The organism is Vibrio sp. LQ2, from assembly GCF_023920125.1.
In the GTDB taxonomy this organism is placed as follows: domain Bacteria; phylum Pseudomonadota; class Gammaproteobacteria; order Enterobacterales; family Vibrionaceae; genus Vibrio; species Vibrio fluvialis.
This window is the reverse complement of sequence record NZ_CP085308.1, coordinates 4,142,894-4,258,236: the sequence shown is the minus strand read 5'-3', so window position 1 is coordinate 4,258,236 and position 115,343 is coordinate 4,142,894. Positions and strand designations below refer to the sequence as shown.

The following is a 115,343-nucleotide window of genomic DNA, read 5'->3' as shown; positions in this document are numbered from 1 at the left end:
CAGGACGCGATTGATTCTGCGCAGCGCGGTTTCGCGATTTGGTCAGCAATGACCGCTGTCGAACGCAGCCGCATTCTGCTCAAAGCAGTCGCCATATTGCGTGAACGTAACGACGAACTGGCGCTGCTGGAAGTACTCGATACCGGTAAGCCGATTCAGGAAGCAGATTGCGTTGATATCGCCACCGGCGCTGACGTCATCGAATACTTCGCTGGCCTCGCTCCTGCCTTGCAAGGCGAGCAACAGCCGCTCTCCGCCAGCCAGTTTTTCTACACCCGCAAAGAACCGTTAGGCATCTGCGCCGGGATTGGGGCGTGGAACTACCCGATGCAAATCGCGATGTGGAAATCGGCCCCGGCTCTGGCTGCGGGTAATGCAATGATTTTTAAACCGTCCGAAGAAACGCCGCTCACCGCATTGAAACTGGCGGAAATCTTCACCGAAGCGGGCCTGCCGGATGGTGTGTTTAACGTCGTGCAAGGCGATGGCCGCGTCGGCCAGATGCTGACCGCACACCCGGCGATTGCCAAAGTTTCCTTCACGGGTGAAACCGGCACCGGTAAAGCTGTGATGGCGGACAGCGCGCGCACACTCAAATCCGTCACCATGGAGCTTGGCGGCAAGTCCCCACTGCTGGTGTTCGATGATGCCAAGCTGGATCAAGCAGTTTCCGCGGCGATGACCGCCAACTTCTACACCCAAGGCGAAGTATGTACTAACGGTACCCGTGTTTATGTGCATGAAAACCTTTACGACGCATTCATCGATCAGCTGAAGTGTCGCACTGAAAAACTGATCGTGGGCGATCCGCAAGATCCGAACACACAGATTGGTGCGCTGATTTCCAAAAACCACATGCACAAAGTGCTGGCCGCTATCGACAGCGCCAAAACAAGCGGTGCCAAACTGCTGATCGGCGGCTATCAGGTGACGGACAACGGACTGGCAAATGGCAACTTCGTTGCGCCGACGGTGTTCGTCGACTGCGACGAAGCGATGAGTTTTGTGCAGCAGGAAATCTTTGGTCCGGTGATGGCCGTCATGAAGTTCAGCGACGAGCAGGAGGTTATCCAGCGCGCCAACAACACGCACTATGGTTTAGCCGCAGGCGTGTTCACTCAGAACCTGTCGCGCGCGCACCGTGTCATCCACCAGCTGCAAGCGGGTATTTGCTGGATTAACACCTGGGGAGACTCTCCGGCTCCGATGCCTGTTGGCGGTTTTAAGCTCTCCGGTGTCGGTCGTGAAAACGGCATCGAAACGCTAAACCATTACACTCAGACAAAAAGTGTGTTGGTGGAACTGGATGATTTCGTCGGTCCGTATGCGTAAGGAGACAGCATGAAACAACACTTTGACTACATCATCATCGGTGCGGGCTCGGCAGGTTGTGTGCTGGCCGACCGTCTGACGGAAAGCGGTGAACATTCAGTGCTGCTGCTGGAAGCCGGCGGCAGCGACAAAAGCATCTTCATTCAGATGCCCACCGCGCTCTCTTACCCGATGAACAGCGACAAATACGCCTGGCAATTTGAATCGCTGCCAGAGCCCGGCCTCGATGGCCGCGCCCTGCACTGCCCGCGTGGCAAAGTGCTCGGCGGCAGTTCTTCAATCAACGGCATGGTTTATGTCCGAGGCCACGCCTGCGACTTTGATGAGTGGCAACAGCAAGGTGCTACAGGCTGGGATTACGCGTCGTGCTTGCCGTATTTCAAACGTGCTGAACGCTGGAGCGGCGGCGCGGATGAATACCGTGGCGGCGATGGCCCACTGGCGACCTGCAACGGCAACGACATGAGGCTCAACCCGCTCTATCAGGCGTTCATCGACGCCGGTCAGCAGGCGGGTTACCCGCAAACTGACGACTACAACGGTTACCAGCAAGAAGGCTTTGGACCGATGCACATGACCGTCGACCACGGCGTACGCGCCTCCACCGCCAACGCTTACCTGCGCCGCGCGCTCAAACGCAACAACCTGACCCTGCTGAAAGGCGTGCTGAGCCGCAAGGTGGTGCTGAAAAACAAGCGCGCAATTGGTGTGGAATTTGAACGCAACGGCCAGATTCAGGTGGCATTTGCCAACCGTGAAGTGGTCTCTTGCGCCGGATCGATCGGCTCTCCGCAACTGCTGCAACTTTCCGGCATTGGTCCGCGCGACGTACTCGAAAATGCCGGCGTTGAAGTACAACACGAACTGCCCGGTGTGGGCGAAAACTTGCAGGATCATCTGGAGATTTATTTCCAGTATCGCTGCCAACAACCGATCACACTGAACAGTAAGCTGGGTTTGCTCAGTAAGGGCATGATTGGTGCCGAATGGATACTGACCAAACGTGGCTTGGGCGCCACCAACCATTTTGAGTCCTGTGCGTTTATTCGCTCTCGCGCCGGACTCAAGTGGCCCAACATTCAATACCACTTTTTACCAGCTGCTATGCGCTATGACGGACGAACCGCGTTCGACGGCCATGGTTTTCAGGTCCATGTCGGCCCGAACAAACCATTAAGCCGTGGTCGTATCTGGATTCGTTCCGCCGATCCCAAGCACAAACCAGCCATTTTGTTCCGTTACCTTTCAGAGCAACAGGATATTCAGGATTGGCGTGATTGCATTCGCCTCACGCGTGAAATTCTGGCTCAACCTGCTTTGGATAGTTATCGCGGTGACGAAATTCAACCCAGTCTGGCGGTCAGCAGTGACGCTGACATCGACGCCTGGGTGAAACAAAACGTAGAAAGTGCCTATCACCCGTCGTGCAGCTGCAAAATGGGCGCCGACGATGATGCGATGGCCGTACTCGATAGCGCTTGCCGGGTACGGGGAATTGAGGGGCTGCGAGTGGTGGATTCGTCCGTTTTTCCAACCATTCCAAACGGCAATTTAAACGCGCCGACCATTATGGTCGCCGAGCGCGCCGCAGACCTTCTGTTGGATAAATCACTGCTTGCCCCAAGCGAAGCCCCTGTGTGGATCGCGCCGCAGTGGCAGACCCAACAACGAGAAACCGCACCACAACGTGCGCTGGATACTCAACCGTCTGTGGCATTGATAACAAAATAAGGAAATACCCATGCGTAAAGTCATGACCTTCACGGCAGCCACGCTGCTCTCACTCAACGCCTACGCTAACAGCTGTAGCACCGTTCGCTTCGCCGATGTCGGCTGGACCGACATTACGGCCACCACCGCAGTGACAACGGAACTGCTGCATGGTCTCGGCTATCAGACCAAAACCGACCTGTTGTCCGTACCGGTCACCTACTCATCGATGGCGAACGGCGACATTGATGTCTTTCTGGGTAACTGGATGCCGACCATGGAAGGCGACATTGCCAAGTACCGTGACTCTGGCACAGTAGAAACGCTGCGCGCCAACCTCGAAGGCGCCAAATACACGCTGGCGGTACCGAAATACGTGTATGACGCAGGGGTGAAATCGTTCGCTGATCTGGCCAAACACGCAGAAGAGTTCAAGCACCGTATTTACGGCATCGAACCGGGTAACGATGGCAACCGCCTGATTCAGTCGATGATCGACAAGAACGCTTTTGAGCTCAAATCATTCGATCTGGTTGAGTCGAGCGAAGCCGGTATGGTGTCGCAGGTGAAACGCGCCGTGCGCCGACACGAGTGGATCGCCTTCCTCGGTTGGGCACCGCACCCAATGAACAGCAACGTTGAGATGGAGTATCTCAGCGGCGGTGACGATTTCTTCGGTCCGAACTACGGCGGGGCCAACGTGTATACCAACGTGCGTCAGGACTACGTTTCGCAATGTCCGAATGTCGGCCAGTTGCTCAACAACCTCTCTTTCAATCTGGAGATGGAAAATGCGTTGATGGAAGCGATCCTCAACCAAGGTCAACAACCATCGAAAGCGGCCAAAGCATGGTTGCGTGAGCACCCGGAAGTATTGTCAAAGTGGCTCAACAAGGTAACCACACTCAATGGCAAACCTGCTGAGCAAGCCATCAAAGACTACCTCAACTCAGACGTTTAACTCGGAACAGGTGGAGTTCTACTCCACCTTTCTTAAGGGACTTATCAAACTATGATTAGCGATCACAAAATTCCGTTAGGCAGTTGGATGGAAACCGGGGTCGACTGGCTGACTCTGCACGCGTCCGGCTTCTTCGACGCCATCTCATTTCTGCTCGAGAGCATCATCATGGTGCTGGTCGATGTCTTCAAATGGTTTCCTCCAGCAGTACCGATCATGGTCACCGCCGCTCTCGCCTGGTGGCTGCACCGCAGTCTGTCACTGGTCATTTTTATCATCGCGGCGCTGCTGCTGATTCTCAACCTGGGCTACTGGCAGGAAATGCTGGAAACTTTTGTTTTGGTGTTTGCCGCGACAACGATTTCCGTATTAATTGGCGTCCCTCTGGGCATCATGGCCGCGCACCGACCTTGGATGTACACCGTGATGCGTCCGATTCTCGATTTGATGCAAACGGTACCGACCTTCGTGTATCTGATTCCAACTCTGGTGCTATTCGGCCTTGGTATCGTACCGGGTCTGATCTCTACCATTATCTTTGCTATCGCCGCACCGATTCGCCTGACCTATCTCGGCGTGACTCGCGTGCCGGAAGAACTGATTGAAGCGGGTAAAGCGTTTGGTGCAAGCAATATGAAATTGCTGTTCAAAGTCGAATTGCCGGCCGCATTACCCAGCATCATGGCGGGCGTGACTCAGTGCATCATGTTGTCGTTATCGATGGTGGTCATTGCTGCTCTAGTCGGTGCCGATGGTTTAGGTAAACCGGTCATTCGCGCGCTCAACACCGTCAATATTTCACAGGGATTTGAGGCTGGGCTGGCGATTGTTCTGGTCGCGATCATTCTCGACCGTTTATGCAAAGCACCCAATAGCAAGGAGGTGTCGTAATGAACGCTATCAGTATTGAAAATCTGGATGTGGTGTTTGGTGCCAACACAGCACCCGCTCTCGACCTGCTGGACCAAGGCAAAAGTCGTCAGCAAATCATCGACGAAACAGGATTAGTCGTGGGTGTGGATAATGTCAGCTTGGATGTTCGACAAGGTGAAATCTGCGTGTTGATGGGCTTGTCAGGATCGGGAAAATCCAGCCTGCTGCGAGCTGTGAATGGCCTCAACCCGATTACGCGTGGCGCCCTGAAAATTCAGGATGGCGACAATTGTGTCGACCTTGCGCACTGCGATGAAGCAACCTTACGTCACCTGCGTACCGATAAAGTCTCGATGGTCTTTCAGAAGTTCGCGCTGATGCCGTGGCTGAATGTGCTGGATAACGTGGCATTTGGTCTGGAGATGCAAGGCATCGGTAAAAGCGAACGCCGCCAGCGCGCACGTGAAAAGCTGGCCATGGTCGGCTTGTCGGAATGGGAGAAGAAATTTCCCCATGAGTTATCCGGCGGTATGCAGCAGCGCGTCGGTCTGGCCCGCGCCTTTGCGATGGACAGCGACATTTTGTTGATGGATGAACCGTTTTCCGCCCTCGACCCGCTGATTCGCAGCCAACTGCAGGATGAATTGTTAAGCCTGCAACAACAGCTCAATAAGACCATCGTATTCGTCAGCCACGATCTGGATGAAGCGCTCAAGATTGGTTCACGCATTGCGATCATGGAATCAGGCAAACTGATTCAGTATGGCAAACCGGAAGAAATTGTTCTGACGCCAAAAACGCAATACGTACAGGACTTCGTTGCCCACACAAATCCGCTCAACGTTCTGAAAGGTCGCTCGCTGATGAACAGCTGTGACGACCTCATTCAGGACAACGGTCGCTGGCAAATCTGTCAGCAGTCGAATGTGTGGGTTGAACAGCGTGAGCAGCAATGGGTCGTGTCTGGTGATACACCATTGGAGCTGATTCAATGGCACGCCGAGATGCAGCATCAACAGCTGAGCCAACAATCTTTGGTCATGGCCAGTCCGGATATCGATATGCGTGATGCAATTGAAATTCGCTACCACACTGGCAACCCGATTCTGCTGATGGAGAACAATCGTCTGGTGGGTACCTTGAGCGACCACGACTTCTATCACGCGTTGCTTGGAAAGTATCATCAGGCTCAAGCGGCTTGAATCCAATGAAAATATTTCGCTGTGCTAGATAAAATAAAGGCGACCAAAAGGTCGCCTTTTTGTGTTTCACGTGAAACATTGTCACCGTTCAGCCAGAGTAAACGGTATGCCAGTCGTGCCAAACCGCTTCCAAACCCTTGGCTTTGATCGCCTGCTCAACTTGCCAGGCAGGACGCTCATCGCTGGTCGCAAACTGCTCCAGTTCGGCTTTCGGATCAGCATAACCACCCGGCTGAGTTTTCGATGCCGCCGACATACTGGTGATACCCAACATCGCGACGTTATCGCGAAACTGTGGCGTCTCACGGGTCGACAATGACAGCTCCACTTCCGAGTTCAACAGACGAAACGCGCAAATCAACTGCACCAGTTGTTTGTCACTCATGACGGACTTCGGCTGTAGTGCCCCTTCACAAGGCCGCAAACGCGGGAACGAAATCGAGTAACGTGATTGCCAGTAAGTCTTCTCCAAGTAGTGAAGATGCTCAGCAACGTAGACGCAATCGGTGCGCCAGTCCTCCAAACCGATCAGCGCTCCTAAGCCAATTTTATCGATCCCTGCTTTGGCCAATCTGTCTGGTGTGTCGAGACGAAAATCAAAATCCATCTTGTTGCCACGTAAATGATGCTGCGCATACGTCGATGGATGATACGTCTCCTGATACACCATTACCGCGTCGAGCCCCAGGGTTTTCAGCTCAGCGTACTCTTCCTGCTTCAGCGGTTGCACTTCCATCGCCAGATAATGGAAAGACTGCTTGATCACAGGTAGCATCTGACGAAAGTAGTTCATACCAACTTTGGTTTCATGCTCACCGGTAACGAGCAGCACACTGTCGAACTTCATCTGTTTGATCGCCGCAATCTCCTGCTCAACTTCCGCTTGTGTCAAGGTTTTACGTTTGATGCGGTTCTCCATGGAAAAACCGCAATACGTGCAGGCGTTGGCACACAGGTTAGACAGATAGAGCGGAATGTAAAACGACATGGTGTTGCCAAAGCGGCGACGAGTCGCCTGATAAGACAGTTGCGCCATTTGTTCCAGATACGCTTCACCAGCCGGAGAAATCAGAGCCTTGAAGTCCTCCACGTCGCGTTTGCTTTTCGCCAGTGCTCGCTCAACGTCAGCCGCGGTTTTGCCGTACACCGACAACTTAATGTCATCCCAATCAAGTTGGTTGAATCGTTGTACAAAGCTCATCGTTAACCATCCAGAAATGCAGTGAACGGACTCGATGCGGCAGCGTGTTGGTGTTGCGCCGCCAGGCCAGATTCATAAGCCAGTCGCCCCGCTTCCACTGCGAGCTTGAAGGCACGCGCCATAGCAATTGGGTCGCGCGCAGTAGCGATAGCGGTATTCACCAGCACGGCGTCAGCACCCATCTCCATCGCCAGCGCCGCATCCGAAGGTGCGCCAATGCCGGCATCGACAATCACTGGCACGTTCGCCTGATCGATGATGATTTCCAGAAAGGTCTTTGAACTCAGCCCCTGATTGGTACCAATCGGAGCACCGAGCGGCATGACCGCCGCGCAGCCCACCTCTTCAAGTCTCTTACACAGTACCGGATCGGCATGGCAATACGGCAGCACGGTAAAGCCATCTTTCACCAACTGCTCAGCTGCTTTCAACGTTTCGATCGGGTCAGGCATCAGGTATTTCGGGTCTGGGTGGATTTCCAGTTTGAGCCACGACGTCCCCAACGCTTCACGAGCTAAGTGCGCAGCAAAAACCGCATCGCGCGCTGTTTTCGCCCCCGAGGTATTCGGCAATAAATGAATCCCCGCTTCAATCAACGGAGCCAAAATATCATCATCACGTTCGGCTAAATCGACGCGCTTAAGCGCCATCGTGACCAGCTCAGATTCACAATGACGAATAGCGTCGGCCATCAGATGACGATTGGCAAATTTGCCCGTCCCGGTTAAAAGGCGGGAACGAAAAGTTTTATCAGCTATGGTTAACATGGCGTTCAGCCTCCTGCGATCGCCTGAAAAAGAGAAATGTGGTCACCGTCGTTGAGCACCGTTTGGTGCCATAAGCCACGAGGAATAACCTGATCGTTAATCGCAAATACGCAGCCTTGCACGGGTAGTTCAAGCTGAGTTTGCACATTCGCCAAGGTGCTACCGGCTTGCGCGGAGTGCGGCTGCGTGTTGATGTGAATCGTAATGGTCATAACACGTCCTCATTGATTGGGGATGCCAGGTTCGTGGTTTGATGATGATCGGATTGAGACGCGCTGCAAAGCGAGCAATTGGGGTCATTCAGCAAGCGCCACTTTTGCCACTGCATGGTAAAGCCATCAAAACGCATCACCTGATGAGATTGGAAGTTGTTGAGTTGCAGCAGCCATTGCATCGCCATCAGCGCCTGAAGGTTGCCGATGGAACCCACCACAGGCCCCATCACACCTAGATCGGTGCAACGCCCTGAGGTTGGCGTTACATCATCCGGCACCAAGCAGCGATAGCAGCCTAGAGGCTGATGGGCAAAATCAAACGCCACCAACTGACCTTCCCAGCCAATCGCCGAACCCGAGATCAGTGGCTTGCGCGCAGAAAAACAGGCGGCGTTGATCGCATGACGCGTTTCCAGATTGTCACAGCAATCCAGCACGATATCAGCTTGACTGACTTCCAAGCTGAGTACATTACTGTCCATTCTGCGCTGCACGGTTCTGACCCGGCATTCAGGATTGATGACCGCCAGCGTTTGTGCCAAGGCAACGACTTTCGGTTGCTTGAGCTGAGTTACACGATACGCCAATTGGCGATGCAAATTGGACAGCTCAACGCAATCGTCATCGGCAATCACCAGATGGCTGACACCGGCTGCCGCCAAATATTGCGCCGCGGCCGTGCCTAAACCGCCACAACCGACGACCAAGACTCGGCCATTGAGTAGCTTTTGTTGACCACGCTCGCCAATCTCAGTCAATGAAATCTGGCGCTGATACCGTACAAATTGATCATCCGACAACATTACTGCGCTCCTTAGCCGACGCCAGCGACGGCGCTAAGATGTGCTGCAACGTGTCGACAGCCTCGGCCACGTTCTTTGCCTCAGTGATGGCTCTCACCACTGCAATGCTGCTTACTCCGCACGCCAGAACTTGCTCGGCATTGAGTGCATCAATCCCACCTATCGCCACACTGGGCACACCAACTGCGTCGCCATAAGGCATCGAATCAAGCAGTCGCTGATACAACGCCAAGCGCACCAGTCCCTGCGGTTTAGAAGGCATCTGTTTGGTGGTAGTCGGGAAAATATGACCTAAGGCAATATAGCTCGGCGCCAATTGGTGAATGCGCAGCAATTCAAAGTAACCGTGGGTGGATAAACCCAGTCGAAGGTTATTCTCCAATAGCACATTCAAATCGACCGTCTGCAGATCTTCCTGCCCCAGATGCACGCCGTAAGCACCATGTTTTGCCGCCAGTTGCCAATAATCATTAATGAACACCTGCGCCCCGAACTCGCGGCCAAGACGAATGGCTTCAATCACCTGCTGTTCCAAGTCGGTTTGATACGGGTCTTTGATGCGCAGTTGAATGGTGGTGATACCCAGCGGTAATAGCTGCGCGATCCAGCGGACGTCATCCACCACCGGGTAAACACCCAGTGATTCCGGTGTCAGGGTTGGAAAAGCGGAAAGGTCGGATTGGGTTTGTGGTTGAGGAAAGTGTCGGTAGTCGCATGGCCATGTTTCACGTGAAACATTCATGGCTGCTCGACTCAACACCAAAGCATCTTCGATAGGGAAATCAAGACTCAAGCACGCCAGCACCCATGCTAAATGACGCCAACAGTCGGCAGGTTCCAGCGCGTTAACCTGAAGCAGGTGACGGACTTCGTCTGAATGTTGCCAACGATCAATAACACGGCCTTGGTGCGGCTCTTCGCCAATAAAAATCCAACCATAATGCACGAGCGAGGCAGACAAATCTTTGGCCGCAGCACCATAGTGCAGCACCCAATCCGCATCAGGTTGAACGTGAGTAAACCAATTACAGGACAAACTGAGAGTCGTGTCGCCAACAAGTTGCAAATAAGGAGTTGAGCTCACGCCCAACTCGATATGTCCAATCGCAAAGCCCTGTTGTTCGGCGAGCAATAGCACCCGCTGCACTTCTCCCGTCAGTTCAATACACTGAGATGGGATAAGTAATTTCACGATTTATTCCTCAGTCACTGTCTCTACAGACGCAACCGCTGGGTGATAAAGTTCAGATCCAGAAGCTAAGAACTCCTGAGACTTCTGACGCATGCCTTCGAGCGGATCGTCGAGCATCTTGACCTGAATGGCTTGTTCGCCGGTCACCATGTCGGTGTTGGCGTACGTGCGGCGTACTTCCTGCGAGATTTTCATCGAACAGAATTTCGGACCACACATCGAACAGAAATGCGCGACCTTGCCTGACTCCTGCGGCAACGTTTCATCGTGGAACGCGCGCGCTGTCACCGGATCCAGCGACAGGTTGAACTGGTCTTCCCAACGGAATTCAAAGCGCGCTTTAGACAACGCGTTGTCGCGAATCTGCGCGCCAGGATGCCCTTTGGCCAAGTCAGCCGCATGGGCAGCGAGCTTGTAGGTGATAAGACCGGTTTTTACATCTTCCTTATTCGGTAACCCTAAGTGCTCTTTAGGTGTCACGTAGCACAGCATGGCACAACCAAACCAACCGATCATCGCGGCACCAATGCCGGAAGTGATGTGGTCATAACCCGGAGCGACATCGGTAGTTAATGGGCCTAAAGTGTAGAATGGTGCTTCATGGCAATGTTCCAGCTGCTCATCCATGTTGGCCTTGATCATGTGCATTGGCACGTGCCCAGGGCCTTCAATCATCACCTGCACATCGTATTCCCACGCCACTTTAGTCAGTTCGCCCAATGTTCTCAATTCGGCAAACTGCGCTTCATCGTTAGCATCAGCAATCGAACCCGGACGCAGGCCATCGCCCAGCGACAGTGCCACGTCATACTTCGCACAAATCTCGCAGATTTCACGGAAGTGAGTGTAAAGGAAGTTTTCCTGATGATGAGCCAGACACCATTTAGCGATGATAGAACCGCCGCGTGAAACAATACCAGTGACTCGTTTAGCAGTCATCGGCACGTAGCGCAACAGCAGGCCGGCGTGAATGGTGAAGTAATCCACACCCTGCTCTGCCTGTTCCAACAACGTATCGCGCATCACTTCCCAGGTCAGGTTCTCGGCAATGCCATTCACTTTTTCCAATGCTTGATACATAGGTACCGTACCAATCGGCACGGGGCTATTGCGCAGAATCCATTCACGCGTTTCGTGGATATTACGTCCGGTCGACAGATCCATTACGGTATCGCCGCCCCAACGGGTTGCCCAAACCAGTTTTTCAACTTCCTCTTCAATTGACGAACTCACTGAAGAGTTACCGATGTTCGCATTCACCTTCACTAAGAAGTTACGGCCAATAATCATCGGCTCTGATTCTGGGTGGTTGATATTGCATGGAATGATTGCACGACCTTCAGCGACTTCCTGACGAACAAATTCAGGGGTAATGTCTTTTGGCAGGTTGGCACCAAAGTTTTGTCCCGGATGCTGACGGTTCAACTGTTCGTCTTGGTAACGACGACGCCCCATGTTTTCGCGCAGCGCAATGTATTCCATTTCTGGAGTGATCATTCCCTGACGCGCGTAGTGAAGCTGAGTCACGCGGCGGCCCGCCTTAGCACGGCGAATGATTGGCAGGTTACCGTAACGCAGTTCATCCAGTGTATGGTCAGCCAGACGCTCACGTGCGTACTCCGAGCTCATTCCCGCGAGAACTTCGGTATCCTCGCGCTCCATAACCCACTGTTCACGCAGCTTAGGTAGGCCCTGATAGAGGTCGATAGTGTAATCAGGATCAGTGTACACACCAGAAGTGTCATACACGCACACTGGTTCATTCGCTTCGTAAACGGGCGCTTCCTTTGTGCCGCCAATCAGGCTATCGGCGAGAGAAATTTCGCGCATTGGCACGCGGATATCATCGCGCGAACCAGTCAGGTAGGTTTTCTTTGAATTTGGGTACGGTTGTACCGAGAGGGTTTCAATAAACTGTTTGGCTTCCAGTCTCGCTTGTTTGCGATTCGACATAGCATTTTCCTTTATTAGGATTTTAGGGATAAATGCTTGGCGGAAAGATGCGACAAGAGGTGATCAGACAGATCTTGGAACTGAAGATACGACGATCCACAGATCGCCAGAGATTGTCTTCTCTTGTTCCCTTCGCAGGTTCTAACCTGATCAGGTTCAACGGATCCCGAATAAACGGTCTCAGCCTTATGGCACTCCGACAAGTGAAGTCATTATAGAGAAGTCATTTCGCTAAACAAGCAGAAAAGTAGAGTTTTTAATCAGCCTCGAATCAACCATTGATACGCAACCCAGGCAGCAGAAATACTCAACAGTACATTGAGCAGTACGTTAAACCCCATCTTAAAGAATGCACCTTGCTGCATAAGAAGTACATTATCCATCGAGAACGTTGAAAACGTCGTTAACGCACCAAGGAACCCCAGACCGACAATCTGACGCCAAGGATAAGGAGCTAACCATTCATTCTCAAAGGCTGCGATTAAGAGTCCCATGATAAAAGAACCGACGATGTTAACGGTCAACGTACCGTATGGAAAACTGCGCCCAAATAGCGTCACACACCATTCAGAGACCAAATAGCGTGAGCAAGCACCAATTGCTCCACCGATTGCAATCAAACCTAAAATTGCCAACTGCCCCATGTACCCTCCCAATTTGTTGCAATCATTGTAATGGCTCACCGTCTAAAAATGAGCCACAACGAGTAAAAAAATAGTTTTCAATAACAGCAATTAGCCTGCCAAAGTGAGGATAAATACAAACGTTACAGGAGTCACTTATTCAAGCAACTTCGATAAAGCCCATCAAGCCCGTTTTCATATGCTCGATAACATGACAGTGATACATCCATCGACCTGGGTTGTCAGCGACAAACGCCGCTTTGGCACTGCCATTTTTACCCAGCAATACGGTATCGGTATGGAATGGCTTTTCCAGCGTTTTTCCATCAAGTTCAAGCACGGTAAAAGTGTGGCCATGCAGATGGATAGGATGGTGATACTGAGTGACATTACGCAGATTGAAAATATAGGTTTTCCCCAACTCCAGCTTTGCCAATGGCTCTGGAATATGGCCAGCACTCATACCTTCCCAGGCCCGTTTATTGACCAGCCAAAAATTCGGCACAGCATGGCCACTCTTATCCGCAGGAGTCACGGCTCCTTCCCATTCAAACACAAAGTCGATTTCCTGCGCCTGATAGAGCTTCACGGGTGCAATAGGATTTAACGGCAGCGATGGGATAGATTTATCACTCGCGAGCCAGGACTCCTCACTGAGGAATTCACACAGAGGAAAGGCAAACTTACCCTTCATTTGACGCACATAAACCTTATCGCCAGCTTTTGGCGCGATAAAGGCGATATCCAAACGCATTCCCGGGCCTATCTTATGCTGTGTTAGCTGATATGGTGTTTCGATCGGATTGCCATCAATAGCAATCACCCAAGCCTCAACACCTTCAACAGCGATCGGATAGGTAATAGTGTTATCCACGTTGGCGATGCGAGCTCTCACCGTCGCATTCTGTTTAATTGTGTACTGCGGATTGTGTCTACCATTGACCGTACCCCACTCGCCTGGCGTGCCCATACGCGCACTGTAACGAGGGATCATTAAATCCTTCCATTGGCCTTTTTTATCAAGATGCCAATGTTTAAGCATCAGCGCATGCTCTTCATCAAATACAACAGGTTCAGCTTCTTCAACGATGATCAGACCAACCAAGCCCATTCCAAGCTGTTTGACACTGTTCATGTGCGGATGATACCAAAAGGTCCCGGCATCCGGTGGTGTAAACTCGTAAGTAAAGCTCTCACCGGGCATGATAGGAGGTTGACTAAGGAAAGGAACCCCATCCATCGCGATAGGAATACGCAGGCCATGCCAGTGTATCGTGGTCGGCTCATCCAGCTTATTGGTGAAGTGAATCGTCACCTTCTGCCCCTGACGGCAGCGTATCGTAGGAGCCGGAATAGAACCGTTGAAGCCCAGAACTGATGTAGAGTAACCCGGAACCAGCGATGCTTGTGCCGGCTCAGCCGTCAACTGATAAACATATTCGTCCTCTTTCGATGTCAGTTTAAGCAATGAACACGCAGGTAAAGCAGCGCTAACACCCAACGCAGAACCCAATTTTAAGAAATGACGGCGAGAAAGATCCATAATCAGTCCTGATAACAATATTTTCTGGATTGGTAATAAAACTGATTCGCAACAAAATGTAAATGATGCGTTGTTGAAATAGAGAAGAAAAACCAAGTAAACCGGATTTTCCGCCTCATTCAGAGATTGATAAGCAATAAAAAAGGCTCCAGCAATCGCTGGAGCCTTTAATAATGGCAGGGGTGGAGAGATTCGAACTCCCAACACGCGGATTTGGAATCCGCTGCTCTGCCAATTGGAGCTACACCCCTAAATTTTGGTCTTCTAGATTGAAGAAAACCCCAGCATTGCTGCTGAGGTCTTAAATAAGTGGCGGAGCGGACGGGACTCGAACCCGCGACCCCCGGCGTGACAGGCCGGTATTCTAACCAACTGAACTACCGCTCCGCACTGGTTAGACTCAAGAGTCTAAATTTAAAGCCTGGCGATGTTCTACTCTCACATGGGGAAACCCCACACTACCATCGACGCTGTTTCGTTTCACTTCTGAGTTCGGAATGGAATCAGGTGGGTCCAAAACGCTATGGTCGCCAAGCAAATTCTTAAAATTCGGAAAGCTGTTTTCGTTCTCACAACAAGGACGTGAGGGTTCAAGTCCCTCCCTCCGCACCAAATTCAGTATATTTGTAGGTCTATCGCCAAGCGGTAAGGCAGCGGCTTTTGATGCCGCCATTCCCTGGTTCGAATCCAGGTAGACCTGCCATTACAACGATGATTCGATATACCAAGTCGGGTTATCTAAAAAATATGATGCGGAAGTGGCGAAATTGGTAGACGCACCAGATTTAGGTTCTGGCGCCGCAAGGTGTGAGAGTTCAAGTCTCTCCTTCCGCACCATCTATTCCCTAGTTGATTAAACTGAAGAATAGAAATGGCTACGTAGCTCAGCTGGTTAGAGCACATCACTCATAATGATGGGGTCACAGGTTCGAATCCCGTCGTAGCCACCATTTCCTAAGTACTTTTCTCATGGCAACATGAAAGAGTTTTTAGGAAAAATGCGGAAGTGGCGAAATTGGTAGACGCACCAGATTTAGGTTCTGGCGCCGCAAGGTGTAAGAGTTCAAGTCTCTTCTTCCGCACCATATTGATGATAAGCTGAAAATTTTTCAGCGTTATCAAAAAGCTGTATGACAATCCAAAAAGTTCTGGTTATAATCCAGCAAGGCTTGTCACTATAGATAGCTTAAAAGAGTTATTACTGAATTTGCGGTGGTGGCGGAATTGGTAGACGCGCTAGCTTCAGGTGCTAGTGTCCGTTAGGACGTGAGGGTTCAAGTCCCTCCCTCCGCACCAAATTCAGTATCTTGTAGGTCTATCGCCAAGCGGTAAGGCAGCGGCTTTTGATGCCGCCATTCCCTGGTTCGAATCCAGGTAGACCTGCCATTACAACGATGATTCGATATACCAAGTCGGATTATCTACAAAAATGCGGAAGTGGCGAAATTGGTAGACGCACCAGATTTAGGTTCTGGCGCCGCAAGGTGTAAGAGTTCAAGTCTCTTCTTCCGCACCATACAGACAAACCCAGCTTCGGCTGGGTTTTGTTTTATCTGCCCTTTTGTTTCTCACGCTAATCGTATTCTCATTCCCTCGACTTAATCTGCAAAACAAACAGTTACGATCAGACGCATAAAAAAATCCAGCCGAAGCTGGATTTTTACACTTAACGTTGTATTTGTGTTGTATTAACCAAGCAGAGCCAATGCCGCCTGAGGCGCTTGTTTCGCTTGTGCCAATACTGAACTGGATGCCTGCCCCAGGATCTGAGACTTAGTCAATGCCGTCGTTTCTTTGGCAAAGTCGGTGTCTTTGATACGGCTCTTAGATGCATTCACGTTTTCGTTGATGTTGTCTAAGTTGTTGATCGCATGATTAAAGCGGTTCTGGAATGCCCCCAGTTCCGCACGGTGGCTATCCACAAACTTGAGCGCAGCGTCGACCACAGCAACCGATTGTTGCGCACCGCCCACACTGGTCACATCAATAGTATCCACCGTGATGCCCTTGCCTTCCTGCATCCCTAGCTCACCCGCCAGGCTACCGCCAAACGAAGCATTGCCATCTACCTTGTTGTTGTCGGTGAATAGTTGCAGCTTACCGTCTTCATCAACAGAAGCCTTCACCATGTCAGTCTGACCATTGATGTAAGTGGCCAGCTCTTCGATGTCATCCCCTGCTTTCGCATTGATTTCAATCGTTTTCTCACCGCCAAACTTATCATTCAACGTAATCGTCAGGTCATTGGCACCAGACTGCACACTCCAGTCTTTGTCTTTTGCATTTTCCGCTTTGTAGCTGGTACCGCCCATCATGCGGTTATCGCTGCGCATGTTGTTCAGGCTCAGCATAACCGCTTCACCGTTATCCGCACCGATCTGGAAGGATTTGGTTGCAAACGTGCCGTTCAGCAGCTTATTACCACCAAATGAGGTCGTTTCCGCGATGCGGTTCAGTTCATCATTCAGTGCAGTGACTTCTTCCTGAATCGCAACACGTTCAGATTTTGAGTTTGAACCGTTAGACGATTGCAGAGAAAGGTCACGCATACGCTGCAGAATATTGGTGGTTTCGTTCATCGCACCTTCAGCTGTCTGGGCGATGGAGATACCATCATTTGCGTTGCGTACAGCGACATCCAAACCACGACTTTGAACATTCAGCCGGTTAGAAATCTGCAGGCCTGCTGCATCATCTTTTGCGCTGTTGATTCGATAACCCGAAGATAGGCGTTCCATCGACGATTGTTGCGCGCTGGTAGCACTGTTCAGGTAACGTTGGGCTGTCATTGCTGACACGTTAGTATTTACATTAACCGCCATAATGGTGTCTCCTATTTGATTTTCAGACGTAGCGGAACTTCACGAACGGCTTCCGACGTCTCGGAAAACCAAGTAGTTCTCTCAAAGTTATCTCTATTAACGACTTAGCGAGAAATTCCTTTAGAGAAAAAATGGTTTTTTATCAAAAAATAGCCAATAGCAATGAAAACTGAGAGTGGAGCCCCAAAACCCTATAAAAGGCGGAAAAAGTACTAAAGAATTAGCGCAGCCTGTCGGTGCAGCAAAGTGCATATAAAAATGTAAGCAGGCGACACGGGTTCAGCGGAGAAATAGGATATGCGGGTAAATAGCAGACAAAAGAAAAGCCCCTTTCCTTTGAGAGAACCGGGGCTAGGGTAGTAGCCATCGCCAATGTGGAGATCACGAGAAATGAACACAAGTGGCTGACCATATGAGTATGACCATCAGATATCAAAAAGCAGGGTTAGTTTGAGAGAGCTTTTTAACAACCAATCATCATACTTTGCCAAGGCAGCTTCATTACACACTCACGTCTGAGCTTATTAATGAAGCACCCCAGGACTACTGCAATAGTGAAATTGCAGAGTTTGGCAACTGTTTCGCTTGGGCAAGAATCGAGGTACCTGCCTGTTGCAGAATTTGTGCTTTGGTAAGCTGAGTGGTTTCTTTCGCAAAGTCAGTATCTTTGATACGGCTCTTCGATGATTCCACGTTTTCCTGGATGTTCGCCAGGTTACTGATACTGTGGCTCAGACGGTTTTGCTTCGCGCCCAGATCCGCACGCTGTGAGTCCACGTATTTCAATGCTGCATCAATGATGCCCACTGCGTTTTGTGAACCACCGACGGTTGTAACGTCGATATCCTGAACGGTGGTGTATTTACCGTTGTCGGTACTCAGACCCAGCTGAGATGCCAGACCACCCGAGATGCTCAGGTCTTCCGCCATTTGTGGCTGTGCAACGAAAATCTGCAGTTTGCCATCCTGATCGACAGACGCCTTAAAAATGTCCGTCTGACCATTGATGTAGGTTGCCAGCTCTTCGATGTCATCACCCGCTTTCGCGTTGATGTTCAGCGACACGGGTTCACCGTCTTTACCAGTGAATTCAAATTTCAGGTCGCGCGCATTATCCGGCACACCCCAGTTTTTATCTTTGCCCTGTTCAGACAGGTAAGACATACCACCCATGCGGTTATCATCCGCGCGAATGCTGGTCAGGCCCATAATGATTGCTTCACCAGAACTCGCACCGATCTGGAATGAGGCTTCGCCAAACGAACCGTTAAGCAATTTACGACCACCAAACGACGTGGTTTCTGCGATACGGTTCAGTTCATCTTGCAGTGCCGTCACCTCTTCATTCAGCGCTTTACGCTCTGACGTTGAGTTAGTGCCGTTCGCTGACTGCAGCGACAAGTCACGCATACGTTGCAGAATGCTGGTCGATTCGTTCATCGCCCCTTCGGCAGTCTGCGCAATCGAAATACCATCGTTGGCGTTACGCATTGCGACATCAAGACCGCGAGATTGCGCTGTCAGACGGTTAGAGATCTGAAGGCCAGCCGCATCATCTTTCGCACTGTTAATGCGGTTACCTGAAGACAGGCGTTCCATCGAGGTGTTCAGCTCGTTAGATGCCTTATTCAGATAACGCTGAGCGGTCATTGCCGACACGTTGGTATTTACGTTAATGGTCATAGTTTGCTCTCCTATCGAGTTCGCAAGCTTTTTGCGAAGCGGTCAGCTTTACTCTCTCTTGGAAGCACTGACCGTGAATAACTTGCTAAACACGCCACCTGGCGTATTTAAAACTGGTTGTATCAACTCTGATATTATCAATTCAATTAATGTGCCAACTTTCAAAAAATAATCACACAAAGCTTTAAGCCAATAATTATCAATAAGTTATATTGCTCATTTTTTCTCTTGAACATCATAATCAACAGAGAAAATATCAGCGGCAATCGGCATTTGCCGCGTTTTTGCCGCTCAGCCTGTCAGATAAAGCGGTTAAAATGCCGCCTCAATCAGGCTAATTTCCATTCAACAACAACTCCCTTCGCACATATGGCATGGCACATAAGGCGTTGAAGGTTAGATGTAGTTAAACAGAGTTAAATCTTTGGTTTTACCAAACGCTTGCTGGGATGCCTGCAGTGCGCGCGAGTTCTCGTTGAACTCAATCACTGCTTCGGCGTAGTCCAGATCTTCAAACTGGCTTTTCGATTTGGCCAGACTGATTTTGAAATCTTCGTGCTGTTCTTCCTGAATATCGAGCGTACTCAGACGAGCACCGATATCCGTGCGCCCTTTGTTCATGTGAATAAAGGCGGTATGGAACTCTTCTGTCATTTGTTGCAACTTGGCCGTTGCCGAGGCATCCGAGACGGAAGCCTTAGAAAACTTAATCGCATCTTTGAAGGTATCGAACACACTGAACGACTTACGCGGCGTTAAGGAAATCGTATCGCCTGCAGTCAACTGTCCTTTAACGTGGATGGTCAAGTCTTCATATTGAATGCCGGTTTTCGGATTGAATTCATCTGCGGCCACCACTTTGCCGTTGCGTTCCAGCTGATAGCCGTACTTACCATTGGTCATATCGACAAAGGTGACTTTGTATTTGCCGTCATCATCAGGATTGCTGTTGTTGGCTTTCTCCAGCAGCAGCTCAGAGCCTTCCTGCAATTGATAGTCCGGCGCATAATCCCCAAACGGGTTTTCAATTTCCATAAACAGCTTGCTGCCCGGCGTGTTGAACGGGATCTCAAGGCTATTGGAAATTTTCATCTTGCGCTGGTAATCATCGCCGCCATACGAAACGTTGCCGGCATTGTCGCGAAAGAACGGCTGTGTGGTTGGCTTGGTACCGGCAAAAATATAGTTGCCAGACTCATCCTGCACGTTAGCCAGGTTGAGAAAGTTGTTGGCGATCTCTTCCAGTTCACGCGCACGGGCGCCGCGGTCCTCCGGTGACAACGAGCCATTGATCATTTCCATCACGTTACGTTTTGCCTTGTCGGTAAAATCTTCCGCGTTAGAGACGATCACCTCCTGATGTTCCAGACGGTTACGCACCAGTACAATCGCGTCCATATACTGACGCAGTTGCTCTTCCTGCTGAGAAACATTCTGAATGTAGTGCGTCGCCAGCGGGTTATCCGCCGCTGACAGCAGTTTCTTACCTGACGCCAGTTGCGCCTGGTTGTGATGAATTTTCGATTCCTGACGGCGCAGATCATTCTGCACGGCCTGATAGTTGTGGAAGCTGGAAATACGATTAAACATTTATCTGCCTCCCCTATTTCAGTGCCAAAATGGTGTTGAAGGTGTCGTTTGCCGCCTGGATAATGCGTGACGACGCCATATAAGCTTGTTGAAACTTCATCATGTTGGCCGCTTCTTCGTCGAGGTTGACCCCGGAAACTGAAGCAATGCGTGATTCTGCCGACTCTTTTTCCAGACGCGCGACATCTGATAAGCGAGAAGCGGTGGAGAGTTTCAAACCGAAATCAGTATTCAGGTTGTGGTAAAGATCGATGATGGTCGACTTCTTGCCATCGACATTCTTATCGCTCTGGACGTTGATCATCTTGCGCAGGTTGCCGTTGTCACCGTCGGATGGGACAAGGTTTGCCGTGAACTTGTCATCGGCAATTGCACCACGTGACAGCGAGAAAATGGTCTCTTTACCGTCACTGTTCTGCTTAGGAATGGTCAGCGTCAGCTCTTCCTGATTATCTTCAAACGTGTAAGGCTGAGTGACCAATACCTTGCCCGTTTTATCCTGCACACGAACCTGCATTTCGCCCGTCGGGTTGCCGTCGCTGTCTTTAACCTGCACCACGTAGGCCTCAAACTCTTTCACATCGCCCGCCTGGTCGATGTTGAATTTGGCCGAGCCTTGAGCAAACGCAGTGGACGCCTCATAACTCTGAGCGGCAATTTTTGACGCATCGTCGATAGCCATACGCATGGTTGCCGCTCCGTTGCGGGTCGGACGAATAATCACGCGTTCACCGGTCTTCGGTTCATTGTTGATTTGAATTCGCATGCCATCGATATCGATATGACCACGCTCAACAGCGACTTTACTCTGCTCGCCATTCGGCATCGTCATTATGTAGTCGTCGCCGTTGTAGGTCAGTGAATACTCGCCACCTTTTAACTGGCTGATATCTTGGATATAAACCGCCAAATCCGCTTCGGAATTACTCGAGGTCACCACACGTGAACGCGCGACCACCTCAGAGTTCACATCGGTAAAAATATCTGAGCCAATGTCACCGCGCAGATCGAGGCCCTGATGCTGCAACTTGTTCACTTCGAAGGAAAATGATGTGGCCAGACGACCGATTTCATCCAGCAGACCGGGAATGTGTTTGTCACGCATATCCATCAGTGCGCCGATTTTGCCGCCGATGTCGCGAGCGGTAATCGGTTTGATACCCTTCCCCTCCACCATCGCCAAGCGGCGCTGATGAATGTCCGGATAACCATCAATCATTTTCAGTTGGCTGGCTTCGGTGCCAGAGACCAGCGTGTGGCCGTTACCAATGTGTACGTTAAAGCCTTCCGCATTTTTACGCGGAGTCACGGTCACTTTGGTGTATTGAGACAGCTCGGCCACCAGCTTTTCGTGCTGGTCCATCAAGTCGTTGTGTGGGCCTGGAGTGCGCATCATCAAACGCTGCAAGTCACGAATTTCCACCGCCAATTGGTTGATGCGTTCAATGCCCACATCGAGACCTTTGTTAGTCACATCAAACTGGCGACGCACCGTCTCGTGGAAATCGTTCATGTTCTGACTGATCAGCCCGGCTTTTTCTAACACTACTTTGCGCGCGCCCACATCATTCGGCGAATCCGCAAGTGTTTTCACCGAGTCGAACCATTCATTGAGGTTTTCAGGGATTTTTTTCGAGGCCACCGACGACAGTAGCTTGGACAGCATATCGAGGTTTTCCTCGTCGTCGCGCTTAAACGAATGGTCGGTGGTGGCAAGGTTCAGCTCTTTAACGGCAAACTGATCCCAAGAGCGGCGAACATTTTCCACATGCACGCCCATACCGTAGGTTTCCCCACCGTACTGGCGAGGCATATTGGTCCCTTGGATCACAGACTGACGGCTGTAACCCTCTGTATTAACATTAGAAATGTTATGACCAGTGGTGTTGAGTTGTCTCTGAGCCGTAAGTACGCTTTGCGCACCAACATTCAGAAGATCAGACGCCATAATGCCCCCAAAAACCTAGAAAACCACCGGTAGAAACCGGCACCTAGACCCAATGAAGCAATATGTATGCCAAGCAAATATTGGGGCTCTAAGGTAAGGAAAAATAAGGAAGTTATCTGAAGAGAGAAGAAAGTCATCAGCCGGCAAGATAACCGGCTGAGGCAGTGATTATAACTCGTCCATCTGTTCGATTTGCGCTTTCACGCGCAGCACCTTGTCGGCGTACTGCGGATCGGTCGCATAACCCGCCTGATGAATGCCGCGAATGAAATCTTCATCGCTGCCACCATGGCGCAGGGCCGTGGTGTAACGCGGATTATTGGCCAGGAAACGTACATAGTCGTTAAAGCTGTCCTGATAATTGGAATAAGAACGGAATGCGGCTTTTTCCATCACCGGAGTCTGACCCTGATATTCCAGTGTTTGAGTGGCCACTTTGGCACCGTGCCAGCTGCGGTCGGCCTTGATGTTAAACAGGTTGTTGCTGCTACCACGGGCGTTTTTCACCACTTTCTGGCCCCAGCCTGTTTCCAGTGCCGCCTGAGCCAGCAGCAGCGTGGAATCGACACCCAGCGCTTTTGCCGCTTTATCAGCGAACGGCTTCAAGGACGCCACGAAAGACTGCGGCGAATCAAAAGAACCTGTCGCTGCAGGTGTATTCTCTTCGCCAGCCGTAACACTTGCCGCCTCCGTTGCCGGGTCGCTTGCCGGTTGATTTGCCGCCAGATCACGGGAATGTTCCACACGGCGCATCGCTTCCTGGAAATTGTCTTCGCCCGCCGTGTTGGATTTCTCCGCCGTCGACAATTGCGCCACAATCATATCCGCTAGCCCCAGTGAACCTGACGCGCTGAGTTGGCTGGTCATCTGCTCGTCCAGCATCTGACGGTAAAAATCTTCATTTTGGCTGTTGAACATGTCGGACTTGAAGCTGGAGTTCGCATCACGCATCGACTTCAGCATCATGGTCGTAAAAATCGCTTCGAACTGACGCGCCGCGGCTGTCAGCGCTTCTTTTTCCGATTTTTCATCACCGGTAACGGCCTGCTTACGCAGCGTATCTAAGCTGGCAATATCGTGAATGAAGCCAATGTCGTTAGGATTGTTAACCATGCTGCGCTCCTTAAATGATGATCAGTTGGCCTTCAATGGCACCCGCTTGCTTCAACGCTTGCAGAATCGCCATCAAATCAGAAGGAGCGGCGCCCACTTCATTCACCGCACGAACCAGATCATCCAGTGTCACGCCTGGTTCCAGTTTGAACATCTTGCCCTTTTTCTCGGTCACTTCGATGGTGGAATCCGGCACGATCGCCGTCTGACCGCCAGAAAACGCATTTGGCTGGCTGACATTCAGATTCTCTTTGATCGCCACCGTCATGCCGCCATGAGTCACGGCCGCTGGCTTCAGGCGTACGTGTTGTCCAACGACAATCGTGCCGGTACGCGAATTAACGATGATTTTGGCTGAACCTTCCGCTGGGTCAAACTCCAGGTTTTCAATCGCTGACAGGAATGCCACACGCTGCCCCACATCACGCGGCGCACGTACACGAACAGACGTCGCATCAACCGCCGAAGCCATGTGCGGCCCCAGGAATCCATTGACCGCGTCAGCCATGCGCTGCGCAGTGGTGAAATCCGATTCCAGCAGGTTGAAGGTAATGAAGTCGCCACGACCAAACGGTGTTGGCACCTCACGTTCAACAATCGCACCGGCAGAGATCATGCCAACGGTTGGGTTATTGCCGACAATTTTTGAACCGTCTGCGCCGCTCGCGCTGAAGCCGCTCACCACCAGATTCCCCTGAGCCACCGCGTACACCTGGCCATCCAAGCCTTTCAGGAAAGTTTGCATCAGCGTACCACCACGCAGGCTCTTAGCAGAACCGATCGACGACACGGTGACGTCCACCGTCTGACCTTGTTTAGAAAAGGCAGGTAAGTCTGCGGTCACGATAACCGCGGCAACGTTTTTCGTTTTTGGTTTGGTGCCCTGCGGCAATTGGATGCCGAAACTTTGCAGCATGGCGTTAAAGCTTTGATCGGTAAAAGGTGTTGACTCACCTGTACCCGGCAAACCAGTGACCAAACCATAGCCCACAAGTTGGTTACTGCGCACACCTGCTACTTGAGCAACATCTTTGATGCGCGCAGCCTGAGCGGAGGCGGCGACCAGCATCATCAATAACAAAGTGAGTCTTTTCATTGTGGATTACCTGTCTCGTGTAAAAAACAATGGGGCCAAATCAGGCCCCATCGATACTTATGCTGTCAAAACTTCGACCATCGGGTGCGATTTACAAAGAGACATTAAAAAATCGTGCCAAGAATCCAGGTTCTTGCATATCTTGGTTGGTTCCGGTGCCAGAATACTGAATTCGGGCATTGGAAATGCGGTTCGACGCAATGGTGTTATCGAAGTCGATATCATCCGGGCGAATCGTGCCGCTCAGGCGAATGTACTCGTCACCAGTGTTCAGACTCAGCCATTTTTCCCCGCGAATCACAAGGTTACCGTTGGCTAAAATCTCGATCACTTCAACGGTGATGGAACCCGACAAGCTGTTACTCTGGTTGGCCTGTGCACTGCCTGAGAACTTGTTGTCATTTTTCAGCGCGTAGGAAAAATTGTATTCACCGACGTTGAGTTCTTTGCCGCCGACACTGAGCGGATCCATTGACGCGTCATTTTTCTTTTTCAGATCCGCATCGGCACTTTTGGCCGCTTTGGTACTTTCATTCAACGTCACGGTTATGATGTCGCCAATGCCACGGGGTTTGGAATCATCATACAGGCTGTTAGCACGCGATAAGTTGAACAACGAACCGGTTTCTGCCGCGTAGTGCTCAGGCTTTTCTTTAGGATGAATCGGTGCCCAGGCGGGATCACCGGCAACCGGATCCGTACGGTTACGCAGGGTATCAACTAAGCCGGTAGTGTTGCTGTCTGCCGATTTATCCCCTTCCACTGCATCGACAACGGTTGTGCCTTGGGCAACATCGGCCGTCTCAATCGGCTCTTGTAGCAAACTACATCCCGACAGGAGTGAAATAAGAGTTAAGCTGAGTATACGTTTCATCGCGGCATTCTCTTGCTAATTAGTACTTAGAGCTGTTGGTTTACGTAGCTCATCATTTTGTCGACGGCCGAGATCACTTTTGAGTTCATCTCGTACACGCGCTGTGCTTCAATCATGTTGACTAACTCTTCGGTCACGTTCACGTTGGAGCTTTCCAGCATTGACTGACGAACGTTGCCCAGACCATCAATACCCGGAACCCCTTCCTGAGGGTCACCACTGGCACCCGTTGGCAAGTAAAGGTTCTGACCAATCGGTTCCAGACCGCCCGGGTTAATGAAATCAACGGTGGTGATCTGCCCCAGAACCTGGTTGTCCTGCTGGCCACGCACACGTACCGACACTTCACCGTCGTTACCCACAGTGATCGAGATGGCGTCATCCGGGATCACAATTTCCGGTTGCAGCGGGTAACCCGAACCTGAGGTGACAATCACGCCTTCATCGTTCAGCGTGAACTGACCGTTGCGGCTATAGCCAATGTTGCCGTCTGGCATCAGGATCTGGAAGAATCCGTCCCCTTCAATCATCATGTCCAGACTGTTGGTCGTGGTTTGAGCATTGCCGTTGGTGTGGACTTTTTGCGTTGCCACCACTTTCGAACCCGCGCCCAGCATCAGACCGCTCGGCAGTTCTGTGTTCTGTGACGACTGACCGCCAGGCTGGTTAATATTCTGATAGAACAAATCTTCAAACACCGCGCGGCTTTTCTTAAAGCCGACGGTGGAGGCGTTAGCCAGGTTGTTCGAGATCGTCGCAATGTTGGTTTGCTGCGCGTCTAGGCCTGTTTTACTTACCCATAGTGCCGGTTGCATCGTTATCTCCTAGTCGGTTAGCTCATACGAAGCAGAGAGTCGGACGACTTGTCCATGTCTTCTGCGGTGCTCATCATTTTGACTTGCATTTCAAACTGACGTTGCAGGTCAATCAGGCTGGTCATTTCGCCAACGGCGTTGACGTTACTGCCTTCTACTGCACCGGTCAGAATCTTCACGCTGGCATCTGCATCGTATGCTGCGTTCGGGTCTTTTGCTCGGAAAAGGCCATTCACATCTTTAAACAACGATTGATTATCCGGACGAACCAGCTTGATGCGATCGACGATTTCCATAGCATCTGCCGGAGCGCCTTGCGGGCGAACAGAAATAGTACCGTCGTTGCCGATTTCCACTTTAGCCAGCGGCACTGGCAACGTGATTGGCGCACCGGTTTCACCCAACACCGGATGACCATTGCCGTTCAACAGCAGGCCATTGGCATCAATATTCAAATTGCCGTTGCGGGTCAGCCCTTCTTTGCCGGTTTTATCCATCACGGCAATCCAGCCATCACCCTGAACGGTAATGTCTAAATCACGGCCCGTCGTGATCACACTGCCTTGCTGGAAATTGTGCCCAGGACGCTCGGTCATACTGAACACACGGCTTGGCAGGCCATCACCGTACGCTTGCATTGAGCGTGCTTGTTCCAAATCGGCACGAAAACCTGTTGTGCTGACGTTGGCCAAGTTGTTTGCTCTCAACTGCATCGCTTGCATGTTTTGTTTTGCGCCACTCATGGCAAGAAACAATGCACGGTCCATAATTTGCTCCAGAAATCGTTGGTTAAGAGCAATAAAGCAATTGGCGTGCCAAATTTAAAATGTGTTTTTAATCAAGGAGTTTTGATAATTTTGAAGTGAGAAAGTGAGGATTTGCCGCGGCAAGGTGGCAAGCTGGCAATCCTATCAGACCGACGTTGCCGCCGGTCTGACAGACCAGATGATGAGATTATCGAATCTGTAGGATGTTTTGTTGCAGTTGGTTGTGAACTTCAAGCGCACGAGAGTTCGCCTGGAAGTTACGCTGCGCAGAGATAAGATCCACCAGCTCTTGAGTCATATCGATGTTTGACTGTTCCAGCGTACCATTGTTAATGGTACCGAAAGACCCTTTGTTTGATTCACCCCAGATCTTGTCACCCGAGAACTGCGTTGAATCCCACTGAGTACCGCCTTTCTTATCCAGACCTTGTTCGTTCGGTACACGCACCAGTGCCACACGGCCCAGAGTAATGTTTTCACCGTTCGAGTAAGTGCCGAGAACGCTGCCGTTTTCGTCAAAGTCAATCTTCGTCAGGAAGCCTGTCGTTGCACCGTCTTCATCAAACTTCGTCAGTTCAAATGGCGCAGCAAACTGAGTTGCCGCATCCAGACCGAATGACAGAACCTGATTCACATCCGCACCGTTCAGGTTGACTGGATTTGCACCACCGCCCAGAGGCTCAGACACGATTGGCTGACCGTTGTTCAGGCTTGCCAATGTACCGTCATTATTGAACTTCATAGTGTGACCCACTTGACCCGATGCAGTAGTCGCGTCACCACCGGTAATATTGAGTGGTTTCTCGCCTTCTTTATCAGTCACTGTGTAGTAGGTTTGCCATGTGTTTGGCTGAGTCTGATCTTTCAGGTAGTACGTGGTCAGTTTGTAAGCCTGCCCCATCGAGTCATAAATGGTCGATGACGTTGAGCGGTTGTACGTATCCGGATCCGTGTAATCAAACAGCGTTGGATCTTTCAGATCACCGTTAGCCGGAAGGTTCACACCGACTTCAATGTTTGAGGTCTGTTTCGGCTTACCAAACTCCGCAGGAATGTTCATGGGTGCCGGCTCGTAAGAAAGCACATCACCAGTATCCGGGTTGACCTGATAGCCCAGCAGGTATTCGTCGTTTGACGTCACCATGTAGTTGTTCTTGTCGAGGTGGAAAGCACCGTTACGAGTCAACTCATTTTGTTGTGGCACCAAACGATCTTTAGCGACGGCGAAAAAGCCGGTACCCGAAATGCGCAGGTCCATTGGGTTGTTAGTATAAATACTGGAACCCTCGTGGAATTGTTGCGCCACTTTATTCGCCTGAACACCGCCACCTGGAGTGGTTTTAGCGTTAGTAAACAAAGAGTTCGAGTACACATCACCAAATTCAGCACGCGACTCTTTAAAGCCAAAAGTGTTGGCGTTCGCAATGTTGTTACTGGTTGTATTCAGATCTAACTGAGCTGCGGACAAACCGCTAAGAGATACATATGACATTCCAAATTCTCCTATCTAGCTAGCATGATTATGCTTTGCCAACTTCTAGTACTTCAGCAAGTCGAACTGGCGATTCAAAACCAGCCAGATTGAGCAGTACGTTACCATCACCTTTACCCAGAAGAACGCTGTTGACGTTTGCGTAGGTCGAAACCTCAAAGTCTTTGCTTTCTCCATCCAGCAAACCCGAAGCTTTCACTTTGTATTTGCCACCCGGCAATGGATTACCGTTTTGATCTTTGCCGTCCCATTCGACACGGCTATCTCCGCTTGGTTTGGCGCCAACGTCAAACGTTCGCACCAATTGGCCTGCTTCGTTCTCAATGCGGACAAACAAGTTGTCGACCGATTGAGGAAGCTTCACCATCGCCGCCATGCCGGCGTCATCCTTTTTCACCCCTGCAGAACCTGGTACCAGCACATCACGACCTACCAGTGATGAAGCCTGCAGAGCTTGATTCGACGTCATTGACGAGTTGAGGTTCTCGAACTGAGAATTCATCTTGCCAATGCCATCCACCGTCGCAAATGAGGCCATTTGCGCGATCATCTGGTCATTGCTAACCGGCTTAAAGGGATCTTGCTGAGCGAGTTGCTTCGTGAGCAACGACAGGAAATCTTCTTGTTTGAGATCCTGCTTACCCGTTGTCTCGGTTGGCTTATTCTTCTCTTGAAGAGCCTTCAGCTGGTCAACATAGGACAAGCCGCTTTGACCAACGTTATTAATTCCGGCCATTCGCTACCTCCTTATCCTTATTGACCCATCTGCAGCGTACGCAGCAGCATTTGTTTACTCGCATCCGCAACCTGGACATTAGTCTGGTATGAACGAGATGCCGAGATCATATTGGCCATTTCTTCCATCACGTTAACGTTAGGCTTGTAGATATACCCTTCGTCGTTCGCAAGTGGGTGGTCAGGGTTAAACTCCGCACTCAGCGGTTTATCGCTTTCTACGATACCCAATACTTTCACTGGCACATTCGGGTCGCGGTTAAAACGTGCCTTACTTAACTCAGCGCCGAACACGGCATGGCGAGCTTTGTAAGTGTCCTTAGCAGAGCTACTTACGCTGTCCGCGTTAGCCAGGTTGCTCGAGGTGGTATTTAGACGAACAGATTCAGCACTCATTGCAGAACCAGTCACATTGAACACATTAAATAAGCTCATCTAATTATTCCCCTTTAATCGCTTTCGTTAAGTTCTTGAATTTACTTCCTAAGAAGTCGAGTGACGCTTGGTGACGCAGTTGGTTTTGCATAAACAAGTTACGCTCCAGATCCACGTCAACCGTATTGCCGTCACCAGTATCAGGTTGAGTAGGAACGCGGTAAAGCATTTCCCCTGTCACCGTCGTTGAGGCAGGAATGTGCCGACCGTCCGTGCGGCTAAGACTGATGCTTGCCCCTGAACTTGCCGCCTGCAATGCCTTTTGAAAGTCCATTCCTTTCGCTTTGAACCCTGGCGTATTCGCTTGCGCAATGTTGGTCGCAATGACTTCTGCATTACGTTCGCGAACACCCACCGTGTACTGGTGTATGCCGAGTGCGTTGTCAAAAGAAATAGCCATGTTTGCCTCTTCGATAAGAACTGACCGTTACTAATGATTTAAAAGCAATTAGCGTACCAACTTTTCATCAATACCCCATTCGCGCTTAAACCACCCTTAGCTTGCAAAGAGCAAGCCGACTTGCCTGAGTTTGGAATGTCTCACTTCAGGTATAGCGTATCGAAGCAGGCAAAGAAAGGGATGAAGAGGTCGGTCTCACCAGTCTTGAACAAAGCAGAACATAAAAATGAACATCACATCTGTCCGAGCGGCAAACAAAAAGCCCGGCGATTGCCGGGCTTGATATTGAAATTGCATTTATTTCAGTTTGTAGATGATGCCAGGGTTACAGCGAACCATCTCAAAGCGGTCTGTGAGGCCAGTGAGAGACTCCGATGCTCCTAGTAGCAGGTAGCCCCCCGGGTTCAGGCTATTAGCCATCTGATTCAGCACTTTGGATTTCATCTCCGGAGAGAAGTAAATCAACACGTTACGACAAAAGATAATGTCAAACTTACCCAGCAGTGCGTAGCTTTCCATCAGGTTTTGCGGACGGAAATTCACCAAACGTTTAACGTTGTCTTTCACTTTCATGCGCCCATCGCCGGCATCTTCAAAGAAGGTGCGGCGACGCTCAGGAGATAGACCACGCCCCAGCGCCAGATTGTCGTACACACCGGCACGACACATATCCAGCATGCTGGCGGAAATATCGGTCGCAGTGATCGACACGCTAGGCAGTAATCCCGGACGACGTTGCTGAACTTCCAACACAGTCATCGACATTGAGTACGGCTCCTGACCCGATGAACTCGCGGCCGACCAGATTTTGATCGGACGTTTGTTCTTCGCCATTTCAGGTAACAAGCGTTCGGCCAACACAGTAAATGGGTAAGTATCTCGGAACCACAACGTCTCATTGGTCGTCATGGCATCCACGGCTGCCACACGCAATTCGCGATTTCTGCCAGTCACGACGTCACGCAGCAAGTCAGACAGAGACGCCAACTTATATTTGCTCACGAGCGGACTGAGGCGACTTCTCACCAGATACTGTTTACTGTCGCCCAGTACGATACCGCACTGCGACTCCAGGAACCGGCAAAAGTCACGATATTCTTGATCGCTTATAGTTATCGCAGTCATTCAGTTCTCTTTATTCTACTAGTGCAGCTTTCACCGCATTACCAAGCTCATCCGGGTTAAATTTCGCGATAAAGGAGTTCGCTCCTACGCGTTCAACCATGGCTTGGTTAAATACGCCACTCAGCGAGGAGTGGAGAATTACATACAAATCTTTCAGGGCACTGTTGCGGCGAATTTCCGCCGTCAGAGTATAGCCATCCATTTCCGGCATTTCGATGTCGGAAATAACCAGCGAAATTTGGTCATAGATGCTGCCTTCTTTTGCCATGCTGAGCAATTTCTCGTACGCATCTTTGCCGTCTTTGGTCAGAATGACTTCAAAACCGATGGACTCAATCGCTCGTTGTACCTGTTTACGTGCCACGCTAGAGTCGTCGGCAATCAGAATACGGCGAACAATCTGTTTTTCCTGCTCGGCGTGAGCAATCTCTTCTCCGATACGCGAATCCATGGATTCATCCACCGGCGCGATTTCGGCCAGAATCTTCTCGACGTCGAGAATTTCCACCAGCTCATTATCAATATTGGTCACTGCAGTCAGGTAGTTCGCTTTACCGGCACCATCTGGCGGCGGCAGAATCGCTTCCCAACGCATGTTGATAATACGCTCAACCGAACTCACCAAAAACGCCTGAATCGTGCGGTTGAATTCTGCAATTACCACAAAGCTTTTCTCGACATCCGTCGTCGGACGGCCACCAATTGCCAGGCTCAGATCAATCACAGATACCGTTTGACCGCGAATGTGGGCAACCCCTTTCACAAGACGGTGCAAATTCGGCATGGCGGTAAGCTTTGGGCACTGGAGGACTTCTTTTACTTTAAATACGTTAATACCGTAACGTTGGCGCCCGTTCAGACGGAAAGTTAATAATTCCAGTCGGTTTTGACCGACAAGTTGCGTACGCTGATTCACAGAATCAAGAATACCCGTCATAAGCTCATCTCCATCTCAAACTTTTATACGAAAAAAGTGATAGTCTACTTAAGGCTATGAAGAAACCAGAGAAACGAACAATGCTTTCGAATACCCGTGTATGCCCACATACCAAATGTAAGTGTAGAGCTTTCTATCACTTTTTTTATAACTCTATCGGCTTTTTGTTATTTTTCTTTAGCCTTTCTGTGCACTCTGCAACTCCAGAGCAAATCGTAAAGATTCAAGAGGCGGCACAAAGCCATGTGCTCAGTACTGTCGACAAGCCTGTCGGGGGTGAACTGGTGGTGAATGCTGCCAATATTGACGAGCGTATTTTTGCCACCGATTGTCCCGAACCTTTGAGTACATCTTCATCATCCAACAACGGCTCAGCCAGTGCGATTACCGTATTAGTTGAATGTACGGCAGACAACTGGAAAGTTTATGTTCCGGTCAAACTGACCCTGACGGTTCCCATGGTGACTGCCCTGACTCCGATCACTCGCGGCCAGATCATTACTGAGCATGACGTTACGATCAGTATGGTAGATCTGCTGCGCTTCAGACGGCAAGGTTTTTCCTCGCAAGATCTGGTGGTCGGAGCAAAAACGAAAAAAAACCTCAAGTTAGGTGATGTCATTGAACAAAACGACATCTGCGTTGTGTGCCGCAACGAAAGCGTGATGATTCGTGCGGTCAGTACCGGGATGAGCATCACAACCAAAGGCACCGCCTTGTCCGATGGCACCTTCGGCGAACAGATAAAAGTGAAAAATGACAAATCTAACCGTATAATAGATGCACAAGTCAGCGGAATTGGTGAAGTCACGGTACAATTTTAGCGGTCTTACTTCATAGCGCAGAAATATTTGCGCATTGGTGAAATAAAAAGCTAAAGTTCGTCTTCGTTCAGTCGATATTGACGGTACAAGTTCAAAGTTTTTAAAAGGCTCAATTATGGCAGGCATTGATAACATACGTTCAGGCAACTCGTTAGCGACGACTAACCGAGCACCTGCACGTTCAGAATCCAATGCATCTTCATCGACTTCCGGTTCCGTAAGACAGAGTTCTGGCCCGCAACATGATGCGGTGTCCCTCAGCTCACAAAGCAGAGCTCTCGGTGAAATGCACAACGAGATGGCGAGTAAGCCAAGTTTCGATAGTGCGAAAGTCGCAGCGATCAAAGAAGCGATCGCAAACGGCTCTTATGTTGTGGATGCCGATAAACTGGCTGACAACATGATCAAGTTTGAGAAAGAACTGGGCGGTTTTTAACATCCCGGTTTGGCGATAAGGCGATTGAGTAATGGCAGCACTGAAAGACTTAGTCGAATTCCAGTTAAAAAACGCGCAAGAGTTGTCTGCGTTACTGGAACAAGAAAAAGTAGCGATCACCAGCCGGATTTCGGCGGATATTGAAGCGCTTGCCAAACAGAAAATCACCTTGGTGAATCAGTTACAACAAACCGATCAACGCATCTCCAACCATCCTCATGTAACGAGCCTGACAGAGGATGAATATTTGGACAACCTGGTGAAACAGATTCGCACGATCGTGTTCGACTGCCAGCAAGCCAATGCCGTGAACGGTGAAGCGCTTGCCAGAGCGCAACTGAGTTTCAACAAGCTGAATAACCTGATGCAGCAGAGCCATGGCAAAGTCGGGATGACCTACAACGCCACTGGCCAGACACATACGGTGTCGACGCTGGGGACCAACATCAAAGCCTGAGCAGATTACGAAGATAAAAAAAGCGGCAAACATTGCCGCTTTTTTGCTATCTGGAGAGGAGAGATTTCAGAATAGAGTTTGCTGACGTTTTTCCGGTACCTGCTGCACTTCACCGTAGTCACGCAGACGGTCCATCTTACGGATATCAAGTCGCAGTTCAGTGACATAGCTGTCGCCGACTTTGTAGCTGCGTACCACTTCCGCTCCGCGAATCACGCCGTCAACTGCACCGGATGTCAGCTCCGTTCCCAAACGCTGATCCTGCAGTTCTGCGCGTCCGCTGACTCGCATACCATAAACCTGTTCAGCCAGTTCACGATAGGCATCGATTTTCGAAGCACGCATCGCTCGCACCTGTTTTTCTTCATCGTCACGGCCTTTCTGCTCGCTGATGCTTGCATAACCAACGGCGGTCAGCCAGTCATCCGGACGCATGGTTTGTAGCGGCTGGCAACCAGACATCACCAGCGCTGCAATCAGGAGAAATAACCACTGTTTCATCATCGTCTCCTATGGGCGCAAAATAACGGTGTATGGCTGAGTAATGGTTGGGTCTGAACGAATCAACACACCATCCTGAGTCCGAATGCTGTTCAGCGTATCCAAGTCGCGGCCGATACGATCCGCTGGCAAGAAGCCCTGCGCCGTTGCCACCACAATACGTGATTGCATTCCCACCACTCGGGCGTTGATCAGCACACCGCCTTCCTGACGCAGCATCGTTCCGGTCAGTACGTATTGCACTTCCTGCTGCTGCGCGAGATCTTTCCAGTCGCGACTGAACGCAAAATCGCCCTGCTGGGTGACCTGAATCGACCCCGTCGTTTTGTAGTCGACAACTTTAAAGCCGCGACGCTGGAACTGATAAATAAAACCTTCAGAAACTGAGTTCCCCAACCAGTTAGTGGTATCCATGTTTTGCAGATCCACAAATGACGTCACCGCAATCGGCGTACGCGCCGTTACACTGGTATTCGACTGAACCAGATCCTCTGTCAGGCTATCAACGAAGAAATCCAACGTATGGCGCGGACTCTCCATCAACATAAACTGTGAACCATTGTATGGCTCTTTACCGTTATAAATCGGGGCATAGGCACAGGCCGTTAAAAATAACGCCGGCACTAAAGGAAGCCATTTTTTCATTCTCTTCATCTCCAGATATACTAAGGCATTAGTTCAATTTCACTCTCTCAGATGAAACTGGAACACTCTTTGCTTTTCTAAATCTGCGACAACTCAGAAATGCAAATGCCTACATCAGCTAAGATTTGAAAAGCAAAATTTATACCTAACTGGTAAATCATGATGAAAAAAAATATTTCCTCTTTAATTTCAATGCTTTTTTTAAGCCTTTGGATTCCTACGGCTCAAGCCGCCTGGTATGAAGTGACCGGGACTGCCACCATTGTGTCGTCGGAAGATTCAGCGCGGCTCCACGCATTGGAAGACGCCATTTATAAGGCGGTAAATTTTGCCGGGGCAGATATTGGCAGTATCAGTAACCTGATGCCACTGCTGGAAACTGACCGTCAGGAGTACTTGTTTACCAACCATGAAGTACGTTACATCCTGATCGAAGATCGTAAAGTCAGAGGCAATGTTATGCAGGTTCGGGCCCGAATTGATCTCTATCCATCGGCAACAGCTTGCCACGTCGATCAATATAAAAAGACCTTTTTGGTCGGTAATATCGATGTCGCCTCTCCACAACAAGCGGTAATGGGCCAAATTTATGACATCGGTGATGATTTTGCGCATGTGGTCGACCGTCAGATCGCTCAGGAGTCACACAGTTTTGTTTCCGTTGGTACCACCAATTACGATATCGATGCACGTAACCCGGAACGGATCAAAATGATCGCACAAGATTCCGGCGCACAGTACATCATCGGCGGCGTGATCACCGACTTAACCGCAACCGTCGATCAAAAACTGCTGCAAGACGATGTGATCAACCGTCAGTTTGCGCTGGAGATGCGTGTTTACGACGGAAAAACCGGCAATGAAGTGTTCAAACACAATTACCGTGAAGTGGCGAGCTGGCCCTTCGCCAAAACCAGCCAGGTGGATACGCGCAGCGCGCGCTTCTGGGCATCGACTTACGGCCAGATGTTACTGCGCGTCAGCCGTAACGTCATGCTCGACTTAGAGTCTGAAATTTCCTGCAAGATCACTTTGCCGGAGGTAGTGGCAAAATTTGGCAACACCATCACGATGGACCTTGGCCGCATTCACGGTGTCAAGACAGGTGACAAGCTACAGTTGTGGCATACCGGAGCCTTTATTGATCAACGTGGTTTACCGCGCAACAAAGTCACCCAGAGTGATATTACGCTCACCGTAACGCGCGTGTACGAGAACGACGCTGAACTGACCATCGACCAACCTGAACTGGCTTCCAGTATCCAAATTGGCGATGTAATGCACAAACAGCTCTAGTCATGGCGGCAAGATATTAACTTATTCAAATAATTGAGTAAGATAACCCTCTCAGCTCCCGTGGCACAGCTGGATAGCGCGGCCCCCTCCTAAGGGGCAGGTCTCAGGTTCGAATCCTGTCGGGAGCGCCAAATATAAAGCCCTGATGAATCTGCGTTCATCAGGGCTTTTTTATTCGCTGTTTCAAAGTTACAAGCGAAACTTAAACTGCCCCAGCAGGTGTAAGGCTGTGTTGGGCACCGTCGCTTTGCCATAGTCCAAATCAATCTCGGCGTAAGAATAGGTAACCTTGCCTTCAAGAGAAAACAGCACCGAATCGCTCACGACAAATTCGCGCTCCAAGGCCAGTTGCGTAGTCACGCCGCCTAACTGATAGCCGCCGTGGCTGCGTTGATTATCAACCGTGACATCGGGATGCGGAATAACCACGCCAAACCCCGCGCGAACATTCCATCCCTGGGTATAAACGGCTGCGTAGTTGAGATACAACAGGTTATAGCCATCGGTGATTTCGAAATTTTGTACCCGGTCATCAAGGTCGGAAGCGTTGGCGTACAACTTGTGATGAATGAATTCGACTTCCCAAGCGGTATCGTCTTTCCAATATCCCGTACGAAGGTTGTAATAAGGAGGGCTGTTAAACGGTTTGGTATTAAGGCTAACGGAGTTCGACTCAATACGCTCCCCGTTGTCCATTTTAATGGTAATGGATTCCTGCAAGTTCAGCGCTCCACCCAATCCGAATGAGGCTTCCCATCCTTCTTTGGCTGAGACGCTAAACGAGCAACATAAGGCAGTAACGAACAGTGTGGCTTTATGCATAGTTTCTCCTACAACAAGCCACACTTTGGTTTAACTGCTCATTTCGTGCGGCATGAATCCAGAATACTCATCGTTTCGTCTTTGGCAGAGGTCGTCACGTTCGCGAAGTCCAACAAGGTGTGGAACAGATTGTCGTGCGACAGAACATCCTGCGATTTGTCTTTCACACAGGTCTTATCAATTCCATAAGTCTGAGCAAAACCCTCATCCAACCATAGCATCCAGGGCACACTCGTTTGCTCTTTCGGAGCCAAAGCGTAAGGTGTACCGTGCAAGTATAAACCATTCTCTCCCAAGGATTCACCGTGGTCTGAGATATACATCAACGCAACGTTGTATTTATCACGATATTGCTGCAGCTTCTCGATCAGTTTGCTCACCACAAAATCGGTATACGCGATGGTGTTATCGTACACATTGGTGATCTCTTCGTCCGTACAGTTTTCGATATCAGCGCGATTGCAGGACGGTTTGAATAGCTCATGCTGCTTCGGATAACGCTTCCAATACGTTGGACCATGACTGCCGATAATGTGCAGCACATACAGTTGATCATTGCCGTTTGCACTGCCAATTTCACTGTCCAAATCGTACAGCAGAGCCTCGTCATAACACACGTCAGAATCGCAGAATTGCGGGTAATCAGCTGGCTGAATCATCGTCTTCGGTAGATTTTTTGCTACCGCTTTGTCACCGCCGTCGTTGTCTTTCCACAGAACAGACACTCCTGCACGTTGAATAATGTCCAACACGTTATCCTGGGAATTTGCTACGGACTTATTGTAATGCTCACGATTCATGTTTGAGAACATACAAGGCAGAGAGTGGGCCGTTGCTGTTCCGCATGAAGAAACCTCACCAAACGAAATCAGATTGTATTTTTCAGTGTAAGGCGTGGTGTTTCTGTTATAGCCATTGATACCCAAATTCATCGATCGCGCTGTCTCTCCCAACACCAGAATGGTCAATTCGGGTTTACCGTTAGCACTGACTAACTTTTGCGCATCCATCCCAATCTGCTTGTATTCCAGCGGCGTGGAAAGGTAGGTTTTATCGAGATATTTGACGGTGTAGTAAATGTGGGAAGGCACGATCAGTTTGTTCAGATAGGCGTTGTTGCGTCCGACTGACGCATAGTCTTTATACGCTGCAACAAAGACGATAGCGATGACCGCTAAAGCCCCCAACACCAGAGCGAACCTTTGTAGTACGCGCACTTTGAACGAATGTTTCTTTTCGAACTCCACCATCCACAGAAGCAGCGTCGGCAACGCACCGAGCGCGACAAAATAAATCACCGCCTTAAACGACAGGTAGGAACTGGCTTCTGCGGTATTGGTTTCGAAGATGTTTTCAATCATCGAGTAGTCGAAGATCACACCATAGTTAAGCGTGGCGTAACTGGCCAGCGCGGAGGTGATGATCAATACGGTGAAGATAAGCTTGGTCAGATAAGGGATCGTAAAGAGTGAAAATACCACCACAAATGCTGCGGATAACAACACAGGAGCACTATAGGCAAATAAGCCGGAGCCGGTTTGCGCGGCTAAGGTGATAATTTTTGAGCTCACTGCATAATTGAGCACAAAACCGAAGTAACAGGCGATGATTAATACAAACCAAGAACTGCTGATGAGAAACTTTGGTGTTTTCAGGACGCGGGAATTGTTCATAACAGAATAATGCCCCACACAACAGCAGCATTCGCGAGAGCAACAAACACAGCGGCAGAACCAATATCTTTTGCTCGACCACTCAACTCGTGATACTCCGTTCCAACACGGTCGACGATCGCTTCAACCGCTGAATTTAATAATTCGGTAATTAATATGATAAATAATGAACCAATCAATAGGACTTTTTCTATATTGGTCACATCTAAAAGTAGACTTACGGGAGTAAGAATAAGCAGCAATGCCAATTCTTGACGAACAGCCGCTTCATGTTTCAGCGCCGCTTGAAATCCTTGGAAGGAGTACTTCGTTGCTTTAATGATACGACGAAGCCCTTTGTCACCAGGCTTACCTGATTTAATCATGTCCATGAGTTACAACCTAAAAATTTAATGATGCATAGAGGCCGACGCCATCGTCGCTAAACGTCGGTACGACGACAAAATTGGTCACTGACATTCTCATGCCAGTAATGGCATATTGAATTCCGGTAGCCAGAGCCGCACCAGCGATGACATCTCTCCAATAATGGTATTCACTTTCTACCCGCGAATATCCCACCACCCCAGTCGCGATATACGCAGGGAGTCCATATTGCCAACCGTAACGAAATTGCAGGTAAGCCGCCCCTTGCGCTGCGCTGGATGTATGGCCGGACGGGAAACTATGGTCACCACCATTAGGTCTTTCTTCATTGATGGTAAACTTGAGTAAATGCGTTGCCGCAGAGGTCCAGATTGCGCCTTCAACCAATTGCCCCAACCCGTTAAAATCACCATAACCTATCGAGATAACACCAGCGACAGCAGGAACCGCAACTTGCAGAATATCGCCGGTTTTTTCCAACTGCTCGGAAGCGACAGCAGAAGACACGTGAGCCATATTTCCAATGACCAGTGATAGAAGTACTTTTTTTAAAAAAGGCGAAGATTTAAGCGGAACAACACTATTTTCAAGGCGCAAGAAAGCGACCAAATTATTAATTCGGTTTCCGTACACGTTTATTATTTCCATTTGTTTACGACTGACTAATTTGTATTCACATCTAGTGTGATTATTATTTTAGAGTAAAAAACTAAACGGCCGGATACTAATTTTTTGTCATATAGAAATCAAGGAACTTCTGACACTTTCCTGACATTAACTTTAATTCAACCCCATGAATTTATTTTAATACTCAGAAAATATTTAATTTAATATTAAGTATTTTAGAAACAATTATGTGGCATAAAACACAAATAATATGTAATACATTGCACAAGGAAAATTAAAAGCCCGTAAACCCAACGTTAATTATATTATTCACTTGGACAGTATATTAACTTTGAAATAGCAGGATTTATAAATAAACCTCTCAACTAAAATATAAAACTGAGTGAACATCACTGTTATCACGCTATTCAAATCGTTGCGTAATATGAGTCATTCTTTCGCATAAACCTGACATGCCGCTGATGTTCCCAAGTCAGATTCCTCTACTCTGTGGCTACTATTCTTTCTGTTTTCTTCTACTATTACTATTAACAAATCTATCCATAGCAAACGTATGACAAAGAGTAACCTGGAAACCAACACTGGTCACCGCTTTATCTCGAAAGCCAAAACGGCCTATAAGATTCATATTCATACTCCCGATGACAAAGTGCTGCACCGGTCGGTCGGCTACATCCGTATCGGTGAACGCAAAGGATTGAAGAAAGCGATTAAGCTGCGTAACGAATTGGGACGTGAAATGTGGGGACGCCATTGGCGACGCATTCTTAAAGATCCGTTTTTGATGACCCGTCTGCCGCACAGTTTAGAGCCCAAGATCATCTATAAGCCGCGCCCAACGCTTGATAATCCGGACTGTCGTGATGCCTGCTACATTGCTGCCTGGCGCAACTACGACGACAAGGGGCATTGCACGTTCAAAAGTGTCGTCTGCTCCATCAACAAACACGGTAAACTCGCCGCCTACACGAAAACCAAAAAAGCGTTACTGGACGCGCATAAAGATTGCCTGGATATTCTGGTTTACATGGGCAGGCTCAATAGTATCGATCTCAAATAGCCCCACGTTCTGCAGAATCAAGAGACAAAAAAGCCCACCATTATGGTGGGCTTTTTGATGGAGGAAGATTACTCTTCGACTTGGTATTCAAACGCAGGAATGACAATTTCCACGCGGCGGTTTTGTTCACGACCCGCGGCGGTAGCGTTTGACGCAATCGGATTGCTTTCCCCTTCGCCTTTAGCCGAGATACGTGCAGCATCAACGCCTTTTTCTTGCAGCGCGTCAGACACGGCCTGAGCACGCTTCTCTGACAGTTTCTGGTTGTAAGCTTCTGAGCCCGATGAATCGGTGTGGCCTGTAATTTCAACGTTCGCCTGCGGATGAGCGTTCAGGAAGGTGACCAGATCGTTCAACTGCTCTTTGCCTTCTTCACTCAGCTTAGCGCTGTTGTGAGCAAAGCTCTTGCTGTCCAGTTTTTGGAACTCAACCGTTTTGGTCACCATTTTAGGCTCGGCCGCCATAGGCTCTTGCACTGGCTCTGATTGCGCAACGGGTTGCTGCTCAGCAACAGGTTGTTCTTCAGCCATCATTGGCGCAGGTTGGTTATCGTTGCCACCAAAGCGGTATACCAGCCCCAGTGTTGTCGTGTGTGCTTTCGCACGTACGATGTCATTGTTCATATCACTCAGGTATTGGTACTCAACCCGAACACCCAGGTTACTGGTCGCTGCGTATTCGACACCTGCGGCACCTAAATATGAATTGTCGTAAACATCGCCATAACGAACGCGAGCTGCACCGACCTTACCGTACAGGTCCCATTTTTCCGTCAGAGCGTAGCTCAGTTTCGGCGCCAGCGTGTACGCTTGAATGGTGTCGTGATTCAGACCAGCACCATTAAATTTCCCCAGGTAATCGTACCCACCTTCCACAGCCAGCCAGTCGTTGAAGTTATAGCCCAATAATGCGCCCGCGGTTGTCCCGTCCAGATCGCATGAATCGGTGTTGTTACATGCATCATCTAACCATGTTTTACCCACTTTACCGCCAAGATAGACGTCAGCCATCGCGGCCGAAGAGGCAAAAAGCAGAGATGCGGAAACCATTGCTGCTAACTTTTTCATAAAAACTTCCTTCCGATCATTATTGTGATTGTATGGTGCGAGACCAACGCTACCCCTTGCAGAGTAAGGCTTACGTCTACCCGTCTTTTGCGGGCCACCAGCAGTAACTATAATGAATCCGGCCGAAAGCGACACAGGCCGACTGTTAATCTTTTGTCACGTAACTGCGAATTTTCATAAATAAACCGGTTACAACCAATTGATAACGCTAAAATTAGAACAAAAAAAAGCCGCAGCGTGAATACTGCGGCTTTTTCGTCACTTTGGAAATTATTGAGCGTTTGCTTCACGCTCTTCAATAAATGCCAGTGCCATCTTGATTCGAGCAACAACACGCTCCTGACCAATCAGGTTCATCACGGCATCAACTGATGGAGACTGACCGCCACCTGTTACTGCTACACGCAGCGGCATGCCGATTTTACCCATACCGATTTCCAGCTCAGCACACACATCCGCAATCACCTGGTGCAGCGCTTCGGTGTTCCACTCTGTCAGCGCTTCGATTTTGCTTAGTGCCAAAGCCAATGGCTCTTTTGCAACGCCGCGCAGGTGTTTCTTCGCCGCATCCGCATCGAACTCAGAGAAATCTTCGTAGAAGTAACGTGACTGCTGTGCCAGCTCAACCAGCGTATGGCAGCGCTCACCCACCAGCTTAACGATTTCAGCCAGAGCAGGACCGTTCGCTTGGTTGATGCCCTGATGGTCAAAATGCCATTCCAGGTGTTTAGCGACGTATTCAGGCTCTGAAGTCTTGATGTAGTGGTTGTTCAGCCACAACAGTTTGTCGGTGTTGAATGCCGACGCAGATTTTGAAATCGCGTTCAGGCTGAACAGTTCAATCATCTCTTCACGCGAGAAGATCTCCTGATCGCCGTGACCCCAACCCAGACGTACCAAGTAGTTGATCAGAGCTTCTGGCAGGTAACCTTCGTCGCGGTATTGCATAACTGATACAGCGCCGTGACGCTTAGACAGTTTCGCGCCGTCATCGCCCAGAATCATTGCACAGTGTGCAAATGTCGGGATAGTGGCACCCATCGCTTTGTAGATGTTGATTTGGCGAGGTGTGTTGTTGATGTGGTCTTCACCACGGATGACGTGCGTGATACCCATATCCACGTCGTCAACCACAACACAGAAGTTGTAAGTTGGTGAACCGTCGGTACGACGAATGATCAAATCATCCATTTGGTCGTTACGGATTTCGATACGGCCACGGATTTGGTCATCAAAAACCACGCTGCCTTCTTTCGGGTTGCGGAAACGGATACAGCAAGGATCACCCTCTTTTGCCGCTTCGTTGACCGCTTTAATTTTCGGATGGTTCGCATCGTAGCGAGGCATCTCTTTGTTCGCTTCCTGCTCAGCACGGATTTCGTCCAGCAGGTCTTTTGGCGCGTAACATTTGTAGGCTTTGTCTTCAGCCAGCAGTTGCTCAACCACTTCGTTGTAACGATCAAAACGTTTTGTTTGGTAGTAAGGACCTTCATCCCAGTCCAGACCCAGCCAAGTCATCCCTTCCAGGATGGCGTCCACTGCTGCCTGAGTCGAACGCTCTAGGTCAGTGTCTTCAATACGCAGTACAAATTCACCGCCTTGGCTTTTCGCGTAGAGCCAAGAGTAAAGTGCGGTACGAGCACCACCTACGTGAAGATAGCCAGTCGGGCTAGGAGCAAAACGAGTTTTAACCGTCATTATGATTTACCTTTATCAGAAACGTCTGCCGAGAGTTCAGCACGAGCGAAATTTTGGGCAGTATTCTAGCACCCACATCTCCCATATCACAACGTTGATTCAACATATTAGCACCACCTTTTCCCGCTACTGACAGCAAGAAATTCTGCAATCGCTGCCCAAGGCTTGACCTTGCCGCAAGGGTAAGGTTTATCCTTTCTGACATAACGTCTTGGAGGGAAGAAACATGAGCCACTTTGCTTTACCTTTGTCCGGTTTAAATTGTATGGGCTGCGCGCGCAAACTGGAGCGCCAACTCAACGCCGACTTTACGGTTCAGATTCAAGACCTGTCCCCCACTTTTATCGAATTTGACGTAGATGCGCCACTCGATAGCGTGCTCGATAGTGTTGAATCATTGGGTTATGAAGCGGGTGAGTTACTGCACTTTGATTTGCAGGGGCTCAGCTGCGGCGGCTGTGTCAGCAAGCTGACCAAACAGCTCGAGCAGTCGGATCAGATTGCGCGTCTGACGGTCAGTAAGACGGCACTTTCTCTGCGTACATCATTAAGTGCCGAAGCCATCATCGCACTGGTGGCCGAAGTCGGTTATCAGGCGACGCTGCCTGACGAAGGCACAACAACGAACGAAGTCTCAGAACCAGAAACCTCGCCAGCGGGAATGACTGAGTCAATCACACCCGTTGCGACCGTTGAAGCCAAAGCACCAGCAATAAATGACACTCAAGTTAGTACACACTTACTGATCAAAGGCATGACCTGCGCCAGCTGTGTCTCTTCGGTCGAAAAAGCGCTCAGCTCAGTAGCGGGTGTGAGCAAAGCGCAGGTCAATCTGGCTGAGCAAAGCGCACTGGTCATCGCCGACCATGAAGTCAGCGCCGAGCTGGTCAACGCCGTCAAACAAGCGGGTTATCAGGCCGAACCGGTCGATGACCCGGCCGAGCAACAACAAAAGCAACAGGCGCAGCTCGAACAGGTACAAAAAGAGCACAAACGCAGCGCTATTCTCGGACTGATCATTGGTGTGCCATTAATGGCCTGGGGCGTATTCGGCGGCAACATGATGATTCGAGCCACCAGCGATCAGCTCGCCTGGGGCGCCATCGGGGTCTTGTGTCTGGTTCTGCTCGCCACCGCAGGACGCAGCTTCTTTGCCAACGCTTGGCAAGCACTCACTCACGGCCGCGCGACTATGGATACTCTGGTCGCCCTTGGTACAGGTGCCGCCTGGTTCTATTCGATGTTGGTGGTGCTGTTTCCCGCCTGGTTCCCGGATGCGGCTCGCCATGTCTATTTTGAAGCCACGGCGATGATCATCGGTTTGATCTCACTTGGCCACTACATTGAAGCCAAAGCCAAAGCGCGAACCACACAATCGCTGCAGGCGCTGATCAACCTGCAACCTCAACACGCCACACAAGTGACTGAAAGCGGAGACCGCATCATCGCGGTAGAACAAATCACGCTTGGTATGACGTTGCGAGTCAAGCCCGGAGAGAAATCGCCGGTCGATGGCAAAGTGTTGCAAGGGGAATCTTACGTCGATGAATCCATGCTGACCGGTGAACCGATTCCGGTACACAAAGCGGCTGGCGATTCAGTGTCGGCGGGGACAATCAACCAAGACGGAAGCCTGCTGATTGAAGCGACTGGCATCGGCTCACAAACCATGTTGGCGCGCATTATTCAGATGGTGCGTCAGGCGCAGAGCAGCAAACCGGCGATTGCCAAAATGGCCGACCAAATCTCCGCGGTCTTCGTACCAACGGTGGTCGCAATTGCCGTCATTGCCGCAGCCGTGTGGTTCTGGGTTGGGCCAGATCCGAAAGCAAGTTATATGCTGGTCATTGCCACCACGGTACTGATTATCGCCTGCCCTTGTGCTCTGGGTTTGGCGACCCCACTTTCGGTCACCGTCGGGGTGGGTAAAGCCGCAGAAATGGGCATTTTGATCCGTGATGCCAACGTGTTGCAAACCGCCAGTCAGATTGACACTGTTGTGTTTGATAAAACCGGTACGCTGACCGAAGGCAAACCCGTCGTGCAGCAAGTGGTCACCTATGGCATTGACGAAGCGGAACTGCTGAGCCTGACCGTGGCGCTGGAACAACACTCAGAGCACCCACTGGCCAAAGCCATCATTCAGCACGCCAGCGAATTGTCGATTGCGCCTGTTGCGATTACCCAGTTCGAAAATCTGCGCGGCAAAGGCCTGCAAGCGCAATATATGGATCATTCAATTCAGATTGGTTCACTGGATCACTTCACGCACCTTGGCGTCAATCTGCAAGGGGCCGAAACCGACATGCAGCGTTTTGCTGAGCAAGCATGGACACCAGTTGCTGTTGCCCGCGATGGTCGCCTGATTGGTTTGATTGGTATTGCCGATCCCGTGAAAGAGAGCGCGATTAAAGCCGTGCACGCGCTGAATGAGTCGGGGATTCGCACTGTGATGCTGACTGGCGACCACCTGAGTGTGGCCGAGGCGATAGCCAAACAGTTGGGCATCCAACAGGTCATCGCACAAGTGCTACCGGATGAAAAAGCGCAGCATATCGAAACCTTACAGAGCCAGGGACAACGCGTGGCAATGATTGGTGATGGCATCAACGATGCGCCTGCACTGGCTCAGGCGGATATCGGTATCGCCATGGGCAGCGGCAGTGACGTTGCGATCGAAAGCGCGCAGATGACGCTGCTCAACTCCTCACCGCTGTCTGTGGTGAGTGCGATAGAGCTGTCCAAAGCCACCGTGAAAAACATGAAACAGAATCTGTTGGGTGCCTTTATCTACAACACGTTAGGCATTCCGATTGCTGCAGGCGTGCTCTACCCGGCGTTTGGATTTTTGCTCAGCCCGGTCGTTGCCGGTGCAGCAATGGCGCTGTCTTCCATTACGGTCGTCAGCAATGCCAACCGACTGCGTTTGGTGAAAACCCGTTTTCACTCCTAATGTTGTCGTATTGCTCTGGTCCATCTGCACATGCATTGGGCCGGGGCCCACTCAAACAATCCGCTTATTTAAGAGGCTTATTATGAAAACATCATCTCTCGGCATTGCGCTGCTAGCGGTTCTTTCCAGTCAGGCATTTGCCACTGATGTGATTAACCACAAATCTCCTTACTGCGGTTGCTGCGGCGAATGGGGCAAGCATATGGAAGAACAAGGATTTACGGTTAAAGAAGTGCTGCATAAAGACATGAATGGCATTAAACAGAAGCTGGGTATCACGCCTGAACTGGCTTCCTGCCATACTGCCGAAATCGACGGTTATGTGTTCGAAGGCCACATTCCGGCCGAAGACATTAAAGCGTTTCTCGCTAACCCGCCGAAAAATGCCGTTGGCTTAGCCGTACCGGGGATGCCAATGGGTTCGCCGGGCATGGAATACGGCGACCAGAAAGATGCTTACGTGGTTTATGCCTTTAACGAAAAAGGCCAGGTGTTCAAATACCGCCAATATCAGGGCAAGATGTAAACACCGCCGTTGAGCAAAATAAAAGGCCTCCCATTCGGGAGGCCTTTGTCGTTTCAATTAGCGCCTTAATTTAGCGTCGTTATACGGCTGGCTCGTTCACCGCTTGCCGAAAGCGAACGAATCCAGACTTTACCAGCCACCGCAGGGGCTTTCGCGGCGTCATAGTTCAACCACGTTTCACCATCCAGCGAGTACTGCAGAGTCACCCCCGGGAATTGAACGTTCATGGCCAAATGTCCGTTCTCGATTGTCGCCCCGGGAACAGGGAGGCGGTAATCAATGCCCGATTTCTCCAGTTTCGCCAGTTCACGCTGGCCAAGGATGTTAGCAAATCGGTTCCAGTCTGCATTCAGCGCATTGCGATTCACCTGTTTCGTGTCTTGTGAGTATTCCACACCCACTTTGTAGTCGTTCTCCCATGAGGCTCGGTGCCATGCACGCTCTGCTGCTGCCAGCACGCGTGGGAAGACCATGTATTCATACTGCTCGTCGCTGCGCACGATTTCCGACCACAACTGAGCAGACAGTCCATAGAAAGGTTTACCGCTGAACTCCCCTTTGCCACTGAAGCCGTTACCATCGCGATCCACTGACGTTTCAGCATTTTGCGGCAAGTTTTCCGGTGCAAAACCAAACAGCTTGCGGGTATCGGTCGCACGGGTTGCCCAGTAGTAGCCGCTCTCTTTCGGGTCAACTTCGTACGGCATGTCCATGTAGACATAGTCCGGGTTGGAAACAATCACGTCGTAGCCTTTCTGCGCGTATTCGTACGCAGAAGACGTGCCGCCCCAGTACAGTACATCCCAGAAGTTAACGCGGGTTGATTCGGTCGCAAACGAGTTGGCACCGTCACTGTGTTTCAGGCCATCCTGCCATGCCTGGAAATGAGGAATACCGTGTTTCACCACTTGCTTCGATACCTGCTCAGCAAAGTGGCTTGGCAGATGCTCAAAGTCACTCACTGCGCCGCTGGTGATCAATGCCTGACACTGCGGAGACTTGGCAAACGGTTTATCCTGTTGCGACAGGTCAATATTCCCTTTCCAGCTCACTTTGTCGGTCGCATTGATATCCTGGAATCCGGCGCCTAATTTGATGTTCTTCGCTTCATCACCGCCAAAATGCCAGGTCGTCAGCGGCATCCCCGCTTCCTGATGCATTGCGGCCACTTCGGCGATCACTTTGTCGACAAAGCGCTCAGAGGAATCAAGACAAGGGTTAATAAAGCTCTGGCGATTGTAGAACTGCACCGTTGTCACGTTAGATGTATCGTTTGGATCCATCAGACGGTATTGATTTGCAGCCGCCTCATCGCCTTCTTTCATCAGGCGCTGGTAGCGGGCTTCCATTGAGACCACCGCGGCACGCGCATGTGCCGGCATATCAATTTCCGGAATCACTTCGATGTGACGTGCTTTCGCGTATTTTAGGATCTCAACGTAATCGGCCTTGCTGAAGTACCCGGAACCAAAGTTAGAACTATCCGGACCAGAGCCCAGCTGTGGAAGTACACACTCAGTCTCACTCAAATCAAAGCAGCGCTGTGAGCCGATATCGGTCAATTCTGGCAGACCCGGAATTTCGATGCGCCAGCCTTCATCATCCGTCAGGTGCAGGTGAAGTTTATTCATTTTGTACGCGGCCATCTGATCCAGTGTTGCGAGAATCGCCTGTTTGGAATGGAAGTTACGCGCCACATCGACCATCACGCCGCGGTAAGCAAAGCGCGGTGCATCTTTCACGCTCACCAGCGGTAGCTGCTCAGCCTGATTGCTATCCACCAGCCCTAACACTGACTGCATGGCATAAAACACACCCGCCTCGTCAAAGGCACGAATGATGATTGCTTTTGGCGTCACTTGCAGAGTGTAAGCGCCGGATTTGGCCATCTCGCCTTTAAATAAAGCAGGGACAATACGCACATCCGTGGCAAGTTTACCGGTCAGGTTCACCCCTAACAGATTCGCTCGTTCCGTCAGCGCTGCATTTTGCGCCGAGTCCAACACTTGGTTGTTCCATGCGATACCGTCGGCAATCGACACGGAACCGGATTGCGCCGTGATGTGCGACGGAGTCGGGATCAACGCGGCGGAAACGTCTTGCAGTACCACGTCCTGGTTTTTGGCAAAGCGGGTCGCGGCAGTGGCAAAGATATTGTTATCGCCAGGCGTACGCTTCAGATTATCCCCTTCCAGACCGCTGACGAACTGAGACACTTGCTCGGTATCCAGCGAGACAATACGTTTTGGCTCGGCATCGGGTGCGGTGACGAAGGCCCCCGGCAGGAAATCAGTTTCAAACAGTTGCCAGTATTCGCCCGTCAAAGGCAACACCACGGTTTCGCCCGCGGCAAAGCCATCAAACTTCTCTGTTGGTTCCAGCTTGTGCAGATCACCCGTGACACGAGTAATCTTGAACTGGTCGTTGTCGACATTCAGGATCAGTCGAATACTGTGGAAATAGATGGCCCAATCTTTGGAATTGACCGCATCCCCCTGATTCACCAAGGTCATATTCACCTGATTACAAGAAGCCCATTCAGCACCCAGATCCTGACACGCCAAACCATCGTCCGCACCATGATTAGTGACAACGGTGTAGTGAACATCCAGATTATCCGCCAACGAATTCACCACAGATTGAGACGACGAATTCATCGCCGAACAGCCTGCCAGAGTTGCGACTACCGCAACCGCAATCATACTTTTCTTCAACATGATAACTTACCCTACTCACTTGATGAGAAACGCACAACCGATAAGAAACCAACCCGGGTGCTTCCTTTCATCTCTCAATACGACATCGGCCAACGGCCATACCTAACAAACAGCGTCACCATATCGTGAGTTATTTTTTAGCGTAAAATTATTCATCAAAGGCAGTGATCCCGTTCAAGTTTTAGATTTATAGATAAAAATAAAAATCCAAATATCAATAACTTAATCATTACGTCAAAATCGACAGTTCTAATTTAACGAGAATATTGGAAGAAAAATCACGCACTTTGAGCTGCATTTCACCCTGTGGGGTGAGTTGCATCACATTCTCTTTACCGCCAGAAAGAGGGTGGATGCCATGACAAAAAGGAATCTGTGAAGTGTGTCGAACGATTTTATTCGTCAAATTCGTCTAAAGTTCTTTAAAGTAACGTTTTTAGCGTCGTATTTTCGCAACGAAAAGGAATTGAAATGCACCGAATCACTCGCGGGATTATTGGGCTCATCTGGTTATTTGCATCGGCACTGCATGCCGAACCGCTCTACTGGCAAGCAACAAACGGTTCATTGCAAATCACGTTGTTGGGCGCTATCCACGTGGGAGCGCCTTCTATGTACCCTTTACCTAAACCCATTTACAAAGCGCTCAATCAAGCTGATGGCCTGATCATTGAAGCCGATGTCAGAAAGGATCAGAACGTCGTTTATCCGCAGAATCAGCCCAGTAGCAAGCAAGTACTGACTAAAGAACAATTGTTTATGCTGGATAAAATCGCCAAACAACTGGAGTTAGAGCCACTCGGTTTACGTCAGGCACCGCCATGGCAATCAGCCCTGTCGATTCAGTTTCGCCAGCTTCAGCAGCTCGGCTTCAACCCTGGAGAAGGCGTCGATTTAACCCTGATGTACAAAGCGACCGCCAATAACATTGCCGTCATTCCGCTCGAAACGGTCCAGTTTCAAATTGATGCATTGACACGCCAGCCGGATGCGGGAAAAGAAATGTTGACTGAAATCATTGATGACTGGGAAAAAAGTGAAGCAATGACCCGCTGCATGATAGACAGTTGGGTTGCTGGCGATCAGCAGAATCTGGAAAATATGATGAAGCTGAACGAATACTCCAATGAGCTGGAGCAAACGTTGGTGACCAACCGCAATCGCGATTGGGTCAATAAGCTCACCTCCGGCCAGTTCCTACCCAATCCGAATGGCCGCTATCTGATGGTGGTCGGCGCTTTGCATCTGGTTGGCCACGACAATGTGCTCGAACTCCTGAGCCAAAAAGGCTTTACCATTACCCGCCTCAATCAGGAAAAAAAAGCGGGCTGCCAGTTCTACTAACACCAAAGCAATATATAAACCTCCAAAGACATTGAGGTTTATATATAGAAAATAATAAATGCCAAATACGAAAAAGCCCCAGCATTGCTGCTGAGGCTTTAAATAGGGTCGGTGAAGAGGGATTCGATCGGACTGGCGCTCCAGCCCACGACCAAAGTTGCTACCCCGCCAAGCTGAAACTCCAAGTACGAAAAAGCCCCAGCATTACTGCTGAGGCTTTAAATATGGTCGGTGAAGAGGGATTCGAACCCCCGACCCTCTGGTCCCAAACCAGATGCGCTACCAAACTGCGCTATTCACCGAGAACGCTGGGTATATTACGGATTCTGTTTCGTGACGCAAGTGCTTTCCATGAAATTTTTTCGAAACACTGCTCGTTCGCCTAAAACTCAATCAACCACGTAAAAAATGTGACTAAATACACACCAACGTAAACATTCTGGCAACCTATGCAACACAATTGATCCAGATCAGTGTCGTCATGCTGAGCAAATTTTACCTTAGCCCTGTCTTCGAACGCTTTGGAGGAAACATGGACTTTTGGCTGGATCTCCTATTTGGTAATGCTGTGGGGCTATCATCAATGATAGTAATCTTTGGCGCTTTGGGTCTTATGCTGTTTTACGGCGGTTTCTTCGTCTACAAAGTCATGAACGACAAATCTCCTCACTAGATCGCTTAGCACCTATTGAAAAATAGAGTGACGCTATGCACCGGAGTAGATTACTTGTCTACTCCGGTTTTTTATTGCCTGTAAATGATCATATTGTCCGTTCGGTAGGTATAATTCCGGCATTCCACCGCTATTTCGAGATGCCATTATGTCTCAGGATGATTTCGATCTGTTCCAGCAGATGATGGGCGATGTTAAACCCATCAAACACGATACCGCTGAACTCAAGAAAAGCTACAGCGTGAGTGAAGCTCAGTTAGCAAAACGACAAGCTGCCGTTAGCCTCTCTGACGGCGACCCGGATTACCTGTCTATCGATCACGCGCCGATGATAAAACCGGACGATTTGATTGAGTTCAAACGCGACGGCGTTCAGGACGGGGTATATCGTAAACTGCGCCTGGGAAAATACCCGATTCAAGCCCGATTGGATCTACACCGCAAAACGCTAAAAGAAGCCCGGGATGAAGTGGTTTCCTTCCTCAAACAATGCATGACCATGGATATTCGGACGGTGATGATCGTACATGGCCGTGGTGAGAAATCGAATCCCCCCGCATTGATGAAGAGCTTTGTTGCCAACTGGCTGAGCCAGATTCAGGACGTACAATGCGCGCACAGTGCGCAGCGCTTTCATGGTGGCAGCGGCGCCGTGTACATTCTGCTGAAAAAAAGCGCGGATAAGAAAAATGAAAACCGCGAGCGCCACCAGAAACGACTTGGCTGAAGCGGGTTAACTGGTACAATGCGCGCTCTTTTGGCAGCAAACCTGCCTATTTATTAGCCATTCCGTTGTGAAACGTTAGGAGAACCTATGTCGCAATCAACCGAAAAACGTTTGAACAAATACATCAGTGAAACTGGATTTTGTTCTCGCCGCGAAGCAGACAAGCTGATCGAACAAGGTCGCGTGACCATTAACGGCCAGTTACCAGAGATGGGCACCAAAGTGACCGATAATGACGAGGTGTGCATCGACGATAAACCTGTGCGCAGCAAAGAAAAGCCAGTCTATATTGCACTGAATAAACCCACCGGTATTACCTGTACCACGGAACGTGACATTCCGGGCAACATCGTGGATTTTATCGGTCACCACAAACGTATTTTTCCCATTGGGCGTCTGGATAAACCGTCAGATGGTCTGATTTTTCTCACCAATGATGGCGACATCGTCAACAAGATCCTGCGCGCCGGCAATAACCACGAAAAAGAGTACGTGGTGCGTGTTGATAAACCCGTGACACCAGAATTCATCAAACAGATGTCTTCCGGAGTCAACATTCTCGACACGGTGACTCTGCCATGTAAAGTGACGCAGGAAACCAAATTCTCATTTCGCATCGTACTGACTCAGGGGCTCAACCGTCAGATTCGCCGTATGTGTGAAGCACTGGGTTACGAAGTCTTCAAGCTGCGCCGTGTACGCATCATGAACATTTCACTCGATGGGATTCCAAACGGTAAGTGGCGCTATCTGACCGACGCAGAAGTCGCAGAAATTCTGGCAATGTGTGAAGATTCAAGCGGTACCGAAGAGGCATCACGCGTTGACAGCAAAGGGGCACGTATTCGCAAAGCGACCGATGCCAAGCTGTTTGACAGCCGCGAAGAGAACCAAACCTCAAAAGCACGTCGTAACCCGAAAACGTTCCGCGGCCACAATGCTGACGAATTTCGTCATGCGCCGAATTCAAAGAAAGGCAAAGGGCGCACTGATCGTTCCGAACACAGCCGCACTGAGCGAAAACCAAAGACATTTGTTTCTCATGCCGCGGGCAAACCGAACGGTAAACCTGCTGCCGATCGTAAAGGCGGCACACTGAGCCTGAAGAAATAAATCGTAGTTAAAGAAAAAGGGAGCATTACGCTCCCTTTTTACTTTCTGTCACTCAGCTATTACTTGGTACCGAAGATTTTATCGCCCGCGTCGCCAAGACCAGGAACGATGTAACCTTTGTCGTTCAGCTTCTTATCGATCGCTGCCGTATACAGTTCTACGTCCGGGTGCGCCTTTTCCAGCGCTTCGATACCTTCAGGGGCCGCCACCAGAACCAGTACTTTGATTTGGTTGCAGCCTTTTTCTTTCAGCAGGTCGATGGTCGCAATCATAGAACCACCCGTTGCCAGCATTGGATCAACCACCAGCGCAATACGCTCTTCGATGTTGGATGCCAGCTTGTTGAAGTAAGGAACGGGTTCCAGCGTTTCTTCATCACGGTAGATACCTACCACACTGATACGTGCGCTTGGAATGTGTTCCAGTACGCCGTCCATCATGCCAAGGCCTGCACGCAGAATTGGCACAACTGTGACTTTTTTACCTTTGATTTGGTCAACTTCAACCGGGCCGTTCCAGCCTTCGATGGTCACTTTCTCAGTTTCAAAATCCGAAGTTGCTTCATAAGTCAGCAGGCTACCGACTTCGGTTGCTAACTCACGAAAACGTTTTGTGCTGATATCACCTTCTCGCATCAGGCCAATTTTATGTTTCACTAGAGGGTGTTTAACTTCAACAACTTTCATTTCCATCTCCGGCATAATTTAAATAAACCTTCGGATTATACACCTATTTCCCAGGCATGTTGACGTTTCTCCACCCTTTTTGCCTTACTTTGCCTGCATTTTGCCCGCTCAGTCGTTTGTAGCACGTCAATGTTATCGCCACTCATGCTCCAATCCGGCCAGAAGGCTCGTCTTTTCTGAGGGAAAACCCAGCAGGCTGTCAATAATATCTCCGCGAAAAGAGAACGAAAAAAACTGACGCAAACGTTTTCCTTTTTGATTTAAGCCCTGTAGAATAGCGCCGTTTTCATATCCAACTAGATCGAGGACTTTCCCCGTGAGCGGCAACAACACTTCTCTTAGCTACAAAGATGCAGGCGTAGATATCGATGCAGGCAATGCGCTTGTTGAACGAATTAAAGGTGCAGTAAAGCGTACTCGTCGCCCTGAGGTAATGGGTGGCATTGGTGGCTTTGGTGCATTGTGTGAACTCCCAACAAAATACAAACACCCTGTACTGGTATCAGGTACAGACGGTGTGGGCACTAAACTGCGTCTTGCTTTGGATATGAAAAAGCACGACACCATTGGTATCGATCTGGTAGCAATGTGTGTGAACGACCTAATCGTACAAGGTGCTGAGCCACTGTTCTTCCTGGACTACTACGCAACAGGCAAACTGGACGTCGATACTGCAGCTGACGTAGTATCTGGCATCGCAGACGGCTGTGTTCAGGCAGGTTGTGCACTGATTGGCGGCGAAACGGCTGAAATGCCTGGAATGTACGAAGGCGAAGATTACGACGTTGCTGGTTTCTGTGTCGGCGTAGTCGAAAAAGAAGACATCATTGATGGCAGCAAAGTAGCGGTTGGCGATGCACTGATCGCTGTCGGTTCAAGTGGCCCACACTCAAACGGTTACTCTCTGGTTCGTAAGATTCTGGAAGTATCGGGCGCAGATAAAAACGAAATGCTGGAAGGCAAAACCATCGGTGAACACCTTCTGCAACCAACCAAAATTTACATTCAATCTGGTTTAAAACTGATTGCTGAGCATGACATTCATGCGATTTCTCACATCACTGGCGGCGGCTTCTGGGAAAACATTCCTCGCGTTCTGCCACAAGGCACCAAAGCTGTGATCGACGGTAGCAGCTGGGAATGGCCGGTGATCTTCCAATGGCTGCAAGAGAAAGGCAACGTCAACACGCACGAAATGTACCGCACGTTCAACTGTGGCGTGGGTCTGGTGATTGCACTGCCAAAAGATCAAGCGCAAGCAGCGGTTGAACTTCTGCAACAGGAAGGCGAAAACGCGTGGGTGATCGGTGAAATCGCAGCAGCTCAGGAAAACGAAGAGCAAGTAGAGATCAAATAATCCATGAAGAGTATTGTTGTTTTAGTTTCGGGAAATGGTTCCAATTTACAAGCGATTATCGATGCTTGTGAAACAAGTATTCATGATGGCAAAGTAACGGCTGTTTTTTCAAACAAAGCAACTGCTTATGGCTTAGAGCGAGCTAAACAAGCAGGGGCGGCTCCGGTCTTTATTGATCCGAAAGCGTATGAGACCCGTGATGCTTTCGATTACGCGTTAATGCAGCAGATCGATGAATATCAGCCGGACCTGATCGTGCTGGCTGGTTACATGCGAATTCTGAGTAATGAATTCGTTCGCCATTACCTTGGCCGCATGATTAACATCCACCCATCACTCCTGCCTAAGTACCCAGGCTTGAACACTTACCAGCGTGCGATTCACGCTGGTGATGAAGAGCATGGTACCAGCGTCCATTTCGTGACTGAGCAGCTTGATGGTGGCCCGGTGATTCTTCAGGCTCGAGTGCCTATTTTTGATGAAGACACCGTCGATACGCTGACCAAACGCGTTCAATCTCAGGAGCACCGCATCTACCCGCTGGTTACACAGTGGTTTGTTGAAGGTCGTCTGGAAATGAAAGAAGGCAAAGCGTATTTGGATGGCCAGCCGCTCGGCATACATGGTTATGCAGACGAATAAGTCTCACTGAACACAAAAAAGGGTTGATATCATATCAACCCTTTTTCTTTGTCTTTTTCGCTATTCCAGCGGCGCTTTCGGGGACTGATCACCGGGCCGACCCGGTACAAACTCAATATCATTGAGCATACCAACATTGCTGTCGATCAGTTCACCGAAATGGAACAGGTTGTATTCGCCTGGCTTCATGCGTTGCCAGACTTCATTGCCAGTCAGTGGCTGAGTGGCAATCACCGACACCACGTCATTGGGTGTGGTTTCTTCCTGGAAGTTAATCTCTACATCTTCATCCAGCAACGCGGCATGGCCAAACGGGGCACGGCGAGTAATCCAGTAAAGATGATTGGTGCAATAGCTCATCACGTACTCACCATCCGACAGCAGCATATTAAATACGCCTTTCTCTCGTAATTGGTCACACAGCTTAGCGACGAAGGCAAACACTCCCGCCATATCCTGAGGAATATCCGGATAATGCTTTTCTAACTCATCCAGCAACCAACAGAATGCTGCTTCACTGTCTGTCTGCCCAACCGGGCGATGACGGCCCGACGGCAAATCCTGATAACCAGTGAGCTGACCATTGTGGGCGAACGTCCAATAGCGTCCCCACAACTCACGGGTAAACGGATGAGTATTTTCCAGATTGACCCCGCCACGGTTCGCCTGACGAATGTGACTGATCACCGCACAACTCTTGATAGGGTAATTCTGAACCAGCTCAGCAATTTTTGACTGACAACTCGGGGTGGGATCTTTAAAAGTGCGAAAGCCTTTACCTTCATAAAAGGTGATACCCCAGCCATCACGGTGCGGGCCAGTACGGCCGCCGCGCTGCATTAAGCCGGTAAAACTGAAACAGATATCGGTAGGTACATTGGCGCTCATGCCGAGCAATTCACACATGGTTTAAGCCACTCCTTCTTTAAACCACTTAGTCACTATAGCAACCATCAGCCCCCCCGGAAACGAGTTCCGGGGAAGCATGATTATTCCATCTCTTTTTCAATCAACTGAATCACGATGTGGATAATCTTGATGTGAATTTCCTGAATGCGGTCGGCGTAACCAAAGTGTGGAACACGAATTTCCACGTCCGCCAGCCCCGCCATTTTGCCACCATCTTTACCCGTCAGGGCGATGGTTTTCATGCCTTTCGCTTTGGCCGCTTCAATCGCTTTAAGGATGTTGCCTGAATTACCAGAAGTCGATAGGCCAAACAGGACGTCGCCCTTCGCGCCTACAGCTTCAACGTAGCGAGAGAATACGTAGTCATAGCCGAAATCGTTGCTCACGCAAGACAGATGGCTTGGGTCAGAAATCGCGATACCAGGGTAACCCGGACGGTTTTCACGGTAACGACCTGTCAGTTCTTCCGCAAAATGCATCGCATCACAGTGAGAACCACCATTACCGCAAGAGAGTACTTTACCGCCCTGTTTGAACGAGTCAGCAATCACTTTTGCTGCCGCTTCAATTTGTGCGATGTTGTGATCATCGCTCAGAAACTTGTTCAGAACGTCGGCAGCTTCGGTTAATTCACTTTTAATCAGATCCTGGTACATAGGTATTTTCTCTTTGTTAATCTGCTGGCAGACAAACTCTCGTAGAAAACAAGAGTTTCGTTAAGCTGAGTTTACCCAAACGATTTCCTCTGTCGATAGCCAGCGTCCAATCTTTGCAAGATTCGAACGCCGATCAAGCAGCAAAACTCTCGCTCAGAGCACAATTTAGAATTTTTGCTCTATTAAGATCACTTTTTAAGCACAGCAAGGTTTTACATTTTATTAATACTTTGATTACACTCTAACTGGTAAGACCACCCAATATGTAAATCAAATTCCGGTCTGAACAAGGATAAAAATATGGACATCTTGCTCTCAATCTTAGGTTTCGTGGTCGTGTTAAGCGGCTGCCTGTACCACAGAACCTCGTTAATGACTGCCCTAGCCGCGCTGACATTCACCATGCTGGTGCTGTCTCTGTTCGGCCCGGTAGGTATCATCGGCTGGGCGCTGTACCTGGCTGCAGTGGCCGTTTTGGCTGTACCGTCAATTCGTCAGAGCCTGATCAGTGGCAAAACACTGAAAGTTTTTAAGAAAGTCCTGCCTGCCATGTCGCAGACAGAAAAAGAGGCTCTCGATGCCGGCACCGTATGGTGGGAGGCAGAGCTGTTTAAAGGCAAGCCGGACTGGCAACAGCTGAGCAAAATCAAGGCACCGACCCTATCTGCGGAAGAGCAGGCTTTCCTTGATGGCCCGGTCAACGAAGTGTGTGCCATGGTGAGCGACTATCAGGTCACCCATGAACTGGCGGATCTTCCTCCGGAAGTGTGGCAATACCTGAAAGATCACAAGTTCTTCGCCATGATCATCAAGAAACAGTACGGTGGTCTGGAATTTTCGGCTTACGCGCAATCCTTGGTACTGCAAAAACTCACTGGCGTATCGGGCGTGCTGTCATCTACCGTCGGCGTGCCGAACTCTCTGGGCCCGGGTGAACTGCTGCAACATTACGGCACTGAAGAACAGAAAGATTACTATCTGCCACGTCTGGCCGAAGGCAAAGAGATTCCATGTTTTGCCCTGACCAGCCCGGAAGCGGGTTCCGATGCTGGCTCGATTCCGGATTACGGTATCGTTTGTAAAGGCGAATGGGAAGGCAAAGAAGTACTGGGTATGCGCCTGACCTGGAACAAACGCTACATCACGCTGGCACCCGTGGCGACCGTACTGGGTTTGGCATTCAAACTGCGTGACCCGGACGGACTGCTGGGTGAGCAAAAGGACATCGGCATTACCTGTGCTCTGATCCCAACCCATCTCAAAGGCGTGGAAATCGGTAATCGCCACTTCCCGCTGAACGTACCGTTCCAGAACGGTCCAACCCGCGCGCAAGATCTGTTTGTGCCGCTGGATTTCATCATCGGTGGACCAGCCATGGCAGGCCAAGGCTGGCGTATGCTGGTGGAATGTCTGTCTGTAGGTCGTGGTATCACCTTACCGTCGAACTCAACCGGCGGCATCAAAAGCGCAGCCATGGCGACGGGTGCTTATGCCCGTATTCGCCGTCAGTTCAAACAGCCAATCGGCCACATGGAAGGGATTGAAGAGCCATTGGCACGTCTTGCTGGTAACGCTTATGTAATGGATGCGGCGAGCAACCTGACTGTTGCCGGGATTGATGCGGGTGAAAAACCATCGGTCATTTCAGCGATTGTGAAATACCACTGTACACATCGCGGCCAGCGTTCAATCATCGATGCTATGGATATTGTCGGCGGTAAAGGCATTTGTCTTGGTCCATCAAACTTCCTCGCTCGTGGTTACCAAGGGGCGCCGATTGCGATCACGGTAGAAGGGGCCAATATTCTGACCCGTTCCATGATCATCTTTGGCCAAGGTGCGATTCGCTGCCACCCTTACGTACTGAAAGAGATGGAAGCCGCCTATTCACAAAGTTCAGAAGCGGTTGAACAATTTGATGCGGCTCTGGCTGGCCATGTCAGCTTCACCATGAGTAATCTGGTACGCAGTATTTGGTTTGGTCTGACCGACGGTTTCGGCTCGGCAGCACCAAGCAAGGATGCCACCAAACGCTACTACCAACAGCTCAACCGTTACAGTGCTAACCTCGCCCTGCTGGCCGACATTTCGATGGCGGTACTGGGTGGTTCATTGAAACGTAAAGAGCGCCTGTCAGCCCGTTTGGGTGATATTCTGAGCCAACTTTACCTGAGCTCAGCAACGCTGAAACGCTTTGAAAACGATGGCCGCCCGACTGAAGATTTGGCGCTGGTGCATTGGGGCCTACAAGACAGTCTGAAACAGACTGAAGTGGCTATCGATGAGTTCCTGGCTAACTTCCCGAATAAGTTCATCGGCAAAGCACTGCGTGTTCTGATCATGCCATTTGGCCGCGTACGCAAAGCGCCAAACGACAAACTCGACAGCAAAGTAGCACAAATCATTCAAACGCCAAGTGCGACTCGTTCACGTATCGGTCGCCATCAGTACCTGGAACCAACAGCGCACAATGCGGTGGGTAAAATTGAACTGGCGCTGAATGTGATCCTGCAAGCGGAACCTGTGTTCGACAAAGTGTGTAAAGCGCTCAATGAACGTCGTCCGTTCACACGTCTGGACGAAGTCGCACAACTTGGTCTGGAGCAAAAACTGATCAGTGAACAGGAAGCAGAACTGCTGATTGAAGCTGAGCAACACCGTCTGTACACCATCAATGTTGACGATTTTTCACCGCAGGAACTGGCGGCAAAAAAGTCCCAACCCAAGCTGGTCGAGGTCGCGTAACCACGCGCAAGAAGACCAGCCAGACAGCGAGTAAATAAGCGCTGCTGAGCAACAAAAAAGGAGGCTGAATGCCTCCTTTTCTTTTTATTATCCCTAAATACTCAAGCCATTACTTCTTCGGCATGTTGAGCTGCATTTCCGGTATCGCCTCTTTGCTGGCGCGCAGTTTGCGTCTGATAAACCAGCCTATCAGCACCAGAACCAGCACAACCACGTTACCGATCGCGATATACATGATGCTACGCTGACGCGCTTCTTCGCGCATCTGAATCATCAATTTTTCCTGCGCAATCTTACGCTGCTTGGCCGCTTCTTCTTCCTGCATACGACGCGTGGTTTCAATATCAATTTCGCCCACCACCCCGTAGGTGTGCTCTTTGATAGGGAAGTATAGCGGGCGCTGCGTCGCCAGATCGGTGGCGTACAACTTACCATACCAAGAGTAATTACCCAGTTCGCCAGTGTAAGGCACAGTCAGCGCCACTTTGAGCGAATCTTTATCCGCCTGACCTTCGGTCACGTATTGGGCTTTCTCCGGATTGGAGTGCTCCACATGGGCAGCGAGTGATCCAGGCTGAATCATGCCCTGCTCGCCACTGAAGATAATCTGGTGTGGCTGACCATCTTCACGCGACTGAATAAAAGTGGTTGAAATCGGACTGGGATAGACCAGCACTTCCTGCTCTTGAGCGCGCAAAAATACGCCATTACCGGAGGTAATTCGTACGCGATATTTTCCCGGTTCTGGCGTGATCGGCAGCGCGACAGTGAAGACACCATCGCCCGGCTTTTCATCCAGCCCTTGCCCGTCATCGGCAAACTCACCGATCACCATCGGCACCGGACGCGCTTCTTTCACCAACTGGTCTTCGTTTTCGACGTATTTGGTGAAGGTCACCTTCAGGTTGACGCGGTCAAGAAAATCGCGCAGTAACAGCGGCTTGTTATCGGAAGTCAGGCGCGCGGTGTATTTGATTTCTTCGCCCTGATAAAGACGATTAGGAAAGGCATCTGCCGATAGCTGTAAATGAGAGATCAGCTTGATGTTATTCTTGGGAGAAACTTTACCCACGGCCTGCCATGGGCCCGGCATTGGATTATCGATGGAAATGATATCCATCGACGACTCTTCATACCAACGCACATTATCCGGGCTACGCCAGGCGTAGTATTTCTTGCCATCCGGACGCACAAGCACCACCGGTTGAGAATTCTTCTCCCGGTAGACGACAAACGTAATCTGAGAGATGGTCGGGTCGACACGGAACCGGTTATCCAACAGGGACATACTTGACTCATTGCTGGCAAATACGCCCGTACTGAGCAGCAATCCCCACAAAGCCAATCCCATCCTCAACATAGTTTCTCCTACTGACGCCAGAGGCAAGTGCCACTTTTTTCTACAATATCCAGACGATCCTGGTGTGCTTGTATTTCATCGGCCGTAGCGCGTAAAACCTTTAGCGCTTTTCGTCCTTGCGATGCGCGTTTTATCGCACCCGCTCCCACTCCGCTCTCCTGCGACCCGGCAGAAAACTGTAGCGACGTCTGACCACCGGTCATCAGCAGATAAACATCCGCCAGAATCTCGGCATCGAGCAATGCCCCGTGCAGAGTACGATGTGAGTTGTCGATACCGTAACGTTCACACAATATGTCGAGGTTGTTGCGCTTGCCCGGGAAGATTTTCTTCGCCATGGCCAGCGTATCGGTCACCTTACACAACTGATCCGTTTTCGGCGCCTGAGTACTCAGTTTACTGAATTCATAATCCATAAAGCCGACGTCGAAGGGCGCGTTGTGTGCGACCAATTCCGCGCCGCGGATGAAGTCGAGAAACTCGTCGTGCACATCCTTATATTCCGGCTTATCAACCAGAAATTCATCTGTAATACCATGAACTTCGATCGCTTCCGCCTGAATGGCGCGGTCTGGCTTCAGGTAAACGTGAAAGTGACGCCCGGTCAGCTTACGGTTGATGATTTCCACCGCACCAATCTCAATGATGCGGTGACCTTCGTAGTGCGGGCCGCCTTCGAGGTTCATACCCGTGGTTTCGGTATCAAGAACCACGATGCGACTGTATTCAGAATTGTTGCTAGTATTCATTAGGATATGTGTGTCAGACTATGCCAATTGTGTGCGAAACCCAATAGTATCAAATAATCATGAAGAAACAGGTGGAAATTTTCACTGATGGTTCTTGTTTAGGCAACCCGGGACCGGGTGGTTATGGCGTTGTCATGCGCTACAAACAAGTCGAGAAAACCCTGGCGAAAGGCTACCGCCTGACCACCAATAACCGCATGGAAATGATGGCGGCCGTGGTGGCGTTAAGAACACTCAAAGAGCCGTGCCATGTCATTCTGACCACCGATAGCCAGTACGTGCGCCAAGGCATTACGCAGTGGATTCACAACTGGAAGAAACGTGGTTGGAAAACAGCCGACAAAAAACCGGTGAAAAATGCCGATTTATGGCAGGCGTTGGATGTAGAAACCGCCCGTCATCAGGTGGAATGGCACTGGGTCAAAGGTCACGCTGGCCATCGTGAAAACGAAATGTGTGACGAATTGGCGCGCGCGGCGGCAGAAAACCCAACCGAAGACGACGTTGGCTACCAACCAGAAAACTGAGGCTACTCAGTACTGGTTTTCGACTGCGAACCAGATTTCACCCGATAATTAAGCCCGACTGGTGACAAACGTCGTTTGATACGCCAGTGAGGCTTGATTGGCTTTAGTGGATAAGTCCGCTTACGGGCAACAATAAAGTACAGGCTGCCAAACGGCGCGCCGCACTCACCCAAGCTATTTTCCAGCCAAGTCCACAAAGGGCGATATTTCTGCATCGGAAACAGCGCATACTGGTCACATTCAATTACCTGATAATTCAGCACCCCCAGCCAGTCTTTAATCCGGCTGGGGGTAAACATACGTCCGCTCCAGGGCAGATTGTGTTTCCGCCACGGCATCAAACTCGCCAATCCGGTTAAGCTGATCGGATTAAATCCAGTCACAATAATGTAGCCATCATCAATCAACACCCTGTCGACTTCCCGCAATATACAGTGCGGATCGTTACAGTAATCCAGCTGATGCGCGACAATCACTGCATCAATGCTTTTTTCCAGAAACGGCAAGTCATACGCATCGGCAATCACGTTATGCAAAGGGTTCTGGATATCGAGCTGAACTTGGTGTTGAATATTACAATTACAACTGACGAGTTCGCAGCTCAGGCCACCCAGTTTCAGCATATGATAACCGAACAATTTCGGGCACCATTCATCGAGCCGGGTTTGAATCGACTCACTGACCCATTGGCCATTTTTCAATTGAGACCAGGAATGGGGTTTCTCAAGTTTTTTTTCACTGCGTGCTGGTTTCATTGCTAACTCGCTTCACCACGGTGACCGGAGATAACTCATGTTACATATCAAAAGCATACCCGCATTTAATGATAATTACATCTGGCTGATTCAAAATAGCGATCGCCGTTGTGCCGTGGTCGATCCGGGAGATGCAACACCAGTGTTGGACTACCTGTCCCAGCATGAACTGACACTGGAAGCCATTCTGATCACCCATCATCACAACGACCACATCGGTGGCGTACCGGAGCTGGTGCGACAATATCCGAATGTCGATGTGGTTGGCCCGTCTCAGGAGCCGATTCCAACCCTGACTCACCCGGTTGATGCAGGCGATCAAATCGAGTTGTTTGACGAGCGTTTTATGGTGCTGGGGTTGCCGGGGCACACACTCGGCCACATCGGTTATGTCGGTGACGGAAAGCTGTTCTGTGGTGATGTACTGTTCTCTGCCGGTTGTGGTCGCGTGTTTGAAGGCACCATGGAGCAAATGTTTACGTCGCTGAGCAAACTGGTTGCCCTGCCAGAGGAGACCGAGGTCTATTGCGCGCACGAATACACCGCCAGCAACGTCGCATTTGCGATGGCGGTTGAGCCGGATAATGAACAGTTACAAATTTATCGTGATGAAGTGATTCGACTGCGTGGGCAAGGTCACTCTACCCTGCCAAGCACCTTGCGCCGTGAAAAATGGGTCAACCCATTCCTGAGAACGCAGGAGCCGAGCATCATGAAGTCTGTCGCCAACCGCACCGAGCAAACGGATGCGTTATCAATATTTACCGCATTACGTGAGTGGAAGAACGAATTTTGACGTTTTCTTGCTTGTCATGTCATTAATACGGAAAGTATTATCACCAGCCAAGAATAAAAAAGGCTGTCTTACATGCGAGTACAATTCAGCTGGGTAATTGCACTACTATTAGCCGGATGCCAACTTACCCAGCCCTTGAGTCAAAATACATCAGAGACCAACGAGGAAAACACCCCTGCACCCCAAGTGACAACACCGACCAAAACGAAAAAAACACCGGTCGTTGTCCAGCCAAAAGTGCTGACTCCTCAGGAACAACAAGACGTATGGCAACGCATTGCCATGCAGCTTCAGCTCCCGATCCCGGAAGACAAAACCGTCGACTACTACCGGACGTGGTACATCAAACACCCAGGTCATTTGGAAACCGTCGCCAAGCGCGCCGAACCTTTTCTGTATCTGATCACAGAGAAAATCGAACAACGCAATCTGCCACTCGAACTGGCACTGCTGCCAATTGTTGAGAGCGCCTTTGATGCTTTTGCTTATTCGCACGGCAGCGCTGCGGGGTTATGGCAGTTCGTTCCGGGCACCGGAAAAATGTACGGACTGGAACAAAACTTCTGGTATGACGGCCGCCGCGATGTGGATGCCGCCACCGATGCCGCGCTTGATTACCTGACGTACCTCAGCAACCGTTTTGACGGCGACTGGTACAACGCCATCGCGGCTTATAACAGCGGTGGAGGCCGAGTTTCCAGTGCCATTCGCAAAAACACCAGTCAGGGTAAGCCGACCGATTTCTTCTCGCTTGATTTACCCCAAGAGACCAGTGGTTATGTGCCGAAACTGCTCGCGCTTGCAGACATCATTGCCAATCAGGAGCGTTATGGTGTCTCACTTCCTGCGATTGCCAATAAACCAGTGCTGAAATTGGTGGATCCGGACGAGCAGTTGGATCTGGCGATCGCGGCCAATTACGCCGGTATCAGCGTGAAGGAACTGCAAAGCTACAATCCGGCTTATAACCAATGGGCAACTGCACCAGACGGGCCTTTCCAACTGCTGCTGCCCATCGACAAGGTCGAGCGTTTCGAGCAGCAAGTCGAAGCCAACCGTGGCAAAGGCATGAAGCTGGTACGGTACAAAGTACAAAACGGCGATACACTGAGTGTGATTGCAACAAAACACTCCACGACCACCAAAGTGATTCAGACCGCCAACAATCTGTCCGGTACCTCGATTCGCGTCGGCCAGTATCTGATGATTCCTACCTCGGTCAAAGATGAGAAAGCCTATGCGCTGAGCGCGAGCAATCGCCTGGCCAAGACTCAATCATTGGCGCGCGGAAAGTATAAACTCTCGCATACCGTGCGCCCGGGCGATAGTCTGTGGACCATCGCTCGAGCCAACAATGTCTCCCATCAGGCCTTAGCCAAATGGAACGGTATGGGCCCGCGTGACACGCTGCGTGTTGGACAAAAACTGGTGATTTGGAAAGACAGCACCGATGGTGCCATCATCCGTACCGTGTTTTATCAGGTACGTAATGGCGATACGCTGAGTGACATTGCGGCACGCTTTAGCGTCAAAACGCACGATATCGTCAAATGGAATGATCTGGCCAACCAGAAGTATCTTAAGCCGGGTCAGAAACTGAAACTGTACGTCGATGTGACTAAGGTCAGTGTATGAAACCTTCCGCAAACCCGCTCATTATGTTGGTGGACATTTTCCGTTCACCAAGCGATTGTTTCGCCGCGCTCTACCAGCGCGGTATGTGGGGCTGGCAAACCTACATTGTACTCATGATCACGCCATTCCTGTTCTGGGGCGCGTACTTTGACAATGTCAGCTTTGACTGGCTCAAGCAAGGGCTGGAAGCTCAGTTGGCAACCACCAACCCGGCGCAGTTAGCCCTGCTGGAACCCAACACGCTGATGGCAAGTGAAATCATCAGTGATATCGTCAGCCGCACGCTGACGATTCTGGTCTTAGCCTTGTGGTTTCGTTTGGCAACTAAGCCTGTGCAACCGGCAATGGGCTTTTGGAAATGGTTTGCCGCCAGTACGGTGGTGATTTTTCCGGCAGTACTCGGCGATCTGGCCAGCTACGCCAGTTTGATCCTCAAGCACGGTCAGGTGATGAACTATGCAGCTGACCTCAACAGTCTTAACGGCCTGCTCAAACTGCCTCTCACCAGTGACTGGTCGCAGTTTGCCAGTGCATTTCCGCTCTTACTGCCATGGTATATCGTGCTGGGTTATGCGGCAGTCGGTACCTGGACACCGTTAGAGCGCGGTCAGGCACTGGTGATAGCGACTCTGCCGTGGATTGCCTTCTACCTTATCTGGGCGCTCTATATCCTGATAAGCTGAATTCAAGTAACAATGGATTATGATCAGAAGCGTCCGATTCGGGCGCTTTTGCTTTTTTCAGCGTCAGTTGTTTGTAAAACACATGATCGAGCGGCAAACCGTTAATAAATCGCGCGCGATTATCCGGGCTGAAAATCGCTTCTTTCACTCCCAAAGCACTGAGTGCCTCCGCCAGCACCTGAGTCCGTTTTTCACTCCAGCTGTTAAAGTCGCCGGCAACAATCACCGGCCCTTTGTGCTGGCGCAACTCCTTAATCAGCGCGCTGAGCTGCTCACGATACTCTTCTGTGCCATAAGCAAAATTGACCGCATGCAGATTAACCACCGCCAGTGTTTGCCCGTTACTCAGCGCGTACAGCGCATAGATACCGGATTTCGGCAAACGCAGCCACGGCTCCATTTCTGTGTAACCACAGGCCAGTTGCGGCATGCTGCGCGATAAATTCAAAACCCCGGCAGATTCCCCCAGCACCTGAAATGCATTCACCCGAGTTCCTGCCCAGTTGTGCTCCGCTATCCAGCGTTGCAGTGCGGCAGTCATGCTCGCTTCTTGCAGCAACACCAACTGCGCATCGCGACTAAAGCGGCTCAGTTCTGAGTCCCAGTGCTCACGGTTCTGCTTATAAATGTTCCACACCACCAGCTTAAGCGTGCCGTTCTCATCCAGAGCTGTGGGCTGCGGATCGTGATAGCACACTAACGGCTGATTTTCGTCGTTCTCACCAAGCGCAAACAGCTGTGGCTGTGCTGGCACAGTAAACACCAGCGAAAAACTCACCACCGTTAACAAAATCAGTGAAAGCGGCAATAACCAGAGAAGACGTTTTCTCATCAGCAGCAGAACTCCGTCAATCGACAACGAGCCAACGATAGCACCGGGAAAATATCTGGCTCAAGCAAAACCCGCCTAAATCCGGTCAACAGAAAGAAAAAAAGGAGCCAAAGCTCCTTATTTTTTTAATCGCGTTTTAGATTAGATCGCGTCTTCGTCTTCTTCGCCGGTTCGAATACGAATAACACGCTCGACGTCAGTGATGAAGATTTTACCGTCGCCAATCTTACCGGTCTGGGCTGTCTCAATGATGGTGTCGACGCATTGGTCTGCCACATCTTCGTTCACGACGATTTCTAGTTTCACTTTTGGCAGGAAGTCGACCATGTATTCCGCACCGCGGTACAGTTCAGTGTGGCCTTTTTGACGGCCAAATCCTTTCACTTCAGAAACCGTCATACCCGTGATACCAACTTCCGCCAGCGCTTCACGGACATCATCGAGTTTAAATGGCTTGATAATGGCTTCGATTTTTTTCATGTTCATCCCTTAAACTTCGTTTTGTTGCTGGCATTATCTGCTAGCCGTTGTAAACAATCAATAAAAAGCCCAAGCAAGGCTTGGGCTCTCTCACAAACTGTGGTGCAAAAATTATTTCAGGCTAGCAAAATATGCAGCCAGGTTTGCAATGTCATCATCGCTCAACATCGATGCCTGAGCTTGCATCACAGGAGCCAGACCGCCGTTACGCTCTTTGTTTTTGTACGCTTTGATAGCCGTCACGATGTATTGTTCGTTCTGGCCTTTCAGGTTTGGATAACCCGGAATAACCGCGATACCATCTGCACCGTGACACGCCGCGCACACCGCCGATTTTGCTTTCCCTGCTGCCGCATCACCAGCAACTGCGTTACCTGCTAATAGCGTCAAACCCAACATCATTCCCATTGCGACTTTATTCATTGCTCACCCTTATTTGTCCATAGTGATTATAAGTGTTTATGAATGCGATTTTGGCATGAAAAAACGTCACTTGTCCCAGATGAGTTCACAATCTTGCCCACTGAAGTCACGATCTATAAATAAATTTGCAACCGCTACCACTTTATTCTGATGCATCACAATCGGCGTCCGTCGTCTCAGCCAACTCGGTACCTGATATTCCTGAAACAGTTTCTTTAATTTACGCGAACCCGCTCGGCCAACCGGGCATGCAGACAAACCTTCCGGATTAAAAGTTACCCAGAACGGAGCATCGTCGGCTGGCAGGCGAAGGTTCCCCTGCGCACTTGTCACCAGCATCAGACTGCCCAGATTGTCAGGCAGCCGCAATCGGCACTCGGACAATAGCGGTTGCTGCCAAGCGGACACATCCTGCATCAGTGGCACACAATACAAACGTTGATGGAAACGGCGAATTTCGCACTCGCCCAGTTTGAGTTTGGGATTGGCATCGTCTTCGGCTTGAGCCACTTCGCGCCACAGGACTTCTAATTGCACGCGGCTCGGCATCGGCTGCCCCTGAGATGCCAGCCAGTAACGCAATAATTGGCGGCGCAGTGCATCGCTGTGCGGCAGCAGCGCAGCAACCGACAAACTGCCGTCACTTTGCGTAGCTGCGTTAAGCGCATCGTTAAGCAGTTCAGCCAGTAATTCATCCTGCTCCGCACACAGCTGCGCGCTGCGTTGCACGGCGTGACGGATTCCCGGCCAGCGTTCACTTAACACGGGGGTCACCCGGTGACGCAGGAAATTTCGCTCGTAGCGCTCATCCTGATTACTTTCATCTTCGACCCATTGCAACTGCTGCTGTCGGGCGAATTGTTCAATCTGCTCCCGGGAAACACTCAATAGCGGGCGTAACAACTGACCGTTTGCAAACGGCGCTTGCTGCGCCATGGATGCCAAGCCTTTCGGACCACTGCCACGTTTCAATGCCAGCAAGAACGTTTCCAATTGATCATCGGCATGCTGACCGAGCAACAGAAGGCGGTTGCTCTCCATGTAGGTTGCCAAAGCTTTATAGCGCGCATCACGAGCCAGCTTTTCAATGCTTTCGCCACTGGCAGTATCCAAGCAGACCCGTTCAATTGAGAGCGGAATGTTGACCGCTTTGCACCATTGCTGGCAGCGTTCTACCCATTCATCGGCATGGACGCTCAAACCATGATGAACATGGACGGCCTGCACGCTGATGGCACGCTCATCTCGGTAGCGGGCTAACAGCTCCAGTAACACACGCGAATCAACGCCGCCACTGAAGGCGAGCACAAAATGGCGTGATGATTGAGCATCAAGTAATTGACGAGTATGAGCGTACAAATCCATGGCAATGTTGGTTGAGTATGAAGAACCGTTTGAGTATACCGCAAAGCAGTAACGTAGGTAGCGCAGTACATTGAACCACGCGAAAAACAAAAGGGCCGGACACTGTCCGACCCTCGAGCTAATTGCATGCTGAACTTAGCAGTAACCGTAGTTCATCAGGCGTTGGTAGCGACGCTCCAGCAGCGATTCGTAATCCAGTTGCTCCAGATCCGCCAGCTGACGCAGCAGCGTTGCTTTCATATTTTCTGCCATCTTAACGTGGTCGCGGTGCGCACCACCCAGTGGCTCTTCGATCACTTCGTCGATCAGTTCCAGCTCTTTCAGACGAGGAGCAACCAGACCCATCGCTTCCGCTGCTTGCGGTGCTTTATCCGCATCACGCCACAGAATCGACGCACAACCTTCTGGCGAAATCACTGAGTAAGTGGAGTATTGCAGCATGTTGACGTAGTCACCCACACCGATTGCCAGTGCACCACCTGAACCGCCTTCACCGACAACGTTACAGATCACTGGCACTTTAAGGCCAGCCATCACTTTCAGGTTTTTCGCGATCGCTTCAGACTGGCCACGCTCTTCCGCACCCACCCCCGGGTATGCACCCGCCGTGTCAATAAAGGTGATGATTGGCATGTTGAAACGCTCAGCCATTTCCATCAGACGCAGGGCTTTACGGTAACCTTCAGGTTTTGGCATACCGAAGTTACGTTTTACTTTTTCACGAGTTTCGCGGCCTTTCTGATGACCAATCACCATCACAGGACGACCATCAAGACGCGCCATGCCACCCACGATCGCTTTATCGTCAGCAAACGCACGGTCACCGGCCAGTTCATCGAACTCAGTAAACATGTTGTTGACGTAATCCAGAGTGTAAGGGCGTTGTGGATGGCGAGCCATCTGTGCCACTTGCCATGCACCTAAATCACTGAAAATTTTCTTTTTAAGCTCTAGGCTTTTCTTTTCTAGCTGTTCGATCTCTTTTTCAAGATCTACGGAAGTATCACCGCCATGACGAGACACGTCACGAAGCGCCTGAATCTTAGCTTCCAGTTCTACAATAGGTTTTTCAAATTCTAGAAAATTTAGGCTCATCTACCGATCCTTTTTTACTCAGCTCGCAATGGCGCAGCTGAATTTTAGTTAAATTCGAGTTCTACCTGGTCGTTGCCAAGTAACTGTTTTAATTCGTCTAACAATGTATCGCTTGGAGTCACACGCCATTCAGTGCCTAACGTCAGACGTGCTCGCGCATCAGGGCGCTGGTAGTATACATTGACAGGGACAGTCCCTGCTCGGTGAGGCTCTAAGATCTGACTAAAGCGCTCAAAAAACTGCTCATCAATCTGCGATTGTTCAATCGAGATAGATAAGCCTCGGGCATATTTTTCACGCGCGCTGCCCAAGTCCATGACTTCGCGCGCCGACATTTTAAGGCCACCATTGAAGTCATCAAAGCTGACCTGTCCGGAAATCACCAGAATTTTATCTTTTTCTAACAATTCTGCATACCGATCCAGCGCATCGGAGAACAGCATGACTTCCATTCGGCCACTGCGATCGTCAAGCGTCATCAACCCGATACGGTTGCCGCGCTTGGTGGTCATCACCCGCGCTGCAATCACCAGACCAGCCACCGTCAACGACTGATCGCGACGTGTCGGCGTCGCTTCATTCAATCGACAGCTGGTGTACTTATTCAGTTCCTTCAGGTAGGCATTAATGGGATGCCCGGTCAAATAAAGTCCGAGCGTCTCCCGCTCCCCTTCCAGCCAGACTTTCTCCGGCCATTCAGGAACCTGAATGTATTTCTGTTCAACTTCTTCCGGTGCGTCAGTGAGCACACCAAACATGTCTGCCTGACCAAACGCTTCCGCCTGATGGTGCTGGCTTGCCGCTTTCACCGCATCATCCAGCGAAGCCATCATTGCAGCACGATGCGGCCCCAAACGGTCCAGTGCACCAGCCAGAATCAATTTTTCTATCACACGTTTGTTGACCTTCTTAATGTCAATGCGTGCACAGAAATCAAACAAATCTTTAAAGTAACCGCCCTTGTTGCGCGCTTCGAGGATCACTTCAATCGGGCCTTCACCTACCCCTTTAATCGCACCGATACCGTACACAATTGCGCCGGAATCGTCGACATTAAAGCGGTACAGCCCCGAATTGATATCCGGCGGCAATACCTTCAGCCCCATGCGCATGCATTCATCAACCAGGCCCACCACTTTCTCGGTGTTATCCATATCGGCGGTCATTACCGCCGCCATGAACTCAGCCGGATAGTGCGTTTTCAGCCACAGCGTTTGGTACGATACTAAAGCATAGGCTGCTGAGTGCGATTTGTTAAAGCCGTATCCAGCAAATTTCTCTACCAGATCGAAGATTTTCATTGCCAGTTCGCCGTCAACACCGTTGTTTTCGGCACCGGACTGAAACACCTCGCGCTGCTTGGCCATCTCTTCCGGCTTTTTCTTACCCATCGCACGACGCAGCATGTCCGCACCACCAAGCGTATAGCCTGCCAGTACCTGAGCAATCTGCATGACCTGTTCCTGATACAGGATGATGCCGTAGGTTGGCTCCAGAATCTCTTTCAGTGACTCGTGCTGCCACTTTTCATCCGGGTAAGAAATCGCTTCACGACCGTGTTTACGGTCGATAAAGTTGTCCACCATACCTGATTGTAGAGGGCCCGGACGGAACAGGGCCACCAGTGCGATGATGTCTTCAAAACAGTCTGGCTGCAGGCGTTTGATCAGCTCTTTCATGCCGCGCGATTCAAGCTGGAATACCGCGGTGGTTTCCGAATTTTGCAGCACGCGGAATGAGGCCGGATCCGCGAGCGGAATCGATTCGATTCGCACTGGCGGTTCACCCGCTTTTTCACGGCGTGGGTTAATCAAACCCAGCGCCCAGTCAATAATGGTGAGTGTACGCAGACCAAGGAAGTCAAACTTCACTAAGCCAGCATATTCGACGTCGTTCTTGTCGAATTGGGTAACCGGATGGTGACCTTCCGAGTCACAATAGATCGGCGCAAAGTCGGTGATGGCCGTTGGCGAGATCACCACACCACCCGCGTGTTTACCCGCGTTTCGAGTACACCCTTCCAGAATGCGACACATATCGATCAGTTCTTTAACTTCTTCGTCTGCGTCGTAAAGCTCTTGCAGGGCCGGCTCCGCTTTGAATGCTTTTTCCAGCGTCATGCCCGGATCCGGCGGAATCATTTTCGAAATGCGATCCACAAAACCAAACGGGTGGCCAAGCACTCGGCCCACATCACGGATAACGGCTTTCGCCGCCATGGTACCGAAGGTGATGATCTGCGATACCGCATCGCGGCCATACATTTCAGCAACGTGATCAATCACCTGATCGCGTTTATCCATGCAGAAGTCGACGTCGAAATCGGGCATCGATACCCGTTCCGGGTTAAGGAAACGTTCGAATAGCAGATCATATTCCAGCGGATCAAGGTCGGTGATTTTCAGCGCGTACGCCACCAGCGAACCCGCGCCAGAGCCTCGCCCTGGCCCCACCGGAATATCGTTATCTTTCGACCACTGGATGAACTCCATTACGATCAGGAAGTAACCGGGGAAGCCCATCTGGTTGATTACCTGAAGTTCGATCTCCAGACGTTCATCGTATGCCGGACGGCGTTCCGCGCGAACAGCCGGATCTGGGAACAGGAACTCCAGACGATCTTCCAGACCTTCGCGCGATTTTTTCACCAGGTATTCGGTTTCAGCCATGCCTTCGGTCGGGAACGCAGGCAGGAAGTACTCCCCCAAACGGACCGTGACGTTACAACGTTTAGCGATTTCAACGCTGTTTTCCAGCGCTTCCGGAATGTCGGCAAACAGCTCGCACATTTCCTCTTCACTGCGAAGGTACTGTTGCGGGCTGTAGTTTTTCGGACGGCGGGGATCTTCTAAGGTAAAACCATCGTGAATGGCAACTCGGATTTCGTGCGCATCAAACTGGTCAGGGTCGATAAAGACCACATCGTTAGTTGCCACCACAGGCAGTTCTGCTTGTTCCGCAAGCTCCAACGCAAAGTGAAGATAACTCTCTTCATCTGCACGTCCGGTTCGCACCAATTCCAGATAGAAGTTGTCAGCAAAATGGGTCTGATAAAACTCGACGCACTTTTCTACCAGGGCTTGGTTGCCTTTGAGCAGCGCACGGCCAATTTCACCATTTTTACCGCCGGAAAGAATAATCAGTCCTTCGGCGTATTTCAGCAGCCACTCTTTATCGATCACGGGCTGATGTTGCACGTGTCCGCGCAGGTAGGCATCGGAAATCAGTAACGTCAGGTTTTTGTACCCGACGTTATCTTTGGCCAGTACGGTGATACGAGTCAGTTCATCACCAAATTCATCGGAGCGTACAGAAAAGTCAGCACCAACGATCGGCTTGATACCACAACCATGCGCCGTGCCATAAAATTTCACCAAGCCACACAGGTTGGTAAAGTCGGTCAGAGCCATTGCTGGCATGCCCATTGCGGCCACTTTCTTCACCAGTGGCGGCACTTTTGACAGGCCATCAACCATGGAGAAATCACTGTGAATGCGTAAGTGGATGAACTTTGGATCTGACATTCAATTCTGTCCTGGAGTACTGAGATTTGTTACTGGCGGTTATTCTACGTGAATCTGAGCGGAGTTACAGAGCTTATTCCAGCCCAAGTACCCGTTTTACCGGGCCAAAACTCCGACGATGTTGCTCAATGACACCATGTTGTTCAATCGCATCAAAATGCGCTTTGGTGGGATAACCTTTGTGTTTGGCAAAACCAAACTGCGGATAGGCTTTATCCAGCTCTTCCATTTCTTGGTCGCGTACAACTTTGGCAATGATCGAGGCGGCGCTGATCTGCGCCACGCGCAAGTCACCTTTGACCACCGCTTGAGCGTCCATCGGCAATTGCGGAATCTTATTGCCGTCCACCAGCACTAAGTCTGGCTTGATCGCCAGCCCTTGCACCGCACGCTGCATAGCCAACATGGTCGCCTGAAAGATGTTTAACTCATCAATCTCTTTTGGGCTGCAACGCCCGACCGACCACGCCAGTGCTTTTTCCTGAATTTCCGGCAGCAGCGCCAGACGTTTTTTCTCCGACAATTTTTTTGAATCGTTCAAGCCTTCAATCGGGTTATTCGGGTCCAAGATCACCGCCGCGGTGACCACATCGCCGACCAACGGGCCACGGCCCACTTCATCCACTCCGGCAATCAGGTGATAGCCGCCAGGAATTTCAAACGGAGGCAGTTCTTTTTCAGGTTTCTTAGCCATGATGTTTACTATCAGAATCAGTGTTGAATTAAATTAAGCACCGCGTTGGCGGCTTGTTCATCGGCGCCCTTGCGAATCCAGTGATGCATCTCGTCGAACTTCTCCAACATCTCGCGGTTGTCGTTATCCAGCAGGTGACACACTTCGTGATACAGATTGTCGACCGTGCAATCATCCTGCAACAGCTCTTTCACCAGTTCTTGGTCAGCCAGAATGTTCGGCAGCGACACATATGGCGTTTTCAGCAGACGCTTAGCCAGAAAGGCAGTAATCGCATTGACGCGATAGCCAACCACCATCGGGCGTTTGAGCAACATGCACTCCAGCGCGACCGTGCCCGAAGCCAGCATCACCGCATCCGACGCAGTGATAACATTGCGCGCGGTGTCGTCCACCAGCACAAAATTGAGTTCTGGAGCGTGTTGCTGCCATGCGGCTTCAAACTGTTCACGGCGTTTTTGGTTGACCAGTGCCACTACAAAACCCAGATCCGGGTAACGTTGCTGCAAACGCTGACATGTTTCGATAAACGGTTGCGCCAGCATTTTCATTTCACCACAGCGACTGCCCGGCAGCACTGCCAACCAGCGTTTATTGTTATCGAGACCTAACAGCGCTTGCGCCGCAAGTCGGTCAGATTCAAACGGAATGGCGTCAGCCAGCGTGTGACCGATAAACTCGCAAGGCACATTAAATTTGTCGTAGAACGCTTTTTCAAACGGCAGAAATGCCAGCACCAGATTGGTAGCAGCTTCGATTTTGAAGATACGTTTTTGGCGCCATGCCCACACCGATGGGCTGACGTAGTGAACGGTTTTGATACCCGCTTGTTTCAAGTCGAGTTCCAGGCGCAGGTTGAAATCCGGCGCATCGATACCGACAAACACATCCGGCGGATTGGTAGTGAAGTATTTTACCAACTCCGCTTTCACTTTCAGCAGACGCGGCAGACGGCCCAGCACTTCCACCAGCCCCATCACAGCCAGCTCTTCCATATCAAATAGCGACTGGCAGCCTTGCGCGATCATTTTCGGGCCGCCGATGCCGACAAACTCAGCATTCGGGTAACGAGCCTTGACCGCTTTGATGAAGCCTTCTCCCAACGTGTCGCCGGATAATTCGCCCGCGACGATGCCAATGCGTAATGGTCTATCCACGCCAAACGTCCTCTTTAAGCCTTGATGTGTGTTATGGAAAACCACCTGAAAAAGAGGCTGTCCATAAAACACAAAAGACCGCCCGCTGCCGGGCGATCTTTTATAGGTGCGTATTCAGCAAAGCTTAGCGAATGATGCCACGCTCTGAAGTCTCCAGCATGGTGATGAAGCGCTGAATCGATGGCCATTGCTCTGCCATCTCTTTCAGCACTGGCAACGCTTCCGCCTGAGTTTTACCTGAACGGTAAATCTCTTTGTAGGCTTTTTGCAGTGCACGGATTTCGTCTTTTTCAAAACCGTTACGCTTTAAGCCAACCAGGTTCAGACCGAATGGCGTAGCGTGGTTACCTTGCGCCAATACGTATGCCGGTACGTCTTGAACAACAGCGGAACAGCCACCGATGTAGGCAAATGCCCCTACGGTACAGAATGGATGAATCGCCGACAGCGCCATCACGCCCGCATTGTCTTCCACGGTCACATGACCGCCAAGAATGGCGTTATTGCCGATGTGGGTGTTGTTACCGACAATCACATCATGTGCAATGTGCGCGTTAACACACAGCAGGTTGTCATCACCGACGACGGTTTGCGCTTTATCCTGCACAGTACCACGATGGATCTGTACCGCTTCACGAATCACGTTGCGATCGCCAACGATCACTCGCGTATCTTCGCCGCCGTACTTCTTGTCCTGGTTCTCTTCACCAATCACAGCGTGCGGGAAAATACGGTTATCTTTACCAATCACAGTGTTGCCTTTAATCACAACATGTGACATTACCTCTGTGCCTTCACCAATAGTGACACCAGATGTAATGTAGGTAAACGGCCCAACCGTTACGTTAGCGCCAATCACTGCGCCTTCTTCGACCACCGCCATTGGGTGGATTTGTGCCGTTTCGTGGATCATATTAAAACTCTCTACGTGCGCATTTCAGTTCTGCAGAACACACTACGTCACCATCAACTTTGGCTACGCCGTTGAACAGCGCAATACCGCGACGCTCTTTCAAAAATTCCACTTCAATGATCAGTTGGTCGCCAGGGCCAACCGGTTTGCGGAATTTCGCGTTGTCGATGCTCGCGAAGTAGTACAGTTCATTTTCTTTTGGTGCACCAAAAGTTTTGAATGCCAGCAGGCCAGTAGCCTGAGCCATGGCTTCCAGAATCAGTACGCCAGGGAAAACAGGGAGCTGAGGGAAATGACCGGTAAACTGAGGTTCGTTCACTGAAACATTTTTAAGACCAATCAGGTATTTACCTTCTTCAAAATCTGTCACGCGGTCAATCAGCAAAAATGGATAACGGTGAGGAAGAAGCTCCTGAATTTCAGTGATATTCATCATTTTCTTTTCAGTAGTCAAAGTCATATTCCTATTTATAAATACATAAAATTGTTTAGGGCATTATAGACGAAAAAGACTCGCACATTGCGAGCCTTTTTGACAAAAACACGGAATTAAGAGTCCGATTTTTGCTCAAGCAGCTTCTCTACCGCTTTCAAACGCTTATTCATTTCGTCGATGCGATGAACACGCGCGGCTGTCTTACGCCATTCTTTGTTGGTTTGCAGCGGAATACCGGAAGAGTACATCCCCTTCTCGTCAATGCTGCGCATGACCATACCCATACCAGTGATGGTAACACCATCGGCAATTTCGATATGACCATTCAAAACAGAAGCACCACCAATGATGCAATATTTACCGATCTTGGTGCTGCCGGCGACAATAGTACCACCGGCCATGGCCGTACCATATCCGATGTGCACGTTGTGCGCGATTTGCATCTGGTTGTCGAGAATGACGTTATCTTCAATCACGGTATCATCCAGCGCGCCACGGTCGATAGTGGTACATGCACCGATTTCAACACGGTTACCGATACGCACAGAACCCAGCTGCGGAATTTTAATCCACTCACCGCGTTCGTTGGCGTAACCGAAACCATCAGAACCAATTACAGTACCCGATTGAATCAGGCAACGTTCACCCACCAGCACATTGTGGTAAATGGTCACGTTCGCCCACAGCTTGGTGTGATCGCCCAGCTTGGCATTTTTACCGATAAAGCAGCCAGCACCAATGATCACGTTATCGCCCAGTTCAACACCAGATTCGATCACGGCATTGGCGCCGATTGACACGTTGTTCCCTAACTTAGCGTCGTCAGCCACCACTGCGCTCGGTGCAATACCGCCCGCCGCAGGTGCTGGTGTGGTGTCCAGCGCTTGTGTCACTTTCGCAAACGCCACGTACGGGTCAGCAACAACCAGTACGTTTGCCGGACATAAGTCTCGCTCAGAGGCCTTCACCATGATGACGGTCGCTTTACACTCAGCGAGGTGTTTACTGTATTTTGGGTTCGACAGGAAGGTGATGTCCCCTTCCTGTGCGCGATCCATCGGCGCTACACCACTGACAACAGAAGTGCTGTCACCGTGTAGCTCGCCCCCAGTAATCGTTGCCAATTCGGCTAAAGTTAGTGTTGTCATAATGCTTTAATTATTTGATTGTTTTGATTACTTTTTCTGAAATGTCGTACTCAGGCTTGCCGTACTGCATTGCGCTGATATCAACAATCATATCGTAGCCTTCTTTCTCAGCCACTTTCTTCACCGCATCTTGGATCACTTTAAACAGCTTCTGTTTCTCTTCCGATTCACGGCGAGCCGATGCTTGTTCCAGTGCCTGAGCTTTGATTTTGTAAGCGCTGTCCAGTTGACCAATTTCGATACGCAGTTTTTCCACGTCATCCTGACTCATCAGCTCAGAATCACGCTTCAATTTTTCAATTTTCGTTTTTGCATCTGCTTTGATGCTTTGCAGCTCCGCCGCTTTGTCTTTGAATTCATCTTGCATTTTCTTCAGGACAACTTCGCGCTGTGGCAGAGCCTGAAAAACTTGCGCAGTGTTAATGAATCCCACTTTTTGAGCCGCTTCAGCAGCTTGAGCAAAAAATGATGAGCTAAGAACAATAAGGCTAACACCTGCTGCTTTGATGATGTGTTTCAAAATAGTTTCCTCTATTAGAAGGTTCGTCCGATAGTGAAAGTGAAGAATTCTTCGTCGTCACCTTCGTATTTCTTAATAGGTTTCGCCAGAGAGAAGACCAGAGGCCCCATTGGCGACATCCATTGCAACGCTACACCGTACGAAGAACGGTAGTTGGTTGGATCTGAGTAGTCGTAGTAGTATTTGTCACCATAATCTGCCCCGCTGCTGCGGTAGTCAAATTCGGTATCCCAAACACTGGCCATATCGTAGAAAATACTGGTACGAACCTGACTACGCGCTTCATCCGAAGCGAACGGCGTCGGCACAATCAGCTCGACACTGGCCAATGCAATCGCGTTACCACCAACCGAATCATCGGTTGCGGTATCGGTACCATTGTTGGAACCTGAGTAATCACGGTACACCGCTTTTGGACCCGCTGTGTTAGAGCCAAATCCGCGTAATGTTGTAAAACCACCCGCATAGAAGTTTTCATAAAACGGATAGAGGTTATCTTTCCCGTCTGTCTGGCCATAACCGTTACCGTAACCCAGGCGGCCACGCAGTAACAGCGTAAACTCATGCTTTTTAGTTAGCGGAACATACTGGCGCACATCGTATTGCAGTTTGAAGTACTTCGCATCCGAACCCGGAACTGTGATTTTGCCCGACGCACGCTGGTAGTTACCAGCCGTTGGGAAGTAACCTTTGTTGAGGTTATTACGCGTCCAGGCAATGTTCATATCGAAATCGTTAGTCAGCAGACTACCGTCTGAATCGATATTGCTCTCTTGAGCTTTCAGGAACTGTTCCACTTGCAGATATGGCGTCAGGTTACCGATCTTGTTGTGCGTGTAACCCACACCAAATTCAAAACGGTTCAGTTCATCGAATGGGAAACCCCAGGTCAGGCTGGTGCCGTAGCTTTCGTTGGTATAGTCGACGATGCCCGCTTCCGATGCTTCAAACTGGTTATAGAAAACTTTTCCGCCCAGGCTGACACCATCGAGGTTCCAATACGGGTCACGATATTCCAGCGTAATGTTCTTCTGGTAATCGTTCGTGGTCGCGTTGATGCCCACACGGTTACCGCTACCAAGGAAGTTATCCTGAGTCAGACCGACCGTAAAGCTTACGCCCGATTCCGTACCGTAACCGACACCAAAGTTTACGCTGCCTGAGTTCGCTTCTTTCACCGTGTAAACCAGATCGACCTGATCATCGGTACCCGGTACACGGACAGTCTGAACGTCAACGGTTTCGAAATAACCCAGACGGTTCAGACGCGCTTTACCAGTATCGATAGATTTTGAGTTCAGCCAAGAACCTTCCATCTGGCGCATCTCACGGCGCAGAACTTCGTCGCGGGTCGCATTGTTACCGACAAAACGAATATCGCGTACATACATACGCTTACCCGTTTCAACATGCACGACCAGTGACACCTGCTGTGTTGCATCGTCAAATTCAGGAATCGTGCGCACTTGTGGGTACGCATAACCCGCTTCGCCCAGCACACGCTTGACACTTTCTTCCAGTTGAGTCACCGATGAACCACGATAGGTTTCACCCATTTCAAACGGAATCAGCGACTTAAATTCGTCTTCTTTACCAATCAATTCACCGCGGAACTGAACATCTTTCACCGTATAAGGTTTACCCTCATTGAGGTTCATGGTGATGTAGACGCCTTTTTTGTCGGGCGAAATAGCAACTTGCGTTGAATCAACCTGAAACTTCAGGTAACCGCGATCGAGATAGAAAGTGCGCAGTGCTTCGATATCGCCTGCCAACACCTGCTTCTGATATTTGTCGTCCGACAGGAAGTTCCACCACGCGACATCCACTTTCAGATTGAAGCGTGACAACAGCTCCTGATCGGAAAACACTTCGTTGCCAATAAAGTTGATTTGCTGGATTTTAGCCGAGACACCCTCAGTGAAAACAAACTTCAGGTCCGCGCGGTTACGCGGCAGCGGCGTCACCACGGCTTTTACGGTGGCGTTGTACTTACCAACGCTGTAGTAGAAGTCTTCCAGACCTTTTTCAATGTTGCTGAGCTTGGTGCGATCCAATGCTTCACCAACACGAATTCCAGAGGCATCAAGGTTTTGCTGCAACTGTTCTTCTTTGATCGCCTTGTTGCCGGAGAAAGAGACGCTCGCAATGGTTGGGCGCTCTTTCACCTGAACGACTAAAGTCTCATCGTCGCGCAGAACTTTAACATCTTCAAAGTTACCCGAGGCATACAGAGCCTTGATGATTTCAGCAACGTCCTGAGAATCAACGGTATCGCCAACACGGACCGGCATTTTTAACAATGCGGCACCCAGAGCAACACGCTGTAACCCTTGAATCTGAATGTCCTGCACAACAAAATTTTCGGCACTATTCGCCGACACGCTTGTTGCGAGCAGCGTCGCGAACAGGATTTTTTTCATTGCCATATTTGTTTTAGTTATTCCTTACTACAACCTTTGCCTAATGCTTATCAATCACAGGCGAGTAAAATCGTTAAATATTGCCACGGCCATCAGAGAGAAGATGATCATACCGCCGATGCGATAACCCATTTCCTGAACTTTTTCCGGAACCGGACGACGAATAATGGCTTCAATCGCGAAAAATAGCAGGTGACCACCGTCGAGCATCGGTAACGGCACCAAGTTAATGATGCCCAAGTTGACGCTGATCAGCGCCAAAAAGCCGAGGAAATAGACCAGACCATAATCCGCCGTTGCACCTGCGCCTTTCGCGATAGAAATTGGGCCGCTCAGGTTATTCAACCCTACATCGCCGACTATCAATTTCTTCAGCATGCTGACGGTCAGATCAATCACCTGGCCAGTTTTTTCAAATGCTTTTCCGAACGATTCAAATACACCAAATTGCAGCTCAAATCGATAACTTTGCGGCCAATCTGCGACTTTAGGTGCGATTCCCGCAAAACCGATCACTTTTCCTTGAGACAGCTTTTTAGCATTAGGGGTTAAAGACAACGACAGCGATTCTTGCTGGCGTTCAATATCAATCACTAATGCCTGGTCAGGATGCGTCTGAATCGCGTCAATCACCTGTTGCCAATCTGTGATCGGCTGGCCATTAATGTGAGTCAACACATCGCCGACCATCAACCCAGCACGAGCACCAGCGCCTTCAGCCTCTACACTCGTCAGCTCCGCAGAGATTTGCGGTGTAAATGGCTTAAAGCCAAGCGCTCCCATAGCAGACTCTGTTTCAGGATCAAAGTTCCACCCACTGAGGTCAAAAGTTTTGATTTCGTCGACGCCGACACCATTTGGCGATGAAACCGTCACGGTCATACGTTGATCGCCAATATGAGAAATCAGCCCCATATTGACCGATTCCCAATCCGGTGTTTCAGTGCCAGAGACCGCTTTGATTTCCATGCCCGGTTCAAGACCCGCATTGGCGGCAATAGAATACGGCGCAACATTACCCACTACTGGTTTAACGGCAGGTACACCAATCATAAACACTAGCCAGTAGGCAAAGACCGCAAAGAAGAAGTTAAAGGCAGGGCCTGCGCTGACAATAGCAGTTCGCTTCCAGAGCGGCTTTTTATCGAAAGCAAACTGCTGGTCTTGCGGGCTAACGTCATCCACCCGGCCATCGAGCATCTTGACGTAGCCACCCAGAGGAATGATGGAAATACTGTATTCCGTACCATCTTTGCCAAGGCGTTTCCAAATCGACTTACCAAAACCAATCGAAAACTTCTCAACTTTGACGCCACACTTTCTCGCCACCCAGAAATGACCATATTCGTGCACGGCAACCAAAATGCCCAGTGCAACAATAAAGGACACCAGGTTCCACAAAATGCCACTCATAATAATCGCTCTTTCAACTCTTGAGATGCCAGACTACGAGCCATTGTATCGAGCTCAATCAGGCTTTCCAAGGTATAGGAATGTAACGGACTGTTGGTTCCACACACTTTAGACAACACACGTTCATTGATAGTTGCGATATCGGTGAAACGGATCTGACCACGCAGGAAAGCATCCACCGCCACTTCGTTGGCGGCATTCAGAGACGTCGTCGCATGCTGTCCTTCATAACAGGCATCAATGGCCAGTTTGAGACACGGATAGCGCGCATAATCCACATCGAGGAACGTCAGTTCACTCAAGCGGGTAAAATCAAGCGGTTTCACTCCGGCATTCACACGCTGAGGATAGGCCATGGTCAAGGCTATCGGTGTTGCCATGTCTTGCTCACCCAACTGGGCTACTACTGAACCATCGCGGTATTGCACCATTGAATGAATCACAGACTGAGGGTGAATCAGCACTTTCAATTGCTCGGGCGCCGCATTGAACAGCCATTTGGCTTCGATAAACTCGAGGCCTTTATTCATCATCGTCGCGGAATCGACCGAAATTTTCGGCCCCATTGACCAATTCGGATGTGCAATCGCCTGCTCAGGAGTCACATCTTTCAGTGTTTGAATATCACTGTAACGGAACGGACCACCAGAGCCGGTCAGCAGAATGTGGGACACGCCACTTTGCTGTAAATCACAGCGACCAAGGCGGGTTTGAATTTCGACTGGTAGACACTGAAAAATCGCATTGTGTTCACTGTCGACCGGCATCAGCTCTGCGCCATGCTGTTCAACGGCATCGATAAACAACTGCCCTGACATCACCAATGCTTCTTTGTTCGCCAGCAGTACACGCTTACCCGCTTTTACTGCCGCCATAGTGGGCAGCAACCCGGCCGCACCGACGATCGCGGCCATGACAGTATCAACTTCGTCACACGCGGCAACCTGGCACATTGCGTCCTGGCCAAACATGACCTCAGTCGACAGTTGCAGATCACGAAGCTCGGCCGCGAGCTGCTGCGCAGCGTCAGCGGTTGCCATGACGGCGTACTTCGGTCGCCAGCGCAGACACAAGTCGCGCATTTTGGCGACATTGCCACCTGCCGCGAGCGCGACCACAGTAAATTGTTCAGGATTCTCTGCAACTACTTTAAGCGTGCTGGCTCCGATTGAACCTGTCGCTCCCAGAATCGTTAATTTACGCATAGCAAAAACCGTCGTGATTGAGTATGGGCAGCCAAATGGCTACCCACACATTAGAACATGAAGTAGAGAAGAGCGAACACAGGGAAGGCCGCAGTCAGGCTATCAATGCGATCGAGAATACCGCCATGCCCGGGAATAATATTGCTGCTGTCTTTGATTCCAGAAACACGCTTAAACATGCTCTCAACCAAATCTCCCAGCACAGAGATCACCACCGTCAACAGAATCGTCAGCAGCATGATGCTCAGTGAAGAAAACTCTATCGCAAACCAGTCAGCGAATAACCAGCCAACGATCATCGCCGCAATCACACCGCCAACTAAACCTTCAATAGTTTTGTTCGGACTCACTGCTGGCGCCATTTTGTGTTTACCCAGACTTTTTCCCGAGAAATACGCACCACTGTCCGCGGCCCAGACAATCAAACACACAAACAGAACCAGTTTGGCGCCGTGGTAGAAATCCGTTTCCATCCCTTCTGCACGTAAAAACACCACGCTCCAGAAAAATGGCAGTAACGTCAGTAAACCGAACAAATGGCGCGCAGGATTTGATTCCTCCCACCAACGTCGGGAACGGGGAAAAGTAATGGCGAGAAAACTGGAGTACAGCCACCAGATGGTACCGATAGCCAGAATAGCAAAGTGAGTGCCATTAAGTGTTGCAAGCGACTGAACTGCCGGAGAAATCAGAAAAAAACTCGCACCGCCAACTAAAATAGCCGGCAGCAGAGCAATGTAACGCGATGTGTGCTGAACAAATTGGGTCCATTCCCAAAATCCCAATAGAGTCACAACTGCCAAGGCCAGAATAAACCAAGGAAGTGGCAGGAAGAAAATGCCTAAAATGACCAAAGGTGCAAGTATGAGCGCTGTAATTATTCTTTGCTTCAAACTTAGAAATCCTATTTTATGATTCCATCAATGCCTTAACTTGCTCACCGGTACAACCAAATCGGCGCTCACGATTTACAAACCAAGTCACTGCTTCAATTAAACTGTCTTCACCAAATTCTGGCCAGAACACTGGCGTAAAATACATTTCTGCGTAGGCCAGTTGCCACAGCATAAAGTTACTGATCCGGCATTCACCGCTGGTACGAATCAGCAGGTCCACTTCCGGAATATCAGACATGGTGAGATGTTCGGTGATCAACGCTTCGTCAATCTCTGACGGGTTGATTTCACCACGCGCCACTTTGACTGCGATGTCACGAGCGGCCTGAGTAATGTCCCATTTACCGCCATAGTTCGCGGCAATATTAACCACTAACCCGGTGTTATTCGCCGTCAGAGCTTCTGCCTGAGCGATCTTCGTTTGTAGACGCTCACTGAAACGGCTCTTATCACCAATAATACGAAGACGTAGGTTGTTCTTGTGCAATTTTTTGACTTCGGTAGACAGAACTGTGATAAACAGCTCCATTAACACACCAACTTCTTCTTCAGGACGGCGCCAGTTTTCGCTACTGAATGCAAACAGAGTAACGGCTTTGATCCCTAGTTTCGCAGCAGTAGAGATGGTTTTTCGGACAGCGGCTACACCATTTTTATGACCAAAGACACGGGGTTTGCCTTGTGCTTTCGCCCAGCGGCCATTGCCATCCATGATGATTGCAATATGCTGAGGAAGAACATCTGAAGTGAGTTGCGAATTTTGCATAGAAACGTAGTGACGATAAAAAGATGATGAAGGGTAGCATAAAAAAACGCTGTGCTGCGAGCACAGCGTTTTTTTCACTGGCATGACGGGAGAATTAAACTTCCATCAGCTCTTTTTCTTTAGCAGCAAGCACTTCATCAATGCGTTTAACTGCAGCGTCAGTCAGCTTCTGAATCTCGTCTTGTGCTTTGTGCTCGTCATCTTCAGAGATTTCTTTGTCTTTCAGCAGCGCTTTTAGATCACTGTTCGCATCACGACGAATGTTACGTACCGCTACACGGCCGCCTTCAGCTTCACCACGTACGATTTTAACCAGGTCTTTACGGCGTTCTTCAGTCAATGGTGGCAGTGGAACGCGAATAACTGTACCTGCTGACATTGGGTTCAAACCCAGATCCGACATCAGGATCGCTTTTTCAACTTTAGGTGTCAGTTCTTTATCAAACACGGTGATCGCCAGAGTACGCGCGTCTTCTGCGACTACGTTAGCGATTTGGTTAAGAGGTGTTGGAGCACCGTAGTACTCAACAGAGATGCCAGATAGCAGGCTTGGGTGCGCACGACCAGTACGAACCTTTTGCAGGTTGTTCTTCAGTGCTTCAACACTTTTGTCCATACGCTCTTGAGCGTCTTTTTTGATCTCATTAATCACAATTTCACCTTAATTCTTATTTCATCTCGAGAGTGATTATACTGCGGAGCTGATCAACGTGCCTTCCGCTTCACCCATCACCACGCGACGTAGTGCGCCTGGTTTGTTCATGTTGAAGACACGGATTGGCATTTTGTGGTCACGAGCCAGCGTGAACGCTGCCAAATCCATCACTTTCAATTCTTTATCAAGTACATCGTTGTATGCGAGCTTATCATACAGTTGTGCGTCTGGGTTGGCTACCGGGTCTGCACTATAAACGCCGTCTACTTTCGTCGCTTTGAGAACTACGTCTGCTTCAATTTCGATACCACGCAGACAGGCTGCTGAATCGGTTGTAAAGAATGGGTTGCCTGTACCAGCAGAGAAAATCACCACGCGGCCCTGGCGCAATTGGCTGATAGCATCTGCCCAGTTGTAATCGTCACACACGCCTTTCAGAGGAATCGCCGACATCACACGAGCGTTCACGTAAGCACGGTGCAGCGCATCACGCATTGCCAGACCATTCATTACTGTTGCCAACATACCCATGTGATCACCAACGACGCGGTTCATACCTGCTGCTGCCAGACCGGCACCACGGAACAAGTTACCGCCACCGATAACAACGCCAACCTGAACACCAAGTTCTACCAGCTCTTTCACTTCTTGAGCCATACGGTCAAGAACGGCTGGATCGATACCAAAACCTTCTTCGCCTTGAAGCGCTTCACCGCTAAGTTTTAACAGAATACGTTGATATGCTGGTTTAGGGTTCGTTGTCATGGACTTTACCTTCCAAAGAGAGTTGTTGATTAACAGTCATGGATACACTTAACCATTTAAGCGCATTCATCACGGTTAATCTCGCCTTAGTCGTGAAAAGACCGCAGCCATGGCCACGGTCTTTTTCTGAGCATTCTCGCTAAGGATTAACCTTTTTGAGCTAGTGCTACTTCTTCAGCGAAGCTTAGGCCTTCAGCTTTCTCGATACCTTCACCCACTTCCAGGCGAACGAATGTAGAAACTGACGCACCTTTTTCTTTCAGGACTTCGCCAACAGATTTCTTAGGTTCCATCACGAAAGGCTGACCAGTCAGAGAAACTTCACCGGTGAATTTCTTCATGCGGCCTTCAACCATTTTCTCTGCGATTTCTTTAGGCTTGCCTTCGTTCATCGCGATTTCAACTTGAACTTCACGCTCTTTTGCTACTACGTCAGCTGGTACGTCTTCTGGGTTTACGTACTCAGGACGTGATGCTGCAACGTGCATTGCGATGTGTTTCAGAGTTTCAGCGTCGCCTTCACCAGCAACAACTACACCGATTTTCTCGCCGTGACGGTAAGAAGCCAGTGCAACACCTTCAACGTACTGAACGCGACGGATGTTTACGTTTTCGCCGATTTTCGCTACTAGAGCAACGCGAGTTTCTTCGAATTTAGCTTGTAGTTCTTCAACGGTTGCTTTCGTTGCCAGAGCGTCTTCAGCTACTTGGTTAACGAATGCAGTGAAGTTAGAGTCTTTTGCTACGAAGTCTGTTTGGCAGTTCACTTCAAGAAGAACCGCTACGCCGTTTGCTTCTTTGATTGCGATAGTACCTTCAGCAGCAACGTTACCTGCTTTTTTAGCAGCTTTAGCAGCGCCTGATTTACGCATGTTTTCGATCGCAAGCTCGATGTCACCGTTAGTTTCAACAAGCGCTTTCTTACATTCCATCATACCTGCGCCAGTACGTTCGCGCAGTTCTTTTACTAGAGCAGCAGTAACAGCCATTCTCTATTCCTCAGTTTGATTCTGGATATGGTAAAAATTAGGGGCCTACATTTTCGGCCCCCAATGCTAACTATAACTTAGCTTATGCTTCAGCTTTGTGGCACATAGAGCTAAGTGTAACTCAGAGCCGCTATTATTCAGCTTCTACGAAACCGTCTTTGTCAGCAACTGCCGCTACGTCTTTGTTACGGCCTTCGCTTACTGACTCTGCTGCTGCGTTCAGGTATAGCTGAACTGCACGGATTGCGTCATCGTTACCTGGGATAACGAAGTCAACGCCGTCTGGGTTAGAGTTAGTATCAACAACCGCGAACACTGGAATGCCCAGGTTGTTTGCTTCTTTAATTGCGATGTGTTCGTGATCAGCGTCGATTACGAATAGAGCGTCTGGTAGGCCGCCCATATCTTTGATACCACCAAGAGACTTCTCTAGCTTCTCCATTTCGCGAGTACGCATTAGAGCTTCTTTCTTAGTCAGCTTGTCGAAAGTACCGTCAGTAGACTGGATCTCAAGATCTTTCAGACGCTTGATTGATTGACGAACAGTTTTCCAGTTAGTCAGCATACCGCCCAACCAGCGGTTGTTAACGTAGTACTGGTTGCTTGCAAGAGCAGCTTCTTTAACAGCTTCAGATGCAGCGCGCTTAGTACCTACGAAAAGAACTTTACCTTTCTTCTCGCCAACTTTAACTAGCTCAGCAAGAGCTTCGTTGAACATTGGTACAGTTTTTTCTAGGTTGATGATATGAACTTTGTTACGAGCACCAAAGATGAATGGCTTCATTTTTGGGTTCCAGTAACGAGTCTGGTGACCGAAGTGAACACCAGCTTTCAGCATATCGCGCATTGATACAGTTGCCATTATATAATCCTCTATGGGGTTAGGCCTCCACATCCCCCATGTCTCCGACTTCTCAGCTTAGCTGGAAGCACCCCGGAACACGTGTCGGAATGTGTGTGATTTAAAGTTTAATGTTAGTGGACTCGACGCTGCTTCGCCAAAATGAAGAAAACAGACCGAGATTCCGGCGCGCTTTATATCATATTTGGCCCTTGTGTGGCTAGAAAAAATTACCTTTTTCTCCGAACTGCGAGCCGTAAAGCCCGCTCATTTGGCGTGCAGTTTGGCTCTCTGTTTTGCCTGCATCTCCGCGAGTGAAGCGACTCTAATTCTCATTCTTACTCGCCTCACTTCTTGCGCTTCCCTCTTCCACTGTTACAATAACGCCATTAGCACAACCTGTGCCTAGAGTTAGTAGAGAAAGCCGATGTCTGTAAAAATTAAGAATGCTGAAGAAATTGAAAAAATGCGCGTAGCGGGCCGTTTGGCAGCTGAGGTTCTGGAAATGATTGAACCTCATGTAAAAGCGGGCGTAACGACCGAAGAACTGGATCAGATTTGTCATAAGTACATCACTGAAGTTCAAGGCGCAATTCCAGCACCTCTCAACTACCACGGTTTCCCTAAATCTATCTGTACTTCAATCAACCACATCGTGTGTCATGGCATTCCAGCGACTGGCGACAGCAACTTTGGTCAGCTAGTGCGCCCTGGCGTACTGAAAGATGGTGACATCCTGAACATCGACATTACCGTAATTAAAGATGGTTACCACGGTGACACGTCAAAAATGTTCCAAGTGGGTGACGTTGCGCCGGCAGACAAGCGTCTGTGTCTGGTGGCTCAAGAGTGCCTGTACCTGTCTCTGAAAAAAGTGAAGCCAGGCGTACAACTGGGTGAAATCGGCACGACGATTGAGAAGCACATCAAGACCAACAACAAGAACAACCCGAGCACTAAATTCTCTATCGTGCGTGATTACTGTGGTCACGGCATTGGTGCCGAATTCCACGAAGAGCCACAAGTTGTACACTACAAGAACAGCGACCGCACTGTACTGCGTGAAGGCATGATTTTCACCATCGAACCGATGATCAACGCAGGTAAATTTGGCTGTCGTCTGGATGATGAAGATGGTTGGACAGTTTACACCGCTGACGGTAAAAACTCAGCACAGTGGGAGCACACCATTCTGGTGACGAAAGACGGCTGCGAGATCCTCACGCTGCGCAAAGAGGAAAGCATTCCTCGCGTATTCCACAACGCATAACCACATTCACATCATCCCTGCTTCGGCAGGGATTTTTTTATCTGCGCTCCCAAGGCCAGCCATTACGGCGGCGCATCTTGAGCACACTTGGGATTATCTGTTAGATTCAGTCTCAGTATCTTTTGAAAGACTTGCACGGACCGCATTGTATGCCCTATTTATCTCCGCTGAGTTTCAGCGATGAACAACTGACCATCAGCGAGCTCAAGCAACAGCTGGAGCACTTCGCTCAATATCAGAAAGACGAGTTCCTCAATCACAACCCGGTCACCGACTTGGTGCTTGGCCGCGCAGAGTACATGGATCTGTTACTGCGCCGTCTGTGGCAATCTTTTGGTTTCGCCGAGATACAGGACCTGAGTCTGGTCGCGGTCGGAGGCTATGGCCGTGGAGAACTGCATCCACTGTCAGACATTGACATTCTGGTGGTGTCAAAAGACAAACTCAGCGACAACATCGCGTCCAAAATCAGCGAGTTCATCACCTTTCTATGGGACTTGCGTCTGGAAGTTGGTCATGCAGTACGTACTGTGGCTGAGTGTGCGGATATCGGTCGTCAAGATTTGACGGTGGCGACTAACTTGCAGGAAGCTCGCCTGCTGTGTGGCAGCGAAGAGACATTCCACCGTCTCAAACTGGTGATCCATTCAGAAACCTTTTGGCCAAGTGAAACCTTTTACCGCGCCAAGATTCAAGAACAACGTGAACGTCACGCCCGTTATCACGACACCACTTACAATCTGGAACCGGACATCAAGTCCACACCGGGTGGCCTGCGTGATATTCATACTCTCAGCTGGGTCGCTCGTCGCCATTTTGGCGCTACTACGTTGTATGAAATGAGTCGCTATGGCTTTCTGACCGACGCTGAGTTTCGTGAGCTGGTGGAGTGCCAGGACTTTTTATGGCGCGTTCGCTTTGCACTCCATCTGGAGCTCAAGCGGTACGACAACCGCCTGACCTTTGCTCATCAGGCGCAGGTTGCCGAACATTTGGGCTTTACCGGCGAAGGTAACCGTCCGGTCGAAATGATGATGAAAGAGTTCTACCGCACGCTGCGCCGCGTAGCAGAACTCAATAAGATGCTGCTCAAACTGTTTGATCAGGCCATTTTGAACAATGGTGAAGAGAGCGAGCCTGAAATCCTTGATGACGATTTCCAGCGTCGTGGCAATCTGATTGAAGCGCGCAAACCGGCACTGTTTCAGGCACGTCCGGAAACCATTCTCGACATGTTCCTGCACATGGCCAACGACTCCACGATTGAAGGTGTATCACCTTCGACGATGCGTCAGTTGCGTACGGCACGGCGCCGCCTGAACAAGTTTCTGCATACCATTCCGGCAGCTCGCGAGAAGTTCATGGAGCTGGTACGTCATCCGAATGCTCTGCACAAAGCGTTCAGCCAGATGCACAAACTCGGCGTTCTGGCAGCCTATCTGCCGCAGTGGAGTCAGATTGTGGGTCAAATGCAGTTTGACCTGTTCCACGTCTACACCGTGGATGAACACAGTATTCGCCTGCTGAAACACATTCATGTTTTCTCAGATATGAAAAATCATGAAAAGCATCCGATTTGCTGCGAAGTCTACCCTAAGATTCAGAAAAAAGAGCTTTTGATTCTGGCAGCCATCTTCCACGACATCGGTAAAGGTCGTGGTGGCGATCACTCTGAAATCGGAGCAACCGAAGCGTACGATTTTTGTATCGAACACGGATTATCAAAACCGGAAGCGAAACTGGTGGCCTGGCTGGTTCAGAACCACTTGTTGATGTCGGTCACCGCGCAGCGCCGGGATATTTACGATCCGGACGTCATCATTGAGTTCGCGAAAAAAGTGCGTGATGAAGAGTATCTGGAATATCTGGTGTGTTTGACGGTTGCAGATATCTGCGCAACCAACCCGGAATTGTGGAACAGTTGGAAACGTACTCTGCTGGCCGAGCTGTTTTATTCGACGCAGCGTGCGCTGCGCCGCGGGTTAGAAAACCCGGTCGATGTACGCGATCGTATTCGTCACAACCAGCAAATGTCGTCTGCCCTGCTGCGCAAGGAAGGCTTTAGCAGCCGCGAAATTGATTTGCTGTGGCAACGCTTTAAAGCCGACTACTTCCTGCGCCATACGCACAAACAAATCGCCTGGCACTGCACTCACCTGTTGCGCCACGATGATCCGACTCAACCACTGGTCATGGTAAGCAAGAAGGCGACCCGGGGCGGCACGGAAATCTTTGTCTACACCAAAGACCAGCCCGCGCTGTTTGCCACCGTGGTGGCGGAACTCGACCGTCGTAATCTCAACGTCCATGACGCTCAGATCATGACCAGCAAAGACGGTTACGTACTCGATACTTTTATGGTACTGGATCAGAATGGTCAGGCGATTGAAGAATCGCGCCACAAAGCCTTGAGTAAACATCTGGTACACGTGCTGGAAGACGGCCGCCCGACCAAGATTAAGACCCGTCGTCTGCCGCGCAACTTGCAGCACTTTAAGGTGAAAACTCAGGTCGACTTCCTGCCAACCAAGAGTAAGAAACGTACGCTGATGGAATTCGTGGCGCTCGATACGCCGGGACTTCTCGCCACCGTCGGTGCGACCTTTGCAGAGCTGCATCTCGATTTGCACGCGGCGAAGATCACCACCATCGGTGAGCGCGCAGAAGACTTGTTCATTCTGACTGGCGCACACGGCGCCCGATTGAGTGAGGAAGAGGAATTGGCCCTGCGCGAAAGGCTGATTGAAAACGTTTCCGAATTGGCGCCAAGCTAAGTGGCACAAAGGAATAGCGATCTTGTCCACAACTTAAGCGTATGGGCAGAAACTAAGCTATCTACCACAGGATTAGACTGCTACATTGAATTCAGGTCATTGATGTAACAAAAATAATATAGAGGTCGCTTATGTTTCCACACCTCACGGGTTTAGGGATTACAGATCCAACGCAGATTGAACGCTATTCATTGCGTCAGGAAGCGCACAAGGATGTCTTAAAAATCTATTTCAAAAAGCAGAAAGGTGAACTGTTTGCCAAGAGTGTAAAATTCAAATACCCAAGGCAAGTTAAGAATGTGCTGGTTGACAGCGGTAGCCATCAATACAAAGAGGTCACAGAGATTAACCGTAATCTGACCTTAATCATCGATGAGCTGAACCAAATCACCAAGCATGTTCAGATTACACAAGTGGACGTGAAACAGAAGATCCTGAGCGACTTGCGTCACCTGGAAAAGGTGGTTGCCAGCAAAATTGCGGAAATTGAATCCGATCTGGAAAAACTGTAATACCATTCATTCGATAAAAAAGGTTCCCACTTGGGAACCTTTTCTTTTATGTTTAGCTTAACCAACCAGCCCAGTAGCCGACCAGAGCCAGCGCCAGCGCAGACATCACGCCTGCAACCAGATCGTCAAGCATGATCCCCAGTCCGCCGTGCACGCGTTTATCGAGCCAGCCAATCGGCCAGGGTTTGACCATGTCGAAAAAGCGAAACAACACAAAACCCGCAAGCAGCCATTTCCATTCAAACACTGGCAGTTGTAACATCGGCACAATCAGCATGGTGATCCAGAATCCGGCAAATTCATCCCACACAATTGAGCCGTGATCATGCACCTGCATGTCATCCGATGTTACCTGGCAGATCTTAATCCCAATCAGGCTGGCTGCAATAACGACAACGATATACAGCGTGAGCGGCAGTTGCGCCAGCAACAGGTAAAAGGGCACAGACGCCAGAGTTCCCATAGTGCCCGGCACTACAGGAGACAAACCGCTGCCAAATCCGGTGGCGAGCAGATGCCATGGATTTGTCATCGACAAACGAGATTTCGGATTGGTCATTCTGATTCCTTAAAGTGATCGTATCCGCGCAGATTCCAGTCCAGCTTTTCGCCGTTGTTATGCAATTCAAATGTGCCTTGCGGGCGAATCTGGCCAATACACGTCACTTTGGTACCGCAGTGCGCTAATGCACTGTCCAGCGAACCTTTGTTCTGCTCGGGTACGGTAAAACACAGCTCATACTCTTCACCGCTGGTGAGAGCGTATTTCTGTGCGGTTTGAATGTGGCCGACAAACTGACGCAGTTCCTGAGACATCGGCAGAGTACTGACATCCAGACTAACGCCAACATTGGATTGACGCAGAATATGCCCCAGGTCGGAAATCAGACCATCCGATATATCGATGGCTGACGATGCCAGATTGAGCAGCGCCTGCCCCACCAAAATACGTGGTGTCGACAGGTAATGGCGCTTTTCCAACTCCGGCGCAAACGGCTCATGGCGTTTAGCCTCGTCCAGAATCACATCCAGCCCCGCTTTGCTGTCACCAAGCTCTCCCGTGACATACACCCAATCGCCGACTTTGGCTGTGCTGCGCAGCAACACTTTATCCTGCGGCACGAACCCCTGCACTGTCAGGGTAATGCTGAGCGGGCCTTTGGTGGTATCGCCACCAATGAGCTGAATGTTGTAGTAATTAGCCAGGTCAAAAAATGCCGTGCAGAACGGCTCCAACCAGGCTTCATCAATTTCAGGCAACGTCAGTGCCATGGAGACCCAAGCCGGGGTTGCGCCCATGGCCGCCAGATCGCTTAAATTGGATACCAGCGCTTTGTGTGCCACCCATGCTGGGTTGGCATCGGCCAGAAAATGAATGCCAGCCACCATGGTATCGGTGCTGATAGCAATGCGCACATTATCTGGCGCTTTGACAACCGCACAATCATCGCCGAGAGCGAGATGCACGTCTTTACGTTGTGGTTGGCGTGAAGAAAAGTATTTGTCGATTAGGTTAAATTCACCAAACATCGGAAATTCCAAGTCTTTCAGAACAGAGAAGAGTGTAGCAGCGAAATAAAAAAGGTCAGCGTATGCTGACCTCTTTATTGTAAAGCGAATTACGATTTTTTGCGTACATGAGGTGCGGCTTTATCCAGTACCCCGTTCACAAATTTGTGGCTGTCTTCTGCAGCGAAAACTTTAGCCAGTTCAATCGCTTCGTTAATCACAACTTTGTAAGGTACATCTTCACGACGCGTCATTTCGTACATTGCAAGGCGAAGCAGAGCAAGCTCCATCATATCCAGGTCTTGCATTGGACGAGACACGAACGGACGTAATTTACTGTCTAGCTCTGTGTGGTTAAGCACTACACCCGCTAAAAGATCACGGAAGTATGCAACGTCAGTCTCTGGAGCAGCAAGTGCTGGTTCAGACGCATGATGCTCTTCTTCATCATACTTACCACCTGATAAGAATTGCTCTTCAATAGTCGCAACATTATCTTTAGTAATTTGCCACGAATAAATAGCTTGTAGCGCAAATTGACGTGCATTACGACGTGCGGCTGGTTTCACACTGGCCCCCATTAGGAATCAATTTCAGAAAGAACGTTAATCATCTCAAGTGCGCTCAGTGCAGCTTCTGCACCTTTATTACCAGCCTTGGTTCCTGCGCGTTCAATAGCTTGATCGATTGTATCAACAGTCAGAACACCAAATGCTACCGGAATGCTGAATTCCATAGACACTTGTGCCAGACCTTTATTCATTTCACTACAAACATAGTCAAAGTGAGGCGTACCACCACGAATTACTGAACCTAGCGACACGATAGCATCGAATTTACCGGTTTTAGCAACACGTTGCGCAGTCAGAGGAAGCTCTACTGCACCTGGGCAACGAACGACAGTGATGTTTTCGTCGCTTACTTGGCCGTGACGTTTCAGAGTGTCGATGGCACCAGACAGCAGACTTTCGTTAATAAAACTGTTGAAACGAGAAATCACAATCGCAACTTTTGCATTTGGTGCTGGGAAACCACCTTCGATCACTTTCATAAGCTTTCCTTTAACTCTGTTCATCAAGTGAGAATCGCCGGATTCTAGCACAAATTTGTGAGCGATATCTAATGGAAATTTGACACGCTATTTGCATACCAGCAAGCGGCTCAACCTGAGAACAGCATTGAATCTGAATTATTAATAGAGCACAGCGACTTGCCGCTCAGGCCGAGCGGCAAACTGTAGAGGAATTATTCGCAGACGTATTCGACCACATTGAGGCCAAAACCGCCCAGCGCATGGTATTTCTTGTTGGCAGACGACAGCAGACGCATATCACTGACACCTAAGTCCGCCAGAATCTGCGAACCAACGCCAACACGGCGTGATGTGCCCTGCTTTTTGGCCATCGCTGGCGCTTCGCCTTTGTCTTGCTGTTCAAACATTTTCACGCGGTGCAGCAGCAGCTCAGATGACTCTTCGTTCCCCAGAATGACCAGCACGCCGCCTTCCTTGCCAATGCGTTTCATCGCTTTGTCCAAAGTCCAGCTACGCTCAGCGCTGCGATCACTGCGCAACAGGTCAGTAAAGGTGTCTTGCAGATGCACGCGCACTAAAGGAATCTGAGTTTTCGGATCGCCTTTTTTCAGCGCAAAGTGAATTTGGTTATCGATCACATCGCGGTAGGTCACCAGTTCAAACTCACCATACTCAGTGGGTAGTTTGCACTGCGCAACACGTTCAATTGTGGTTTCTGTGTTGTTGCGGTACTCAATCAGATCCGCAATGGTACCCAGTTTGATGTCATGTTTTTCAGCAAACACTTCCAGATCCGGGCGACGCGCCATGGTGCCGTCATCATTAAGGATCTCAACAATCACAGACGCTGGCTCAAGACCTGCCAGACGAGCTAAGTCGCAGCCTGCTTCCGTATGGCCCGCGCGAGTCAGTACGCCACCATCCTGTGCCGCCAGCGGAAAAATGTGTCCCGGCTGCACAAGGTCCGATGCTTTGGCATCTTTTGCCACAGCCGCTTGCACAGTGCGCGCGCGGTCTGCAGCCGAAATGCCCGTGGTTACGCCTTCAGCCGCTTCAATCGACACGGTGAAGTTGGTGGTGTATTGCGCGTTGTTATCCTGAACCATTGGCGGCAAACCTAAATTACGGCAGCGCTCTTTGGTCATCGTCAGACAAATCAGGCCACGCCCATGGGTCGCCATAAAGTTAATAGCGGCAGGGGTAATATGCTCAGCGGCCATGATCAGGTCGCCTTCGTTTTCACGGTCTTCATCATCCATCAGGATGACCATTTTACCTTGGCGAATATCATCGATAATTTCTTGAGGCGTACTAATTGGCATGATTCTCGTCCTATTTTCAGGCACGCACACTGGTGTCAGTGCTACGCGAAACCATTTTGTTGTAAGAATTCCATTGTAATGCGTGACTCTGGCTGTTCATCACGTCCGCCATTCAGCAGGCGCTCCAGATAGCGAGCCAGTACATCCACTTCCAGATTGACTTTGCGGCCAACCTGGAAATGATCGATTGTTGTTTCTTGCGTGGTGTGCGGCACGATGGTCAGCTTAATGGCATTTTTGCGCAAATCATTAACCGTCAGGCTGATGCCATCGACAGTAATGGATCCCTTTTCAGCCACGTACTTGCTCAGTTCGGCTGGCATGGCAACCCAGAGTTCGATCGCACGACCAACCGGGTTACGCTCAACAATTTCACCGACGCCATCCACATGACCAGACACAATGTGGCCACCAAAACGCGTGGTGGGCAACATGGCTTTTTCCAGATTGACTTTATCGCCCACTTTGTAGTCGGCAAAGCCGGATTTTTTCAGTGTTTCCAGAGATAAATCAGCGCTATAGCTGTGCGAGTTAAACTCAACGACGGTCAAACACACGCCGTTGGTTGCAATACTGTCACCAAGCTTTACATCGCTCATATCCAGTTTGCCCGCATCGACCGAGATGGTGATGTCCTCGCCTTTTGGCGTAATCGCCGTCAGCGTACCGACAGCTTCGACAATTCCAGTAAACATAGTTTATTCATCTTTCAGTTCAGGCGTCGCCACGACGCGAATATCCGGGCCAACCATTCGGCAATCCTGAATATTGAGATTCAGAACCTGCTGCATATCGGTCAGCCCTAAAGCACCAAACAAGCCGCGTCCGTCGCTGCCCATGATTTTCGGTGCCAGATACAAAATCAGTTCATCCACCAGTTGTTGCTCAAGTAGAGACTTGGCCAGCGTCGCGCCAGCCTCTACCCAAATATGGTTGATGTTATGGTGCTTAGCCAGATCAGCCAGTGTCTCAGCCAGGTTCAGTTGCTCATGCTCATCAAGTGCAACACAGACATCAGCTTGCTCACCCGCGACACGAAGCACGGCACCATCATGAGCATACAGCTTGAGTTCGCCATGCAATTGGTGTTGGCGATCAAGGATGACACGTATCGGCTGGCGTAGGTCTTCCGGCAGATACTCAGCCTGTACGCCAGTCGGTAGTTCCGCCCAACGCACGCTCAGCGACGCGTTATCAGCCAGTACGGTCTGACTGGTCGACAGCACCGCTCCTGCTTTCGCACGGTAAGCCTGCACATCCTGGCGAGCCGGCTTTGACGTAATCCACTGGCTGCGGCCATTGGCCAGTGCCGTTTGACCGTCCAGGCTGGCAGCCATTTTCAGTTGTACAAATGGCATACCGGTTTTCATGCGTTTGATGAACGCTGGATTGAGCGCCAGCGCATCGGCTTCAAGCAGGCCAACCTGCACATCAATTCCGGCATCACGCAGCATCTGAATGCCACGCCCGGAAACTTGCGGATTGGGGTCTTGCATCGCGCAAACCACTCGCGCCACGCCTGCTTTAATCAGGCCTTCTGCACAAGGTGGTGTGCGACCATAATGGGAACACGGTTCGAGCGTGACATACGCCGTTGCACCAACCGACTTCTCGCCCGCCATACGCAGCGCATGTACTTCAGCGTGTGGCTCACCCGCGCGGAAATGAAAACCTTCACCAACGATGGTCTCGCCCTGAATAATCACGCAGCCGACATTCGGATTGGGCGCCGTTGTGAAACGCCCGCGCTGAGCCAGTTTGATCGCGCGGGACATCATTTGATAATCAAAAGAGGTAAATGTAGGCATAGTCAGATAATGATCAATCTTCGAGTTTGGCAATCTCTTCGCCAAATTCCCGCACGTCTTCAAAGCTGCGGTAAACGGAGGCGAAACGAATATAAGCAACTTTATCCAGCTCTTTGAGCTGTTCCATCACCAGATTACCGATAAGCTTGCTCGGGACTTCACGTTCCCCCGTCGCTCGAAGCTTCGATTTGATGGTGCTGATGGCCAGTTCAATCGCATCGGCACTCACCGGGCGTTTTTCCAGTGCGCGTTGCAGACCACCAATCATTTTATCTTCATCGAACGGTTCACGGTTTCCGTTGGATTTAATCACCCTTGGCATCACCAGCTCCGCGGTTTCAAAGGTGGTAAAGCGTTCATTGCAAGCCAGACATTGACGGCGACGGCGCACTTGATGGCCATCGGCAACCAAACGTGAGTCGATCACTTTTGTATCGTTCTCAGAACAAAAAGGACAATGCATATCACCTCCATAGCAAGGCGTTCAGTGTACCGGAATTAGTTTGGCGAAGAAAAGGAAAAGGGGCGGATTCGCCCCTTTTCTCGACAACTTACGCTTATTTTGTTAACTACGTGACAAGTAGTTCGCTTTGCCCACCCACTTGTAGCTGGTCAGCTCTTCCAGCCCCATCGGGCCGCGAGCATGCAGTTTCTGGGTTGATACCGCCACTTCAGCGCCCAAGCCAAACTGCGCGCCGTCAGTAAAGCGCGTCGATGCATTGACATACACCGCCGCAGAGCCTGCCGAGTTGATGAAACGTTCAGCGTTCACCAAGCTGTTGGTCATGATGGCATCGGAGTGACTGGCGTTGTGCTCGCGCATGTGGTCAATCGCTTCGTTAACGTCACGCACCACTTTGACGCCCAATGTGTAGCTGAGCCATTCGGTATCAAAATCACCCGCCTGAGCATCACGAAGTTCAGTCGCCGCGCTCATCAGCGCTTTTGCTTTTGGCTCAGCAACAAAGGTCACTTTGCCGTTGAGTTTTGCCACCAGTTTTTCCAGCAGAGGCTGAGCAATCGCTTCATGCACCAGCAGCGTATCCAACGCATTACACGCCGACGGACGTTGTACTTTGGCGTTCTCAATCACGTCCACCGATTTATCCAGGTCGGCACTCTCATCAACGAAAATATGGCTGATACCAAACCCGCCGATGATGACCGGAATCGTGCTGTTTTCTTTACACATTTTGTGTAGGCCAGCACCACCACGCGGAATAATCATATCCACGTAATCGTCCAGTTTCAGCAATTGCGTCACCAGTTCACGATCCGGCTTTTCGATGTACTGCACGGAGGCCGCAGGTAATTGTGCTTTTTCCAATGCGGACTGAATCACTTTGACCAGTTCCATGTTGGAGAAGAAGGTTTCTTTGCCGCCACGCAGAATCGACGCGTTACCGGTTTTCAGGCACAGCGCGGCAATATCGATAGTGACGTTTGGACGCGCTTCGTAAATCACTCCGACCACACCAAGTGGCACGCGACGACGCGACAGCGACATACCGTTTTCCAGCACTTTGCTGTCGATTTCGCTGCCCACCGGGTCGTTGAGGCTGATCACGTTACGCACATCGTTGGCAATCGCGTTCAGACGCGATTCATTCAGCAACAGTCGGTCCAGCAACGCATCAGTCAGGCCCGCTTCGCGGCCCAGTTGAATGTCTTTGGCGTTTGCCGCCAGAATCTGTGCTGCGTTCGCTTCCAGCTCATCAGCAATGATCGCCAGAGCTTGGTTTTTCTGCGCCGTCGAGGCGGTGGCGAGTTGAAAAGCGGCGTCTTTAGCCGCTTTTCCCATTAAGGTTAAATCCACTTTCTCTCTCCCTATTCCTGGATCACGACCATGTCGTCGCGGTGAATCACTTCAGAGCCATAATCGTAGCCCAGAATATCGATAATCACTTTGCTGTGTTTGCCAGCAATTTTAGCCAGATCGTGACTAGAATAAGCAGCAATGCCGCGAGCCACTAAATGGCCATGGCCGTTGGTCACACGCACCACTTCGCCACGGGAAAATTCCCCCTGCACACGTACCACGCCTTTGGCCAGCAAACTGCTGCCTTTGGTCATTACCGCGCGTACCGCACCCTCATCAATAAAGATGTCACCTGAAGCTGCAGGTCCCGCCAGAATCCAGCGTTTACGGTTTTCGAGCGCTTCTTCCAATGGCAGGAAGCGCGTGCCTTGTGGCGTTTCGCTCAGCGAATCAAAGATCACGTTCGGCGCTCGGCCCGCTGCAATAATCACTTCGATGCCAGCGCGGCGTGCAATATCAGCTGCCTGTAACTTGGTCGCCATACCACCAGTGCCCAGTGTCGTGCCACTGCCGCCAGCAATTTTACGCAAGGTGTCATCGATGGTTTTGACTTCTTTAATCAGCTCAGCATTGGGGTCTTTGCGAGGATCGGCGGTAAACAAACCTTTCTGGTCAGTCAGCAGCAATAATTTGTCTGCACCACATAAAATACCCACCAGCGCTGACAAGTTATCGTTGTCACCGACTTTGATTTCGTTGGTCGCCACCGCATCGTTTTCATTGACGATAGGAATGATGTCATTGGCTACCAAGGCATTAATGGTGTCACGCGCATTAAGAAAACGCTCACGGTCTTCCAGATCAGCACGGGTCAGCAGAATCTGACCAATTTTGATGCCGTAGATGGAAAAGAGCGATTCCCAAGCCTGAATCAACTGACTTTGCCCCACGGCTGCCAGCAGTTGTTTGCTGGATATCGCGTTGGGCAGTGCGGGGTAACCAAGATGTTCACGGCCTGCTGCAATGGCACCAGACGACACGATCACGACTGAGTGACCTTGTTTTTTCAGCTCAGCACATTGACGCACCAATTCGACCATATGCGCACGGTCGAGCGCCAACGTACCACCGGTAAGAACACTGGTTCCTAGTTTCACGATGACAGTTTGTGAAACTTTTCCGCTTTGTTGATTCGTTTTCATGATTTCTTCTGTGATGGAAAACATTTAAGAGAGGATGTTTTAGCAATCAACTGCGTAATGCACAAGCAGAAAAAGGTGCTAAAAAGCACCTTTTTGATTCACTGGTCAATCAGACGGGTAAAACTAGACGAATTCGATTGACTGATCGTGGAAAGATAACGACAGAGCGAAACGTTCTTTTAACGTTTTCTCTAACTTTTTATGAAATTCTTCCTGGGTTCGATTGACTTCCGGTAGCGCATGCTCGGGCAGCTTATCGGTATCCCATTCCCCGGCTAGGTTGTATCGTCCGATATGATACTTAGCCTCAAACCCCTCTGACGTCGGACTCAGTTCCATCCACCATCCCCAGAATTCACGTTTCTCTGGCGATTTTTTATCGTTTACACAAAATGCAAGGCAATCAAACAGATAGAACCCTTCTTTGCACTGTCCTTCGCGCAAATAAGGACCAATAGCTTTCATTGCTGACAACAAACGATAATGGGTAGGACTTTTCGTCACCTCTGACATATTGACTCTCCGTTTCAATGTTAAGAATGACTATTATTTTTAATAATCATATGTTTAAAAAACATACATTCATCACTCTTAACTAAATTAGGGCAAATGTCACCTACAGAGTTCGTCTTCCAGCCAGTTTATCGCTAAATCGAGGGATTGCTCATATCCTTGTGTAATTGTCTTACTCTTAATTTGCTTCGCTTTTCCGCCCTGACTAAAGATCGCCACCAGTTGGTTATCGCTGTAAGGCGACACCGGATCGCCTTCCAGCCCCATAGCGAGAATCGGCACTTTGGTGCGACGACTGGACAGGAAGCCCTGTACTTTCAGCGACCAGGCCATCATCTGCCCGGACAGGCTGTCGATATCCACGGCAGATTTGCCAAGGCGCGATGCCAGGACATCCAGATACATTTTGGTCATCAGCTTCATCTTGTTCGGTGAAACCAATACGTCATGAATTGGCGCTCCCAACGACACACAGGCGCGAATGCGTTCCGGCTCAAGAAACGAGAGGCGAACCATCGCATTGCCGCCAAAACGAAAACCGACCAGCCCGACACGGAAATGGTCTACCCATGGTAGTGTATTCAGTTGATTCAGTACGGCCTGATGCAGACATGAGGAATCTTCCGTGAGCGCCCAGTGCGAGCTGTGGCCAACAGAAGGCATATCAATGGTCAGCATGGCGATATCACGCTTAACCAGAAAATCGCGGAACAAGCGCCACATATCGGTCTGCAGGCTATCGAGCCCGGCACTGACGATCACCACAGGTTGCGGCTTCTCGGTATTGGAAAGGTGCAGGTGACCGACAATTTTTTTGTTCTGATACGGAAACTCGAGACGTTTGACCACGTATTTGGTCAGATTCGAAGCTTCGGTGTACGCGTTATTGGCCAAGACCTGAGCCTGAATCGACAGGTTGTCATTTTTCAGATGCGGATAACCGGCAATACTGAAACAGAGCGATGCGGCGAACATTTCATCAGCGGCCTCTTCACCCTGCTTTTGCGACGCGCGCGCCTGATGGCGCATGCCTAACTTCGTCCATTCGTACGCCCAGTTACCACTGCGATACCCCATTACCGTATCCAGCCAACGCTCCTCAGTACGGGAGTGTTTCGAGGAAGCAATACGGGCCAGAACTTCTTCTTGTTCAACCGGGTCAATCCCCTGCCAGGCCCATTGCAGACGGCGCAAGTTACGATACCAGGCGTAGCCATCCTGCTCTTTCTTCTGTTCGAGGAAATCCTGACTGCTTGGCATGTACTGGGTGAGAGAGGACGTTTCTTTGGCTTGTTTGTGCTTTTGGAACAAAGTCTCAGAAAGGTTTTTACTGATTTCTTCAGACATAACGCGTCTCTGTTAAGAGGAATGGCCTAATAGTAATAAAAAAAATGGCCCTATACAGGGCCATTATCAAATAAAGTTGAGAATCACGGTTTATTTTTGTTTACGGTTGACGGGTTCAACGTAAGACAACACCATGTCCCAAGGCTGTTCAATCCAAGTATCTTGCGGGATATCAACAACGTACTGATCCACCAGATCACGACCCGCAGGCTTCGCGCATACAGTTACAAACTTAGCTTTCGGGTACATTTCACGAATTTTACGTGCAGTATCACCACTGTCTACCAGGTCATCAACAATCAGGAAACCTTCGCCATCGTGCTCAGGCGCTTTCAGAACGCTCATGTCACGCTGATGATCGTGGTCGTAGCTCGAGATACACACGGTATCCACGTAACGAATACCCAGTTCGCGAGCCAGAATCGCTGCTGGTACCAGGCCACCACGGCTTACACCCAGGATACCTTTCCATTGTTCTGCAGGCATTTGAAGTTCAGCCAGTTCACGGCAGTACTTCTGCATATTGTCCCAAGTGATAACGAATTTTCTACTCATTGTTATAGACCTAAAGTTTGGAAATGTTTTTTGCCAGTGTTACGCGGCAAGAATGTATTTGACTGCAAAGATGATCGCCATTACCCAGACGCTGAGTGATACGTTGCGACCTTTACCACTCAGAAGCTTAATCAGCGCGTACGCGATGAAGCCCATTGAAATACCTTCTGCAATTGAGAAAGTCAGAGGCATCAGAAGACAGGTTACCACCGTCGGGGCCGCTTCTGTCAGATCACGCCAGTCAATGCTGACCAGGCCTGAAAGCATCAGAATTGCGACATAGAACAGCGCACCTGATGTTGCGTAGGCTGGGATCATACCCGCTAATGGCGAGAAGAATAATGCAAGTAGGAACAAAATACCAACCACAACTGCGGTCAGGCCGGTACGGCCACCCGCCGCGACACCAGACACACTTTCTACGTAAGAAGTGGTGTTTGACGTACCCAGCAGAGCACCCACAGAAGTCGCGGTTGAGTCAGCCAGCAGCGCGCGGTTCAGACGTGGAATCTTGCCGTCTTCACCAATAAGGCCCGCTTTCGTTGCCACACCAACCAACGTACCCGCCGTATCAAACAGGTCAACGAACAGGAAGGCAAACACGACTGAAATCATGCCTACTTCAAACACAGAAGAGAAATCCAGTTGCATGAACGTCGGCGCGATGCTTGGCGGAGCCGACATCACGCCGCCCCACTGCACGTCACCGAAAATCAGGCCCAGAGCGGTGATCGACAGAATGGCAATCATTACCGCGCCTTTCACGCCGCGGTGTACCAACGCGATGGTCAGGAAGAAGCCCAGAGCTCCCAGTACCGCAGGCAGAGAAGTAATCGCCCCCAGAGAAACCAGAGTCGCTGGGTTGTCTACCACGATACCGGCATTTTTCAGCGCGATGAACGCCAGGAACAGACCGATACCCGCAGAGATACCCGTTCTGAGTGACATTGGAATCGAGTTAATGATCCACTCACGAATCTTAAACAGGCTCAGCAGAATGAACAGCACACCTGAGCAGAATACCGCCGCCAGTGCCACCTGCCAGGTGTAACCCATGCCCAGCACAACCACATAAGTGAAGAATGCGTTCAGGCCCATACCCGGAGCTTGTGCAATTGGGTAGTTCGCGATCAGACCCATGATGAAACAGCCAACCGCCGCTGCCAGACAGGTAGCAACAAAGACTGCACCACGATCCATTCCGGCATCTGAAAGAATCGCTGGGTTAACGAAAATAATGTATGCCATTGTCAGGAAGGTGGTGATCCCTGCAATGATCTCAGTGCGCACGTTGGTGCCATTTTCACTGAGTTTGAATAGCCTTTCCAGCATGTTCGAATCCTAATAAAGGTAAAAAGTAAACGGTTGCGTAATCGATTGGGCGCAGATTATAAAGTTATCAAATCACAAATTCCAGACGGAATTTGCATCGATTTTGCAGAAACTAAGAAAGAACTATGCACGGTTACACATAAATGGCAGGCGTTTCGCCTAGAAATTAACCGACTTGAATGAGAGTTCAGAAATGAGAACAACCTCTCCCTTTTGCTTGGCTGCACATCAGAGAGAGGTTGTGAATATCAGAAGCGTACCATCGACTGGATTAGGAATTCATCACCTTATTAGGCAACCAGGTGACCAGATCAGGGAACAGCATACAGATCACCAAGACCACAAATTGCACCATGATGAATGGGGTGACGGATTTATACAGATCCATCATCGTGACCCCTTTCGGCGCGATGCCTTTGAGGTAGAACAGCGCAAACCCATAGGGCGGCGTCTGCACCGCAATCACAATGTTGAGAATCATCAATACGCCGAACCAGATGGGGTCATAGCCGAGCGACACGGCCACCGGAGTAAATATCGGCGCGCACATCAGCACAATAATGAATTCATCAATGATAAAACCGAGCAGCAGCATAATGACCTGGAACATCATGATGATCACAATCGGCGGCAGATCGAGATTCTGAGTAAAGCCCGAGACCATGCCCTGAATACCCATCAACAGATGGAAATTACTGAACACCGACGCCCCGAGAATAATCCACATCGCGACACTGACCAGCATGGCGGTTTGCATGCCCGAACGCATCAGCAATTCCGGTTTAAAACGCTTAAACAGAATCGAGAGCAGAATCGCGCCCATCACGCCCAGTGCGCCGGATTCGGTTGGCGTCGCAATCCCGGCAATGATGCTGCCGAGTACCACCACAATCAGAGCAAATGATGAAGCGCCATCACGAATGGTTTTAAACAGCTCATAGCCTTTAGGCACTTCGATGTCATTATCGATATCCATCGGCGCACGTTCCGGACGCAGCTTACAGCTGATCACCACATAACTTATTAGCAGCACGATGGTAATCAGCGCGGGTACCATCGCGCCGAGAAACATCTTGCCGACCGAGTTCTGAGTGGACGACGCGAACATGATCATCGGAATGCTCGGCGGAATCAGAATGCCCAGAGAGCCGCCCGCCATAATAACCCCAAGCGCCAGCTTCTTATCGTAGCCACGTTCAAGCATAGGTTTGAGCGCAATCGAGCTCGAGGTCATGATGCCCGCACCAATGATCCCTACCATGGCACCGATCATCGAACATACGCCGATCACGCTGATCGCCAGCGATCCGCGCACTCGGCCGATCGCCAGTTGGCTGGCATTAAACATGGCATCGCCGATCCCTGAACGCGTCAAAATCTGTCCCATGTAGATATAGAGCGGGATCGCCAGCAAAATAAAGTTAAAGAAGGTGCTCTCGACGGTGGTCGGAATAATATTAAACAGCGACTCCCCCCACACCAGATAACCGACACCCATCGCGATCCCACCCAGCGCCAGACCAACCTGGGCACCAAGAACGAACGCGGTCAGGATACAACCCAACAGAAGCAGGGTTAACATCTCAATTCCCATTTGGGCTCTCCTTGTCAAAAACGGAATCCAGCTGGTCGTTATCGACCTTAAATGGCTGCTCAGTCAGATTGACGTGCTGGTGAACCTCACCATTCAATTCGCGGCCTTTGATCAAAAAGAACAGATTGGCAATCAGCTCCGTAGAATACTGGGCAATAAAAATCACCGCAGAGACGGTAATCATCAGCCAGAAGTGATGCATGGCCGGAGCCCATTCACTCTGGGTTTTGTAGTTAAATTCGACACTTTCGATAAACATACCACCACAGGTTTTAGCCATCACGGCCAAGAAGCCCATCGCCAGAATGCTGGTCAGCACATCAAAAATGCGGCGTGTTTTTTCCGACACTTTGGCGTGAATAATATCGACGTTGATGTGCGCTTCGCGTTGCTGAGCATACGCGCCGCCTAATGCCGCAATGTAGCCAAACAAAAACAGCGATGTGTCATAGCCCCAGATGGTCGGGCGGTTCAGCACGTAACGGGCAAACACTTCGTAGAATACGATCGCGGCAAGCACGGGAAGCAAATACGACACTGAGCGTCCAATCAGACTGACGACGTATTTCGTGAACTGGCAATACCTCAGTAAAATGGCTTCAAGCATAGAAATCTCCCTATAAAAACAGGCGAACCCAAACGGGTTCACCTGCGTCGTCCATTATCGTTGCTCGAGAATATCCACCAGCTGCTTCGAGTACTTGTCTTCCGCTGCGTACTCTTTCGCCAGTGACATGCCCGCTTCTTTCCACGCTTTCAGATCCGCTTCTGAAGGCTGCGGGCTCCATTGCAGGCCTTTGGCCTCCATGTCTGCCACCGCTTGCGATTCCCACAGCTTTGATTTCGACATCTGTTCCTGAGCGTGCGCCGCCGTTGCCGCTTTCACGATTGCCTGCAAGTCAGCTGGCAGTTTGCTCCACTCTTTCTTATTAACAATGATTGGCAGAACCTGTGCGCCCGCCAGTGGCACCGGATACATGTATTTCGCCACTTCAACGTGATTACCATCGCGGTGGTCAATCATGTTCGACCCGATAGAGCCATCGATAACACCCGTCGCCAGCGAGGTGTAAATTTCGCTCCACGCCAGAGAAACCGGAGATGCACCCAGATTGCGCAGGAACTTGCCGTACGCGCCTGGCGCACGAATCTTCAGACCTTTGAAATCGGCAATCGAATTGATGGGCTGTTTGGTGATGATGTAAACCGGTGGCTGAATGTAGGGATCCAGCCATTCGAGGCCTTGCGAACCGTACGCTTCTTTAAGAATTTTGCCCCAGCCTTTGTCGTGGAACAGCGTGGTCAGCTCAGCCACATCAGACGTACCGCCCGGCAGGCCGACTTCTACCACGCCCGCCGGGAATTCACCAGCATGCATTGGCTGAAACGGTGCACCCATAGTGATCAGACCCGATTTCACCGCATTCAGAATACCGCTGGTCCCGACGCCTTCACCGGAGTACAGCACCTGCACCGCAATGCGGCCGTTAGACATGGTCTCAATGTTTTTTGCCAGGTCTTCATACACCTCACCAAACGCGGTGCCACGGCCGTATAAGTTCGCGAAACGCCAGTTGTACTGCGCGGCCATGGTCGCGGTCGAACACATCAGTGCACTTACCCCGACAGCCGCGGCCAGAACGGCTTTCGCCAGCTTGGTTCCCTTTACACTTAACATAGAAATTCCTCTTCCTGCATCGTTACACTTTTGTTATTGATTTGTTTCCCGACTCAATATGAAGAACGGAAAAGGAATGCGATAGTGCCAGTCGCGAAGTTGTTATGGTACCAGCCAGGCTCGCCGTTCTGGTACCAACGTTTGTGACCAACTGGTACTCAGTGCGACCCACTTTTTGTGTCTAACATGCAATCAACAGCCTACAAAAGAGACACAAATATGGAGCACATTGTTAACAAAACTCTGCTGAATGCGACCTGCGCCGCCAGTGATGACGCGATTGCGGTACTCAACCCCGCCACCGATGAGATTCTGGCCTACATTCCGTCGCTGGATACGCAAACCATTCATGAACTGATTGACCGTTCGAAACAGGCACAGCTTGTTTGGCAGGAAAAAAGTGCAGCTGAGCGCTCAGTGATTCTCAAGCGTTGGTACGACTTGATGCTGGATAACGCCGACGATCTGGCACGCATCATGACTCTCGAACAGGGTAAACCTCTGGCTGAAGCCAAAGGGGAAGTGATGTACGGCGCCTCATTCATTCAGTGGTTTGCCGAAGAAGGCAAACGTACCTATGGCGATACCATTCCGTCACCGGCTGGGAATAAACGTCTGCTGACCGTGAAACAACCGATTGGTGTCGCCGCCGCCATCACGCCATGGAACTTCCCGATTGCGATGATCACCCGCAAGGCCGCGCCTGCGCTGGCCGCTGGTTGCAGCTTCATCGTCAAGCCTGCCAACCAAACACCGCTGTCGGCTTATGCGACCGCGGAGCTGGCCTATCAGGCGGGGCTGCCTCAAGATCTGCTGATTGTGCTCAACAACCATTCATCGGTCGCGGTTGGCGATATTTTCTGCACTCACGAGGACATCAAAAAGCTGTCGTTCACCGGGTCGACTCAAGTGGGCCGCCACCTGATTACCCAATGCGCGGGCACCATCAAACGCACGTCGATGGAGCTGGGCGGCAACGCACCGTTTATCGTGTTTGATGACGCCGACATTGATGCCGCGGTACAAGGGGCCATTGCTTCGAAATTCCGCAACGCCGGTCAAACCTGCGTGTGCGCCAACCGCTTCTATGTGCAGGATGCAGTGTATGACGAGTTCGTGACTAAATTTGTTGCCGCCGTCGCCGAGCTGAAAATGGGCAACGGCCTTGAAACCGGCGTCAATATCGGTCCGCTGATTGACATCAAAGCCAAAAACAGTGTGCTCGGTTACATCAACACCGCAGTCGAACAAGGCGCCAGCATTGCGCTGGGCGGAAAATCGGCTGGCGGACTGTTTGTTGAGCCGACCGTACTGACCAACGTGACGCAGGAGATGGACATTGTCCAGACTGAGCTGTTTGGCCCGGTCGCGCCAATCGTACGTTTCTCTCATGATGAGGAACTGGTGAGCTGTGCCAATGACACCATTTATGGCCTCGCCAGCTACTTCTACACCAACAATATTCACCGCGCTTTCCACATCGCTGAAAAACTGGAATACGGCATGGTCGGTATCAACGAAGGGCTGATTTCCAACGAAGTCGCGCCATTTGGCGGCGTGAAGCAGTCCGGTTTTGGCCGCGAAGGCGCCAAACAAGGCATCGACGAATACCTCAACATCAAATACCTCTGCTTCGGTGGCTTTTAAGCCGCCGAACGTAACCACAAGGACACGCAAACATGACAAATACGGAATGGCAAAGTCGCAAGGAAAAAGTCGTCGCGAAAGGCATGGCTAACCTGGCACCTATCTACGCAGCGAAAGCAGAAAACGCGCTGATCACCGACATTGAAGGTAAGCAGTACATCGATTTTGCCGCAGGTATCGCGGTCAACAACACCGGCCACTCACACCCACGCATCGTCGCCGCGGTAAAAGAGCAGCTCGAGCAATTCAGTCACACTTGTTCCATGGTGACCCCGTACACCAGTTTTGTCGAACTGGCAGAGAATGTGGTCGACATTGCTCCGGGTAATTTCGACAAGAAAGCCGCATTTGTAACGACGGGCGCGGAAGCGGTAGAAAATGCGATCAAATTTGCGCGCGCTTACACTGGCCGTAGCGGCGTGATTGCCTTTAAAGGCGGTTTCCATGGTCGTACTAACCTGTGTATGGGCCTGACCGGCAAAACCGCACCGTACAAAATCGGCTTTGGTCCGTTCCCGAACGAAATCTATCACGTGCCTTACCCAAATGCGTACCACGGCATCAGCCAAGAGCAGAGCCTCAGCGCGATTCAGGACCTGTTTGCCTGCGACATCGAGCCATCACGTGTTGCTGCGATCATTTTTGAACCGATTCAGGGTGAAGGCGGTTTCTACCAAGCACCGAACGCCTGGGTCAGCGCGATTCGCGAACTGTGTGACCAACACGGCATCGTGATGATCTGTGATGAAATTCAGACTGGTTTTGCCCGCACAGGCAAACTGTTTGCGTGTGAATACTTCGACGCCAAGCCAGATTTGATCACCATGGCGAAAGGGATTGCCGGTGGCTTCCCGCTATCCGGTGTGGTCGGCAAAGCGGAAATCATGGATTCAGCGACGCCGGGCGGCATCGGTGGCACATACGCTGGTTCTCCCTTAGCCTGCCGCGCCGCGCTGGAAGTGATTAAGATCATCAAAGACGAAAATCTGTGTGAGAAAGCGCAACACGTCGGTCTGCAATTTAAAGAAAGCTTGATCGAAATGCAGAAAGCGATCCCGCAAATCGGGGATATTCGTCAGGTCGGCGCCATGATTGCGATGGAACTCAATGATCCAACCACTGGCCAGCCACTTGCAGACCTGACCAAACAATTGGTATTAAAGTGTCATCACCAAGGTGTGATCTTGCTCTCATGTGGTGTTAAGGCAAACGTAATTCGTTTCCTTCCACCGCTGACCATTGAGTCAGAGCTGATCACGAAAGGCCTGGATATTATAAAAACGGAACTGCAGTCGTTAATCTGAGCGTCAACGATTTCCCAAGGAGATGTGCAGTCATGCACATCTCTTTTCGCTCCCCCTTCGTTGGTACTCATCGGATTCGACTGTTTGATGTGCAGGAAAGCTATGCTGTATCAATTTATTCATATCGACCCCCAGGATTCGCGTACGCTACAGGATCAAATTAAAAGCGACATCGCGAAAGCCATCTTTGCCGGATTTGTGCCCAAGCAAACCAGCATCATGTCATCCCGTCGTCTGGCGGAAAAACTCAAGGTCTCGCGCAATACTATTTTGCGGGTCTACGAACAGCTCGCCGAGGAAGGAGTGTTGGTGCCGATTGAACGTAAAGGCTACTACGTCAATCCGCAACTGGAACTGAGCGCTCCGGCGACCAGTTCGACTTCGCCCTCCCCCGCCAGCAGCGGCGCTCTGGACTGGTTTAACTACCTGAATACCGAACACACCCGCTCGGATGTCGTCGTCAAGGATCTCAGCGACTACCCTTATTTGTTCGTCAACGGCATTGTCGACGAAGACCTGTTTCCGGTGTCGGAATGGCGTAAATGCAGCATTCAGTCACTGAATAAAAGCAACCATCGCAGCTGGACTTCCAATGATCACGACTACGAAGAGCTGATTGAACAAATTCGCACCCGCGTGCTGACCAAGCGCGGTATTTTTGTCTCCAAAGACAATATCGCCATCACTCTTGGCTGCCAGAATAGCCTCTATTATCTGGCCAAATTGCTGGTCGCCAAACAGAGTACGGTCGCGATGGAAAACCCCGGTTATCCGGAAGCACTGCATCAGTTTCAGGCACGGCGTGCCAACGTGCTGCCAATCGAAGTCGACCGCCAGGGATTGGTCGTGGACGAGCGGCTGGCGGCGTGTCATGTGGTGTACACCACGCCGAGCAACCAATTTCCCACCACGGTGCGCATGTCATCGGAGCGGCGCAAAGCGCTGATGGCCATGGCCGAGCAGCACGATTTTCTGGTCATCGAAGATGACTTTGAACACGACGTCAGCTTTATTGAAGACAGTTGCCCGCCACTGCGCTGCGAATATCACAGCGAGCGCATCATTTATATCTCCAGTTTTACCTCGAGCATCGCACCGGGACTGCGTATCGGTTTTATCGTTGCCGCCGAACCGCTCATCGCACAAATCAAATCGCTTCAGGTGCGCACCCACAGCCTGCCGCCGAAAAGCAACTGCCAGACGCTGGCTCTGTTTCTCAGCCTTGGTTATTACGATGTGTTGGCGCAAAAGCTTCTCAAGCGCTACCGCGATAAGTGGCTGACAATGGAAAAAGCGATGAACTATTACTTTCCGCAATCCGGCGCCGTCGCTTCGCTGGCAGGCACCGCATTTTGGATCGAATACAAACAGGGTTTTGATGCCGAGCGTTTTGAACGGCTGGCAGAAGAGCAAGGCATCCTGATCAACAATGGCGCCAAGTACTACTGCTGCGATCACAAGAACAACAGTTTTCGGCTCAGCTTCCAGTCGATTCGTACCGAAAACATTCGTGAAGGCATCAAGCAACTGGCGCGTATCGCCAAGCAGGTACTGCCTAATGAACGGCTAGAGGATTGCGAATCCGTCCCGCTCAACGGGCAACAAATCCGCGCATTGTTTACCAATCAGACACTCCTGACCAAAGACTGCTTTAACATTCCCTACCGGATTACTCTGCAGGCCGACGGCAAGCTGATCGGCATTTCCGATCGTCCTAACGACGTGGATGAAGGTTACTGGTGGGTTGAGAATGACAAGTTTGTCTATCAGTGGCGTAACTGGCAGTTTTCCGACATTCGTTACATCACGATCGTCAGTGAACAGGGCGAGATCAAACGTTTTGATGAAGAAGGATACTTTATCGGCGAGGCGCGGATCGTTCGCTGATTGGTGGTTTTTCCGGATCGCAGAGATAAAAAAACGCCACCTGAATACAGGTGGCGGTGAATCATATTAACCAAATTTGATTAAAAATAAATTCCAATATAGGGGTGAACAAAACTGTTCAAGTTGCAAGCTATCGCTTAGTAGCCAAAGCTTGACGGGTATGTAAAGCTGCCGGTAAACACAGATTTGTTTTTCCAGAACATTACAGAAGATAAACCTTTATTCATAACTATCACCATTAAAACCATACATTCTTGATTGATTTCTCGGTTCCCTGGAGGCGATAAATCGGACTCATCCTTTGAGCATTTTGTCTTCGCTTTCGAAGTTGGTTACAAATATACCACCAAGAAATTTTATTACAATACTTTTGGTGATAAAAATCACATAAATCCAATTAATTGATCCATGTCAGGTTAATTTGGTAATTAAATTACAAAAAACTCAGCTTGTTTTTTAATAAAATTACCAATAAGGCGCAATTGATTGCATTTAGTGTGAACAAGGTTACCACGATGATCCTCA

At 50.2% G+C, this 115,343-nt stretch carries 105 protein-coding genes, 11 tRNA genes, 1 rRNA gene and 1 riboswitch (1 of these 118 cut by a window edge); of the genes, 37 read left to right on the top strand and 80 right to left on the bottom strand.

What is annotated here, in order from left to right:
- The 5 genes in view from betB to choV are tightly spaced (at most 51 nt apart) and all read left to right on the top strand, a layout consistent with a single transcriptional unit that may run on beyond the window.
- Window positions 1-1,332 carry the 3' portion of a betaine-aldehyde dehydrogenase gene (betB, locus tag LGV68_RS19810; RefSeq protein ID WP_222761251.1) on the top strand. The gene continues 129 nt to the left of window position 1, outside the view, so only the last 1,332 of its 1,461 coding nucleotides appear in the window; the start codon falls outside the window, past its left edge; it ends in the stop codon at window positions 1,330-1,332.
- Between the two features lie 9 nt (window positions 1,333-1,341).
- Entirely contained in the window at window positions 1,342-3,063 is a 1,722-nt protein-coding gene (betA, locus tag LGV68_RS19805) for a choline dehydrogenase (protein WP_252535945.1), read from the top strand.
- A gap of 10 nt (window positions 3,064-3,073) precedes the next feature.
- Window positions 3,074-4,003 (top strand): choline ABC transporter substrate-binding protein, encoded by a 930-nt coding sequence (locus LGV68_RS19800; protein ID WP_158151619.1) that lies wholly within the window; start codon window positions 3,074-3,076, stop codon window positions 4,001-4,003.
- A gap of 51 nt (window positions 4,004-4,054) precedes the next feature.
- Window positions 4,055-4,894, top strand: a complete 840-nt coding sequence (gene choW / locus LGV68_RS19795) for a choline ABC transporter permease subunit (RefSeq protein ID WP_020433593.1) — start codon at window positions 4,055-4,057, stop codon at window positions 4,892-4,894.
- A complete protein-coding gene (gene choV / locus LGV68_RS19790) occupies window positions 4,894-6,078 on the top strand; it encodes a choline ABC transporter ATP-binding protein (RefSeq protein WP_165881513.1) in 1,185 nt (394 codons plus the stop codon). The genes choW and choV overlap by 1 nt, the downstream gene beginning before the upstream one ends.
- 88 nt (window positions 6,079-6,166) lie before the next feature.
- On the opposite strand, the gene thiH is transcribed toward choV, so the two are convergent.
- From thiH to rrf, 11 genes are all read right to left on the bottom strand, one after another.
- Entirely contained in the window at window positions 6,167-7,279 is a 1,113-nt protein-coding gene (gene thiH / locus LGV68_RS19785; RefSeq protein ID WP_055452950.1) for a 2-iminoacetate synthase ThiH, read from the bottom strand.
- A gap of 2 nt (window positions 7,280-7,281) precedes the next feature.
- A complete protein-coding gene (locus LGV68_RS19780) occupies window positions 7,282-8,046 on the bottom strand; it encodes a thiazole synthase (protein ID WP_061057065.1) in 765 nt (254 codons plus the stop codon).
- Window positions 8,047-8,051: 5 nt separating this feature from the next.
- Window positions 8,052-8,258 carry a sulfur carrier protein ThiS gene (gene thiS, locus LGV68_RS19775; RefSeq protein ID WP_020433607.1) on the bottom strand — a complete coding sequence of 69 codons (207 nt, stop codon included), beginning with the start codon at window positions 8,256-8,258 and terminating at the stop codon, window positions 8,052-8,054.
- Window positions 8,255-9,064 (bottom strand): HesA/MoeB/ThiF family protein, encoded by an 810-nt coding sequence (locus tag LGV68_RS19770; RefSeq protein WP_252535940.1) that lies wholly within the window; start codon window positions 9,062-9,064, stop codon window positions 8,255-8,257. Before LGV68_RS19770 ends, thiS begins: the two co-directional genes overlap by 4 nt.
- On the bottom strand, window positions 9,051-10,256 hold the full coding sequence (locus LGV68_RS19765; protein WP_252535938.1) for a thiamine phosphate synthase: 1,206 nt from the start codon (window positions 10,254-10,256) through the stop codon (window positions 9,051-9,053). Before LGV68_RS19765 ends, LGV68_RS19770 begins: the two co-directional genes overlap by 14 nt.
- 3 nt (window positions 10,257-10,259) lie before the next feature.
- Window positions 10,260-12,209: a phosphomethylpyrimidine synthase ThiC gene (thiC, locus tag LGV68_RS19760; RefSeq protein WP_252535937.1), complete on the bottom strand. Its 1,950-nt coding sequence runs from the start codon at window positions 12,207-12,209 to the stop codon at window positions 10,260-10,262.
- A gap of 110 nt (window positions 12,210-12,319) precedes the next feature.
- Window positions 12,320-12,418: riboswitch (TPP riboswitch) on the bottom strand.
- 51 nt (window positions 12,419-12,469) lie between these two features.
- The gene (crcB, locus tag LGV68_RS19755) at window positions 12,470-12,853 is read right to left on the bottom strand and encodes a fluoride efflux transporter CrcB (RefSeq protein ID WP_171934032.1); all 384 of its coding nucleotides are present in this window, start codon (window positions 12,851-12,853) and stop codon (window positions 12,470-12,472) included.
- Window positions 12,854-12,992: 139 nt separating this feature from the next.
- Complete coding sequence (locus LGV68_RS19750; protein ID WP_222727049.1) at window positions 12,993-14,375, bottom strand: multicopper oxidase family protein; 1,383 nt, start codon at window positions 14,373-14,375, stop codon at window positions 12,993-12,995.
- A gap of 174 nt (window positions 14,376-14,549) precedes the next feature.
- Window positions 14,550-14,626 (bottom strand) — tRNA-Trp (locus tag LGV68_RS19745).
- 59 nt (window positions 14,627-14,685) lie between these two features.
- A tRNA-Asp gene (locus tag LGV68_RS19740) sits at window positions 14,686-14,762 on the bottom strand.
- A gap of 32 nt (window positions 14,763-14,794) precedes the next feature.
- A 5S ribosomal RNA gene (rrf, locus tag LGV68_RS19735) occupies window positions 14,795-14,910 on the bottom strand.
- 93 nt (window positions 14,911-15,003) lie between these two features.
- On the opposite strand from rrf, the gene LGV68_RS19730 reads away from it, so the two are divergent.
- From LGV68_RS19730 to LGV68_RS19700, 7 genes are all read left to right on the top strand, one after another.
- Window positions 15,004-15,078, top strand: a tRNA-Gln gene (locus LGV68_RS19730).
- Window positions 15,079-15,127: 49 nt separating this feature from the next.
- Window positions 15,128-15,212, top strand: a tRNA-Leu gene (locus tag LGV68_RS19725).
- 36 nt (window positions 15,213-15,248) lie between these two features.
- A tRNA-Met gene (locus LGV68_RS19720) sits at window positions 15,249-15,325 on the top strand.
- Between the two features lie 50 nt (window positions 15,326-15,375).
- Window positions 15,376-15,460: transfer RNA gene (locus LGV68_RS19715), tRNA-Leu, on the top strand.
- Between the two features lie 124 nt (window positions 15,461-15,584).
- Window positions 15,585-15,671, top strand: a tRNA-Leu gene (locus LGV68_RS19710).
- 15 nt (window positions 15,672-15,686) lie between these two features.
- Window positions 15,687-15,761: transfer RNA gene (locus tag LGV68_RS19705), tRNA-Gln, on the top strand.
- A gap of 45 nt (window positions 15,762-15,806) precedes the next feature.
- A tRNA-Leu gene (locus LGV68_RS19700) sits at window positions 15,807-15,891 on the top strand.
- A gap of 172 nt (window positions 15,892-16,063) precedes the next feature.
- Here the strand turns inward: LGV68_RS19700 and LGV68_RS19695 are convergent.
- From LGV68_RS19695 to LGV68_RS19625, 15 genes are all read right to left on the bottom strand, one after another.
- Window positions 16,064-17,197, bottom strand: a complete 1,134-nt coding sequence (locus LGV68_RS19695) for a flagellin (RefSeq protein ID WP_020331735.1) — start codon at window positions 17,195-17,197, stop codon at window positions 16,064-16,066.
- Between the two features lie 543 nt (window positions 17,198-17,740).
- On the bottom strand, window positions 17,741-18,880 hold the full coding sequence (locus LGV68_RS19690; protein WP_020331734.1) for a flagellin: 1,140 nt from the start codon (window positions 18,878-18,880) through the stop codon (window positions 17,741-17,743).
- 396 nt (window positions 18,881-19,276) lie between these two features.
- Window positions 19,277-20,470 carry a flagellar hook-associated protein FlgL gene (gene flgL / locus LGV68_RS19685; RefSeq protein ID WP_020331733.1) on the bottom strand — a complete coding sequence of 398 codons (1,194 nt, stop codon included), beginning with the start codon at window positions 20,468-20,470 and terminating at the stop codon, window positions 19,277-19,279.
- Between the two features lie 13 nt (window positions 20,471-20,483).
- A complete protein-coding gene (flgK, locus tag LGV68_RS19680) occupies window positions 20,484-22,418 on the bottom strand; it encodes a flagellar hook-associated protein FlgK (protein ID WP_047460188.1) in 1,935 nt (644 codons plus the stop codon).
- Window positions 22,419-22,586: 168 nt separating this feature from the next.
- A complete protein-coding gene (gene flgJ, locus LGV68_RS19675) occupies window positions 22,587-23,531 on the bottom strand; it encodes a flagellar assembly peptidoglycan hydrolase FlgJ (RefSeq protein WP_252535932.1) in 945 nt (314 codons plus the stop codon).
- Window positions 23,532-23,541: 10 nt separating this feature from the next.
- Complete coding sequence (locus LGV68_RS19670) at window positions 23,542-24,627, bottom strand: flagellar basal body P-ring protein FlgI (protein WP_252535926.1); 1,086 nt, start codon at window positions 24,625-24,627, stop codon at window positions 23,542-23,544.
- Window positions 24,628-24,718: 91 nt separating this feature from the next.
- Window positions 24,719-25,501 carry a flagellar basal body L-ring protein FlgH gene (flgH, locus tag LGV68_RS19665; protein ID WP_143683327.1) on the bottom strand — a complete coding sequence of 261 codons (783 nt, stop codon included), beginning with the start codon at window positions 25,499-25,501 and terminating at the stop codon, window positions 24,719-24,721.
- Between the two features lie 26 nt (window positions 25,502-25,527).
- Entirely contained in the window at window positions 25,528-26,316 is a 789-nt protein-coding gene (gene flgG / locus LGV68_RS19660; RefSeq protein ID WP_020331727.1) for a flagellar basal-body rod protein FlgG, read from the bottom strand.
- Window positions 26,317-26,333: 17 nt separating this feature from the next.
- The gene (flgF, locus tag LGV68_RS19655; protein ID WP_020331726.1) at window positions 26,334-27,083 is read right to left on the bottom strand and encodes a flagellar basal-body rod protein FlgF; all 750 of its coding nucleotides are present in this window, start codon (window positions 27,081-27,083) and stop codon (window positions 26,334-26,336) included.
- Window positions 27,084-27,270: 187 nt separating this feature from the next.
- Window positions 27,271-28,575: a flagellar hook protein FlgE gene (gene flgE / locus LGV68_RS19650; protein WP_020331725.1), complete on the bottom strand. Its 1,305-nt coding sequence runs from the start codon at window positions 28,573-28,575 to the stop codon at window positions 27,271-27,273.
- A 28-nt stretch (window positions 28,576-28,603) separates the two neighbouring features.
- Window positions 28,604-29,311, bottom strand: coding sequence for a flagellar hook assembly protein FlgD (gene flgD / locus LGV68_RS19645; protein WP_020331724.1), 708 nt, complete (start codon window positions 29,309-29,311; stop codon window positions 28,604-28,606).
- 17 nt (window positions 29,312-29,328) lie between these two features.
- A complete protein-coding gene (gene flgC / locus LGV68_RS19640; RefSeq protein WP_020331723.1) occupies window positions 29,329-29,745 on the bottom strand; it encodes a flagellar basal body rod protein FlgC in 417 nt (138 codons plus the stop codon).
- 4 nt (window positions 29,746-29,749) lie between these two features.
- On the bottom strand, window positions 29,750-30,145 hold the full coding sequence (gene flgB / locus LGV68_RS19635; protein WP_020331722.1) for a flagellar basal body rod protein FlgB: 396 nt from the start codon (window positions 30,143-30,145) through the stop codon (window positions 29,750-29,752).
- Between the two features lie 297 nt (window positions 30,146-30,442).
- Window positions 30,443-31,270, bottom strand: a complete 828-nt coding sequence (locus tag LGV68_RS19630; protein ID WP_020331721.1) for a protein-glutamate O-methyltransferase — start codon at window positions 31,268-31,270, stop codon at window positions 30,443-30,445.
- Between the two features lie 10 nt (window positions 31,271-31,280).
- Window positions 31,281-32,207: a chemotaxis protein CheV gene (locus LGV68_RS19625; protein ID WP_020331720.1), complete on the bottom strand. Its 927-nt coding sequence runs from the start codon at window positions 32,205-32,207 to the stop codon at window positions 31,281-31,283.
- Between the two features lie 80 nt (window positions 32,208-32,287).
- Between LGV68_RS19625 and flgA the strand changes: the two genes are divergently transcribed.
- The 3 genes from flgA (at window position 32,288) to flgN (ending at window position 33,924) form a co-directional block, all read left to right on the top strand.
- Window positions 32,288-33,031 carry a flagellar basal body P-ring formation chaperone FlgA gene (flgA, locus tag LGV68_RS19620; protein ID WP_075988255.1) on the top strand — a complete coding sequence of 248 codons (744 nt, stop codon included), beginning with the start codon at window positions 32,288-32,290 and terminating at the stop codon, window positions 33,029-33,031.
- A 115-nt stretch (window positions 33,032-33,146) separates the two neighbouring features.
- Window positions 33,147-33,467, top strand: coding sequence for a flagellar biosynthesis anti-sigma factor FlgM (gene flgM, locus LGV68_RS19615; RefSeq protein WP_024373303.1), 321 nt, complete (start codon window positions 33,147-33,149; stop codon window positions 33,465-33,467).
- A gap of 31 nt (window positions 33,468-33,498) precedes the next feature.
- Window positions 33,499-33,924: a flagellar export chaperone FlgN gene (gene flgN, locus LGV68_RS19610; RefSeq protein ID WP_020331717.1), complete on the top strand. Its 426-nt coding sequence runs from the start codon at window positions 33,499-33,501 to the stop codon at window positions 33,922-33,924.
- A 66-nt stretch (window positions 33,925-33,990) separates the two neighbouring features.
- Here flgN and flgP read toward each other — a convergent pair whose 3' ends face one another.
- Window positions 33,991-34,425 carry a flagellar assembly lipoprotein FlgP gene (gene flgP / locus LGV68_RS19605; RefSeq protein WP_020331716.1) on the bottom strand — a complete coding sequence of 145 codons (435 nt, stop codon included), beginning with the start codon at window positions 34,423-34,425 and terminating at the stop codon, window positions 33,991-33,993.
- 9 nt (window positions 34,426-34,434) lie between these two features.
- Entirely contained in the window at window positions 34,435-35,070 is a 636-nt protein-coding gene (locus LGV68_RS19600; RefSeq protein WP_020331715.1) for a FlgO family outer membrane protein, read from the bottom strand.
- A 162-nt stretch (window positions 35,071-35,232) separates the two neighbouring features.
- On the opposite strand from LGV68_RS19600, the gene LGV68_RS19595 reads away from it, so the two are divergent.
- Window positions 35,233-36,366 (top strand): flagellar assembly protein FlgT, encoded by a 1,134-nt coding sequence (locus LGV68_RS19595; protein WP_158130069.1) that lies wholly within the window; start codon window positions 35,233-35,235, stop codon window positions 36,364-36,366.
- Window positions 36,367-36,420: 54 nt separating this feature from the next.
- A tRNA-Arg gene (locus LGV68_RS19590) sits at window positions 36,421-36,497 on the top strand.
- 58 nt (window positions 36,498-36,555) lie between these two features.
- On the opposite strand, the gene LGV68_RS19585 is transcribed toward LGV68_RS19590, so the two are convergent.
- From LGV68_RS19585 to LGV68_RS19570, 4 genes are read right to left on the bottom strand one after another with little or no spacing between them, the layout of a single operon-like run.
- Window positions 36,556-37,188: a hypothetical protein gene (locus tag LGV68_RS19585; protein WP_024373306.1), complete on the bottom strand. Its 633-nt coding sequence runs from the start codon at window positions 37,186-37,188 to the stop codon at window positions 36,556-36,558.
- Window positions 37,189-37,226: 38 nt separating this feature from the next.
- On the bottom strand, window positions 37,227-38,861 hold the full coding sequence (locus tag LGV68_RS19580; protein WP_143683330.1) for a phosphoethanolamine--lipid A transferase: 1,635 nt from the start codon (window positions 38,859-38,861) through the stop codon (window positions 37,227-37,229).
- Window positions 38,858-39,232, bottom strand: coding sequence for a diacylglycerol kinase (locus tag LGV68_RS19575; RefSeq protein WP_020331710.1), 375 nt, complete (start codon window positions 39,230-39,232; stop codon window positions 38,858-38,860). Before LGV68_RS19575 ends, LGV68_RS19580 begins: the two co-directional genes overlap by 4 nt.
- A gap of 10 nt (window positions 39,233-39,242) precedes the next feature.
- The gene (locus LGV68_RS19570; RefSeq protein ID WP_229601596.1) at window positions 39,243-39,860 is read right to left on the bottom strand and encodes a phosphatase PAP2 family protein; all 618 of its coding nucleotides are present in this window, start codon (window positions 39,858-39,860) and stop codon (window positions 39,243-39,245) included.
- Between the two features lie 547 nt (window positions 39,861-40,407).
- Here LGV68_RS19570 and LGV68_RS19565 point away from each other — a divergent pair.
- The gene (locus LGV68_RS19565) at window positions 40,408-40,914 is read left to right on the top strand and encodes a hypothetical protein (RefSeq protein WP_020331708.1); all 507 of its coding nucleotides are present in this window, start codon (window positions 40,408-40,410) and stop codon (window positions 40,912-40,914) included.
- A 68-nt stretch (window positions 40,915-40,982) separates the two neighbouring features.
- Here LGV68_RS19565 and LGV68_RS19560 read toward each other — a convergent pair whose 3' ends face one another.
- Both LGV68_RS19560 and gltX read right to left on the bottom strand, forming a co-directional pair.
- Window positions 40,983-41,981, bottom strand: a complete 999-nt coding sequence (locus LGV68_RS19560; protein WP_252535924.1) for an OmpA family protein — start codon at window positions 41,979-41,981, stop codon at window positions 40,983-40,985.
- 270 nt (window positions 41,982-42,251) lie between these two features.
- Window positions 42,252-43,679 carry a glutamate--tRNA ligase gene (gltX, locus tag LGV68_RS19555; RefSeq protein ID WP_020331706.1) on the bottom strand — a complete coding sequence of 476 codons (1,428 nt, stop codon included), beginning with the start codon at window positions 43,677-43,679 and terminating at the stop codon, window positions 42,252-42,254.
- Window positions 43,680-43,905: 226 nt separating this feature from the next.
- Here gltX and LGV68_RS19550 point away from each other — a divergent pair, with 226 nt between their 5' ends.
- Window positions 43,906-46,632: a heavy metal translocating P-type ATPase gene (locus tag LGV68_RS19550; protein WP_252535923.1), complete on the top strand. Its 2,727-nt coding sequence runs from the start codon at window positions 43,906-43,908 to the stop codon at window positions 46,630-46,632.
- A gap of 82 nt (window positions 46,633-46,714) precedes the next feature.
- Window positions 46,715-47,158, top strand: a complete 444-nt coding sequence (locus LGV68_RS19545; RefSeq protein WP_020331704.1) for a DUF411 domain-containing protein — start codon at window positions 46,715-46,717, stop codon at window positions 47,156-47,158.
- 65 nt (window positions 47,159-47,223) lie between these two features.
- Here LGV68_RS19545 and LGV68_RS19540 read toward each other — a convergent pair whose 3' ends face one another.
- A complete protein-coding gene (locus LGV68_RS19540; protein ID WP_222743379.1) occupies window positions 47,224-49,875 on the bottom strand; it encodes a beta-N-acetylhexosaminidase in 2,652 nt (883 codons plus the stop codon).
- Between the two features lie 471 nt (window positions 49,876-50,346).
- Between LGV68_RS19540 and LGV68_RS19535 the strand changes: the two genes are divergently transcribed.
- Window positions 50,347-51,219 (top strand): TraB/GumN family protein, encoded by an 873-nt coding sequence (locus tag LGV68_RS19535; RefSeq protein ID WP_233927859.1) that lies wholly within the window; start codon window positions 50,347-50,349, stop codon window positions 51,217-51,219.
- A 225-nt stretch (window positions 51,220-51,444) separates the two neighbouring features.
- Here LGV68_RS19535 and LGV68_RS19530 read toward each other — a convergent pair.
- A tRNA-Pro gene (locus LGV68_RS19530) sits at window positions 51,445-51,521 on the bottom strand.
- Between the two features lie 230 nt (window positions 51,522-51,751).
- Here LGV68_RS19530 and LGV68_RS19525 point away from each other — a divergent pair.
- The 3 genes from LGV68_RS19525 to rluF all read left to right on the top strand — a co-directional run bounded on the left by LGV68_RS19525 (window position 51,752) and on the right by rluF (window position 53,732).
- Window positions 51,752-51,892, top strand: a complete 141-nt coding sequence (locus LGV68_RS19525; protein WP_004724828.1) for a DUF3149 domain-containing protein — start codon at window positions 51,752-51,754, stop codon at window positions 51,890-51,892.
- Window positions 51,893-52,040: 148 nt separating this feature from the next.
- Window positions 52,041-52,619 carry a DNA endonuclease SmrA gene (smrA, locus tag LGV68_RS19520; protein ID WP_047460169.1) on the top strand — a complete coding sequence of 193 codons (579 nt, stop codon included), beginning with the start codon at window positions 52,041-52,043 and terminating at the stop codon, window positions 52,617-52,619.
- A gap of 87 nt (window positions 52,620-52,706) precedes the next feature.
- A complete protein-coding gene (rluF, locus tag LGV68_RS19515) occupies window positions 52,707-53,732 on the top strand; it encodes a 23S rRNA pseudouridine(2604) synthase RluF (RefSeq protein WP_047460166.1) in 1,026 nt (341 codons plus the stop codon).
- A gap of 59 nt (window positions 53,733-53,791) precedes the next feature.
- On the opposite strand, the gene upp is transcribed toward rluF, so the two are convergent.
- Window positions 53,792-54,418, bottom strand: coding sequence for a uracil phosphoribosyltransferase (gene upp / locus LGV68_RS19510; RefSeq protein WP_024373315.1), 627 nt, complete (start codon window positions 54,416-54,418; stop codon window positions 53,792-53,794).
- 316 nt (window positions 54,419-54,734) lie between these two features.
- Between upp and purM the strand changes: the two genes are divergently transcribed.
- Window positions 54,735-55,775 (top strand): phosphoribosylformylglycinamidine cyclo-ligase, encoded by a 1,041-nt coding sequence (gene purM / locus LGV68_RS19505; RefSeq protein ID WP_020331696.1) that lies wholly within the window; start codon window positions 54,735-54,737, stop codon window positions 55,773-55,775.
- A gap of 3 nt (window positions 55,776-55,778) precedes the next feature.
- Window positions 55,779-56,417: a phosphoribosylglycinamide formyltransferase gene (purN, locus tag LGV68_RS19500; RefSeq protein ID WP_020331695.1), complete on the top strand. Its 639-nt coding sequence runs from the start codon at window positions 55,779-55,781 to the stop codon at window positions 56,415-56,417.
- A gap of 60 nt (window positions 56,418-56,477) precedes the next feature.
- Here the strand turns inward: purN and LGV68_RS19495 are convergent, their stop codons facing one another.
- Window positions 56,478-57,323 (bottom strand): class II glutamine amidotransferase, encoded by an 846-nt coding sequence (locus tag LGV68_RS19495; RefSeq protein WP_020331694.1) that lies wholly within the window; start codon window positions 57,321-57,323, stop codon window positions 56,478-56,480.
- An 83-nt stretch (window positions 57,324-57,406) separates the two neighbouring features.
- A complete protein-coding gene (gene lpcA, locus LGV68_RS19490; protein WP_024373318.1) occupies window positions 57,407-57,982 on the bottom strand; it encodes a D-sedoheptulose 7-phosphate isomerase in 576 nt (191 codons plus the stop codon).
- Window positions 57,983-58,282: 300 nt separating this feature from the next.
- On the opposite strand from lpcA, the gene fadE reads away from it, so the two are divergent.
- Complete coding sequence (gene fadE, locus LGV68_RS19485; protein WP_222777121.1) at window positions 58,283-60,727, top strand: acyl-CoA dehydrogenase FadE; 2,445 nt, start codon at window positions 58,283-58,285, stop codon at window positions 60,725-60,727.
- A 109-nt stretch (window positions 60,728-60,836) separates the two neighbouring features.
- Here the strand turns inward: fadE and LGV68_RS19480 are convergent, their stop codons facing one another.
- Window positions 60,837-62,087 carry a TIGR03503 family protein gene (locus tag LGV68_RS19480; protein ID WP_252535921.1) on the bottom strand — a complete coding sequence of 417 codons (1,251 nt, stop codon included), beginning with the start codon at window positions 62,085-62,087 and terminating at the stop codon, window positions 60,837-60,839.
- Window positions 62,088-62,095: 8 nt separating this feature from the next.
- Window positions 62,096-62,836 (bottom strand): DNA polymerase III subunit epsilon, encoded by a 741-nt coding sequence (gene dnaQ / locus LGV68_RS19475; RefSeq protein WP_020331690.1) that lies wholly within the window; start codon window positions 62,834-62,836, stop codon window positions 62,096-62,098.
- A gap of 59 nt (window positions 62,837-62,895) precedes the next feature.
- Here dnaQ and rnhA point away from each other — a divergent pair, with 59 nt between their 5' ends.
- Window positions 62,896-63,363, top strand: coding sequence for a ribonuclease HI (gene rnhA, locus LGV68_RS19470; RefSeq protein ID WP_020431897.1), 468 nt, complete (start codon window positions 62,896-62,898; stop codon window positions 63,361-63,363).
- Between the two features lie 2 nt (window positions 63,364-63,365).
- On the opposite strand, the gene LGV68_RS19465 is transcribed toward rnhA, so the two are convergent.
- Window positions 63,366-64,118 (bottom strand): class I SAM-dependent methyltransferase, encoded by a 753-nt coding sequence (locus tag LGV68_RS19465; protein WP_252535920.1) that lies wholly within the window; start codon window positions 64,116-64,118, stop codon window positions 63,366-63,368.
- Between the two features lie 37 nt (window positions 64,119-64,155).
- Between LGV68_RS19465 and gloB the strand changes: the two genes are divergently transcribed.
- From gloB to LGV68_RS19450, 3 genes are all read left to right on the top strand, one after another.
- Window positions 64,156-64,914: a hydroxyacylglutathione hydrolase gene (gloB, locus tag LGV68_RS19460; protein ID WP_020331687.1), complete on the top strand. Its 759-nt coding sequence runs from the start codon at window positions 64,156-64,158 to the stop codon at window positions 64,912-64,914.
- A gap of 72 nt (window positions 64,915-64,986) precedes the next feature.
- A complete protein-coding gene (locus LGV68_RS19455) occupies window positions 64,987-66,549 on the top strand; it encodes a LysM peptidoglycan-binding domain-containing protein (protein ID WP_038129478.1) in 1,563 nt (520 codons plus the stop codon).
- Complete coding sequence (locus LGV68_RS19450) at window positions 66,546-67,232, top strand: YIP1 family protein (protein WP_020331685.1); 687 nt, start codon at window positions 66,546-66,548, stop codon at window positions 67,230-67,232. The genes LGV68_RS19455 and LGV68_RS19450 overlap by 4 nt, the downstream gene beginning before the upstream one ends.
- On the opposite strand, the gene LGV68_RS19445 is transcribed toward LGV68_RS19450, so the two are convergent.
- The 21 genes from LGV68_RS19445 to rpsB all read right to left on the bottom strand — a co-directional run bounded on the left by LGV68_RS19445 (window position 67,201) and on the right by rpsB (window position 89,793).
- Window positions 67,201-68,064 carry an endonuclease/exonuclease/phosphatase family protein gene (locus LGV68_RS19445; RefSeq protein ID WP_222807896.1) on the bottom strand — a complete coding sequence of 288 codons (864 nt, stop codon included), beginning with the start codon at window positions 68,062-68,064 and terminating at the stop codon, window positions 67,201-67,203. The genes LGV68_RS19450 and LGV68_RS19445 overlap by 32 nt on opposite strands.
- Window positions 68,065-68,205: 141 nt before the next feature.
- Window positions 68,206-68,544 carry a nitrogen regulatory protein P-II gene (glnB, locus tag LGV68_RS19440; RefSeq protein ID WP_020331683.1) on the bottom strand — a complete coding sequence of 113 codons (339 nt, stop codon included), beginning with the start codon at window positions 68,542-68,544 and terminating at the stop codon, window positions 68,206-68,208.
- Between the two features lie 111 nt (window positions 68,545-68,655).
- Complete coding sequence (locus LGV68_RS19435; protein ID WP_020331682.1) at window positions 68,656-68,967, bottom strand: cytochrome c; 312 nt, start codon at window positions 68,965-68,967, stop codon at window positions 68,656-68,658.
- Window positions 68,968-69,033: 66 nt separating this feature from the next.
- Entirely contained in the window at window positions 69,034-70,332 is a 1,299-nt protein-coding gene (tilS, locus tag LGV68_RS19430; RefSeq protein WP_252536794.1) for a tRNA lysidine(34) synthetase TilS, read from the bottom strand.
- 135 nt (window positions 70,333-70,467) lie between these two features.
- On the bottom strand, window positions 70,468-71,427 hold the full coding sequence (gene accA / locus LGV68_RS19425) for an acetyl-CoA carboxylase carboxyl transferase subunit alpha (protein ID WP_252535919.1): 960 nt from the start codon (window positions 71,425-71,427) through the stop codon (window positions 70,468-70,470).
- A 44-nt stretch (window positions 71,428-71,471) separates the two neighbouring features.
- Window positions 71,472-74,951, bottom strand: coding sequence for a DNA polymerase III subunit alpha (gene dnaE / locus LGV68_RS19420; RefSeq protein ID WP_020431910.1), 3,480 nt, complete (start codon window positions 74,949-74,951; stop codon window positions 71,472-71,474).
- A 73-nt stretch (window positions 74,952-75,024) separates the two neighbouring features.
- Window positions 75,025-75,645, bottom strand: a complete 621-nt coding sequence (rnhB, locus tag LGV68_RS19415) for a ribonuclease HII (protein ID WP_032082561.1) — start codon at window positions 75,643-75,645, stop codon at window positions 75,025-75,027.
- A 17-nt stretch (window positions 75,646-75,662) separates the two neighbouring features.
- Window positions 75,663-76,802, bottom strand: coding sequence for a lipid-A-disaccharide synthase (gene lpxB, locus LGV68_RS19410; RefSeq protein ID WP_252535918.1), 1,140 nt, complete (start codon window positions 76,800-76,802; stop codon window positions 75,663-75,665).
- 124 nt (window positions 76,803-76,926) lie between these two features.
- Window positions 76,927-77,715, bottom strand: coding sequence for an acyl-ACP--UDP-N-acetylglucosamine O-acyltransferase (lpxA, locus tag LGV68_RS19405; protein WP_020331672.1), 789 nt, complete (start codon window positions 77,713-77,715; stop codon window positions 76,927-76,929).
- Window position 77,716: 1 nt separating this feature from the next.
- On the bottom strand, window positions 77,717-78,148 hold the full coding sequence (gene fabZ, locus LGV68_RS19400; RefSeq protein WP_004724879.1) for a 3-hydroxyacyl-ACP dehydratase FabZ: 432 nt from the start codon (window positions 78,146-78,148) through the stop codon (window positions 77,717-77,719).
- 116 nt (window positions 78,149-78,264) lie between these two features.
- On the bottom strand, window positions 78,265-79,299 hold the full coding sequence (lpxD, locus tag LGV68_RS19395; RefSeq protein WP_252535917.1) for a UDP-3-O-(3-hydroxymyristoyl)glucosamine N-acyltransferase: 1,035 nt from the start codon (window positions 79,297-79,299) through the stop codon (window positions 78,265-78,267).
- Window positions 79,300-79,309: 10 nt separating this feature from the next.
- Window positions 79,310-79,819 carry an OmpH family outer membrane protein gene (locus LGV68_RS19390; protein WP_020331670.1) on the bottom strand — a complete coding sequence of 170 codons (510 nt, stop codon included), beginning with the start codon at window positions 79,817-79,819 and terminating at the stop codon, window positions 79,310-79,312.
- 14 nt (window positions 79,820-79,833) lie between these two features.
- Complete coding sequence (gene bamA / locus LGV68_RS19385; protein WP_020331669.1) at window positions 79,834-82,248, bottom strand: outer membrane protein assembly factor BamA; 2,415 nt, start codon at window positions 82,246-82,248, stop codon at window positions 79,834-79,836.
- Between the two features lie 48 nt (window positions 82,249-82,296).
- Window positions 82,297-83,655, bottom strand: a complete 1,359-nt coding sequence (rseP, locus tag LGV68_RS19380; protein ID WP_252535916.1) for a sigma E protease regulator RseP — start codon at window positions 83,653-83,655, stop codon at window positions 82,297-82,299.
- Complete coding sequence (ispC, locus tag LGV68_RS19375) at window positions 83,652-84,860, bottom strand: 1-deoxy-D-xylulose-5-phosphate reductoisomerase (protein WP_020431920.1); 1,209 nt, start codon at window positions 84,858-84,860, stop codon at window positions 83,652-83,654. The genes rseP and ispC overlap by 4 nt, the downstream gene beginning before the upstream one ends.
- A 50-nt stretch (window positions 84,861-84,910) precedes the next feature.
- A complete protein-coding gene (locus tag LGV68_RS19370; protein ID WP_020331666.1) occupies window positions 84,911-85,753 on the bottom strand; it encodes a phosphatidate cytidylyltransferase in 843 nt (280 codons plus the stop codon).
- Between the two features lie 16 nt (window positions 85,754-85,769).
- Entirely contained in the window at window positions 85,770-86,522 is a 753-nt protein-coding gene (uppS, locus tag LGV68_RS19365; RefSeq protein ID WP_024373548.1) for a polyprenyl diphosphate synthase, read from the bottom strand.
- Window positions 86,523-86,616: 94 nt separating this feature from the next.
- Entirely contained in the window at window positions 86,617-87,174 is a 558-nt protein-coding gene (gene frr, locus LGV68_RS19360; protein ID WP_020331664.1) for a ribosome recycling factor, read from the bottom strand.
- A 36-nt stretch (window positions 87,175-87,210) separates the two neighbouring features.
- A complete protein-coding gene (pyrH, locus tag LGV68_RS19355) occupies window positions 87,211-87,942 on the bottom strand; it encodes a UMP kinase (RefSeq protein ID WP_004724892.1) in 732 nt (243 codons plus the stop codon).
- Window positions 87,943-88,088: 146 nt separating this feature from the next.
- Entirely contained in the window at window positions 88,089-88,931 is an 843-nt protein-coding gene (gene tsf, locus LGV68_RS19350; RefSeq protein ID WP_020331663.1) for a translation elongation factor Ts, read from the bottom strand.
- 133 nt (window positions 88,932-89,064) lie between these two features.
- Window positions 89,065-89,793 (bottom strand): 30S ribosomal protein S2, encoded by a 729-nt coding sequence (gene rpsB, locus LGV68_RS19345; protein WP_020331662.1) that lies wholly within the window; start codon window positions 89,791-89,793, stop codon window positions 89,065-89,067.
- A 406-nt stretch (window positions 89,794-90,199) separates the two neighbouring features.
- Between rpsB and map the strand changes: the two genes are divergently transcribed.
- The 3 genes from map to LGV68_RS19330 all read left to right on the top strand — a co-directional run bounded on the left by map (window position 90,200) and on the right by LGV68_RS19330 (window position 94,328).
- Window positions 90,200-91,042, top strand: a complete 843-nt coding sequence (map, locus tag LGV68_RS19340) for a type I methionyl aminopeptidase (protein ID WP_020331661.1) — start codon at window positions 90,200-90,202, stop codon at window positions 91,040-91,042.
- Window positions 91,043-91,191: 149 nt separating this feature from the next.
- The gene (glnD, locus tag LGV68_RS19335; RefSeq protein WP_212570655.1) at window positions 91,192-93,816 is read left to right on the top strand and encodes a bifunctional uridylyltransferase/uridylyl-removing protein GlnD; all 2,625 of its coding nucleotides are present in this window, start codon (window positions 91,192-91,194) and stop codon (window positions 93,814-93,816) included.
- A 131-nt stretch (window positions 93,817-93,947) separates the two neighbouring features.
- A complete protein-coding gene (locus LGV68_RS19330) occupies window positions 93,948-94,328 on the top strand; it encodes a DUF3461 family protein (RefSeq protein WP_020331659.1) in 381 nt (126 codons plus the stop codon).
- A 52-nt stretch (window positions 94,329-94,380) separates the two neighbouring features.
- Here LGV68_RS19330 and pgpA read toward each other — a convergent pair whose 3' ends face one another.
- From pgpA to LGV68_RS19245, 17 genes are all read right to left on the bottom strand, one after another.
- Window positions 94,381-94,887 (bottom strand): phosphatidylglycerophosphatase A, encoded by a 507-nt coding sequence (gene pgpA, locus LGV68_RS19325; RefSeq protein ID WP_020331656.1) that lies wholly within the window; start codon window positions 94,885-94,887, stop codon window positions 94,381-94,383.
- On the bottom strand, window positions 94,884-95,858 hold the full coding sequence (thiL, locus tag LGV68_RS19320; protein ID WP_044363792.1) for a thiamine-phosphate kinase: 975 nt from the start codon (window positions 95,856-95,858) through the stop codon (window positions 94,884-94,886). The genes pgpA and thiL overlap by 4 nt, the downstream gene beginning before the upstream one ends.
- Window positions 95,859-95,947: 89 nt before the next feature.
- The gene (gene nusB, locus LGV68_RS19315; RefSeq protein ID WP_004724908.1) at window positions 95,948-96,418 is read right to left on the bottom strand and encodes a transcription antitermination factor NusB; all 471 of its coding nucleotides are present in this window, start codon (window positions 96,416-96,418) and stop codon (window positions 95,948-95,950) included.
- Complete coding sequence (gene ribE, locus LGV68_RS19310; RefSeq protein ID WP_004724909.1) at window positions 96,418-96,888, bottom strand: 6,7-dimethyl-8-ribityllumazine synthase; 471 nt, start codon at window positions 96,886-96,888, stop codon at window positions 96,418-96,420. The genes nusB and ribE overlap by 1 nt, the downstream gene beginning before the upstream one ends.
- Before the next feature lie 194 nt (window positions 96,889-97,082).
- Entirely contained in the window at window positions 97,083-98,192 is a 1,110-nt protein-coding gene (gene ribBA, locus LGV68_RS19305) for a bifunctional 3,4-dihydroxy-2-butanone-4-phosphate synthase/GTP cyclohydrolase II (protein WP_020331653.1), read from the bottom strand.
- 41 nt (window positions 98,193-98,233) lie between these two features.
- Window positions 98,234-98,887: a riboflavin synthase gene (locus LGV68_RS19300; protein ID WP_252535915.1), complete on the bottom strand. Its 654-nt coding sequence runs from the start codon at window positions 98,885-98,887 to the stop codon at window positions 98,234-98,236.
- A 3-nt stretch (window positions 98,888-98,890) separates the two neighbouring features.
- Entirely contained in the window at window positions 98,891-100,000 is a 1,110-nt protein-coding gene (ribD, locus tag LGV68_RS19295) for a bifunctional diaminohydroxyphosphoribosylaminopyrimidine deaminase/5-amino-6-(5-phosphoribosylamino)uracil reductase RibD (protein ID WP_252535913.1), read from the bottom strand.
- A gap of 13 nt (window positions 100,001-100,013) precedes the next feature.
- The gene (nrdR, locus tag LGV68_RS19290; RefSeq protein ID WP_020331649.1) at window positions 100,014-100,463 is read right to left on the bottom strand and encodes a transcriptional regulator NrdR; all 450 of its coding nucleotides are present in this window, start codon (window positions 100,461-100,463) and stop codon (window positions 100,014-100,016) included.
- A gap of 102 nt (window positions 100,464-100,565) precedes the next feature.
- Window positions 100,566-101,816 (bottom strand): glutamate-5-semialdehyde dehydrogenase, encoded by a 1,251-nt coding sequence (locus LGV68_RS19285; protein WP_024373553.1) that lies wholly within the window; start codon window positions 101,814-101,816, stop codon window positions 100,566-100,568.
- A gap of 11 nt (window positions 101,817-101,827) precedes the next feature.
- Window positions 101,828-102,961: a glutamate 5-kinase gene (gene proB, locus LGV68_RS19280; protein ID WP_252535912.1), complete on the bottom strand. Its 1,134-nt coding sequence runs from the start codon at window positions 102,959-102,961 to the stop codon at window positions 101,828-101,830.
- A 123-nt stretch (window positions 102,962-103,084) separates the two neighbouring features.
- Window positions 103,085-103,474 (bottom strand): sigma factor-binding protein Crl, encoded by a 390-nt coding sequence (gene crl, locus LGV68_RS19275; RefSeq protein WP_020431937.1) that lies wholly within the window; start codon window positions 103,472-103,474, stop codon window positions 103,085-103,087.
- Between the two features lie 99 nt (window positions 103,475-103,573).
- Window positions 103,574-104,821, bottom strand: coding sequence for an esterase FrsA (gene frsA, locus LGV68_RS19270; RefSeq protein WP_020331645.1), 1,248 nt, complete (start codon window positions 104,819-104,821; stop codon window positions 103,574-103,576).
- Between the two features lie 90 nt (window positions 104,822-104,911).
- On the bottom strand, window positions 104,912-105,376 hold the full coding sequence (gene gpt / locus LGV68_RS19265; RefSeq protein ID WP_020331644.1) for a xanthine phosphoribosyltransferase: 465 nt from the start codon (window positions 105,374-105,376) through the stop codon (window positions 104,912-104,914).
- Between the two features lie 39 nt (window positions 105,377-105,415).
- The gene (locus LGV68_RS19260; RefSeq protein WP_222725001.1) at window positions 105,416-106,708 is read right to left on the bottom strand and encodes an NCS2 family permease; all 1,293 of its coding nucleotides are present in this window, start codon (window positions 106,706-106,708) and stop codon (window positions 105,416-105,418) included.
- A gap of 271 nt (window positions 106,709-106,979) precedes the next feature.
- Window positions 106,980-108,302 carry a TRAP transporter large permease subunit gene (locus tag LGV68_RS19255; protein ID WP_020431940.1) on the bottom strand — a complete coding sequence of 441 codons (1,323 nt, stop codon included), beginning with the start codon at window positions 108,300-108,302 and terminating at the stop codon, window positions 106,980-106,982.
- Window positions 108,292-108,909 carry a TRAP transporter small permease gene (locus LGV68_RS19250; protein ID WP_020331641.1) on the bottom strand — a complete coding sequence of 206 codons (618 nt, stop codon included), beginning with the start codon at window positions 108,907-108,909 and terminating at the stop codon, window positions 108,292-108,294. The genes LGV68_RS19255 and LGV68_RS19250 overlap by 11 nt, the downstream gene beginning before the upstream one ends.
- A 54-nt stretch (window positions 108,910-108,963) precedes the next feature.
- Window positions 108,964-109,980: a TRAP transporter substrate-binding protein gene (locus tag LGV68_RS19245; RefSeq protein WP_208592872.1), complete on the bottom strand. Its 1,017-nt coding sequence runs from the start codon at window positions 109,978-109,980 to the stop codon at window positions 108,964-108,966.
- A 219-nt stretch (window positions 109,981-110,199) separates the two neighbouring features.
- On the opposite strand from LGV68_RS19245, the gene LGV68_RS19240 reads away from it, so the two are divergent.
- From LGV68_RS19240 to LGV68_RS19230, 3 genes are all read left to right on the top strand, one after another.
- Entirely contained in the window at window positions 110,200-111,627 is a 1,428-nt protein-coding gene (locus tag LGV68_RS19240) for an NAD-dependent succinate-semialdehyde dehydrogenase (RefSeq protein ID WP_252535909.1), read from the top strand.
- A 32-nt stretch (window positions 111,628-111,659) separates the two neighbouring features.
- Complete coding sequence (gabT, locus tag LGV68_RS19235) at window positions 111,660-112,931, top strand: 4-aminobutyrate--2-oxoglutarate transaminase (protein ID WP_158142631.1); 1,272 nt, start codon at window positions 111,660-111,662, stop codon at window positions 112,929-112,931.
- Window positions 112,932-113,033: 102 nt separating this feature from the next.
- A complete protein-coding gene (locus LGV68_RS19230; protein ID WP_055452161.1) occupies window positions 113,034-114,818 on the top strand; it encodes a PLP-dependent aminotransferase family protein in 1,785 nt (594 codons plus the stop codon).
- The last annotated feature ends 525 nt before the right edge of the window (window positions 114,819-115,343 follow it).

What these genes read in the sequence shown, in the direction of transcription:
- betA (WP_252535945.1), top strand. Translation starts at nt 1,342, where the DNA reads ATGAAACAACACTTTGACTACATCATCATCGGTGCGGGCTCGGCAGGT.
- LGV68_RS19800 (WP_158151619.1), top strand. Translation starts at nt 3,074, where the DNA reads ATGCGTAAAGTCATGACCTTCACGGCAGCCACGCTGCTCTCACTCAAC.
- choW (WP_020433593.1), top strand. Translation starts at nt 4,055, where the DNA reads ATGATTAGCGATCACAAAATTCCGTTAGGCAGTTGGATGGAAACCGGG.
- choV (WP_165881513.1), top strand. Translation starts at nt 4,894, where the DNA reads ATGAACGCTATCAGTATTGAAAATCTGGATGTGGTGTTTGGTGCCAAC.
- thiH (WP_055452950.1), bottom strand. Translation starts at nt 7,279, where the DNA reads ATGAGCTTTGTACAACGATTCAACCAACTTGATTGGGATGACATTAAG.
- LGV68_RS19780 (WP_061057065.1), bottom strand. Translation starts at nt 8,046, where the DNA reads ATGTTAACCATAGCTGATAAAACTTTTCGTTCCCGCCTTTTAACCGGG.
- thiS (WP_020433607.1), bottom strand. Translation starts at nt 8,258, where the DNA reads ATGACCATTACGATTCACATCAACACGCAGCCGCACTCCGCGCAAGCC.
- LGV68_RS19770 (WP_252535940.1), bottom strand. Translation starts at nt 9,064, where the DNA reads ATGTTGTCGGATGATCAATTTGTACGGTATCAGCGCCAGATTTCATTG.
- thiC (WP_252535937.1), bottom strand. Translation starts at nt 12,209, where the DNA reads ATGTCGAATCGCAAACAAGCGAGACTGGAAGCCAAACAGTTTATTGAA.
- crcB (WP_171934032.1), bottom strand. Translation starts at nt 12,853, where the DNA reads ATGGGGCAGTTGGCAATTTTAGGTTTGATTGCAATCGGTGGAGCAATT.
- LGV68_RS19750 (WP_222727049.1), bottom strand. Translation starts at nt 14,375, where the DNA reads ATGGATCTTTCTCGCCGTCATTTCTTAAAATTGGGTTCTGCGTTGGGT.
- LGV68_RS19695 (WP_020331735.1), bottom strand. Translation starts at nt 17,197, where the DNA reads ATGGCGGTTAATGTAAATACTAACGTGTCAGCAATGACAGCCCAACGT.
- LGV68_RS19690 (WP_020331734.1), bottom strand. Translation starts at nt 18,880, where the DNA reads ATGACCATTAACGTAAATACCAACGTGTCGGCAATGACCGCTCAGCGT.
- flgL (WP_020331733.1), bottom strand. Translation starts at nt 20,470, where the DNA reads ATGTTTAATCGTATTTCCAGCTTCCACAACTATCAGGCCGTGCAGAAT.
- flgK (WP_047460188.1), bottom strand. Translation starts at nt 22,418, where the DNA reads ATGGCGTCTGATCTTCTGAATGTTGGTGCGCAAAGCGTACTTACGGCT.
- flgJ (WP_252535932.1), bottom strand. Translation starts at nt 23,531, where the DNA reads ATGGTTAACAATCCTAACGACATTGGCTTCATTCACGATATTGCCAGC.
- LGV68_RS19670 (WP_252535926.1), bottom strand. Translation starts at nt 24,627, where the DNA reads ATGAAAAGACTCACTTTGTTATTGATGATGCTGGTCGCCGCCTCCGCT.
- flgH (WP_143683327.1), bottom strand. Translation starts at nt 25,501, where the DNA reads ATGAAACGTATACTCAGCTTAACTCTTATTTCACTCCTGTCGGGATGT.
- flgG (WP_020331727.1), bottom strand. Translation starts at nt 26,316, where the DNA reads ATGCAACCGGCACTATGGGTAAGTAAAACAGGCCTAGACGCGCAGCAA.
- flgF (WP_020331726.1), bottom strand. Translation starts at nt 27,083, where the DNA reads ATGGACCGTGCATTGTTTCTTGCCATGAGTGGCGCAAAACAAAACATG.
- flgE (WP_020331725.1), bottom strand. Translation starts at nt 28,575, where the DNA reads ATGTCATATGTATCTCTTAGCGGTTTGTCCGCAGCTCAGTTAGATCTG.
- flgD (WP_020331724.1), bottom strand. Translation starts at nt 29,311, where the DNA reads ATGGCCGGAATTAATAACGTTGGTCAAAGCGGCTTGTCCTATGTTGAC.
- flgC (WP_020331723.1), bottom strand. Translation starts at nt 29,745, where the DNA reads ATGAGCTTATTTAATGTGTTCAATGTGACTGGTTCTGCAATGAGTGCT.
- flgB (WP_020331722.1), bottom strand. Translation starts at nt 30,145, where the DNA reads ATGGCTATTTCTTTTGACAACGCACTCGGCATACACCAGTACACGGTG.
- LGV68_RS19630 (WP_020331721.1), bottom strand. Translation starts at nt 31,270, where the DNA reads ATGACTGCGATAACTATAAGCGATCAAGAATATCGTGACTTTTGCCGG.
- LGV68_RS19625 (WP_020331720.1), bottom strand. Translation starts at nt 32,207, where the DNA reads ATGACGGGTATTCTTGATTCTGTGAATCAGCGTACGCAACTTGTCGGT.
- flgA (WP_075988255.1), top strand. Translation starts at nt 32,288, where the DNA reads ATGCTTTCGAATACCCGTGTATGCCCACATACCAAATGTAAGTGTAGA.
- flgM (WP_024373303.1), top strand. Translation starts at nt 33,147, where the DNA reads ATGGCAGGCATTGATAACATACGTTCAGGCAACTCGTTAGCGACGACT.
- flgN (WP_020331717.1), top strand. Translation starts at nt 33,499, where the DNA reads ATGGCAGCACTGAAAGACTTAGTCGAATTCCAGTTAAAAAACGCGCAA.
- flgP (WP_020331716.1), bottom strand. Translation starts at nt 34,425, where the DNA reads ATGAAACAGTGGTTATTTCTCCTGATTGCAGCGCTGGTGATGTCTGGT.
- LGV68_RS19600 (WP_020331715.1), bottom strand. Translation starts at nt 35,070, where the DNA reads ATGAAAAAATGGCTTCCTTTAGTGCCGGCGTTATTTTTAACGGCCTGT.
- LGV68_RS19595 (WP_158130069.1), top strand. Translation starts at nt 35,233, where the DNA reads ATGAAAAAAAATATTTCCTCTTTAATTTCAATGCTTTTTTTAAGCCTT.
- LGV68_RS19585 (WP_024373306.1), bottom strand. Translation starts at nt 37,188, where the DNA reads ATGCATAAAGCCACACTGTTCGTTACTGCCTTATGTTGCTCGTTTAGC.
- LGV68_RS19580 (WP_143683330.1), bottom strand. Translation starts at nt 38,861, where the DNA reads ATGAACAATTCCCGCGTCCTGAAAACACCAAAGTTTCTCATCAGCAGT.
- LGV68_RS19575 (WP_020331710.1), bottom strand. Translation starts at nt 39,232, where the DNA reads ATGGACATGATTAAATCAGGTAAGCCTGGTGACAAAGGGCTTCGTCGT.
- LGV68_RS19565 (WP_020331708.1), top strand. Translation starts at nt 40,408, where the DNA reads ATGACAAAGAGTAACCTGGAAACCAACACTGGTCACCGCTTTATCTCG.
- LGV68_RS19560 (WP_252535924.1), bottom strand. Translation starts at nt 41,981, where the DNA reads ATGAAAAAGTTAGCAGCAATGGTTTCCGCATCTCTGCTTTTTGCCTCT.
- gltX (WP_020331706.1), bottom strand. Translation starts at nt 43,679, where the DNA reads ATGACGGTTAAAACTCGTTTTGCTCCTAGCCCGACTGGCTATCTTCAC.
- LGV68_RS19550 (WP_252535923.1), top strand. Translation starts at nt 43,906, where the DNA reads ATGAGCCACTTTGCTTTACCTTTGTCCGGTTTAAATTGTATGGGCTGC.
- LGV68_RS19545 (WP_020331704.1), top strand. Translation starts at nt 46,715, where the DNA reads ATGAAAACATCATCTCTCGGCATTGCGCTGCTAGCGGTTCTTTCCAGT.
- LGV68_RS19540 (WP_222743379.1), bottom strand. Translation starts at nt 49,875, where the DNA reads ATGTTGAAGAAAAGTATGATTGCGGTTGCGGTAGTCGCAACTCTGGCA.
- LGV68_RS19535 (WP_233927859.1), top strand. Translation starts at nt 50,347, where the DNA reads ATGCACCGAATCACTCGCGGGATTATTGGGCTCATCTGGTTATTTGCA.
- LGV68_RS19525 (WP_004724828.1), top strand. Translation starts at nt 51,752, where the DNA reads ATGGACTTTTGGCTGGATCTCCTATTTGGTAATGCTGTGGGGCTATCA.
- smrA (WP_047460169.1), top strand. Translation starts at nt 52,041, where the DNA reads ATGTCTCAGGATGATTTCGATCTGTTCCAGCAGATGATGGGCGATGTT.
- rluF (WP_047460166.1), top strand. Translation starts at nt 52,707, where the DNA reads ATGTCGCAATCAACCGAAAAACGTTTGAACAAATACATCAGTGAAACT.
- upp (WP_024373315.1), bottom strand. Translation starts at nt 54,418, where the DNA reads ATGAAAGTTGTTGAAGTTAAACACCCTCTAGTGAAACATAAAATTGGC.
- purN (WP_020331695.1), top strand. Translation starts at nt 55,779, where the DNA reads ATGAAGAGTATTGTTGTTTTAGTTTCGGGAAATGGTTCCAATTTACAA.
- LGV68_RS19495 (WP_020331694.1), bottom strand. Translation starts at nt 57,323, where the DNA reads ATGTGTGAATTGCTCGGCATGAGCGCCAATGTACCTACCGATATCTGT.
- lpcA (WP_024373318.1), bottom strand. Translation starts at nt 57,982, where the DNA reads ATGTACCAGGATCTGATTAAAAGTGAATTAACCGAAGCTGCCGACGTT.
- fadE (WP_222777121.1), top strand. Translation starts at nt 58,283, where the DNA reads ATGGACATCTTGCTCTCAATCTTAGGTTTCGTGGTCGTGTTAAGCGGC.
- LGV68_RS19480 (WP_252535921.1), bottom strand. Translation starts at nt 62,087, where the DNA reads ATGTTGAGGATGGGATTGGCTTTGTGGGGATTGCTGCTCAGTACGGGC.
- dnaQ (WP_020331690.1), bottom strand. Translation starts at nt 62,836, where the DNA reads ATGAATACTAGCAACAATTCTGAATACAGTCGCATCGTGGTTCTTGAT.
- rnhA (WP_020431897.1), top strand. Translation starts at nt 62,896, where the DNA reads ATGAAGAAACAGGTGGAAATTTTCACTGATGGTTCTTGTTTAGGCAAC.
- LGV68_RS19465 (WP_252535920.1), bottom strand. Translation starts at nt 64,118, where the DNA reads ATGAAACCAGCACGCAGTGAAAAAAAACTTGAGAAACCCCATTCCTGG.
- gloB (WP_020331687.1), top strand. Translation starts at nt 64,156, where the DNA reads ATGTTACATATCAAAAGCATACCCGCATTTAATGATAATTACATCTGG.
- LGV68_RS19455 (WP_038129478.1), top strand. Translation starts at nt 64,987, where the DNA reads ATGCGAGTACAATTCAGCTGGGTAATTGCACTACTATTAGCCGGATGC.
- LGV68_RS19450 (WP_020331685.1), top strand. Translation starts at nt 66,546, where the DNA reads ATGAAACCTTCCGCAAACCCGCTCATTATGTTGGTGGACATTTTCCGT.
- LGV68_RS19445 (WP_222807896.1), bottom strand. Translation starts at nt 68,064, where the DNA reads ATGAGAAAACGTCTTCTCTGGTTATTGCCGCTTTCACTGATTTTGTTA.
- glnB (WP_020331683.1), bottom strand. Translation starts at nt 68,544, where the DNA reads ATGAAAAAAATCGAAGCCATTATCAAGCCATTTAAACTCGATGATGTC.
- LGV68_RS19435 (WP_020331682.1), bottom strand. Translation starts at nt 68,967, where the DNA reads ATGAATAAAGTCGCAATGGGAATGATGTTGGGTTTGACGCTATTAGCA.
- tilS (WP_252536794.1), bottom strand. Translation starts at nt 70,332, where the DNA reads ATGGATTTGTACGCTCATACTCGTCAATTACTTGATGCTCAATCATCA.
- accA (WP_252535919.1), bottom strand. Translation starts at nt 71,427, where the DNA reads ATGAGCCTAAATTTTCTAGAATTTGAAAAACCTATTGTAGAACTGGAA.
- dnaE (WP_020431910.1), bottom strand. Translation starts at nt 74,951, where the DNA reads ATGTCAGATCCAAAGTTCATCCACTTACGCATTCACAGTGATTTCTCC.
- rnhB (WP_032082561.1), bottom strand. Translation starts at nt 75,645, where the DNA reads ATGGCTAAGAAACCTGAAAAAGAACTGCCTCCGTTTGAAATTCCTGGC.
- lpxA (WP_020331672.1), bottom strand. Translation starts at nt 77,715, where the DNA reads ATGATCCACGAAACGGCACAAATCCACCCAATGGCGGTGGTCGAAGAA.
- fabZ (WP_004724879.1), bottom strand. Translation starts at nt 78,148, where the DNA reads ATGAATATCACTGAAATTCAGGAGCTTCTTCCTCACCGTTATCCATTT.
- lpxD (WP_252535917.1), bottom strand. Translation starts at nt 79,299, where the DNA reads ATGACAACACTAACTTTAGCCGAATTGGCAACGATTACTGGGGGCGAG.
- bamA (WP_020331669.1), bottom strand. Translation starts at nt 82,248, where the DNA reads ATGGCAATGAAAAAAATCCTGTTCGCGACGCTGCTCGCAACAAGCGTG.
- rseP (WP_252535916.1), bottom strand. Translation starts at nt 83,655, where the DNA reads ATGAGTGGCATTTTGTGGAACCTGGTGTCCTTTATTGTTGCACTGGGC.
- ispC (WP_020431920.1), bottom strand. Translation starts at nt 84,860, where the DNA reads ATGCGTAAATTAACGATTCTGGGAGCGACAGGTTCAATCGGAGCCAGC.
- uppS (WP_024373548.1), bottom strand. Translation starts at nt 86,522, where the DNA reads ATGCAAAATTCGCAACTCACTTCAGATGTTCTTCCTCAGCATATTGCA.
- pyrH (WP_004724892.1), bottom strand. Translation starts at nt 87,942, where the DNA reads ATGACAACGAACCCTAAACCAGCATATCAACGTATTCTGTTAAAACTT.
- tsf (WP_020331663.1), bottom strand. Translation starts at nt 88,931, where the DNA reads ATGGCTGTTACTGCTGCTCTAGTAAAAGAACTGCGCGAACGTACTGGC.
- rpsB (WP_020331662.1), bottom strand. Translation starts at nt 89,793, where the DNA reads ATGGCAACTGTATCAATGCGCGATATGCTGAAAGCTGGTGTTCACTTC.
- map (WP_020331661.1), top strand. Translation starts at nt 90,200, where the DNA reads ATGTCTGTAAAAATTAAGAATGCTGAAGAAATTGAAAAAATGCGCGTA.
- glnD (WP_212570655.1), top strand. Translation starts at nt 91,192, where the DNA reads ATGCCCTATTTATCTCCGCTGAGTTTCAGCGATGAACAACTGACCATC.
- LGV68_RS19330 (WP_020331659.1), top strand. Translation starts at nt 93,948, where the DNA reads ATGTTTCCACACCTCACGGGTTTAGGGATTACAGATCCAACGCAGATT.
- pgpA (WP_020331656.1), bottom strand. Translation starts at nt 94,887, where the DNA reads ATGACCAATCCGAAATCTCGTTTGTCGATGACAAATCCATGGCATCTG.
- thiL (WP_044363792.1), bottom strand. Translation starts at nt 95,858, where the DNA reads ATGTTTGGTGAATTTAACCTAATCGACAAATACTTTTCTTCACGCCAA.
- nusB (WP_004724908.1), bottom strand. Translation starts at nt 96,418, where the DNA reads ATGGGGGCCAGTGTGAAACCAGCCGCACGTCGTAATGCACGTCAATTT.
- ribE (WP_004724909.1), bottom strand. Translation starts at nt 96,888, where the DNA reads ATGAAAGTGATCGAAGGTGGTTTCCCAGCACCAAATGCAAAAGTTGCG.
- ribBA (WP_020331653.1), bottom strand. Translation starts at nt 98,192, where the DNA reads ATGCCAATTAGTACGCCTCAAGAAATTATCGATGATATTCGCCAAGGT.
- LGV68_RS19300 (WP_252535915.1), bottom strand. Translation starts at nt 98,887, where the DNA reads ATGTTTACTGGAATTGTCGAAGCTGTCGGTACGCTGACGGCGATTACG.
- ribD (WP_252535913.1), bottom strand. Translation starts at nt 100,000, where the DNA reads ATGCCTACATTTACCTCTTTTGATTATCAAATGATGTCCCGCGCGATC.
- nrdR (WP_020331649.1), bottom strand. Translation starts at nt 100,463, where the DNA reads ATGCATTGTCCTTTTTGTTCTGAGAACGATACAAAAGTGATCGACTCA.
- proB (WP_252535912.1), bottom strand. Translation starts at nt 102,961, where the DNA reads ATGAAAACGAATCAACAAAGCGGAAAAGTTTCACAAACTGTCATCGTG.
- crl (WP_020431937.1), bottom strand. Translation starts at nt 103,474, where the DNA reads ATGTCAGAGGTGACGAAAAGTCCTACCCATTATCGTTTGTTGTCAGCA.
- frsA (WP_020331645.1), bottom strand. Translation starts at nt 104,821, where the DNA reads ATGTCTGAAGAAATCAGTAAAAACCTTTCTGAGACTTTGTTCCAAAAG.
- gpt (WP_020331644.1), bottom strand. Translation starts at nt 105,376, where the DNA reads ATGAGTAGAAAATTCGTTATCACTTGGGACAATATGCAGAAGTACTGC.
- LGV68_RS19260 (WP_222725001.1), bottom strand. Translation starts at nt 106,708, where the DNA reads ATGCTGGAAAGGCTATTCAAACTCAGTGAAAATGGCACCAACGTGCGC.
- LGV68_RS19255 (WP_020431940.1), bottom strand. Translation starts at nt 108,302, where the DNA reads ATGGGAATTGAGATGTTAACCCTGCTTCTGTTGGGTTGTATCCTGACC.
- LGV68_RS19250 (WP_020331641.1), bottom strand. Translation starts at nt 108,909, where the DNA reads ATGCTTGAAGCCATTTTACTGAGGTATTGCCAGTTCACGAAATACGTC.
- LGV68_RS19245 (WP_208592872.1), bottom strand. Translation starts at nt 109,980, where the DNA reads ATGTTAAGTGTAAAGGGAACCAAGCTGGCGAAAGCCGTTCTGGCCGCG.
- LGV68_RS19240 (WP_252535909.1), top strand. Translation starts at nt 110,200, where the DNA reads ATGGAGCACATTGTTAACAAAACTCTGCTGAATGCGACCTGCGCCGCC.
- gabT (WP_158142631.1), top strand. Translation starts at nt 111,660, where the DNA reads ATGACAAATACGGAATGGCAAAGTCGCAAGGAAAAAGTCGTCGCGAAA.
- LGV68_RS19230 (WP_055452161.1), top strand. Translation starts at nt 113,034, where the DNA reads ATGCTGTATCAATTTATTCATATCGACCCCCAGGATTCGCGTACGCTA.